We start from the raw sequence: 113,615 nt of genomic DNA, 5'->3' as shown, positions 1-113,615 counted from the left end.
AGCCCGCGGCCGTGTTGACCACCACGATATCCCCGGGTGCCAACTCATGGCCGATCCTTGCAAGTTCAGTCTCGACATCTGCCGCAGTGGCGACGTATCCGTCGTCCAACGCGCGGAAGTCGAGCTTCACTCCCCGGCCGAAGCACCATTCCAAGGGGACTTCATCGATGGTGATGGCCCGGGCTCCGCCATCCATTGTGGAGGCGTAGTGGTATGGGGCGTCCAGATGGGTACCCGTATGGGTGGTTGCCGTTACCCGCTCGATGGCCCAGCCTTCTTCGCCGGGCAGATCGGCCTCGCCCATGCCGGGAAAGTAGGATACAAGATCCTTCGCAGTTTGCCTGTGCGTGAAGTATTGGATTTCCGGAGTGAGTCCCGGCGGGTCGGAGGCGATGTTCGCCTTAAGGCTGACGGAAAGATCTACGAGCTTAGGCATGGTGCGCCGGTTCCTTCTGTTCGTTGTGGATAGCTTCCGGAGCAGCGCCCGTCCGCGGCAGGAAGAACATAAGCGCCCCGCCTGCAAGGAACACCGCGCCGGAAAGGATGAGCCCTGATGAAAAGCCCCAGGAAGCGGCGATTCCTCCCATCGCCAACGGCGCGAACGCTGCGATGCCACGGCCGATGTTGAAGCAGAATCCGGCCCCCGTCGTACGGATCCTGGTGGGGTACAGCTCGCCCAGGTAGGACCCGAAAAGGCCCGCGAAGGTCATGAAGAACGCGTACAGCGGCCCCATCCAGAGCAGGACTGACTGGTTGGTGACCAGTCCGTAGAGGGGAATCAGGAGTCCGGTGCCTGTGAGGGAGAGGATGATCGCGTTGCGGCGCCCGATCCTGTCCGCCACCCAGCCGAAGGCGAGATAGCCAAGGAACATCCCCAGGTTCAGGATGGTCATGAACACGCTGACTTGCCTGGGATCCAGACCGCGCTCCGTTGACAAGTAGCTCGGCATCCACGTCGACGCACCGTAAAACCCCACAAAGGCGCAAACAGCCACGAGGGTGGCGATGATGGTGCGTCGCCGGTACGGACCCGTGAACAATTCCCTGGTGGTCACGTTGCCGGATTCGCCCTCGACGGCGGAAAGCCGCACCGCGCGCTCGTCCAGCCAAGCCTTCGACTCGGGAAAGAAGAACACCACCATGAGCAGCGGCAGCAACGCGGACAGGCCCGTCACCAGGAACAACAGCCTCCAGTCCGGCATGAATACACCGGCGACCAAGGCTGCAGTGGCTCCGCCGAGGGGGTACGCCGCCAGGACGAACGCAACAGCCCGGCCACGCTGCGATGGAGGCCATGACTCGACGATGTAGGTCGACAGTACGGACCATACGCCGCCGAGCCCGATGCCGGCCAGGAAGCGGAGGGCCACGAAAACCCCGTAATTGGGCACGACGAACAGGGCGGAGGTCAGTGCCACAAACACCGTCATGGACACGATGAGGGCAAGCCGACGGCCCCGGTTATCGGCCAGCCATCCCGTAATGACGCTGGAGCAACCCATGCCCAGGAGTGTTGCGGTTGCCAGCAGTCCCCCGGCTTGGGGCGTCAGACCCAGCTCTTTGGTAATGGCCGGGAGGGCGAAGGAGAGCACAGCGATTTCGAGGGCATCGAAGAGGTAGATCACGAATGACCCAAGGAGGATGAACCATTTGGTTCCACGTCTCATGGTGGAAATCCCTTCTGAAGCGGGCGACGGTGCCCGACGCGAGACAGAACTTATACACCCGTTCAGTTTCTGTTGGGATAGAATTTATACACCCATTCAACTTGTGTCAATGGATGCCGGGCCCGGCGAGATAGGGTGGAGCGCATGTCCACAGAAGTGCAGGGAAACACCGCCGGGACGCGCAGGCGGGAGCAGATCCTGGATATCGCCGTCAGGATGTTTGCGGACCGCGGCTTCGAGGCCACTACCATGCGCGCCGTCGCGGAAGAGATCGGAACGACCGCTCCGCTGGTGATCTACCACTTCGCCACCAAACTGGATCTCTACAGGGCCGTGTTCGCCCGCTACCAACACCTCAACGAGGAGCGCCGCAGGGAGGTCCTCGGGGTGGACACCTCAGCCCCGGATGCCCTTGAGAAAATCGTCGAAGCCTTCCTCCTGCCAACGTTGAAGGCCCAGGAGACCCCGGACGGCAAGCTTTTCGCGCGTCTGGTCCTTCGCGAGGCTTCGGATCCCGCTGCCTACGAGCGCGGCATCCTTGCCGATTACTTCGACCCCATGGCCCGCGACTTCATCAAAGTGATGCGCCAGGTCCTCCCTGACAAGCCCGCAGGGTTCCACGAGTGGGCCTACCTGTTCGGCGTCGGTGCATTGACGGGCACGGCCCTCCCCCACCGGATCGCCGCGCTCTCTGACATCGGAAACATCAACGATTTCCGGTACGACTACCTTCGCGCGGTCCTCGTGGCCGGTTGGCGCGGCACCCCACCCAAGTAGGTCGCATTAGTGCGCGTTTTGACGGCTCAAAACGCGCTTAACTGCGACCCAGTTGGGTGACGGGGGCGGGAAGGTGACGGGCGCGCAGAAACGGAAGCGGCCGCCGTCGTACTTTGGTGAAAAGTACGACGGCGGCCCTTGTGTTGGGTGCGTTACTCGCCCACTGCTTCGCTGATGCGGCGGCGGATGCCGTCGAAGTGGCGGTTGAGGAGTTCAGCAGCCAGGACCTTGTCTCCCTTGGCGACGGCCGCGTAGATGTTGCGGTGGATCGCCGCAGTTTTCACCAAGTCCTCATTACCGGCACCGATCTCCACGTGGATCTTCCGGTAGACCTTCCAGAAAACGCCCATGAGGTTGATGAGCAGTTCGTTGTTGAGGGGTTCGAAGAGGCGGCGGTGGAACTCTGCGTCGGCTGCCACGAAGTTCTCCCCGGCGGCGGCAAGCTCTTCCATTTGCTTGACGGATTCCTCGATGGAGGACAGCTGCCCGGGGGTCATGACGTCGATGGAGGAACCAATCAGGCCGGATTCCAGTGCCTGGCGGACGTCCACGAGTTGCAGTGCTTCGAGGCCCTGGTGGCGAAGGGACAAACGGCCGCGGAAGGTGAGTCCGTCGGCGAGCGCATCGAAGTTACTGGGGGCGACGAACATGCCAAAACCATGCCGGATCTCAATGACGCCAAGCGCCTGCAGAACCTTGAGGGACTCGCGCAGGGTGTTCCGGCCAACGCCAAGGGCTACTGACAGTTCGCTCTCCGTCGGCAAAGGATCGCCCGCCTCAAGCTCGCGCTCAAGGATCAGCTCCATAATGTCCGACTGCAACGCACGCAGCCGGGCCTGTGCGCTGAACCGCGCCTGCGGAACCACACCGGAAGTTGTCATGGCGCTCTCCTTGCCAAGGCACCCGTGAGCCGGCGGGGCCGGGCAGGTGCGGTGTTAATATTGAGGCGAGCTTAGTGCCCACCACAGAATGACTGACTCGCAACATACAATATCGGATGTCCCATGTCCTTGATAAGTATGTCGCGGGAATTCGCAGGAATTCCCGCCAATGCTGCCTTTGGCCATTGATCGCCGACCAGGGGCACGCCCTCCCAGCAGGAAATCTCGCTTGACGTTCCGTTGTGACCGCCCTTACAGTTTCACTACGAGCATCGGACGTCCTACATCCGATAACCCACATAACTCGAATGGTGAGGCACCCTATGAGCAAGACGATCAACAGCCTGCCGCTGGTCAACGACGCCAGCCGCCGGAACTTCCTGAAGCTAAGCGGCGCAGTTGGTGCAGCGGCCGCCTTCACGGCAACACTTTCCGCGTGCGGCGGCGCTGCCAGCACCACTACCAGCAACCAGACCAACACCGCGGCAGTCAACAAGGACCTCATCATCGAGGCGGGCATCTCCTACGCCCTCTCCACCGGCTTCGACCCACTGAGCTCCTCCGGCGCCACCCCGATGGCGGCCAACCTGCACATCTTCGAAGGCCTCATCGAACTGCACCCGGCTACGCGAGAGCCCTACAACGCACTGGCCGCGGCCGACCCCAAGAAGGTCAACGACACCACCTACCAGGTGACCATCCGCGACGGCGCCAAGTTCCACGACGGCTCCCCCGTAACCACAGAGGACGTAGCCTTCTCCTTCACCCGAGTGATGGACCCGGCCAACAAGTCCCTGTTCTCCCAGTTCATCCCGTTCATCCAGGACGTCAAGCCGGTGGACGCCAAGACGGTGGAATTCACCCTCAAGTACGCCTTCCCGGGCTTCGGGCCGCGCATCTCCGTGGTCAAGATTGTCCCCAAGGCTCTTGCCACGGACCTCAAGGCCTTCGACGCCAAGCCGGTGGGTTCCGGCCCGTACAAGCTGGTCTCCGCGGTCAAGGACGACAAGATCGTGTTCGAGGCTTTCGCCGACTACAACGGCCCCAAGCCTGCGTTGGCCAAGGGGATGAACTGGCTGCTGCTCTCCGACGCTGCCGCCCGTGTCACGGCGGTCCAGTCCGGCCGTGTCCAGGCCATCGAGGACGTTCCGTACCTGGATGTGGATGGCCTGAAGTCCAAGGTCAAGGTCGAGTCCGTCCAGTCCTTCGGCCTGCTGTTCCTCATGTTCAACTGCGCCAAGGCACCGTTCGACAACAAACTGGTGCGCCAGGCCCTGCATTACGGCATGGACAAGGAGGCCATCATCAAGAAGGCCCTGTTCGGTAACGCCAAGGCCGCCAGCTCCTACTTCCAGGAAGGCCACCCGGACTACGTCAAGGCCAAGAACGTCTACGGCTACGACGCGTCCAAGGCTGCGGACCTGCTGAAGCAGGCCGGCGTCACCAACCTCGAGTTCGAACTCCTCACCACCGACACAGCGTGGGTCAAGGACGTGGCTCCGCTCATCCTCGAATCCTGGAACAAGATCCCGGGCGTCAAGGTCACGGTCAAGAACCTGCAGTCGGGCGCCATGTACACGGACCGTGTGGGCAAGGGCGACTACTCGGTCGTGGCCGCCCCCGGCGATCCTTCTGTCTTCGGCAATGACGCGGACCTGCTCCTGAGCTGGTTCTACTCCGGCGCCACGTGGATGGAAAAGCGCGCCTTCTGGACCACCCCGGAGCGCGCCAAGCTCCAGGACCTCATGAACAAGGGTTCACAGGCGTCAGGCGACGACGCCAAGAAGACGGTGGGCGAGATCGTGGACCTGGTTTCCGAAGAAGTTCCGCTCTACCCGATCTTCCACCGCCAGCTGCCCAGCGCCTGGGACGAGAAGAAGCTCAACGGCTTCAAGCCGCTGCCCACCACGGGCCTGTCGTTTGTCGACGTCGGACGTACCGCCTAGGCGGTCCCCCAGACCTTTGCGGGGCCCGCTGAACGCGCTAAAACCCCCACATAACGCGCACAGCGGGCCACGCAAACCCCTATCAACCGGAGAACAAATTGGTCACGATATTGCGTCTGCTCGGCCGCAGACTTGCAGCATTGCCATTGATGATCCTGGGCATCACGTTGCTCGTCTTCCTCGTCCTGCAGGCCGCTCCCGGCGACCAGGCCAGCTCGGCCCTCGGTGACGGCGCCAGCGAAGAAGCGAAGCAGCAGTACCGCCAGGAGAACGGCCTCAACGATCCCCTGGTCCTGCAGTACTTCCGTTTCCTCGGCAAGCTCCTGCAGTTCGACCTCGGAGTCACTACTCCCCCGGCCAAGTCGGTCGCTTCCATGATCGGCTCGGCCTTTCCGCTCACTCTTCAGCTGACCTTCCTTGGTGTGCTGATCGCGATCGTCGTCTCCTTGGCGTTCGGCATCATCGGAGCCCTGTACCGCGACAAATGGCAGGACCAACTGGTCCGGGTCTTCTCGATCGCCGCAATCGCTACGCCGTCGTTCTGGCTCGGCATCCTCCTTATCCAGTGGTTCGCGCTCGGCGAGAACCCGATGTTCCCCTCGGGCGGCATTGCGACGCCGGAATCCGGCTTCGGCGGTTGGCTCAACTCGATGGCGCTGCCGGCCCTGGCACTCGGCATTCCCGTCTCCGCCTCCCTGATCCGCGTGGTCCGGACATCCATGGTGGAAGAACTCGACCGCGACTACGTCCGTACCGCCATCGGCAACGGAGTGCCTTACCGGGAGGTCGTCTCCAAGAACGTGCTCCGCAACGCCCTCGTCACCCCGGTGACCGTGCTGGGACTTCGCGTCGGCTACCTGCTGGGTGGCGCCGTCGTGATTGAAATGATCTTCGCCCTGCCCGGCATGGGCCAGCTGATCCTCAACGGCATCACCAACCTGGACGTGAACCTGGTCCAGGGCGTGGTGCTCACCATCTCGGTCACCTTCGTTCTGGTGAACATCGTGGTGGACCTTCTTTACCTGCTCATCAACCCCCGAATCAGGACGGTATAGCTCATGCGCAGCAAGCTCGCAGAACGGCTAAGCGCCCCGGGCCTACGTTTCAAGGCCCTGCCCTGGGGATCCCGTATCGCCCTGCTCTTCCTCGTCATCGTTACCCTCGCGGCCATTTTCGCGCCGGTCCTGGCACCGCACGATCCGCTGGAAACCTTCATCCCGGCAACTCCCCCGGGCGCCGAACACTTCTTCGGAACGGACCGCCTGGGCCGTGATATCTTCTCGCGCCTCCTCTTCGGCGCACAGTCCTCGCTCATGATCGGCCTGGGCGCTGTTGGCCTGGCCATTCTGGTGGGTGCGCTCCTCGGCTCGTTCGCGGCCACCTCGAGCAAGTCGGTCAACGAAATCATCATGCGGATCATGGACATCCTCATGGCGTTCCCTGGCATCGCCCTCGCCGCGGTCCTGTTGGCAGCGTTCGGTAACTCGGTCCCGACCATCATCATCGCAATCGCCATCATCTACACCCCGCAGCTTGCCCGCGTGGTCCGCGCCAACGTCCTGGCCCAGTACGGCGAAGACTACGTCCGTGCCGAGCGCGTGATCGGTGCCGGCCGCTTCTACATCCTGGTCAAGCACATCGTCCGCAACACCGCTGCTCCCGTGCTGGTGTTCGCAACCGTCATGGTGGCCGACGCCATCATCCTGGAAGCCTCGCTGTCCTTCCTGGGCGCCGGCGTGCAGGATCCTGCTCCTTCGTGGGGCAACGTGATCTCCTACGGCCGCAACCTGGTGCTGTCCGGCGGCTGGTGGGCCACCACGTTCGCCGGCCTCACCATTCTGTTGACCGTCCTGTCCCTGAATATCCTCGCCGAGGGCCTCACCGACGCCATGGTCAACCCGAAGCTGCGCAAGGCTCCGGTAGTGAAGGACGACGACGGCTCCTCAGCTTCCGTGGCCGTGGACACCGAGGTTGCCACATCAGTCGCGCAGCCTTCCGTAGTTGAGGAACACGAGCTCGACGGCGTCCGCGCGGCTTCCGGACTCAGCGACGCCGATGATCGTGGCCAGGCAGCGGTGCTCACCGATGTGCGCCTGGCCGCCACCAACCCGCACGCACTCCTGGACCGTGAACTGGAACTCCTGGCCTCGATCGAAGCGAAGCGCACCGACCGCCTTCCGCAGGTCCCGGCAGGCGCACGCACTGTCCTTGAGGTGAAGAACCTGTCCATCCGTTTCCCCGGACGATTCGGCGACATCCCGATCGTGGACAACGTCTCCTTCACGGTCCGGGAGGGCGAGACCATGGGTCTGGTTGGCGAGTCCGGCTGCGGCAAGTCCATTACCTCGCTGGCCGTGATGGGTCTGCTGCCGAAGACTGCCCAGGTGACTGGCTCCATCGTCTTTGACGGCAAGGAATTGCTGGATCCCAAGTCGCAGCACAGCAACCCTAAGGCCTACGTGGGCCTCCGCGGCGAACAGATCGCCATGGTTTACCAGGATGCGCTGAGCTCCCTGAACCCGTCCATGAAGATCAAGGAGCAAATGGAGCAGCTCACCAAACGCGGGGGCCGGAAGACTCCCGCCGAGTTGCTGGAAATGGTGAAGCTGGACCCTGTCCGGACGCTTGCGAGCTACCCGCACGAACTCTCCGGCGGCCAGCGCCAACGCGTGCTCATTGCCATGGCGTTGTCCCGCTCGCCAAAGATCGTGGTGGCGGACGAGCCCACCACGGCACTTGATGTCACCGTGCAGAAGCAGGTTGTCGACCTGCTCAATGAACTGCGGGAACAGCTCGGCTTTGCCATGGTGTTCGTCAGCCACGACCTCGCATTGGTGGCCTCCCTGGCCCACCGCATCACGGTCATGTACGCCGGACAGGTAGTGGAGTCCGCCCAGGCATCGGAGCTGCTGCAGAACCCCAAGCACGAGTACACCCGGGGCCTCTTGGGCGCCGTGCTCTCCATCGAAGCCGATGCTGCCAGGCTTCACCAGATCCCCGGCACGGTTCCCTCCCCGCGGGACTTCGCCACGGGCGACCGATTCGCCGCCCGCTCTTTGCGGGCGGACGCCGACCCCAACCAGAAGCTGGTCCTTACCAAGGTTTCTTCGGTTGACTCCGTCAACGGTGAAGACACGGACCACTACTGGGCGAGCCACCTGAAGGAGGACGCGAAATGAGTTCCACACCAGTCATAGAGCTCAAGGACGTCAAGGTCTACCACAGGGCACGTACCGGCGGATTGTTCCGTCCCAACATCGTCAAAGCCGTCGACGGCGTGGACTTCACTGTCAGCCGTGGCGAAACGATCGGCATCGTCGGCGAGTCCGGCTGCGGCAAGTCCACGCTGGCCTCAGTGCTCGTGGGACTGCAGCCGCCGACGTCGGGACAGGTCTTGTTCCACGGCAAGCCTGCCATCAAGCGCAACGCAGCCATGCGACGGGACTTTGGTCGCTCGGTATCGGTGGTGTTCCAGGACCCGTCAACTGCCCTGAACCCCCGCATGACCATCCAGGACATCCTCACCGATCCACTCCAGATCCACGGCATCGGAACGGCCGCAAGCCGGGCCGCCAAGGTCAAGGAACTGCTGGCGCTGGTTGGTTTGCCGCAATCGGCAGCTGAAGTGACGCCGTCGCAGGTTTCAGGCGGTCAGCGGCAGCGTGTGGCGATTGCCCGCGCGCTGGCTCTGGACCCGGACATCATCGTGGCGGATGAACCGACGTCGGCCCTGGACGTTTCAGTGCGCGCTCAGGTGCTGAACCTGCTCTCCGACCTGAAGACCCAGCTGAACCTCGGCATGGTCTTCATCTCGCACGACATCCAGACCGTCCGGTACGTCTCGGACCGCATCTGCGTCATGTACTTCGGCAAGATCGTCGAGCAAGGTTCAGCTGCGCAGGTCTTCGACAACCCCGGCAACGACTACACCAAGAAGCTGCTTGGCGCCGCGCCCAGCCTGCTCCACATCTAGCTTTTCCTTTCACCAGTTACCAACAACGGAGATTTCTGTGTCCACTCAGTTCCAGGGCGTCATTCCCCCGGTCATCACCCCCCGCCACGCCGACGGCAGCCTCGACACCGCGTCGTTGAAGAACGTCACCAAGCACCTGATCGACGGCGGTGTATCCGGACTTTTCGTGCTGGGATCCTCCGGCGAAGTCCCCTACCTCACCAATGAAGAACGCGAGCTGGTGGTCACCACCATCGCCGACGCCAACGCCGGGGCCGTCCCGCTGATCGTGGGCGCCAACGAGCAGACCACCAACCGCGTGATCGAGGAAGCCCGCAAAGTGGTGGACCTCGGCGCGGACGCGATCGTGGTCACGTCCATGTACTACGCGATCGGCAACGTCGCGGAAACCGAGACGCACTTCCGCAGCATCCACGAAGCCATCCAGAAGCCGATCTTTGCCTACGATGTGCCCGTCCGCACCCACTTTAAGCTGCCCACCGACCTCCTGGTCCGCCTTGGCCGCGATGGCGTGATTGCCGGCGTCAAGGACTCCTCCGGTGACGACGTGTCCTTCCGGCAGCTGCTCCTCGCAGCCAAGGACATCCCCAACTTCGACATCTTCACCGGCCACGAAGTGGTGGTGGACGGTGCGCTCCTGGGCGGCGCCCAGGGTGTGGTCCCGGGCCTCGGCAACGTGGACCCGGCGGGCTACCGTCGTCTCTTCGACGCCGCGCAGGCCGGCGACTGGGCTCTCGCGGCAAGGGAACAGGACCGGCTGGCCGACGTCTTCGAGATCGTCTACACCCCGGGCGGCCGTGTGTCCGGCGGCGCTGCGGGCCTGGGCGCATTCAAGACGGCGCTGCAGGTGATGGGCGTTATCGAGTCCAACACCATGAGCTCGCCGATGCTGTCCCTGAACGAGTCCGAGACTGCCGCGATCCGCGAAATCCTGGAACGCAACGGACTGGTCTGACCTCTCGTGACCGCTCCCCTAGCCCAAGCGACCCACGTGATCGGCGTTGACCTCGGCGGCACCAAAACCGCCGCCGGGGTTGTCTCCCCATCAGGTGACGTGCTGGCCTCGGACACCATTCCGACGCTCAACCGTGCCGGTGGCGAAGCGATCCTTGATGCCACCGCAACGCTGATTACGGGCTTGGTGGAACGCGCCGCCGACGCCGGACTGACCGTGTCCGGCGTCGGCGTCGGTTCCGCAGGGGTCATCGACGCTGCTGCCGGAACCGTTGTCTCGGCGACCGACGCCATTCGCGGCTGGGCCGGGACGGTGCTCGCCGGTGGCTTGTCCTCGCGGCTCGGGCTGAACGTCCGCGCCGTCAACGATGTCCACGCCCACGCCCTGGGCGAAGCCTGGCTCGGTGCCGCAGCCGGTACCTCGAGTTCGCTGATGGTGGCGTTCGGGACGGGCGTTGGCGGGAGCTTTGTCCTGCACGGTTCACCCGTACTGGGGCACCGCTACGTCGGCGGGCACGTGGGGCATTTCGCTTCACCCTATGCCGTAGGCAACGGGCAGCCCCTGCCCTGCGTGTGCGGCTCGGCCGGGCATGTTGAGGCCATCGCCTCCGGACCCGCCATCCATGAGTCGTTCCTGCGCTTCGGCGGTTCGGCTTCGGCTGCGCTCGATACGCGGGCGGTGTTTGGGCTCGTTTCCGGAATCCACGACGCCGGTGCTGCCGCCGCCTCCGAGGAAGACGTCGCCGCCGCGCGGGCCGCCGTCGAACTCGGTGCCCTGGCCGCTGGCCAAGCGGTGGGTGGACTCATCAACATCCTCGACCCCGAAACTGTGGTCATCTCCGGCGGGCTCGCCGACGCCGGGGAGCTGTGGTGGAAACCGATGGAGACCGCCCTCCGCCAGGAATTGCTGTCGCCTCTGGTTGGCGTACCCGTGGTACCGGCAGCCCTCGGCAACACCGCAGCCATTGCGGGTGCCGCGAAACTCGTTCTCAGCTAAGGAAAAACCCTTGATCCTCACGCCAGGTGGCCTCGAAGCCCTCCGCTCCCAGCTCATCGTCTCCTGCCAGGCATACCCTGGCGAACCGATGCGCGATCCCCGGACCACCGGCCAGGTCGCGGCATCGGCGGTGATCGGCGGGGCTGCGGCAGTCCGCGTGCAGGGGCTGGCCGACGTGCAGTTCACTCGCACCGCCGTCGAAGTTCCTGTCATTGGCCTCTGGAAAGACGGGCACGACGGCGTTTTTATCACCCCGACCCTCCGGCATGCCCTGGCCGTGGCGAATGCCGGAGCGCACGTGGTGGCGATTGATGGCACGCGGCGTCCACGGCCGGATGGCTTGTCTTTGGCCGAGACTGTGGCCGGAATCCACGCGGAGTCGCATGCACTGGTCATGGCGGACTGCGGTTCTCTCGATGACGCCGTGGCCGCCGTCGAAGCCGGAGCGGACCTGATTGGCACCACGTTGTCCGGCTATACAGGCGAGCGCCCCAAGACCGATGGTCCGGATCTGGCATTGTTGGAACAGATCGCAGCAGCCGATCTGGCCAAGCCGTTGATCGCCGAGGGCCGCATCCACACTCCGGCCCAGGCCCGCCAGGCCCTCGACGCCGGCGCCTACGCGGTAGTCGTGGGCACAGCCATCACCCATCCCGCCACGATCACGGGCTGGTTCAAGGGCGCGATGCACGCCTAGCTTCATTTTCCACAGGCCTGCCCAATGCATGCCTGTACTGCGTGCTCTGCGCGCCAAAACAGACACCAAGCACGCAGAACGGGCCTCACAAGGGGAGGGTTCCCGGCGTAGGCTTTCCCCATGAGTGCCGAGACCTCCCGCGAGTACGACGTCATTGTGATCGGCGCAGGTGCCGTGGGTGAAAACGTGGCAGACAGGGTGGTGCGCGGCGGACTGTCGGGGGTGATCATCGAAAGCGAACTGGTTGGCGGCGAGTGCTCCTACTGGGCTTGCATTCCCTCCAAGGCACTCCTTCGCCCTGGCAGTGTCCTGCACGCAGCCCAAGGAATTCCGGGGGCCACGGAAGCCATCACGGGAACCTTGGATGCCGCGGCCGCACTGAAGCACAGGGACTGGTTCACCAACAACTGGCAGGACGGCAGCCAAGTGGAGTGGCTGGACAGCGCCGGAATCGACCTGCTCCGTGGACGCGGCCGGATCACAGGCCCCCGCGAGGTCCACGTGGATGGACTCGACGGCAACGGCTACACCCTCAGGGCCAGGCACGCGGTAGTAGTCGCCACCGGATCAACACCGACCATTCCGGGCATCGACGGCTTGGGGAACGTACCCTTTTGGACTACCCGGGAAGCCACGGCGGCCAAGGACATTCCGAAGCGGTTGGTGGTTCTCGGCGGCGGCGTGGCAGGCGTGGAGTTGGCCCAGGCCTTCGCCCGGCTCGGCTCCGATGTCACAGTGGTCGCCCGTGGTCGGTTACTGGGCAACTACGCGGAGGAAGCGGCGAATCTGGTCCTGGCCGGGCTTCGCGCCGATGGCGTTACGGTCCACCTCCACGCAGACGTCCACAAGGTGGAGAAGAACGACGACGGCGCCGTCACCGTGACGCTCGACGGCAAAACACTCCATGCCGACCAACTCCTGGTGGCGTCCGGCCGGCATCCCGCCGTTGCCGACCTGGGCCTGGAAAGCGTGGGCATCCAGAGCGGGGACGGCAAAGCTCCGCGGCTCACAACAGATGCCAGCGGGCTCGTCGAAGGACAGGCCGGCGATGCCACCAGCGATTCCTGGCTGTACGCCGCCGGGGATGCAGCGGGGAAGGTTCTCCTCACGCATCAGGGCAAATACGAGGCCCGCGCCACTGGCGACGCCATAGTGGCCCGCGCCAAGGGTGAACTCAAAGGCAGCCCGCAGCCGTGGAGCCCGTGGGCGCACACCGCCAATGAGCATGCCGTCCCCAGCGTCGTGTTCACGGACCCTGAGGTGGCATCAGTTGGCCAAGGACTCGAGCAGGCACTCCTGCAAGGAAAGAACGTGACCGGGGTTGAACTTCCCATCAACGTCAGCGGCTCCCAGCTGTACTCTCCCGACTACAAAGGGTGGGCACAGATAGTGGTGGACGAGGACCGGAGGGTGATCATCGGCGCCACCTTTGCGGGCCCGGGCGTTTCCGAACTCCTTCATTCGGCGACTATTGCGATCGTCGGCGAGGTACCCCTGGACCGGCTCTGGCATGCGGTGCCGTCCTATCCGACCATCAGCGAGGTATGGCTCCGGCTTATGGAAAAGTACGGGCTCTAATTCCTATTTGAACTGACTAGTCAGTTTAGTTAGACTTGTCGCAGACACCAGTTCTGCGAAAGGCTTCATTGTGCTGTCCGCACAGCAACTCCAGATCAACGGCCGCCGGACCGACCTCCTGCCGCCTACCTCGCTCGAAGCCAAGCGCGGCGAACTCATCCTCGTCACCGGCGATGGCCAGGATCAACGCACCGCGCTGGCACTTGCCCTGAGTGGCCGAATGAAGCCCAGCGATGGCATCCTGAGCTGGGACAACACCGCCAAGGCCAAGAGGATCCGGCTTGCGAGCGCCTTGGTCGACTCCCCCGGCGTCAACGAACCGGAACAGCACCTGAGCGTGCGCGACCTCGTCACCGAGGACCTGTCCCTCATTCCCCGTCGCTACCGGGGCGCCTTGCTCGCCAAGCCTTGGTTGAAGGTCAACGCCTTCGAGGACATTGCGGACCTGTGGATCGAGCAGCTTCCGGCCAAACGCCGGCTCGAGCTCCTGACATCCCTCGCCCTGGCCGATCCCGCGATTGACCTCCTGGTGGTCGACTCCCCGGACCGGCACAGCGCCGACCCCGCCGAGTGGTTGCCACGGCTTCAGGCATTGGCGTCCGACGCCGGGCGGCCCCTTGCCGTCGTCGCGACCGTCAGCGGTCTCCCGGACGGATGGGACGGACCCGCGGCTGTGATCGGCAACTCGGCGATCCCTGCAGCAGAAAACGGGCCGGACCACAGCCAGGAAGATGCCGCAGCCGGGCCCGGAACCGAAACAGCACCGGCCGCCGTCGAGCCTGATGCGGATGAAACCCAAGAAGACCACAACCTCCAAAGGACTGCACAGTGACTGTTCTGCGGCTTGCCCGCTCCGAACTCAAGCGCATGACCGGCGGGCTCCTGCCCAAATTGACCATCCTGGCCTTGACCATGGTGCCCCTGCTGTACGGTGCCGTGTATCTCTACGCGAACTGGGATCCATACGGCAACCTGGACCGCATCGATGCCGCGCTGGTGGTGGAAGACACCGGGGCTACGTCGAAGGACGGCACGCAACTGGAGGCCGGCCAAAAGGTCGCTGACAGCCTGGTGGAAGGCCACGTCTTCAACTGGAAGCAGGTTCCCAGTGCTGAGGAAGCCGATGCCGGCGTGAAGACCGGCGAATATGCGTTCGCCCTGCGCATCCCGCAGGACTTCTCCGCCAACCTGGTTTCTCCGGGAAGCTTCGACGCCGCCAACCAGGCCATGCTGCACGTCACCACCAACGACGCGAACAACTATCTGCTGAGCACGATCGTGGACAAGCTCACCACGGCCGTGCACTCCACCGTTGCCAAGGAGGTCGGCGAGGAAACCGCCAACCAGTTGCTCACAGGCTTTGGAACCATCCACGCGTCCATCGTCAAAGCCGCCGACGGTGCCGGGCAGTTGGCGGACGGCGTGGGCAAGCTCAGCGACGGCGCGGCCACGCTGCACCAGGGCACTTCCCAGCTGGTTACCGGCGCCGACCAACTGGTGGCCGGGCAGACCCAACTGCGCGACGGCGCCGACCAGCTCAACTCAGGCGCTGGCCAGTTGAGTTCCGGGCTTTCCGAGTTGAAGAACAAGACCGCCACTTTGCCCACCGACTCGCAAAAGCTCGCCGACGGCGCTGCGCAAGTAGCCGCCGGAAATGCCGAGCTGAACGCGAAAGTCCAGAACGTCGTCGGGCAGTTGGACGCCGCGGACAAGGGACTGCGAAACCGCGTGGTCGAATCCAACGCGAAGCTCGTAGCCTCGGGCGTCTTGACCCAGGAGCAGGCAGACAAAGTCCTGGCCGACTTCGACGCGGCCGCAGCGTCGAGCCCCGTCACGGATGCCAAGGCCAAGATCGCCGGAGACGCGGCAAAGATCCAGCAGCTCTCCGACGGCTCGGCGGCAGTGAGTGCCGGCGCCGCGAAACTCGCTGGCGCGACTCCGGCCCTCGCCGATGCCATCTCCAAGGCTTCCGCCGGAGCGGGCCAGCTCAGCAAGGGTGCATCGACCCTGGCGGTGGGCCAACAGGCGGCCCTCGACGGCGCCACTAAGCTCGACGGCGGCGCCCGCCAACTGGACGACGGTGCGGGGCAGCTTGCCGGCGGCGCAGTGACCGCTTCCGACGGAGCGCACACCCTGGCCTCGGAGTTGGCGAAGGGGGCCGGCGACATCCCGAACCCCAACGATGAACAGAAGAGCAACGTCTCGAAGGTGATTGCGGACCCCGTCGCAGTGGAGAACGTCTCGCAAGCCAAGGCGAACTCCTACGGTGCGGGCCTGGCGCCGTTCTTCCTGACGCTCGCCCTCTGGATCGGTGTATTCATGCTGGTCCAGGCCATGCGGCCAATCACCCAGCGGGCTCTGGCCTCGAATGCCCCTGCGTGGAAGATCGCAGTGGGCGGCTGGCTTCCGTTCTTTGTGGTCTCGGTGCTGCAGGCCACCATCCTCACGGTGGTGGTGAACCTGGGCCTCGGGCTGAACCCTGCCCACCCGATCGGAATGTGGCTTTTCATGCTCGCTGCAGTCATGGCCTTCAGCGCCATCATCCAGGGCATCGTGGCCCTGCTGGGAACTCCCGGTAAGTTTGTTGTGCTGATACTGCTGGTCCTGCAGCTCGTGTCATCGGGCGGCACGTTCCCGTGGCAGACCACCCCCGAGCCATTGCACGTAGTGCATGAGGTCCTGCCCATGGGTTACGTGGTCACCGGAATGCGGCACCTGATCTACGGCGGCGACCTGTCCATGATCTGGCCCACCGTGCTGGGCCTCCTTGGATACACTGTGCTGGGAGCGGCCATGTCAACGCTCGCCGTCCGCAAGCACAAGATGTGGACCCTGAAGACGCTGAAGCCGGAGATCGCAGTATGAGTACGCCCGAGCCCGCTGGTCCTGCGGTTGCCAACGGAAAAAAGCTCCGCCCCGAACGCACCAACGCCACCAAACAGCGCTTGTTCGAGGCGTCCATGGAACTCATCGGAGAACGCGGAGCGGCCGGGGTGACCGTTGACGAGATTGCCGCGGCAGCGGGAGTCTCCAAGGGAACGGTGTACTACAACTTCGGCAGTAAATCGGACCTCATAGCCCAACTGCTGCGGCATGGCGTGGAGATCATGCTCGCGCGGCTCCAGGCTATCGAAGGGCAAACTGCCGACCCCTTGGACGCCATGAAGGACATGGTGGGGCAGGCCATGGAATTCATGGACGACTACCCCTCTTTTGCGCGGCTCTGGGTCAGCGAAAACTGGCGCACCCCCGGCGAATGGAGTGCCGTCTTCGCCGAACTCCGGGGCGAACTGCTGGCCGTGATCGGCTCAGCGGTGGAGGGCGTGGCTTCCGGCTATACCGTGGATACGTCCATTGCCCGGGGAAGCCTGGAAGCGGCCATCTTCGGGGCGATCTTTGTGGTGGGGCTGGACCGGCAGACCTACAACCCCGAACGCACGCGCGAACAAAGCGTCGCCGCAGTCATGACCATCATGCATGGCTACGTCATCAAGTAGCTTCCGCTTCCACCGCGAACGGTATCCAACTGCAATGTACGACGGCGTGGCGCGGCGGCCTGGTCGGCGATGATTAACCTCATGCGTCGCATGGGGAACAGTGGAAAGCTCGCGATCGTGGCAGCTTTTGTGTCACTCGGACTCTTGGTCTTGGCAGCTGTGGTGCTCGAAGAAGTGGTCCTGTACCTGTTCCTAGGCGCTGTCCTTGTCTGCTATCTGTCCTCCGTGGTCCAGGTCTTCAACCGGCGCAGGTACCTGGTGGTCCTCCTCGGCGCGGCCGGGACCAGCCTGTTCATCGGGTTCAGCATCGCCTTCCTGCGGATGTGGGGGCTGGCCTTCAACCAGGATGCGAACGCCCTGGGAAGCGCAGTCAGCAGCCAGGATTCGGATATCTACTTCTACCTTGCCGTGGTGGCCGGTGCGGGCACCCTCGTGGTGTTGTTCCTCGGCGCAGTGATGCCCGGGTTCGGTGTCCGTGCAGAACCCCCGGCCAAGCGCCCGGCAGCCAAGCGACCGGCCGGACCTGCAGCGGTGAAACGTCCAGCCGGTACCCGCCAGGCGGCACCGCGCCCTCCGGCAAGCCGCACCCCCGCAAGGACCCCGGCAAAGCGCCCCGCGACCGCCGGAAAGGCAGCAGCGTCTGCCAAGCGACCGCCGTCGAGCATTTCCACCCAGCGCAAGCCTGCCCCCAAGCGCTAGCCCCCAACTAAGTCGCAGTTAAGCGCGTTTTGGGCGCTCAAAACGCGCTTAACTGCGACCCAGTTGGGCGTGGGAAGACCGGGCCTGGACGCGCTGGGCAGGCCCCGCCACGGGTGTTCCCGGTCGCTTTCGTGAGACACCCAGCACCGCCGTCGCCACTCCAAGGAGGAGTATCAGGCCACCGAGGATTTCAGTGGGAGTGGGGACCTCGTTCAGGACCAGCCAGGCGGCCGTCATGCCCACCACGGGGACCAGCAGCGTGAACGGCACGACGTCGGACCCCGGGTACAGTGCAAGCAGGCGGTTCCAGATTCCGTAGCCAACCAGTGAAGCGAATACTGCCGTGTAGACCGCGCTCAGGATGGTGGCCGGCTGTAGATCGGCCAGGGTCCCGATGACGGCGTCCGGGCCATCCACCACCAGGGACAAAGCCGCCAGCGGCAGGGGAACCACAGCACCGGACCACACCACCAGGCCCAGGCCCGACTTCGCTTTCGAGTGCCTGGCCACCACGTTTCCCACAGCCCACGAAAGGGCCGCCGCCAGGACGATCATGAGGGGCAACACCGGAGCCACGGCACTGCGCCCCAGGGCCACAACGCCCAGCCCCGCTACGCCCAGAATCACGCCGATTAACTGCTTGCGCGTGGCCTTCTCACCGAGAAAGCGCGACGCGAGCAGGATGGTGAACAGAACCTGCGCCTGCAGCACCAATGACGCCAATCCCGCCGGCATTCCCAAGGCCATGCCCAGGTACAGGAGGCCGAATTGGCCGGCACTCATGAAAAGCCCGACGCCGATGATCGCCTTCCAGCCCACATCCGGCTTGCGGATGAAGAAGATGAAAGGGAAGACAACCAAGAGGAAGCGAAGTGCGACGAAAAGCAGAGGCGGGACATCGTGTCCGGCAGGATGCAGTCCAAGATCGATGGCGACAAAGTTGATACCCCAGAGCACGGCTACGAGGACGGCCAGGAGGGAATGACGAAGATTCACAAGTCCACTCTGGCTTGAATATGGATGAAGCACCAGCGTTGAATTCTTCACCTCATCACGTAGATTTGCTTCATGATTGATCTTCCTGCGCTGCGCGCCCTTGTTGCGGTCGAGCAGCACGGCTCGGTGGTGGCCGCTGCGGACATCCTTGGATACAGCCCTTCCGCCGTCTCGCAGCAAATCAAGAAACTGGAGCGCCAGGCCAGGGTTGCGGTCCTGGAACGCAACGGCCGAGGCGTCCTCCTGACGGAACGCGGGATCGCCTTGGCCGGGTATGGACGGCGGATCATCGGCGAACTCGAAGAACTGCAGGCAACCCTGCTGTCCGACCCGTCCAGCCCTTCGGGCACCCTGCGGCTAGTCGCGTTCTCCACGGCATGCCGCGGATTGGTGGGGCCGCTCCTGGGCAGGATTGCCGTAACAAGCCCGCAGTTGAAGGTCAGCGTTCTGGCGGAGGACCCCCGGGAGGCAGTGCAGCGCGTGACAACGGGTGAGGCGGAACTCGCGGTGGTCCACAACTGGAACTCGGTACCCTTGGCCATCCCGGAGAACCTGGCCCTCGAAGACCTGTGCCTGGACCAGGCCGACGTCCTGCTGAACAGCAGCCATCCCCTTGCGGCGAGGACCGCCGTCGAACGGGAAGACCTCCTGGACGAGTCGTGGGTCAGTACGCCCGCTGGAGCCATTTGCAACGAGGCCCTGCTTCAGATCTTCGCCGGGCTGGGGAGGGTGCCTGACATCCGGATCTACGACCCCGATTTCTCCACCCACATCGCCATGGTGGAACAGGGCGTGGCCGTGGCCCTCGTTCCCCGCCTCGGCCGGCCGCCCCTGCCGGACAATGTGGCGGCAGTTCCGGTAGTTAACCCGGCGCAGCAGCGGGCCGTGGGCGTCGTCTACCGCAAGACCATGAGCGCGAGCCCCAACATCCGTCACACCGTGGGCCTCCTTCGCGAGGTTGCAGCCGCACAGCAACTACCCACGCCTGGTTGACCAAGGTCACACAAGGGAACATTCGACACGCCAATCGCACTTAGGTTAGCTTAACCTTACCTAACGCCCGCTACAGCAGAACGCGGGCGCCGAGCGTCTGGAGTGGCCATTGGCAGTGGAAGCGATCCTCTTTCCGACCGACATGAACAACCACCACATGTACGGCCTCGCCAGCTATCTCATGGTGGATGACGAACTCTTTCCAAGCACCCACAATCGCCGGGACATCTATGCCCTTCCCGCGTTCGACATCCGCGGGCAATGGGTCTATCCCAGCCGCTACAACGAACACCTGGCACCGCAACTGCCGGTCTACATGTTTGACGGCGAGTACCTGGTGGCCACCGGCCACGGGGAAGAGCCGGCGGGAGTACCCGCGTTCGAGATCCGGTGCATGTGCCTGCCGCAGTTGTCAGAGGGCCCAACCAACTCGCACTAGGAGTTGTTCTGAGTCCACAAAACAACCACTACTGCCAGCCAGTTGGGTCAGTGACGCGGAACCTTGAAATGGGTCAACCTGGCATCCTGCCCATCCAGCTCCGCCCATGGCTTCCCGGTCTCCAGTACGGTCAACGCACTCGTTGGGTACCGCGTGGCCGCATCCATGTAGGCGTCATGGTCTGAGTCGCGGGATGCCAGGTGCATTGCCAAATCCTGCACGCCCGGCATGTGGGAGATGACCATCAGGGTCGTCACGGTATCCGGGACGTGGTTGATGACGGCCAGCATGCGCGTGGCCGAGGCAGCGTAGAGCCCATCCTCGAGCTTGGGGGTGGGAGCCTTCTCGCCCAGCTCGTCGCAGACCCACGTGCAGGTCTGCCGCGTCCGCACTGCCGAGGAGCACAGGATGAAGTCCGGCACGATGTTGTGCTTCAGCAACCACTTGCCGGCCAGGGGCGCCTCGCGGTGTCCGCGCTCCTCCAAGGGACGTTCATGATCGGGAACACCCAAGGGCCAGTCGGCTTTGGCATGCCGCATGATTACAAGCCGCTTGATGTGGTGGTCGCTCATTCAACAACCATATAGCCGCGGAGCGCCGGCCGCCTTGAACGCAAAAGACGCCCGCCTCCTGAACGGAGACGGGCGTCCGATGCTTGCTAGATGGAGTATTCCGGAGCGGCCCAGACAATGACTTCCGGGTGCTCGTAAAAACGGTAGCCCTGGCCACGGACGGTGCGGACCGTGTTGGCGAGGCGACCCAGCTTGGAGCGGAGCCGACGGATGTGGACGTCGATGGTGCGCTCGTTGGGGACTTCCTCGGCGTTGCGCCACAGGCCTTCGAGGAGTTCGTCACGGCCGACGGTACGGGTGCCGTTCTCCACGAGGTAGTTGAGGAGCTCGAACTCCTTGAACGTCAGGTTCAGCGATTCACCGTCGAGGTGGACTTCGCGGCGGGCCAAGTCGATCAGCACGCCGGAGGGGCGGGCTTCCTGCTGCGGCGCCGGACGGGCGGCTTCAGTGCGCTGGCGTGCAGCGACCGTGGGGTCACCGAAGGTGGAGCGCACGACGTCGAGTGCGGACCCGGGTGCCCCGGCCGGCGCAACAGCGACGGCGGCATAGCTTTCGGCTCCGGTGACGAGGGACTGTGCGTAGGCCCGGATTTCCTGGGCCAGCTTGGCGATGGAGGTTCCGGCCGCGGCGGCTGTTTCCTCGTCAATGCCCATGTAGAGCACAAAGCCACGGGCCACATTGTCATTGGCCACAGGACGCAGGCGCTCCGACTGGGCCACCACTGGCGTGGGGGCAGTGATGGGAGCAGGCTCTGCAGCGGGGACGGCCCGGAGCTGGCCGTATGAGTTGGGGTTGTAGCCCTGGGGAACGTATCCGGGTGCCTGCTGGGCGCCCTGTGCGGCGGGAGCATAGCCGGGACGGTTGCCGAACCCGGGGCGGAGTCCGGCGTTGGCGGCGGCCTTGTTGGCGTTTCGGACGGAGATGTGGACGTATCCGGATGCAACTGACATGGAGTGCTTACCTCAATAGTGAATAGCCGTCATCGCGGCTTCGAATGCTTGGTGTCCCCGCAATGAGTTGGGGAGGGGCGCCCGACGGTGGGCAAGGGGGCGAATGCCTGAAACTTCTTGGGGTGGAAAGTTAGGCTTGCATTCGACAACAGCGGGTCTCGGGAGCAGCGGGTGCGCTGATCCGGATTGCTGCGGCTGCAGGTGCTGTTGAGTTCTTGTTCACATTGGAAGTGTGCAACGTAACAATGCCAACACGCAAGTAACAAAGCCTGGAACCGTCCACATTTTGAGACATGGGGGACTATTGTGTCGCAAATCACAATTCAGTGGTCCTTGTAAATGAACGCCATTTCATTCGCGAAAGCCGTGAAATATGGCCTCATAAATGAACTTAATTCGGCACAGGGTGAGAAGATGCGCCACTTGATGTCGGAGGCCCCACGGCCGGCGGAATCTCACGATCTGAAACAGTTGCTGTCCAATTGCAAAGTGGTTCCGTGTCGATCTTCAGCCCCCGGTCTGGTAGCTGGCCCGGCTCTTTGTCCCCATGCCCCTCGCGGTGGCCGGCATCTCGCTAGTGTTGACTTCACAGCGTCCTCACAGGGCAGGCTCAGCAGCGGCAAACGCACAGAACGGAGAGTTGTCCCATGGCATCCCCGCACTCCATGACCAACAACCTTCCCCAGCTGTCCCACCCGGATGGCTCCCCCATCCGCGCCCTGGTGGTGGACGACGAACCAAGCCTCGCCGAACTCATGAGCATGGGCCTGAGAATGGCCGGCTGGTCTGTTGCCATAGCCGGCGACGGACCGCAGGCAGTCAAGCTGGCCAAGGAGTTCCGCCCGGACGTCCTGGTGCTGGATGTCATGATTCCCGGCTTTGACGGCGTGGAAGTCCTCACCAGGATCCGCGCCTTTGCCCCCGAAGTTCCCGCCCTCTTCCTCACGGCCAAGGATGCCGTGGAGGACCGCATCGTCGGTCTCGCCGCCGGGGGTGACGACTACGTCACCAAGCCCTTCAGCATGGAAGAAGTACTGCTCCGCCTGCACCGTTTGGTCCAGCGATCCGGCATTGCCGCCATGGATACGGCGGAGCTCGTAGTGGGCGACCTGACGTTGAACGTCGATACCCGTGAAGTGACCCGGGCCGGGGAGGACATCCAGCTCACGGCCACCCAGTTCGAACTGCTGCGGTACCTCATGGAGAATCCCAAGCGCGTGGTCAGCAAGGCCCAGATCCTGGACCGGGTCTGGGACTACGACTTCGGCGGACAGGCAAACATTGTGGAGCTCTACATTTCCTACCTCCGCAAGAAAATCGAAGCCAACCACCCGCCGATGATCCACACCATCCGCGGTGCCGGATACGTCATCAAGCCAGCGGACTGAGCTTTGGCTGCGCTTACCGGTACCGCCAGCAGTGGCAAGCCCAACTGGCTCAGACCTTCAACGTGGCATTTGCGCACCCGGTTGATCCTGGTGGCGATGGCCTTGCTCATCGCCATCTGTGGCGCCGTGGGAGTAGTCAGTTACGCCTCCATGGACGTGGTGTTCAACCGCCAGCTCGACAAGCAGCTGGAGGAAGCGTCCAACCGCGCAGCAGACTTCGGCAGACCGCCGTCGGGCTTTCCGTCCACGCCGTCCCGCAAACCGGACCCCTTGGAGGCGCGGGGCCAGGCCGCTGGAACCTTGAATGCGCGGATCAACGGTTCAACGGTCAACAGCTCGGGACTGATCGACGCGGAGGGAAACCGCGTCTCCTTGTCCCAGGACGACCAACAGGTACTGCTCTCCCTGCCCAAGGACAGCACCCCCGTGGACCGCTCCCTCTCCAACGGCGACTACCGCTTGGTGGCAGTGGAAACGGCATACGGAGATGTCATTGTCACCGGCCTGCCGCTGGCGGACAAGCAAAGCGCGGAGGCGTCGCTGGTGTGGACCATGGTGTTCGTGTCGCTGGGAGGACTGGCGTTGATCGGACTGGCCGGTACCGTCATCATCCGCAGGACCATGCGGCCCTTGGAGCAATTGTCCGACGTCGCCACCAAGGTCTCCCGCCTGCCCCTCGACGCCGGCGAGGTGGCTTTGGCGGTACGGGTACCTCAGGGGGCGGCCCACCCCGGCACGGAAGTGGGCAGCGTGGGCCATGCCCTGAACCAGATGCTCGACAACGTCGCCAGTGCCTTGGAAGCGCGGCAGGCAAGCGAAACCAAGGTGCGCCAGTTCGTGGCGGACGCCTCACACGAGCTCCGCACACCGCTCACCGCAATCCGCGGATACACCGAGTTGCTTCGCATGACCGAGAACTTCACCGAGGACGGCCGGAAGTCCCTGGCCCGCGTCCAGAGCCAGTCGGAACGCATGACAGCCTTGGTCGAAGACCTGCTCCTGCTCGCCAGGCTGGATGAAGGACAAGCGTTGAAGGTCTCGGATGTCGACCTCACCCAGTTGGTGATCGAAACGGTCAGCGACGAGAAAGTGATGGCGCCGGACCACCACTGGAAGCTGCGGCTGCCCGACGAACCAGTCACCGTGCGCGGGGACGCGACACAGCTCCACCAAGTGCTGGCCAACCTGCTCTCCAATGCACGCAAGCACACGGATGCCGGGACAACGGTGGAAACCGGCGTCATGCTGTCCAACGACGGCGGCGCTGTGGTGACCGTGACAGACAACGGGCCTGGTATTCCGGGGGATTTCCAGGCGCGCATCTTCTCCCGTTTTGCCAGGGCAGACGCCGCGAGGTCAGGCTCCGAAGGGACCTCGGGACTGGGCCTTTCCATCGTGGAGTCCATCGTGCGCGCACACGGCGGTACCGTGGACGTCACATCCCGGCCCGGGCGCACCGAGTTCGCCCTCCGCCTCCCTCTGGGGAGCGCCGCACGCCTGTAACAAAATGGGCAAGGCGACGCACCGCCGTCGTGATCTCTGTTACCCAAATGTGACTTAAGCCGATTCGTCCTGTACCGTCGAAAGGGTGGGTCGCCCCAACCTGACCCACACCCGGGATGCGCCGAGCTCTGCCACTTCCCGGAGTTCCGTTCTCACCCAAAGGCAGAGACGGGGGACCCAGAGTCTCCGGGCCCGTGCATAGATTGCCGGCCCTTGGGGTGAAGCCGCTGCTGCACGCGCGGCCGGATGACCTCATCCGAACCCGACAGCTAACTCCGCAGGCGCTGAGAGGTAATCACACATGTCTGAATTGAACGATCAGACGCGCCCTTCCGCGCGTCACCGTGACGATCACAACGCTCCGCTGACCAAATCGCAGGCTGTCCTGAAGGACGCTGCCCGCCGTGGCAAGACCGGTCAGCGCATGTCCGTAGTAGCCGGCGTCGTGGCTGCCGCGCTGGGCGTTGCATCCCTGGGCACCGCCGCAAACGCTGCCTTCAACCTCCCGGAACTGAGCCAGGCCGCCGAAACCCAGGCCAACGCCCAGGTCAGCACCAACAAGGCTGCCGAGATCGCTGCTTCGATGGACGCTGCTGCCGCCCGGGGCGCAGCTGACCGTGCAGCCGCAGACAAGGCCGCTGCCGAACAGGCTGCCGCAGAGAAGGCCGCCGCCGACAAGGCCGCGGCTGAAAAAGCTGCTGCGGAGCAGGCCGCTGCTGCCCAGGCCGCAGCCGAGAAAGCCGCCGCTGATGCTGCGGCCAAGCAGGCCACCGATGCCGCAGCCGCCGAGAAAGCCGCCGCAGCTGCCGCTCCCAAGGCCATCGACGACCCCGCCGCCGCAAAAGCCTACGCTGCCAGCATCCTGGCAAACTACGGTTGGGGCGCCGGCGAGATGGTCGCCCTGAACACGCTCTGGGAGAAGGAATCGAACTGGCGAACCACGGCCACCAACCCTTCCAGTGGCGCCTATGGGATCGTCCAGTCACTGCCGGCAAGCAAGATGGCCACTGCGGGCGCCGACTGGCAGACCAACTACCAGACCCAGATCAAGTGGGGCCTGAACTACATCAAGGAACGCTACGGCTCGCCTTCCGCAGCCCTCGCCTTCCACTTGGCCAACAACTGGTACTAAGCCAGGCCTGAGCCAGAGCGCCGGTCCGCACCATTCCTTCTAAAACGAACGGTGCGGACCGGCGCTTTTTCATCCCCTGAATCTGTGCCCGGCAGGTTTATGCCCCGGCAGCTAGGCTTCAGCCTCCGCAGCGCGTCTGACGGCAGCGACGGATGCGGCGACATCGTCCGCATCCGTGGACCAGTTGCTCACGGAGATGCGCAGGATGTCACGGCCATGCCACACCGAACCGGACATCCACACCACCCCTTCGGCCATGACTCTCTGCGTGACCCGGCGGGTACGTTCATCGCTGCCGAAACTGACCGACACCTGGGTGAACACCACGTCGTTCAGGATCTCGACCCCGGGGATTGCAGACAGCCCCTCGGCCAAGGCCCTGGCGTTTGCCGCCAGCTTCTCCACCATTGCGATCGTCCCGGACCGCCCCAACGAGCGGAGTGCAGCCCACACCGGGATGCCCCTGGCACGGCGGGAAAGCTCCGGCACTTTCTCGTGCGGGTCGCCGGGGCCGTGGTCATCTGCGGGCAGGTAGCTGGCATGTACACCGAAAGTCCGGCGCATGACATCCGGCCGGGACACGATGGCCAGGCCTGAATCGTAGGGGACATTCAAGGTCTTGTGAGCATCGGTAGCCCAGGAATCCGCGGTTTCCAGCCCCGGCAGGTACTTGCCCAGCTCCGGGCTGACTGCCGCCCACAATCCGAAGGCACCGTCAACGTGGACCCAGGCGCCTTTCCCGTGGGCCAAGCGCACCGCCTCCTGGACGGGGTCGAAGGCACCTGAATGGATGTTTCCCGCTTGCAAGCACACGATCGCCGGGCCTGGCTGCCCGTCCATGGCGGCTGCCAATGCCTCCGGGATGATGCGTCCCTGGTCATCCACGTCCACCGGCGTGCAGTTTCCCAAGCCAAGATAACGGACCACCAGGTCGATGACCTCGTGCCGTTCCCGGCCAACAAACACCGTGACGCGCGGTCCTCCTGCGAGCCCCAAAGTGGCCAGGTCCCACCCCGCCTGCTCCAACACGTACTGGCGCCCTGCTGCCAGCCCCACGAAGTTGGCCATCGTCGCCCCGGTGGTGAAGCCGACGTCGGAGTTTTCCGGAAGGTGCAGCAAGTCCAGCAACCAGGCCGCCGCAGACTCCTCAATGGCCGCAGCAGACGGCGTCGCGAACCGCAGTCCGGTGTTTTGGTCCCATGCGCTGACCATCCAGTCGGCTGCGAGGGCTGCCGGTAGGGTCCCGCCAATCACCCAGCCGAAGAACCTGCCGGACTGCATGGCCATCAGGCCCGGCTCCGCCACCGCAACGAGCTCATCGATCACCGCTGCCGGGTCGGTGGGGCCCTCCGGGAGCGGGGAACCAAGCTTGGCCGCAACCTGGTCGGCATCCATGGTGGGGCGGACTGAACGCGTGGGCACTGATGCCAGCCACTGCTTGGCGTGCGCAACCGCCCGCTCCAGTGCTGCATCGTACGCCTCCGGCAACGCAGACATGGGCACAGCCTACGCCGGACGCCCCGATTGGAACAGAGCTATAGCGTCAGGGTGATCAGGTGTCCGCCGTCGATGTCCTTGACGGCCTTGACCGTCACCGCCGAGTAGTTGGGAATCCGCCACATTCCGGGCTCCAGCGCCCCGCCGGCATCACCAACCACGACCGTCCGCATGCCTGCTGCGCGGGCTGCGGCAATGCCTGCGGGCGCGTCTTCGAAAACCACGACGTCGGCCGGTTCCGCGCCCAGCAGCTCCGCGGCTTTGAGGTATCCCTCCGGGTGCGGTTGCCGCGCGTGACAGCCTCGGCGGTCACCGCCGTCGTGGGCATGGTCAGCCCGGCGGCCTGCATGCGGATGTCGGCCAGTACCCGATCGGCGGACGTCACCAGGGCGATCGCGTCGTCTGGCAGGGCTTTCAGGAGGGTCTCGGCGCCGGGCAGGGCAATGATGCCGTCCGTGCGGTTGCGTTCCATCTCGCCCAATTCCGCTGTGAGGGCCACGACGTCGGCCCCTTCCGGTGCGTAGCGTCTGATGGTGTCACCGGCCTGGACGCCATGGGACGTCCGCAGAATCTCGTTGTAATCCAGCCGGTAACGCTCCGCGAATTCAAGCCAGACCTGCTCCACGATTGCCGTGGAATCAACCAGTGTTCCGTCCATGTCGAAGAGGACTGCGCGGACGGCAAGGCTCTGTTGTGAATGTGATGGCTGCGCGGCAGGAAGGCTCATACGTCCATCCTGCCGCACAGCGGGCTTGCGGTGCTTGGCGTCGGCTCAGCCGTTCGGGCGCTGGGGTAAGTACTGGACCGCCCACCTGTTGCCGTCGGGATCGGCGAAATAGACAAAGTGTCCCCAGTCCTGGATGTCGATGTCGCTGACATCCACACCGTTTTCCTTGAGCTGCGCATGTGCCTTGTTGATGTCGGCCACCACAACTTGCAGATTCGGTGCGGAGCCTGGAGGGGCGTCAGTGAGGCCTTCTCCGATGGCGATGGAGCAGGCCGATCCGGGCGGGGTGAGTTGGACAAAGCGGATGCCGTCGGTGGGACGCTCATCGAAATCGGCGTTGAAACCGACTTTGTTGACGTAGAAATCCTTCGCGCGATCGACGTCGGACACAGGGACAAACACCAGTTCAAGTTTCCAGTCCATGCGCCACAGGCTAACGGGGCAGGGTGGAAAGCGGTAGGGGTGGCGCCGTTAGCCCGCGATGCCGTAGAGGCGGTCGCCCGCGTCGCCGAGACCCGGGACGATGTAGGACTTCTCGTTGAGCTTCTCATCGATCGAGGCAAGCACGATCTTCACGTTCTTGTCTGCCAGTTCCTCTTCGAGCTTGGACAGGCCCTCCGGAGCGGCCAGCAGACAAATGCAGGTGACGTCGGAGGCCCCGCGCTTGAACAGGAATTTGATGGCTTCGCGCAGCGTGCCACCGGTAGCGAGCATCGGATCCAGGACGAACACCTGTCGGCCGGTCAGGTCCTCGGGGAGGCGTTCGGCGTAGGTGATGATGTCCAGGGTTTCCTCGTCACGGGCCATGCCCAGGAAGCCAACCTCGGCGGTGGGAACCAACTTGGTCATACCCTCAAGCATGCCCAGGCCGGCACGGAGGATCGGGACCACCAAGGGCGTGGGCTTGGTGAAAGCCGTACCGATGGTCTTGGTGACCGGGGTCTCGATTTCCACGGGCTGTGTCTTGACCTCGCGGGTGGCCTCGTAGGCCAGCAAAGTGACGAGTTCTTCAGTAAGTTGCCGGAAGACCGGTGAAGGGGTGTTCTTGTCCCGCAGTACGGTGAGCTTGTGAGCGACCAGCGGGTGGTCCACGACGAGTGTGCGCATCCCCCAAAACTATCATTGAGACATGAGCCCTACCGAGCCGTATCACGCAGAACACAGTGCTTGGATGGGCCTTGCCCTGGATGAGGCCCGGCTGGCGTTGGAAACGGACGACGTGCCCATTGGGGCGGTGGTTTTAGGGCCCGACGGCGGCGTGCTGGGTTCGGGGCGCAACGAACGGGAAGCGCACGGCGACCCGACCGCGCACGCCGAGATCGTCGCCATTCGGCAGGCCGCCGCTGCCCTGCAACGGCATGCGCTGGAGCTGGGCGAAGGCGGGGACGGGTGGCGCCTGGAAGACTGCACCCTGGTCGTCACCTTGGAACCGTGCGCCATGTGTGCCGGGGCGATCGTCCTGGCCCGGATCCCACGCGTCGTGTTCGGTGCGTGGGACGAGAAAGCCGGAGCCGTTGGTTCCGTGTTCGATATCCTTCGCGAGCGCCGCCTCAACCACTGGGTAGAGGTCTATGCGGGCGTGCGCGAGGACGAATGCGCTGCGCTGCTGAGGGGCTTCTTCGCCGCGCACCGCTCTACCCCCCCGCGAGATGGCAGTTAATGGCAATCCGACGCCGCGGGATTGCCATTAACTGTCATCTCGGCGGACGAGCGAGGGCTGCCAGCACTGTCGCCGCCGTGTGCTCCCAGCCCGGGAGATCGTTTCGGGCGTAGACGGCTGCCCGGCGCCAGGACTCCCGGGTCGCAGGGTCGGTGAGCCAGGCGCGGAGGGCGTTTGCCAGGTCGCTGGGCCCTTCGACGGCCACGGTCCGCCCAGCGCCGCTGCTTCCCAGCGCTTCCACGGCCCCGGTCCCCTCCCGCACGATGACGGGTACCCCATGAGCCAGCGACTCGACCACGACCATTCCGAACGCCTCCGACTTCGAGATAAGGAGGCTGAGGTCGGCGGCGTGCCACTGTTCCGCAAGGTCCTGGCCGCTGAGTTCGCCCGTAAGGGTGATGCGGCGTTCCAGTCCGTAATGTTCGACGGCGGCACGCACCTTTGCGGCGTACGCCGGGTCTGCATCGGGCGAGCCAATAAGCGCGGCACTCCATGACAAGTCGCCTAGTTGGCTCAGCGCTTCCACGAGCAAGGTCTGCTGCTTATTCGGCAGCAGGGCAGCAACAGCCACGATGCGCGGGGGCTCCGAACCGACGGCCATGTCCGCAGGCTCAGCTCCGGGCCGGGCCACCACAACGTTGAGTGGGCCGTGCTTGGCTTGCAATTCCGCGGCCGCGTGGTTGCTCGGGCAGACCACGCCCGTAACCGCGGCCAGCGCATTACCCTCCAGCAGTGGGTGATCCGCCAGCGGCATATGCGAGAGTATCCACACCTTCGCTCCGCCACCAACGGCGGCCGCCACCTCCTCCGGCGCCCCGCTCGCAACCAAACCATCGGCAATCACCGTGGTTCCGCCGTCGAGCGCGTCCGCGAACCGCTGCCGGTCCGCCGGGCTGCCCACGGGCCAATCGCCGTCGACGGTTACTGTCTCAACTTCGGCGCCCAAGGCCGCCAATTGCTCAGCGAGTGCCGCGTTGTACTTGTTGCCGCCCGAGCCGTGGCGGACGTTGCCGGGGACGATGAAGCGGATGTCCACTTACTTGGCCGGAAGCTCCAGTGAGTAACCGGCCCAGGCGTCGGGGTTTTCGCGGAGGACGACGTCGATGCCCACGAGCGCTTTACCATCGGCGGTGTCGGTGATCTGTCCCGCTACAGCCTCGGCGATGTGCTTGGCGAGTGCCTCGGTGGTGGAGAGCTTGCCCTTGAAGGCCGGGTGCTCGTCCAGGTTCTTGTAGTTCAGGTCCTCCAGCACGTCCTCAAGGATGCCTCCGGCGGCGCCGATGTCCAGGACGATCGCGTCATCGTTAAGATCACGACGGCGGAAGCTGACTTCCGCGACAAAAGTTGCCCCGTGCAGTCCTTGGGCCGGGCCGAAGGCTTCGCGGGGAAGGCTGTGGGCGATCATGAAATGGCGTCGGACGGTCAGGCTGAACATGTCTTATTCCTCCGGCTTGGGATAGGCGACCAGGTGGCAAAAACCACCGGGCCGTTCGAACAACTTAACAAGGGTGTCGGGCAGGTTCCGGAACAGGCACTCACTGGTGAGGAACGTGTCGAACAATGGATCCTTCAGGGCAGCCGCAGCCGTTTCCAGGCGTTGGGCGTTGCTGCGCCGGTGCCTTCTGGGGAGGGCGACGGCGCCCACTTGGCTGGAGCGGATGTTCAGCCGGCGGGCGTGGAAGTCCTCCCCGAGCGGCAGGGTTACTTCCTTGTCCGCGAACCACGAGAGCTCGATGATGTCCGAGTCGTCCCCAGCCAGCTGGAGGCTCAGTTTGAGGCCTTCGTTGGAGGCTGAGCAATGGAAAACGATGTCGCAGTCATCCTTGGCGTTTTCCGGGAGGGCAAAGTCGATGCCGAGTGTTTGGGCGAGCTTTTCCTTCTCCGGATCAGCGTCCACAAGCTGCAGGCGACCCAGCGGGTACTTCCGCAGGAGCGTCGCCAAGGCGCCACCCACCAAGCCACCACCGACGACGGCGACCCGGTCACCCAGGCGCGGCCCGGCTTCCCAGAGCGCGTTGACTGCCACCTCGACGATGCCGGTGAGGACGGCGCGCTTGGCAGGAACATCCTCTGGAATCTGGGTGAGTTGGCACGTTGGGACCACGTAGTAGTCCTGGTGTGGGTGCAGGCTGAAAACCGTTTTACCCAGCCACTCCTGCGGCCCTTGTTCCACGACGCCAACGTTCAGGTAGCCGTACTTGACCGGCCCTGGGAATTCCCCCTTCTGGTGCGGCGCCTGCATGAGGTCTGCGACGCGTTCAGGGACACGCCCTTCGTGGACAACGCGTTCGGTACCCCGGCTGACCCCGGAGTAGAGCGTCCTGACCAGGGCTTCTTTGTTTTCCAAGGCAGGAAGGTCTTCGGAGCGCAGCTCACCCTGGCCGGACTCGGTGACCCAATACGCCTCGGCCCTAATGGGCTCCTGGGCGCCCTGTTCTTGAGAGATCGTCATGATACTTATGAATCTATCGTTGGGGTGCTCCGGACGGAAGTTGGCACTGGTTTCCGCACCTACGTGATGCCTCGTTTTGGGGAACCGCGCCCATCTCCGGTACCCTATTTCAGTTGGTGACGTGTCCGAGCGGCCGAAGGTGCAACACTCGAAATGTTGTTTGGTGTAAAAGCCAACGTGGGTTCAAATCCCACCGTCACCGCCATGTAGAAAGGCCCCGGTTCCCGTTGTTTATAAGGGAACCGGGGCCTTTTGCTTCGCTCAGATGTTGCAGCCCGATGCACGGGCAGTCGAATACGGGTACCAGCTGACCGGGCCGGGCCCCATCTGAGGAGCGCAAAGAATGTTCCACGTCCGTGGGCCGACGATACCGTCAGCCTGCAGGCCCCAGTAGCGCTGGAATCCGATCACAGCGTTGCGTGTAGCAGGTCCGAAGGAGTTGTCGACAGCCAGAGTTCCGTACGGCGATCCTACGCGCGTCCGGAAGGCGTTGAGCAGGATCTGAATGTTGCCTACGCAACTGGAGTAGCCGCCGTAGCTGTAGTTGTAATCGACGCAGCGTCCAGCCGCCTCAGCCGGTGCCGGAGCGGCGACGCTGAGCGTGCCTCCGAGGACAAGGCTGGCCGCCACTGATGTGAGCGCCAGACTGACGCGTCGGGTTGATTTGCGCACGGTAAATCCTTTCGATGGAGAATTTCGGTCCATGCTAACCCGTGCGCTCGGGTAGTGGGCATGGGCAGCACTGCCCATGCCTCAGCAACGCACCCAGCGAAAAAGCCGGAAAGCGATCCCAGGTTGAAGGTCGCCAACTCCACCTAAGACTTCGACACTCACCCCACGACAGAACGGAAAGGAATTCTAACTTCCGAAGTAGCCGCCTGCAGTAAGGACGGCCTGACCCATGACCCACTGCCCAGCGACACACGCCGCGATCATGCCAGTTCCGAGAATGTATGTTCCCACGCGCGAACCTTTCCGCATACGATGCGCATCCGGCTGCCTCCCCGAACGCCAGAACAAGAAAAGTACAACGAAAACAATACCGTCCTCCCGCCAGGTGCGTTTGACGGTTACCTACGCTGCCCAAAAGGCGCCATTATCAAGTGATTTCCTGGAGGTCCTCCCGGGTTTCGGTAACAGCGATGCTTGCCCCGCCGTCGTCTGGGATGGCGCCGGGGCCAGCCGGAATCAGGGCTCCGTCACGGGCTTGGATGTCGAATGCGGCTGGAAACTCTCCGGCCTGGAAATTCCCGCCGGGGGCTCCGTACAGGCCACGGCCAGGGTGACGGCCGACATCGCGGACCAGAAGGCAATGGACGAGTGGCTGCGCGCCGGAGCCACGGCCACCACAGCCGCACTGCAGGATCCTGCCGTGAAGGGAACAGCCTATCCCGTGCAACGCCTGAAGAACGTGGAGGTGCGAACGGCAGCGCGTGTAGTGACTCCCAGCCCGCTCAACATCACCTTGGTCCCGGTGTGGGCTGGTGGAGCCGATGAACTCAACCCGCTCTATGTCAGTCCCGCATCCGGCAAACCGTCCCGGATGTTCGAGGCTGTGACCGGCGGGGAGAAAGGCCTGCGCTTCGCCGACGGCTGTGGCGGCGCGTTGGCGGTGGACAGCTCGGGGCTTACGGTTACAGCACTGCAGATCACGCCCCAATGCACGGTGCGGGCCAGCGTTGGGAACTTTACTGAGTTGCAGTCGCCACCGTTCGCCATTACCTCCCGGGAAAACGCAGGCCAATAGGCGGCTTCCCATCCAAGGAGGGGCCGGCAACGAAGTCCGGATAGAATCGAAGCCGCAGCCAAGCCAAAACGCCAGGCCAAAACCAAGGGAGGACTCCGTGCGGACATCGCAGCCCCGGTCGCCCTTCCATGCCCTGCGGTCGGTAGCCATGGCGCTGGTGATCGTCCTTTTGGCGGCCGGTGCACACGTCCTCGGCGGAGGCTCCCTGCCAACGGCGCCCGTACTCGCGGCACTTATCACGCTGACCGGTCTTGCGGCAACGCTCGCAACGCGGTTCAAACTGAACTTCGCGGGCATGGCGGCCCTGCTGGGCACCGGGCAACTCTTGCTGCACGAGGCCTTCACCGCCTTGGCTCCACTTGACACCACCGTGCGCACCGGCAGCCACCATGCCGGCACTGAATTGTTGACTCCGGCGTTGGACCCGGCAACCCACCTCCACGAACCGGGCACCACAGCGGGTGCCCTGATGTTCGCGGCACACGTGGTTGCCACCATCGTTTCGGCAGCGGCGCTGGCAAAGGGCGAGGACGCGCTGTGGCAGCTGGCAGCGTGGTTGCGTCCTTTGGTCACGCTGCCGTCGTTGCTGTTCAGGCCCGACGCCGGTGCCACGCCTGTCTCTGTCGGCGCACCTGACGTTTTCCTCCCCCGCCCCTGGCGGAACCTAAGGCAAGACAGCCGCCGCGGCCCGCCCGCCGCCGTCGTACTTCCTTAATTCCGCCCGGCACCGCCTCTTCCTGGTGACGGGCTCCAAACCCGTACCCGCGCCCGTCTTTGGCGCACCTTGAAAGGCAATCCCATGAAGAACTCCGCCCTCCGCCGTACCCTGTCCGCAACCGCCGTCGCGGGTGGAACCGCCGCCCTGATGATGGCCGGCCTTGCCGGAGCATCAGCCCACGTCGGCGCCGACCCCAACAAGACCGCAGCCAACTCCTACGCGCTGGTGACCTTCGGCATCCCGCACGGTTGCGACACCTTCGGGACCACCAAGGTTGCCATCACGCTGCCGGAGGAACTCAACGATGCGCAGCCCACAGTCAACCCCAACTGGACGGTGGAAAAGGTGACGGAAACGCTGGCCGAGCCCAAGAAACTGGACGACGGCACGAGCATCACCAAGCGCACCAGTCAGATCGTCTACACGGCCAAGGCACCGCTGGATCCGCACCTGCGCGACGCCCTGGTCCTGTCGGTCAAGCTGCCCGACGCCGCCGGTAAGACCATCTACTTCCCCACCCTCCAGACGTGCGAGCAGGGCCAGACCGACTGGGCTGAGATCCCCAAGGACGGCCAGAATGAGCACGACCTGAAGTCCCCCGCGCCGTCGGTGACCATCACGGCGGCCGAGGCTGAAGGCGACCACCACGCCGCCGCCACGGTGTCCACGGAACAGGCCTCGTCGGTGAGGGACGACGGATCCCAGGCCATGGGTTGGGCAGGTCTGGTTGCCGGCCTTGCCGGCCTGGTTCTGGGCGGCGTGGCATTCTTCCGCAGCCGTCCGGCCAAGTCCGCCAAGTAGGTCTGTCACGGTGATGGCGTCCGGAACATCACGATCCGGACGCCATTTCCGTAGTGGACGCCGTGGCTCGATTGACTCGCGCCACGGCCGCCGCAAGGCTGGTGCCCATGTGGACTCAGCGCATCAAAACCGGACTTGTACTGACGACGACGGCGGCCACCACGGCGCTCCTTCTTGCCGGCTGCGGGCCAAGCCCCAGCCCCTCGGGCACCACCAGCGCCTCACCCACCCAGTCGCAGTCGCCAAGTACGACGTCGGCATCGCCCACGGTTTCCCCCTCGCCTTCTGCGACGGGCTCAGCAACGTCCGCCGCTCCCGCGGGGCCCGCCTTGTGCAAAGCGGCTTCGCTGACGGCCTCAACAGACTCCACCGGCGGCGGTGCTGCGGGCAGCATCTACGAAAAACTGATTCTGACCAACTCCGGCACGGCCCCCTGTGTCCTGGAAGGCTTCGCCGGTGTCTCACTGACGGCCGATGCCAACGGCGAGCCGATCGGGGAGCCCGCCACCCGCGAAACCACCACGCCTGTTACGCGGATCGAACTTGCGCCGGGAAAGGCTGCCTGGGCTGAGCTGAAGTACACGCAGGCCGGCAACTACGGGGACTGCACGCGGGTTCCTGCCGCCGGGTTCCGTATCTATCCACCGGAGGACACGGCCTCGCTCTTCGTCGCAGAACCGCACGATGCCTGCAGCAATCCGGGCATCAAACTCCTGACCATCACAGCTTTCCAGGCCGTCTGAGGCCGACCCCGCGGCCCCGGCTTATTCTGTCGGGGCCGTGGGGCATGATGGAGGAATGCAGGAGCAGCAGGCGTCCGCAGGCGCCATCCGCCGTTTCAGCCAGGCAACCAGGGAATGGTTCCTCGGCGCATTTTCCGTGCCTACGCCTGCGCAGGATGGCGCGTGGAATGCCATTTCCTCCGGTTCGCATGCCTTGGTGGTGGCTCCGACGGGCTCCGGAAAAACGCTTGCTGCCTTCCTGTGGGCCCTGGACCGATTGCATTCCTCGCCAACGGACACCCTGCCCGGCCTTGAAGACGCAGCCCCGGGCAAGCGTGCCAAAAAACCCAAGACCAAAACCCGGGTCCTCTATATTTCGCCGTTGAAGGCCCTCGGCGTAGACGTGGAACGCAACCTTCGCTCGCCGCTGATCGGAATCACGCAGACAGCCAAACGTTTGGGGCTCCCCGCGCCGCTGGTGACGGTCGGCGTCCGCTCCGGGGATACGACGGCGGCGGACCGCCGTTCGCTGTTGTCCAACCCTCCGGATATCCTCATCACCACTCCGGAATCCCTGTTCCTCATGCTGACCTCCCGGGCACGGGAGACACTCAGCGAAGTCGATACGGTGATCATCGACGAAGTCCATGCCGTTGCGGGGACCAAGCGCGGCGCCCACCTGGCTGTGTCCTTGGAGCGGCTCGATGCCCTCCTGCCAAAACCCGCCCAGCGCATTGGCCTCTCGGCCACGGTGCAGCCGCGCGAGCTAGTGGCACAATTCCTGGCAGGGCAGGCTCCGGTGGAGATTGTCGCTCCGCCGTCCAAGAAGAATTGGAACCTCACAGTCACGGTCCCTGTTGAGGACATGTCCGACCTCCAAGGTGCTTCCGGAGCCTTCGACTCCGGCCCTGCCTCCGGACTACAGCCGCAGGCCTCCATCTGGCCCCATGTGGAGGAAAAGATCGTGGATCTTGTCCTCTCCAAGCAATCCACCATCGTGTTCGCCAACTCCCGCCGTTTGGCCGAACGCCTGACCGCCCGGCTCAACGAGATCTACGCGGAACGCCAGCTGATGGCTGAAGCCGGGTCGGTTTGGGAGGCGCCTGCCCAAGCCGAAGGTGCCGGCAACCGGGGTACAGGGCCCTCGCCCTCCGCACCTTCTGATGCTGGTGGCGGTGGCGCGGCCACTACGGCCAAGGTACCCGTCTCCACTGCGACTCCGGCCCACATGATGGCCCAGGCCGGAAGCACCACAGGCGCTGATCCTGTCCTTGCCCGCGCCCATCACGGCTCCGTGTCCAAGGACCAACGTGCGCTGATCGAGGACGACTTGAAGTCGGGCCGGCTTCGGTGCGTTGTGGCTACGTCTTCGCTGGAGCTTGGCATCGACATGGGTGCCGTGGACTTGGTCATCCAGGTGGAATCACCCCCGTCGGTGGCCAGTGGCCTGCAGCGCGTGGGCCGTGCGGGCCACCAGGTGGGCGAGATCTCCGAGGGCGTGCTCTTTCCCAAGCACCGCGCGGACCTGCTCCACACCAGCGTCACTGTGGAGCGCATGCTCAATGGCCAGATCGAGCGGCTCAGCATCCCCGCCAACCCGTTGGACATCCTCGCCCAGCAGACGGTGGCAGCCACGGCGTTGGGCAGCATCGATGTGGAGGAATGGTTCAGCACGGTCCGGCGCTCAGCGCCCTTCGCCAGCCTCCCCCGATCGGCTTTCGAGGCGACCCTGGACTTGTTGGCAGGCCGGTACCCCTCCGATGAGTTCGCCGAGCTCCGGCCACGCATTGTCTGGGACCGGCATGCGGGAACCATCGAAGGCAGGCCCGGCTCCCAGCGCCTGGCGGTGACCTCGGGCGGAACCATTCCGGACCGGGGCCTGTTCGGCGTCTACATCATCGGTACTGAAGTTGAAGGAACCGGTTCTTCCGGCGAGGGTGACGGTTCCGGCGCTTCAGCGCGGGCAGCGAAAGGCGGCCGCCGCGTCGGCGAACTCGACGAGGAAATGGTCTACGAATCACGGGTGGGAGACATCTTCGCACTGGGGGCCACCAGCTGGAAGATCGAAGACATCACCCACGACCGTGTGCTGGTATCCCCCGCGTTCGGCCAACCTGGAAAGCTGCCCTTCTGGAAGGGTGATTCACTGGGCCGCCCGGTGGATCTGGGCCGCGCCCTCGGCGCCTTCATCCGGGAACTCTCCGCGGCCGATCCCGAGCCAGCCATGGAACGCTGCCAGGCAAGCGGCCTGGATGCATTTGCCGCCAGTAACCTGCTGCAGTATCTGGACGAGCAGAAACAGGCCACGGAAGTCGTTCCGAGTGACCGGACCCTGGTAGTGGAACGATTCCATGATGAGCTGGGCGACTGGCGGGTGGTGCTGCACAGCCCGTTCGGCATGCCCGTCCACGCTCCCTGGGCCCTGGCAGTCGGACAAAGGCTGCAGCAACGCTATGGCCTGGACGGTTCGGCGATGGCGGCAGACGACGGCATAGTCCTGCGCGTCCCCATGATGGAGGATGAGCCGCCGGGCGCTGAGCTTTTCCTCTTCGACCCCGAGGAACTCGAGCAGATCGTCACCGCCGAGGTCGGTGGCAGCGCCCTCTTCGCTTCGCGTTTCAGGGAATGCGCAGCCCGCGCCCTGCTCTTGCCACGCCAAAATCCCACCAAGCGCCAACCCTTGTGGCAGCAGCGCCAGCGTTCTGCCCAATTGCTGGACGTCGCCAAGAAGTACCCTGCTTTTCCCATCGTGCTCGAAACAGTCCGGGAGTGCCTGCAGGACGTCTACGACCTCCCTGCTTTGAAGGACATCGCGGCATCGGTTGAGCGCCGGGAACTGCGCATTGTCCAAACCACCACGCAGCAGCCGTCTCCCTTCGCCAAGTCGTTGTTGTTCGGGTACGTGGCGCAGTTCCTCTACGAGGGCGACTCTCCCCTGGCCGAGCGTCGTGCCGCCGCCCTTGCGTTGGACTCCACGCTCCTCAACGAACTCCTGGGCCGGGTGGAGCTGCGCGAACTCCTGGACGCCAAGGTTATCGACACCACGGAGCACGAGCTGCAACGGCTGGTGCCGGATCGGCGCGTACGCGGCATGGAAGGGGTTGCGGACCTGCTGCGGTTGCTGGGTCCGCTGGCGGTGGAGGAAGTGGCCGAACGTTTGCAAGGCCCGGACAACCTGGCCACGCCCGGGACGGACGACGTATCCGAGCAAATCAGCGCGCCACCGGCCACGCCGGCTGAGGCTGAATTGCATCTCCTGGCACTCCAGAAAGCCAACCGTGCGCTCAAGGTGACCATTGGCGGCGTCGAACGTTTCGCTGCGGTGGAAGATGCCGCCCGTCTGCGCGACGCCATCGGTGTCCCCCTGCCCATGGGCGTTCCGCTGGCCTTCATCGAACCGGTCAACGATCCCCTTGGCGACCTCGTCTCGAGGTATGCCAGGACTCATGGGCCTTTCACGGCCGCAGAAGCGGCCACCCGGCTGGGACTGGGCGTCGCGGTCGTCACTACGGCCCTGAAACGGTTGGCGGGTGACGGCCGTGTTGTCGAGGGGGAGTTCCGGCCGCACGCTGTGGCCACCACGCCCGACGCAGGCACGGAGTCCCTCGAAGCCCCGCCTTCCAGCGAATGGTGCGATGCCGAGGTCCTGCGAAAGCTCCGGCGCCGTTCCCTTGCGGCGTTGCGGGCCGAAGTGGAGCCGGTCGACGCCGCGGCGTATGGCCGTTTCCTTCCGGCGTGGCAGAACGTCGCTGCTCCCGGTAAGTCGCGCAGCCAGGCACTGCGCGGGCTGGACGGCATCATCACCGCTGTTGATCAGCTATCGGGGGTTCCGGTTCCGGCGTCAGCGTGGGAGCCCTTGGTCCTCGCGAGCCGCGTTGCCGACTACAAACCCGCCATGCTGGACGAACTCATGGCAGCGGGCGAACTTCTCTGGTCCGGTGCCGGGTCCCTGCCGGGAAACGACGGATGGATCAGCCTCCACGTGGCTGATTCCGCGGAGCTCACCCTCAACCCGTCCCCGGAGTTCGAACCCGGTGACGCCCAGCAACGCCTGCTCGAATACCTGGGCGCGGGAGGCGGCTACTTCTTCCGGCAGCTCACCGACGTCGCCGGCGGCATGGACTCCGTACTCAGCGACGACGCCGTGGTTTCCGCCCTGTGGGATCTCGTATGGGCGGGCCGGGTCACAGGAGACACCTTCGCCCCGGTGCGGGCCATGATCGCGGGCGGACGAACGGCACACCGCCAGGTCGCCAAGGCGCCACGGGCGCGGGCGCCGCGGATGAGCAGGCTCGGCCGGCACGGCGCCGGACTCCTGGGAACACCCGGCCTGACCGGAGGCCGCTACGGATCCGTGGCCGCGCAGGCACCTACGCCGCCACTCGCCGTCGGGCGCTGGTCAGCGCTGCCCCTGCCGGAACTGGACCCGACCATCCATGCGCGCGGCACCGCCGAACTCCTCCTGGACCGCTACGGAGTGGTCACCCGCGGTTCTGTGATGGCCGAAAACATCCTGGGCGGGTTTGGCCTTATGTACAAAGTGCTCGCACGGCTTGAGGAAGCCGGACGCTGCCGCCGCGGATACTTCATTGAGCACCTCGGTGCTGCCCAGTTCGCCGTACCCGCCACTGTTGACCGGCTGCGGTCCTTCACCGAGGACGCGCGGATCGCTGCAGCGGAACCGTCGGCGCTGGCCTTGGCCGCCACCGACCCCGCCAATCCATACGGCGCGGCCCTCCCCTGGCCGTCAGTAGCCGGCGACGCGGGTTCGGGGCACCGTCCGGGCAGGAAGGCCGGCGCCTTGGTGGTAATGGTCGACGGCGCGCTGGTCCTTTACGTAGAACGCGGCGGGAAGACGTTGCTGACGTTCAGCCACGACGAGGCCGCCCTGGCAGTCGCCGCAGAGGCGCTGGTGGCAGTGGTCCGGCGGGGCGCCGTAGACAAGCTGTTCATGGAAAAGGTCAACGGACACGACCTCCTGGAAACCCCGGTTGCCGTGGCCCTTGCCGCTGCGGGAGCTTACTCTACGCCGAAGGGATTGCGGATCCGTGCCTGAAGGGGACTCCATTTGGCGGGCCGCCCACAAACTGAACCAGGCGCTGGCCGGCCAGGTGATCACGGCGTCGGACTTCCGCGTACCCCGCTTCGCAACGCTGAACCTGGCAGGGTGGACCATGACCGAGGTGGTGGCGCGGGGAAAGCACCTGCTGATGCGCCTTGTGGGCCCTGAAGACAAGGAACCCGGAGCCAGCCGGACACCCCGCGCCCTGACCATCCACTCGCATTTGAAGATGGAGGGGGCCTGGATGGTCTACGCCCCCGGTGGGCGCTGGACCAAGCCAGGCCACACAGCCCGGTGCGTGCTGCGGACCGCCGTGGCGGACGCCGTCGGATTCTCGCTTGGCATCCTTGAGGTGATACCCACCGGAGAGGAAGACAAGGTGGTTGGACACCTTGGCCCGGACCTCCTGGGGCCGGACTGGGATGAGGAAGAAGCCCTGCGGAGGCTCCGGGCCGAACCCGAGGTTCCTGTGGGCTACGCGTTGCTGGACCAGCGCAAGCTTGCCGGGATCGGCAACATCTACCGCTGTGACTCCTGCTTTTTGTCAGGCATCCACCCGGCGGTACCGGTCGGCCAGGTCCCGGACCTTGCAAAGATCGTCAATGACGCAAAGCGCCTCCTGGGCGAAAACCTCGGTCCGGGACGGCGGTCAACCTTGGGCCCCCGCGCCATGCGTCCCGGCTACTGGGTGTACGGAAGGACCCGGCAGCCGTGCCGGCGGTGCGGTACTCCTGTGCAGCACGGCCTCCTTGCCGCCCCTGATGGCACCGAGGAAAGGGACATCTACTTCTGTCCGCGGTGCCAGCCCGGCTCCTAGTGCCCAGGCCCCGCGTCCTGGCCGGCGAAGCCCGTTGACTCACGACGGACAATCCTGAATCCGGCTTTGACCGTTTTGGGTGCGGATCCCTCCTCGCTTTCTTGGATGCGGTCCACCAGCAGTCCAACGGCTGTCTCTGCGATCTCCGTCCTGCCCGGATCAACGCTGCTCAATGAAGGCAGGGAGTATCGGCCCTCGTCCAGATTGTCGAAACCCATCAGGGCCACGTCGTCCGGAATGCGTATGCCAGCCTGCGCCAGGGCCCTTAGAGCGCCGAGGGCCAAGGTGTCGTTGAGGGCAAAGATCGCGTCGAAACCGACGCCGGTGGCGAGAAGATGCTCCACGGCATGCACACCCGTTTCCCTGCCCCAGACTCCGCCCCGCATTATCAAGGCCGGATCAGGTTTGATGCCGTACTGTTCCAAGGCCTGCGCGTACCCTCGCTCCCTTAGGCTCGCTGAACTAGCGTCGTCTTCCGTAGCGGCCGCGGCGCCCACCAAGGCAATCCTCGTCCGGCCGATGCCCAATAAATGATCAACGGCGGCCCGGGCAGATGAGGTGTTGTGCATGGTTACGTGATCCGTGGGGCCATGGAAGATGCGTTCGCCGAGAAGGACCAGAGGATCGGCGGTATTCAGGACATGGACGTCCTGCTGACCCAGGGCCGCCGGGCTGAACAGCAGGCCGTCGATAAACCGAAGCTGGCCGCCCGAAAGGACAGAGAGCTCCTTTTGTCGATCACCGTTTGTCTGCTCGATCAGGACCCGGAGCCCGCGCTTGGCGGCTGCGCGGATGACGGCGTCAGCGAGTTCGGCGAAGTAGGACTCACGGAGGGATGGAACAGCCAGGCCGATCACCCCGGTCTTGCCGGATCGCAGACCACGCGCTGACAGGTTGGGACGGTATCCCATCTCCGACATCAGGCGTTGCACCCGCTCGCGGGTGACAGCTCCCACCTTGGGGTTATCGTTCAGGACGTTCGACACCGTCTTGATGGAAACGCCCGCTGCCCGCGCTACATCGTGAAGCGTCGGGTTCGTAGTCATGTGGCCTTTCCATCCCCGGCAGGATCTCCGATCAGGGCATTGCGTAGATCATAACTTCACAATCCGGACTCCCGGAGATTTCCTTGACGGCTCTCTCCCCGCAGCCCTAGCATTAGGTTCAACGTTGTACCCGACCATTTGGTTGGAGTTTCTTGAGCTCACGCCGGAGCATTGACCCTCCGCGTGCGGCTCAAACCCCGCGCCACCGTCTCCGCCCACAAGAATTGGAGACCCTCCCATTCCCATGGCTCACAGGTACGGTTCTGCCCTATTTATACAACGTTGTAAATGGCCGAGCCGGGGACATCCCCGATTCCGGAAGAGACGCTCATCGACGACGAAGGAGTAAACAATGCTGAAAAAGAGTCTTGTGGCTGCAGTGACCATCATCGCCTCAGCCCTCGCCCTTAGTGGGTGCTCAGGAGGGACGGCACCAGCGGCTGACAAGGCTGTTCCCACGGACAAGCCCATCACGCTCACCGTGTGGAGTTGGGACGGAACAGTCAAGGAAGCAGTGCCCGGATTCCAAAAGCTCCACCCGAATATCACCGTCAAAGTAGTGAATGCAGGCTCATCCACCGATGAGTACACTGCCTTGGACAATGCCATCCAGGCAGGATCCGGCGTGCCTGACATTGCCATGTTCGAGTACTTCTCCCTGCCGCTTTTCGCCATCCCCGGGAAGCTCACCGACCTTTCGGAATTCGGCGCCAAGGACCTGGCCAAGGATTACGTCGACGCCGCCTGGGGCAACGTAACGATCGACGGAAAACCGTATGGCCTTCCCTCTGACTACGGCCCCGCCGCCATGTTCTACAACCAGGAAGTACTCACACGAGCGGGCGTTTCGACGCCGCCGGCCACGTGGGACGAGTATTACGACGCCGCCAAGAAGGTCCGCGCTCTGGGCGGCGATCACTACATCACCAACGACTCGGCCGACATCTTCCTGCTGATGTCACTCATGTGGGAAGGCGGCGGCCGTCCTTTCAAGGTGGATGGAACGGACGTCACCATTGACTTCAAGGACGCCGGAAGCAGCCGGGCAGTCGAATACTGGCAAAAGCTTATCGACGAAGACCTGGTCAACACGAAGGTGACCGGCTGGTCCGATGACTGGAACCGCGGCCTCAACGAAGGGACGCTGGCAACCCAGCTCATTGGTGGCTGGTTCACCTCCACGCTCCCGGAGAGGGCTCCGGACGCGGCAGGGAACTTCCGCATTGCTCCGCTGCCCCAGTGGAAGGCCGGGGAAACGTCCGGCGCGGAGAACGGTGGGAGCGCCATGGCCATACCGGCCGCCGCCCAGAACAAGGAAGCCGCGTACGCCTTCCTTGAGTACTTCACGCACGGAGACGGGCTACAGTCCCGGATCGATGCCGGAGCCTTTGTTCCCAACCTCTCCAACCTCAACAACGAAGAGTTCCTGAATACCACCAACACATTCTTCGGGGACCAGAAATACAACCAGGTCCTTGCCGAAGCCTCCAAGAATGTGGGCACCGGATGGCAGTACCCACCCTTCTTCGGCTGGGCCCGTTCCAACTACGAAGATGTGGCGGCGCCGCTGTATGACAGCAAGACCGGCACCCTCGCCGAGGTGCTCGAAACGTGGAAGCAGCGCAGCATCGCCTACGGCAACGAACAGGGATTCACCGTCCGATAGCAGCACCGTTGCCGTGCGGCACGCAACCGCACGGCAACGGTTCCTGTTATGTCGATGAATCATGAAAGTAGGATTCCCATGAGTCGCCACTTGCTCGCGAGCAGCAGATCGGAACCAGCCTTGTCACCTGAACCCGCCGTCTTCCGACGGCCCAGGCGACCCAAGGCCGGCTTGTTCTTTATCGCCCCTTTCGGTGTGCTGTTCCTCTTCGTCTTCATCATCCCGATCTGCTATTCCGCCTACACCAGCCTGTTCCAGAACAAGCTGATCGGCGGGAAGGTGTTCATCGGTCTGGACAATTACGTCAAGCTGTTCCAGGACAGCCAGTTCTACGACGGCGCCATCCGGGTTGTGTTGTTCACCGCTATCCAGGTGCCCATCATGCTCTTTTGCGCCATTGCACTGGCCCTGGCCTTGGATTCGCTCAAGTTGCACGGTGCCCGGTTCTTTCGCATCGTCGTTTTTCTGCCCTACGCCATCCCCGCCATCGTCTCCACGCTCATGTGGGGTTTCATGCTGGGAATCAAGTACGGGCTGTTGGGGAGCCTGAACCAGGCCGCGGGCACTTCCTTCAACCCCTTCGCGCCTGAGACCACGATGACGTCCATAGGAATCATGGTCACGTGGGGTTTCACGGGATATAACATGCTGATCTTCTATGCGGCACTCCGCGCTGTGCCCAGGGAACTCTACGAGGCCGCTGCCATTGACGGAGCGTCCGAGTGGCAAATCGTCCGGCACATCAAATTGCCTGCCTTGCGTTCCTCCCTGGTGGTCACGATCATCTTCTCGATCATTGGAACCTTCCAGTTGTTCAACGAGCCGAACATCCTGGCCACGCTGGTCTCCAACAGCGGCATCACCTCGTATTACACACCAAACATGTACGCCTACAGCCTTGCTTTCAACGGGTCGCAGCAAGGGTACGCTGCCGCACTGGCCTTGGTCATGGCGGTCTTCACCATCGCCATCGCGTACATCGTGCAAATCAAGGGAATGAAGAATGTCCTCAACAAGTAGCCAGGTCGCCACCCCCGCGCCTCCCCGGCAATCGCCAACTCCGGCCCAAGGGCCGCGCCGGAAGCTGTACACGATGATGAACCCGAAGAAGAGCACGGGCATTACTGTCCTGACGGGAATTTTCGCACTGTACTGCCTGGTGCCGATGGTGTGGCTCGTTATCAACGCCACCAAGACTCAAGGCGATTTCGTTTCATCATTCGGGCTTGGCTTCGGCCGGGAGTTTGCCCTCTGGGACAATGTGGTGCAGGTGTTCACCTTCCAGGAAGGCATCTTCACGCGATGGCTCCTGAACACGGTCCTTTACGTGATCGTTGGCGCCGTGGTGTCAACGTTCCTGGCTGCGCTGGGCGGCTATGCCTTGGCCAAACATGACTTCGTGGGTCGGCGCGCTTTCCTGCTCGTCGTCCTGGGTTCGATCTCGGTACCGGGCATCGCGTTGGCCATCCCCCAGTTTCTGCTCTTCGCCCAGCTGGGAATCACCAACACCCCTTGGGCGGTGCTCATTCCATCCTTTATCAATCCCTTTGGCCTCTACCTCATGTGGGTGTTTGCAGACCAAGCCGTGCCCAACGCATTGATCGAGGCTGCGCGGATCGACGGTGCGGGTGAATTCCGGATCTTCCTGCAGATCGCCATGCCCATGCTGGCACCTGCCACCGTGACAGTCCTGCTGTTCTCCTTTGTTTCCATCTGGAACAACTACTTCCTGCCGCTCATCATGCTCAAGGATCCCGCGTGGTACCCGTTGACCATCGGAATCAACCAGTGGAACAAGCTGGGCTCCACTGCGGGCAACGGCGAATTGATCCAGAACCTGGTCATCACCGGTTCGCTGTTGATGATAATTCCGCTGATCATCGCGTTCCTCAGCCTGCAAAGATACTGGCAGTCCGGCCTGTCACTGGGGGCCGTCAAGGATTAGACGCGCAGGGGCCCGAGCTCCATGCCGGGCCCCTGATCTGCAGTTCGTCATCAGGCAGCCCGGGCGGCCTCCACGGATTCCGTGGGGGCCGTCACCGTGCCGCGCTCGGGCACCATGAACCTTGGCAGCAGCAACTGCACGATCGGCCCGATAGCCAGCGCGTAAACCACTGTTCCCACGCCCACGGACCCACCCAGCAACCAGCCCACAGCCAGCACCACAACCTCGATGCCTGTGCGGACCAACCGAACCGACCACCCGGTACGGCGCACGAGTCCGGTCATCAGGCCGTCACGTGCACCGGGGCCAAGCCGCGCCCCGATATAGCAGGCGGAGGCGATGCCGTTGAGGATCACGGCCCCGGCCAGCATGGCGATCTGGCCGCCAAGGTGGGAGAACACGGGAATCAGCCATAAACCCAGGTCCGCGAAAAGACCTACCAGCACTGCGTTCGCGAGCGTTCCAATCCCGGGCATCTGCCGCAGCGGGATCCAGAGGAGCAGGACCAGGAAACTAACGGCGATGACCACCACTCCAATGCTGAAGCCGGTCTTTTGGGACACGCCTTGGTGGAACACGTCCCAGGGATCCAAGCCAAGTCCGGCGCGGATGAACATGGCCAGTGATATGCCGTACATCGCGAGGCCGATCAGGAGCTGGGTGATTCTTCGGGTCATCATGAACCCATCTTTGCTAGAAACTGGCCTTGTTTTCCATAGCCAGTTTGGAATACTGGACTGATGTCAGGCCTACTGAACCCGATCGCATTGACCCGCCTTCTTGGCTCCTGGAATTCCGGTACCCTGCCCGCATACCGCGAGCTTGCCGACGTCGTACGCTTGCTGGTGATGGACGGACGCATTCCGCTTGACGTCGCGCTCCCCAGCGAAAGGGCGCTGGCCCAGACGCTGGGACTGAGCCGAACCACGGTCACCGCCGCGTATTCAAGCCTGCGCGAGCAGGGCTTCCTGACCACCGGCCAGGGCAGCCGGGGACGGACCTGCATTCCGCAACGCACCTCTCCGGTGACCATGCCGGGGCTGGCGGCGCCGGAGGGATTGCTGGACCTGGCCTACGCATCCCTGCCGGCAGCGGGCGAGGTGGTCCACCGCGCGTTCGCCGATGCCCTGACCGAACTCCCGGCCCTCCTGCCCGGATTTGGCTACGACGCGGTGGGTGTCCCCGCACTGCGGCAGGCCATAGCGGACAAATACACAGCCGACGGCGTCCCAACAAACGCCCAACAGATCCTGGTGACCTCCGGAGCGCAGCACGCGTTGAACATCGTCCTGAAGACCCTGGCCGGAAAGCAGGACAAAGTGCTGGTGGAACACCCCTCCTACCCGAACGCCCTCGACGCCATCCGGGCCGCCGGCTGCCGCCCCTTTCCCGTCGCCCTCCCTGCCGCGGGTTCCGCGCCGGCCTGGGACATTGACGCGATGGAGGCCGCGATGCACCATCATCGACCTGCCATGGCCTACCTTGTTCCGGACTTCCACAACCCCACGGGCCGTATCATGTCCGGGCTGCAGCGCCGGCGACTGGCGCGGGCAGCGGCGTCCGCGGGGACGGTCCTGGTGGTGGATGAGACACTCCGGGGGTTGAACCTCGACGGCGTCAGTGCCGCACCGATGGCGGCGTTCAGTCCCACCGTGGTTTCCATCGGCTCGCTCAGCAAATCCCACTGGGCCGGCCTCCGCACCGGCTGGATCCGGGCCGACGAAGCCTTGGTCAACCGCATGGTCACCACACGGACCACCATGGATCTGGGCGGCCCCATGGTGGAGCAACTGGCTGCTGCCCGGCTGGTCAGCGCCTACTCCGAGCCCCTCGATGCACGGCTGGCAGAACTCCGCAACAACCGGGATTCGTTGATGGAATTGCTGGCTGAACATTTGCCGTCGTGGGATCCTGAGCGACCCCAGGGCGGGCTCACAGTGTGGTGCAGACTGCCCAGCCCCTGCAGCACGGCCCTGACGGTGCTCGCTCCGGAATTTGGAGTCCGGCTGGCCGCCGGGCCGAGGTTCGGGGTGGGCGGTGCCTTTGAGCACTACATGCGTGTCCCTTACACCTTGCCACCTGCCCAACTGGAGGTGGCCGTCCGGGCACTGCGGGCCGCCCAGGACAAGCTCGACGCCTCGCCCCAACTCCGCCGCAGCCTCAAGACCGAGCGGCCGGCCGCCGTCGGAGTCGCCTAACTGCCGCCCGCCGGGTCCACCCGGGCACCCCAACTAGGTCGCAGTTAAGCGCGTTTTCAGGCTTCAAAACGCGCACAAGTGCGACCCAGTTGGGTCCCGGGCGCCGTGCAGGGGCGGGGCGGGTGGCTACGCGTAGACCTTCTCCAGGAAGGCACCCCACTTCTTGGCCGTCAGCTCGGAATCACCCGCGCCAAATTGGTGGACGGTCATACCTACCGGCGCCCCAAAGGCATTGCGCCCAAAGAACCGGTACAAAGCATCGCCGGTGCGCAGTCCCAGGAAGTTCTCATTGGCGAAGTCCACCTCACCGCTCAGCCGCCCCACGCCGTCGACGTCTACCTCGAATGCCGAGCCCGCGGCGAGGTCCTCCACTCCGAGCGCCTTCTTGAGCTGCACAAATCCATCGGGCGATTGCGACGACGCCGGAGCCTGAACGTCCGTAAACACCACCGGCTGTCCATCGAAGTACTTCAGGTACTGCCCCAGGGTGTGCAGGTAGAACTCGGTGTGCTTACTGGCGCCGTCGTACTGCTCATCCCAGTTGTCGGCGAAGATTCCGCTGTGGACGTAGTGCAGCCTGGCCCGGCCGCCCTCCACCGGCTCCAGGACGTGCTCCAACTGGTTGAACCAACCATCGGGACCGTCCATCCGCGTGACGAGGTGGCCTGGGTATTCATCCACGGTCCGGACGGCCGGCCACTGGTCCGTGGGGAACATCCAGGCGGAGGTGTCCGCTGTGACCGCCTGCCAGACCCGCTCGGGGGTTCCCGGCAGTTCGGTATCGGCCACGATTTCAAATTCACGGTTACTGGTCATTGCCCTGGTCCTTTTCTACTGTGACTTCTGTTGAGGGGGTCTTGAGTGCGGGATGAAGTACGACGACGAGGCGATGCTTGCGTCCGCCGCCCGCCACCGCGGTACCGCCGTCGTGGTATTTGTCGACGAGCCGTGTGACCGCAACGCCGAGCTCTTCCGCGAACGCCGCGCGATCGGCGGCGGAACGGAAGGTAATCTCACCGTCGATGGCGAAGCTGGCGAGCTTCTTCCTGGCAGCGGCTGCCCCGGAAATGAGCTTGCCCATTTCCTGTACGGTGCGGGAGGCGAGCGACAACAGCCAGAACGCGGAGAACCTGTCCGCGAAGCGCCGAGGGTCCGGCGCCACGGAGGCCAACGCCACCGGCGAGATCAGGTAGGAGCCCGCGGTGGCCCGCAGTACGCGCTCGGTGACGTTGCCTTTGCGCCGTTCCTCGACCAGCTCCACCAAACCGTGGTGCTCAAGTGCTTTGAGGTGGTAGTTGACCTTCTGGCGCGGCATTCCCACCTTGACCGCGAGCTGCGTGGCCGAGGCGGGCTCGGCCAGTTCCCGCAGGATACGGGTTCGGATCGGGTCCAGCGATACTTCCGCTGCCGCCGGGTCCTCGATCACTTCGATGTCCAACATGGTTCCAGTATGCTTACCGACAACTTTTTTTGTCAAGAACTTTTTTATGTTCGGACCTGAGTCCGTGGTGGAGCCCTCTGAACAAGCCAAACCAGCCCCCGAGCACGCAAAGCGGGCCGCACAGCTCAGGCAAAGTAGAATTGTCCGGTGATGCAATCCCCCCTCCCTGTGCGCGATGGCGTGAACGCAACCCGCCTCCGCCTGCCGGACGAGGGCCCATGGGACACCGCGATGGACTACATGATGCATCGATGGGGACACATTGACCCCCAAGGCATCGAGGACCGCTTCGACGCCGGGGAGATCGTAGGCGAGGGCGGGGTGCCTTTGGACCGCAGTACCAAACTGGAGGACCACACCTTCATTTGGTACTACAGGACCCTCCCGCCGGAGACGCGACTGCCCGTGGAAATCAACATTCTGCACCAGGACGAGCACATCCTGGTGGTGGACAAGCCGCACTTCCTCCCGACCACTCCCGGGGGCACATACATCCAGGAATCGGCGCTGGTCCGGCTTCGGAACCTGCTCGATCTCCCGGATCTCATTCCCATGCACCGGCTGGACCGCATGACTGCCGGCATCCTGCTGCTCTCCACCAACCCGGAAACCCGGGGCAGGTACCAGGTCCTGTTCGAGAAGCGACAGGTCCAAAAAGAATACGAGTGCGTGTCCGCCGCGGCACCCGCCGCCGGCTATCCCGCCGTCGAATTCCCCACGGTGGTCCGCAACCGCATGACCAAGTCGCGCAGCTACCTGTTGGCGGAAGTGGTGGACGGCGAGCCGAACGCAGAAACGCGCATCGAGCAGGTAAGGACGTTCGACGCCGGGACGCACCAGCGTGCGCTGTACCGGCTGGAACCGCACACCGGAAAAACGCATCAGCTCCGCGTGCATATGGCCTCGCTGGGCCTGTGGATTGTGAACGATGCGTTTTATCCTGACCTCCTGGACAAGGCGCCGGACGACTACGGCAAACCGCTGCAACTCCTGGCGCGTGGCATCCGCTTCGTGGACCCCATCAGCAAACAACCGGTCGAATACCGCAGCGGCCTGGAGCTCAGCGAAGCCCGGCCCTGAGCACTCCGTTCGCGCTTTGAGTGTGGGTCACGCGCCGAACACAGTGCGGAAGACCGCCGTCGTCTCCTCGGAGAAGAGCACGAACTCAACCACCTCAAGGCTGGTGACCCCGGAACCGCTTCCGGCAGCAACTGCTGCCAACTCATTCACCGCGTCGCGGGCTGTTTCCGCCACTTGGCGGGCGTCCCACCCGTAGATTCCCGCACTGACGGCGGGGAACGCCACGCTGCGTGCGCCGACCTCCCCGGCCACACGAAGGCTTTCCCTGAAACAGGAGGCAAGAAGGTCCGGGTCGGTCTGGCCCGCATGCCGGTTGGGTCCTACGGTGTGGATCACCCACTGCGCAGGAAGCCTGAAACCCGGCGTTGCTACGGCACTACCTGTCGGGAGCCCGTCGGGAAGCCGGGTACGCCGCAGTTCACGGCAGGCTGCCAGCAACTCCGGCCCCGCAGCCCGGTGGATGGCACCATCCACTCCCCCTCCACCGAGCAGTGAGGAATTCGCGGCGTTCACAATCGCATCGACGCGGCGGGTGGTGATGTCTCCGTGCAGGATCTCAGTGCGCATGGGGACAGTCTTCCGCCGTGCTGTGACCGCAGCAAGTGCGGTACGTTGTGCCCATGGACTTCATCGCCCCGGAGTTGTGGGGATCGGCAATCTACCTCTGGATTGTGCCGATCGTGCTGGGCGATGCCATCTTCCCGCCCATTCCGTCCGAGATGGTGGTCATCACCGGAGGTGCGCTGGCGGCGGACGGACATGCGAACTTCTGGCTGGTCCTGATGTTGGCCGCTTCCGCTTCCTGGCTGGGTGACGTGGCGGTCTACCTGCTCTTCAAACGCAGGATCAGCCATGTGCTGGACCGCTGGGCCTGGGGCAGGAAAGTGCACAAAGGCATCCACGAAGCCATCGCCAAAGCCGGGCGTTCCTCCACCTACGGGACGATCATCGGAGCACGATTCATTCCCGGCGGCCGGCTCGCCACGTCCGCTGCTGCCGGCATTGCCAATGTCTCAGTCCGGGGATTCAGTCTCTGCGCCGGTTTAGGAGCAGTCTTGTGGGCAGTATGGCAGGTGGGCCTGGGCTACTTCACAGGCTCCACCACCAAACTGCCCTTCTGGGCGAGCTCGCTGATAGGCGTCGGGGTCGGGCTTGTCATCGGCGTGGTGGTCGGGTTCATCGTGACCCGGCGCCGGGGCGACCCTTCTCCAGTGGATGAACCCTACGACGGCGACGAACCATACGACGGCGGGCCCGGCGCAGTCCCGCAACCCGACTAAACCGGCGCCCAGCGTCCCCGGCTGCGCCGCAGGACATACAGGCTCCCTGTCAGGGCAACGCGTTCGACGGCGTCGCGCATCATGGCTGCCGACGTGCGGGCTTCGTTGTTCTCACCAGCGTAGTCGCGGGCGTCCACCATGAACCGCAGGCTGATCTGGGGAACGCCGCCCACGATATCCAGCTGGTTGGACTCCACGTGATGCCGGGTTTCCAGGGCTTCGACGGCGGCGGCCATCACGGACTCAGGCGGGTTCCCCGGCTTGAGTCCGGTGATCTTCAACTTGGTCTGGAACGACGGCATCCCACCACCCTAACGTCCCCCATCCGATGCTATCCGGTGTTGCGCAGCCCTGCGGCTACACCATTGACCGTGATCAGCATGGCACGCTGGAGGCGCTCGTCGATCTCCGCTCCGGAAACCGAAGCTTCCCGGACACGACGCAGCAACTCCACCTGCAGGTAGCTGATGGGGTCAAGGTACTGGTCGCGGATTTCAAGGGACCTCTTGAGCGTGGGCTGGGCATCCAGAAGCTCGATCTCACCGGTGAGCCGCTCAATCTCGGCCACGGTGAGCTCATACTCATCACGGATCATGTGGAACAGGCGGTGCAGTTCTTCAGGTACCAGCGATGAGACGTAGTGGCCGGCGATTTCCATGTCCGTCTTGGCCAGCGTCATTTCTACGTTGGAAATCACCGAACGGAAGAAGTGCCAGCGGTCCATCATTTCCATGAGCTGGTCCGTGTTGCCGGCCTCGCGGGCTGCCTTCAAACCCGAACCCACACCAAACCAACCAGGCACGATCTGCCGTGACTGCGTCCACCCGAAAACCCAGGGAATGGCGCGCAAGCCGCCGAGCCCGGCCCCCGAGTCGGGACGTTTGGACGGACGGGAGCCGATGTTCAGCGAGCCCAGCTGTTCCACTGGCGTGGAGGCCAGGAAGTACGCCGGAAGATCGGGATCGTCAATCAGCGAACGGTAGCGGGCGAAAGCGCCGTCGGAGATGATCTCCATGACGTTGGCATAGCGTTCCCGCTCATCCTCCGACGTTCGCGGGGTCCGGTGCAACGCCGAGCCCTGCATGACTGCGGCCAGCGACAGCTCCAGGTTTTCCCGGGCAAGGTCGGGCAGCGAGTACTTGTCGGAGATGACCTCGCCCTGCTCCGTGAACTTGATTTCACCTTCAAGGACGCCGTTGGGCTGGGCCATGATCGCGTCATACGTGGGCCCGCCGCCACGGCCCACGGAACCGCCACGACCGTGGAACAAACGGACGCGGACGCCGTGCTTGGCAGCAACATCGCGCAGCTTGCGCTGGGTCTTGTGAATCTCCCATTGACTGGTCATCACGCCGGACTCCTTGTTGGAGTCGGAGTAGCCCAGCATGATTTCCTGGATGTCGCCCCGCAGGCGAACCAGTTCGCGGTAGGACGGATCGGACAGCAACTGGTCCACGATTTCGGCGGAAGCCCTCAGTTCCTCCACGGTTTCCAACAGCGGGGCAAAACCGATCTTGGCGTGCGGCTTGGAACCGTACAGGTCGATCAAGCCTGCTTCCCGCGCAAGGACCGCGGCGGCAAGGACATCGTCTGCGCCACGCGTCATGGAGATGATGTACGTCTCCACAACGTCAGGGCCGTAAGTGTGCAGGGCCTGGCGGATGCTGCGGAAGACATCGTAGGTGCCGTCGGCGGTTCCCTCGAGCTTGATCGGGTGCCCGGACAGCGGGCGGCGCGATGCCAGTTCGGCCCCCAGGAATTCGAAGCGCTCCGCGCGCGTCAGGGAACCGTACGGCTTCTCGGTGCCCAGGCGGTCAACCAACTGACCCACGGCATCGTGGTGGTAATCGGCGTGCTCCCGGATGTCCAGGGTTGCCAGATGCAACCCGAACGCTGCAATGGCGCGCCGTACCCGGGCAAGTGCTCCATCGGCCACCAGTGCTGCCGAGTGGTTCCGGAGGGAGGACTCCAGCAAACCGAATTCGGCCAGCAATTCGGAGGTGGTGGCGTAGTCGCGTCCGGGCTCATGGTAGGACGAAGCGGCGACCCTGCGGCCTGTGTTGATGAGCTTCGCCTTGATGCAGGTCAGCTTGAGGCGGTACGGCTCCTGCGCGTTGAGCTCCAGGATCCGCTTGTCCAAACCGGGAAGGTTCTTGAGGTCCACGTCGATTGAGTCAAGCAACTCCTGGTCCGCCCCAAAGAGTGCGGTCGAGTTGGAAAGCACGGAGATCAACTCGTCAATCAGGGCAATGCTGATACGCACGGCGTTCTGATTCTGCAACTGGAGGATTTCCCTCGTGACACCTGCCGTGACATTCGGGTTGCCATCGCGGTCGCCGCCGATCCACGAACCAAACCTCAAGGGAGCCCCGCCGGACGGAAGGGCAACGCCGTGCTCGGCGAGGAGCTCGGAAAGCTCCGTCAGCATCTCCGGCATGGCATCGGTGAGGATGCTGTTCAGGTAGTAGATGGCATTCCGGGCCTCATCCACGGGCGTGGGGCGCACCTGGCGCAGCTCATCCGTTTGCCACATCTGGTCGATGATTTCGGCCAGCTGGCGGTCCTGCCTGCGGCGGGCGGACGTGCCTTCCTCGGTGGGCTGCGCCAGGACATCCGAAAGCTTCCGGATCTTGTCCAGCACCGAACGACGGGAAGCCTCAGTGGGGTGCGCCGTGAAAATCGGGCGGACATCGAGTTCGTTGACGACGTCCTGCAATACCTCCGGACCTGCCTGGCCAGCGATCTCGGCGACGGCCTTCGCCAGCCACCCGTCCTTTTCCTGCCGCGTGCGGAGTCCACGGACGCGGTGCACCTGTTCGGCCGCGTTGCTGAGGTGGAAGTAGAACGCAAAAGCCCGCACCAGGTCGGTCGCCTGGTCGAGGGGCAGGGAGGCGAGCAACTCGCGGACCTGGGCTACGACGTCGTGCGCGCTCCAAGGGCCGGTCGCATCGGCGCCGCCGCGCGCGGCTTCCTTGGATTCCTTGGTCAGCAGGCGGACCTGTTCCACCAGTTCCAGCAATTCCGGACCGTGCTGCCGCACGAGGGATTCGCCCAGGAGAGTGGAGACGCGGCGCACGTCGGCGCGCAGCTCGGCGGCGAGATCGGTGTCTTGATGGGCAGTGTGAACCATAGATACTTACCTTCGGGATCTGGTGTGGCCCGTACACTGCGCTGGATACTGTGAGCCGGATTACTTATGTTTCCCAAGGATCTTACCCGCCCCAAAGTTAACCGCGGGAATGTGTCTCAGATCCTGGCGTCACCTGGATCGGAACGTGCAGAATCGATACCCGGGGTCCGTGGCCCGGCTGCGTAGCGTTCATGCCGGCGTTGGCGCAGTTCCTCTGCCGCCGCCGCTGATTCCTGCTTGGTGGGCGCACCCGTGGCGGGATCGATCATGGACAACACGCTGCCCAGGGTGCCGGTAGCGCCCTTGCCGGGCACACCCCGCTGGATCAACCGCGTACCGCCCCAGACTGCGGCAACGATGAGACCGATGCTGACCAGCGCCGAAAACAACCCGTCCATCCCCATGCGCTCAGGGTACGCCCGCCAGTCAGGGCGGGGAACCCTGGTCCGCCCACGCGGCCTCCAGCACGTCCCAGTGGTCCTCCGTCATCAGGCTTGCCGGCGTCACGGACACCGAGGTTGCGCCACCGCGGACCGCGTCCTCAAGCGCAGCGGCGAACGTCTCTGCGGAGATGATGCCGTCCTGTGACCACAACCCCAGCGACAGCGACATGCGCGGCCCCGCCCGGCGGTCCATGGCGCTGGCAAGCTCTTCGGTCCGTGGTGCCCGCTCGTCGTTGAGTCCCACATACTGCCAGACGTGGAGCCGGTCCAACTGCTTGAGCAGGAGGTCATAATCATGGCCGCTGTCTGCACGGTCACCGGTGGCTGACTTCTTTGGCGACCGCACGTCCATCTCTGCCCTGACGCCAAAGGGCTCGACGGCGGCAGCCACCTTGCGGACGATGTCCGCCACTGCCTCGCTGCGCCAGGTCTTGATGTAGGGGTTTGTTTGGTCGATTGCACCGTTGGACTTGCGGGGCCAATCCTGTTGCCCCGTTGTCGCCGTAAAGTCCCGGAGGTCTTCACTGCCGAACGTGAAGCCGTCAAACATCAGCTCCGTAAGATCCACAGCGTCCGGCCGGTACCTTTCCGCGACGAAGGCTGCAAGCCTGACCAACCGAGTCCCGGCCCCGCCGTGACGCAGGGCGGACACGCTGGCAAACGCAGTGGAACTGGTGCCGGTGACATCGCGCCCCGCCAAGGAGGGTGTTTCCTGAAGGGCCCGGTCCAGCAGGACATCCACGGTCAGGACGACGTCCCGCTTGGTGCCATCGCTTGCCGTACCCAGCGCCGCCATGGCCTCAGCGACGTAATCCCGGCCGGTGTCCGCAACGCTGCTGGAGGCAGCACCAAGGTCGCCGGGCCACGGAAAAGCTGTCCAATCAGTCCGGCCCACGGAGATGGACACCGCAGTGGCGTCCACGGCATCGAGCCGTGCGGCCAGGCTATCCAGATACTCCGGAGCGGTGCCGACGATGTCCTCGAAGCCGAGGTTGACCATGCGATCGGAGGGCCGGTCGCGTTCCTCTGCGGAGGAGGCGGTCACCACTACGGTGGATGCCAAGGCGGTGGCCAGCATCAGGATCATTGAACGCACAGTCCGCTTCATGCCGGGTTCCCCGCTGCGTCGCCTTCCAGGGCCGTCACGGACACCACGCCGGTCCGTTGCAGTTTGTTCCACCGCGCCGGGCTCCCCCGCAGTTCCTTGACGATGGCGTTTGCCAGGGCAAGGCCCACAAAAACGGAGTAGAACGGCCAGAGCGGAACCGTCCAGACATACCGCAGATCGCGCCAGGAGTGGTTCAGCCCGAGGGAAAACACGATCAGCAGAACCGAGATGAAGAGGCCCAGCCATCCCAGGATGGCCAGGATCTCCCCGGGGATGGGGCCCTTGCCCGCCACATAGAGGAACGGCAGTATCGCCAGGACCGCCAGTTGCAGGATGGGGATCACCACCATGGTGATCGCATTGAAGACCAGGAACAGCCCGAACGGTCCATACCGGGCCCTCCCCAGCATGCCCAAATGCAGGCGGAGTGTCTGCAGGAGTCCACGCGACCAACGCACCCGTTGCCGCCACAGTCCGCCGATGGTGGAGGGCGATTCCGCATACACCAGGGCCTTTGGCTGGAACCGTACCCGGTACCCGGCCGCGTAGACCCTCCAAGTGAGCTCCAGGTCCTCCCCCAAGGTGTCCTCGTGGAAACCCCCGACGCTGCGGACCAGGTCTGCCCGGAAGGCACCGATATTGCCCGAAACTATCGGAAGGCAGTGGGTCAGCGAGAGCGCCCTGCGCACCAATCCGGTGCCCACGTGGCTGAGGACCGCCAGCATCATGGTTTGTATCCGGTTGAGGTTGACCGGACGGTCGTCGCCGCACACGGCTCCGATTTTCGGATGGTCGAAGCCCTCCAGCATGTGTATCAATGTGTCCGGGGCGAAGATGCCGTCGGCGTCGACGAACATCAGGATCTCGCCTTGTGCCGCCGCGATGCCGGTGTTAAGGGCGGCTCCTTTGCCGGCATTGGCCTGTGAGAGAAACCTGACGCGATCGTACTGGGCTGCGAGACCGGCCATGATCTCCGCCGTCGAGTCGGTAGAGCCATCGTCCACCAACAGGACTTCGAGCAGCAGATAGCGGCTCCTGAGGATCGACTCCACGCAGTTGGTGATCACCACGGCCTCGTTGTAGGCAGGAACGATCACCGAGACCAAGGGTTTTCCACTGATGACGGAGTACCTGTGCTTGACCGTCGGTGGCCGGTGCACGCGGTTGAAGTACAGGGCCAATGGGACATACACGATCTTGATTGCTCCGAAGCCCAGGATGATGGTCCCGCAAATCTGCACAAACGCGAGCGCGGCATCGATGATGATCAACCTGGCCGTCCCACCATGGCGTCCGGGGCCAATCGTCCAAGGACGGTGTCCACGAGTTCCGGGGCGTGGACGCTGTTTGCCCCGAACCTTGCGTTGACCTCAAGGACCACGGGGCTGCCGTCGGCCATCCGCCTGATGTCAATATCCACGGGCCCCGTCAGTCCGAGGGCTTCCACCGTTGACAGGGCCAACTCTGCCACGTCCCGGTCGGCAGGAGGTTCGCTGCGGCGCACGGACACAGCGTTTCCGAGGTTGCCGTCCTTGAGCGCCGTCTTCTCAAGGACCACCACGATATCCTGTGAATGGTTGCTTCTGTGGACGACCGGCGCGTACTCGGTTCCCGGGGCGAACCGCTGCACGATCCACCTGTCATTCAGCGTGGCCCAGATGCGGTTTGCGTTCCGTCCACGATCGGACAGGCGTTCCAGCAGCTGAACGTTCCGCCCGCCGCGCGATACCCGAGGTTTCACCACCACGGGGCCGCCCAGAAGATCCATGGCTTCTTCGGCCGAGCCGAAGGTGCCCGGGAGGCCGAAGTCCGGAACACCGAGACCGGCGGTATCGAGGCATCGCATGGTGTGGAATTTGTCGTTGGCTATGCGCACCGGGGCAGGGTCAGCCACCAGCACCTCCACTCCCGGAGCAAAATCAAGCCGTGCGTCAGCCATCAAAACCAGTTCGTCGCTGACCGTAGGCACCACCAGTTCGATTCCATGCTTGGCAGCCAGCCCCCTTAGCTCCCACAGGTAAGCGGGGGCGTCTGAGCTGGACACCCGGGCAACGGCGTCTGCCGTGCGGGGATTGACGTCCCGCATGTCCACACCCAGGACCCAGTGCCCCCGCAGTCGCAGTTGCGTGGCGAGGGAAGCACCTGCCGGCCCGCCCACGCCGGTCACCATAATCCGCGCCATCAGAACTCCCCTACGGCCGAGCCAAGCAGCCGGACTGGTTCAAAGCCTTCCGCGTAGGCGGTCTTCACCTGCGAACCCCGGAAGGCCGCGAGACTGCGGACCCTTTCGGCGCTCATGTACGGCTTGCCTTTTTGGTTCCGGTGCATGGAAACCGCATGGATCTTGACGTCGACATATCCGGCGATGTCCACAAAGACGCTGGGGTTGAACTGCCGGGTGGAAGACGGGCTCTCAAAGCACAGAATGGACGAGTGCTTCCGGGCGGCCCTCATGGTGGCGCTGTGAACAGCCTGATGGTCCTGGTGGTAGTCGTTTCCGGAGTGGGTCATCACGACGTCGGGCTTGAAGTCATTGATGTATGCCTCGATGGCCTGGACCATCTCCTGGCCATGGTCGGACAGCAGGGTATCCCTGAAGTCGTGCACCTGCACGGCGGAAGCTCCCATGAATCCGGACCCTGACTGGGCCTCGCCGGCGCGGACGGCGCTGTCGCCGCCTTTGCATCCCGAACTCATCACCATGGTCCGCACCTCGTGTCCGGCATCTGCCAGCTTCGCCAGCGTTGCCCCACAGGCGAGTTCAAGGTCATCCGGATGTGCCCCGATAGCCAACACCTTTCGGGGTTCGGTGGCGGTCGCGTGATCGATCCTGAGCGCCGGCGCCACCAGGAAGCCAACCACGAGCCCCGTGGCCGCCAGGAGGATCACGATTTCCATCCAAGGACGCAACTCCGGGACCATTGCCCACCCTGCCACGGCAACCATCAGCAAGCCACCCAGCACCGCAGTGATCCAGCGCAGCCGGTGCGGTGTGCTGAATCTGCGAACGTACCAGCCTTGGCTTGCGGGAAGCAGGGCTCCCACGAGGGCCACTGCCCCTAAAACGCCGGCAACGGCAAACAACGTTGCTCTCATTCTTCCCCTATGTTCCCTCGATACATGCGCAGTACCGGTCCGTGGATACTGCCGATGAATCAGTGGCGGAAGGCGAATTTTCATGACGCTGTTGGGTGGGACAAGGTCAGTACTTGTAGGCAAACTCACCTGTGGCCAGGCCGGTCCCGCTCAGCGAGTACGTCAGGACTTCCGGGTCCCTTTGCCGCTTCGATTCGGCCGTCACATGGAAATGAAGCTCGCCACGCTCAACCCACTTGGTGACGCACCTCAGCACCCGTCTTCCTTCCTGTAGCGAACAGGACCAGCCTTCCGGAGCTTTCAGTGAGCTTTCCTGAATCTTGGAGCCCTGTTCCACGGCGAAGACGGCCATGCCGGGGCCCAACGGCTCGGTGCCGTCGGCAGCAAAGTCAACCTGCATGGCAGTAAGACCCGCCTCACGGTCCTTCGCCGACCAAACGTAGGTGGTGACTGCTGCAGGGGCATCCACTCGCGTTGGTTCGGCAGGTGGAACCGAAGGTGAAGGAGGAACTGGTGGCGGGGTTTCAACGGCGGGCTGTTCGGGAACGGCGGACTGTTCCGGAACGGCGGGCTGCGCTGAAACGGCGGGCTGCGCTGGTTCAGGGACCGGCGGAGCCGGATCCGAGGCCTGCGGAGGCACGGAAGGGAGGGGGCTGGGTATTGCAGCGGGTGAGGTGGAAGGCGACGGGGCCTGCACGGTCACCTGGGGATCGGCCATGGTCTGGACGGACCGCCGCTCCGGCAGGGGACCCTGGTCCAGGTGATCCATCAATCCCAGTCCACCAAGCACCAGGCCCAGTCCAGCAGCCGACACAACAGCCATGACGGCAGGCTGGGCCAAAACCGGCATGCCCAAAACAACCTTGGCCGGTACAACGCCTCCGAGGACTCCCAGTCCGGCTCCCTTTCCAGCCCAGGCAGCCAGCGGAACGCCAGTGATCAGGGGAAGGAGGACACTCCTCATGGTTCCCTGGACGTCCTTGAGTTCGGCCAGGGCCACAGTGCACCCAGTGCACCCATTGAGGTGCTCCCGGACCTTGCGCTCAGCTCCACTGGATAGCCCGCCGCGAAGATAACTGCCCAGTTTGGACGCGAAATCGGCACAGCCCTTGTCCGGGTGCTCAGCGACATGGGCTTGAAGGTACTGCCTGCGCAGGCCCTCCCGTGCCCGCAATGCCAGGGCTGACACGGCATTCGGCGACAAGCCCAGGATCGGAGCAACGGCCGCGGGCTTCATCCGTTCAACATCCAGATACCAGAGCACAGCCTGCCACCTTTCCGGCAGGGAACGGAATGCTTTGGCGACAGTTTGGGACTCGAACGCTGCGACAGCTGAATCGGGCTCGGCAAGCGGAGTGTCGAGAACCGCTTCGTCCCCGCTGGGCACGGTTTTGCCGGCACGGCGGTTCCTGTGGTGCGACAACCTGGTCACCGTGGAAAGGAGGTATGCCCGGAAGAAGTTGTCCGGCCCGCGCCCCGCCACCAGGCTTTGCAGAACGGACTGGAATGCCTCTGCCACAACGTCCTCGGCATCGCTGGGGTTATCCACGTTGCGGCGCGCAACAGCGGAGGCTATGGATACGTGGCGCTCGTACAAGCCGGCGAAGGCCGACACGTCTCCACCACGGACCAGCTTCACCAGGTCGCCATCGCTCTCCACACTGTTGTGGGAGTTGCTGCCCGACGATGTTCCTTGTGCCACTTTAAGGCACCCCCATGACCAATAAATTCGTGCCCATATAGTCGAAGTGGCTCGAGGGCACGAGTCATGACGCCAATAAGTACAAAGCTTTGAACAATTCGCGACGAGTGGTACAACGTCACGAATGCTGCTCCGCCCGCACTGTTGGGATATGACATCGTTCCGGACAAAGACCACCGCCGAGTGCACGTTCTCGCGGCATCTCTTGCTGCGCAGATGGCAGACAGCCAGCTATCAGAGGGGTTGGCGGTTCAGAGCGGACTGGTTTCTCCCTGAGGTCCGAACGGTGGTGACATCCCTTGCCACCCGTTCCACGGTTCCCGCTCCCACGGCCAAGTCACTCGGCGCGGCCCGCGCAAGGAACGGGGTGAGCATCACCGAAACCATCAGCGACTTCCGGGCACTCTTCGTGGCCGCGGAACAGCGGGTGGATATCGACGCTCTCCAGTCACTAGCAGAGGGATGGGCGGAAGTGGCGGAAATTGCCCCGCCCATCTCGTGCACCGATGTCTATACAGGACTGGCCACACGCGCCCACTTCCAGCGCCGGATCCACGAACTTTCAGCGGAAGTGCCCGACGCTTCCGGCGGGCATGCCCTGGCAGTCATCTCTTTGCCGCCTCCCCGGGAGGGTCGCAGCCACCGGTGGACTCTCCTGGCCTTGGTGGGCGATACCGTCCAGCGGACGCTGAAGGGAACCGGTGCCATGGCGATGTATCAGAACTCCGCGATCCATGTCCTGTTTCCCGTTAACGACGGAAACCTCCTGCGCCTCATCGACTGCAGGAAGTCCGTAGAGGCCCTGGCCCTGGAAACGCTAAGCCCCGCGAGGCTGAAGTTCTATCCGCTCTCGATGTCGGTGTCCCTGACCGCACTGCAGGAAGGCCCACCCGACACGTGTTGAACCACCACGTGGGCGTCACGAAAACAGTGCTGCAATCACTCAGTCCTTGACGAACAATTCCAATCGGCCAAAGGACCATCCAGTACATGATTAAGCAGATCCACCTCACCACCACTTCGCTGGTGGCCGCCATCCTGGCTGCGGCCATGACCCTTATCGGGCTGAGTTGGTCGGCCCTCCCGGCCTCCGCCGCGGACATACCGGAAGCCAGCGTTGCGCTTCACACGGAGTCAGTGGTCAACTCACAATGGGACCAGGTCGACCTGACCTGTGAGTGGTCCGTACCCGACCATTCCCAACCTGGAGACACTTTCAGCCTTCAGCTTCCTTCCGAACTGCGATGGTTCGGTACCGCTTCCTTCGACCTGAAGAACGACGACGGCGAAACTGTCGCCACTGCGGTGGCCGACGATGAAGGCCGGGTGGTGTTCACGCTCACCGACTTTGTGGCGTCCCACCCGCTGAACGTTGGCGGCACCTGTAACTTCACCACACAGTATGCTCTGGATCCGGGCAACGGCAGCGTGGACGAACTGGTCTTCACCGTGGGCTCCAGTGTTGTTCGGGTTCCGCTTCCCGATGCCGGCGAGTGCACCTCCGATTGCGAACCCACTCCGCCAACCTCCGCCGGGAAGGGCATGTGGTGGGCTGATTCTGCACAGACGCAGCTCGAGTCCATTTTCTACATGCCACCCATGGCTTCCGACAGCAATGACGTAGTGGTCACTGACGTTCCTGCCGAGGGCATGGAGATTGATTGCAGTGCTGTGACACCCCGGGTTGGACGATCCGTTAACGACGACGGCAACCTCGTTGAACCGCTGGACAACGAGCTTTACCCGGCAGTCATCGATTGCAGCCCCGAGCGCTTGACCGCCTCCTGGACGGGCTTGCCGGAAGGGGAAAGGGTTGAGTTGTTCGTGGTCACCAAGGTCACGGACCCGGCGCTGGATGTCTACCAGAACAATGGAACCGTGGTCATTTCCGGCGAAGAAACCACTGTGGGTGCGGAGACCAAAAGGACCAGCGCCGGTGGGACGGGCAACGGCACGGCGACGCCGTCTCCCACACCCAGCGCCACCTCGACCCCAACTCCGAGCGCAACACCCACCCCCTCCGCCAGCGTGACGCCGAGCGCAACGCCCACCCCTACGGCGACCGCGACCCCCACGCCGAGCGCAACGCCCACGGCAACCCCCTCCGCCAGCGTGACGCCGAGCGCAACGCCCACCGCGGAGCCAAGCCCCAGTACCACCTCCCCGGGCATCGGCATCGTGCCCTCCGACGCCCCACCGGCTTCGGGCACACCGGAACCGCTGGCCACGACCGGCGCCCACAGCGCGGCGTTCATCTTCGCGGCTGCCGCCCTGCTGGCTGTGGGATCGGTGCTGGCCTTCCTGGGTGCACGCCGGGCGCGCAGGCACTAATCCACCCGGGGCCATGAGACCCGGCTCGCGCTGGCATGTATTGGGGGCCAGCGCGAGCCGCTTCCAGCAGGACGACCACAGGATGCGCCAGACTGCCGCATCCTGTGGTTATGCTCGGGAATGCCGGCCCTCCACCCGGGGTTGAGGTGATTGCGGGCCGCGCCACCCGTGCGGCCAACCAGCGGAGGAGAACCATGAACGCCCCAGCCACGTCCATTGACGCCCAACGTGCCCGGTGGGAACGGTTCCGTACAGGGAGGAACGCTGCCCTGGCTGCGGACCACGGCTGGCTGACATTGACATCCTTCCAATGGCTGGAGAAGGAGCCCAGCGAACTGGAACTCGTTCCGGGGCTCTGGTCTGTTGAAGGTGACACGGCACGCCTGACTGCCACCGCGGCGGACGGGTTGACCTTGATTGACGGCGGGCATCCGGTGGAAGGCACCGTGACGGCGGTGTTGCAGGACGAAGAATCGCTTATGTGGGTTCAGTACGGCGGACCGGCAGGCAACCAAGTGGTGGTCGAACTCGCGATGCGTGCCAACAGGTACGCAATCCGGACCAGGGATACCGGCTCGCCCGTCTTCACCGGGTTCCATGGTGTGCCCACGTTTGAGTACAACCCAGCCTGGGTCATCGAAGGCCGGTACGAGGCCTATCCCGAGCCCGTGGACGTCCCGATCGGAACGGCAAACCCGCTGGTGGACGGCGTTCACCGCTCCGTGGGCGAGATTGTGTTCCGTATTTCCGGTGTGGACCACGAGATCCGGCTCCACGCCGAGGCGGAAAAGCTGGGCGCCCTGAATGTCACGTTCCATGATGAAACCAACGGCGACACCACGGACGAATGGCGGAAGGTGTTCATTCCCCGGCCACGCCCTGACGGTTCAGTGGTGATCGACTTCAACCGTGCCATCAACTATCCCAGCGCTTTTACTCCTTATGGGACCTGCCCCATGCCCGTGCGTGGCAACTCGGTCGATGTAAAAGTGGAGGCCGGCGAGAAGCTCCCGGAGGAAGACCTGGACTGACCGGCTAGACGATCGCGGACACCCCGGTCACTGCCCGTCCCACGATCAACGAATTGATTTCATATGATCCCTCGTAGGTGAAGATGGCTTCGGCATCGGCGAAGATCTTGGCCATCCTGTAGTCCGTGACAATTCCGTTCCCGCCCAGGATGGACCGGCCACGTGCCACCGTTTCCCGCATCCGGGCAGAGCAGTACGCCTTGGCCAGTGCCACTTGCGCCATGTCCGCGCCACCGTGGCGGACGCCCTGTGCATCTGTGTAGGTGTCCTCTTGGAGTTGGGCGATCCTCACCATCATTCCCATGCTGGCCACGGCGTTGCCCAGCATCTCCACCAAGTGCTGTTGGATGAGCTGGAACCGGGCCAGTGGTTTGCCGAATTGCAGGCGCTCCACAGCGTATTGCCGCGCCACGTCAAAGGCAGCCAACTGCTGGCCAACGGCCTGCCAGGCCACCATGATCCTGGAGCCGCGCAAGAGGTGGTTGGTGTCGACAAAGCTGCCGATGCTGGCAAACCTGTCGGACTCGGCCACATGCACGTCCTCAAACAGGATGTCGGCATTCTGTACAGTTCGGAGCGCGATCTTGTTTTCGATGCGTGTCCTGGTGATTCCGGGCAAAGAAGCGTCCACGATGAAGCCCCGGACCGATCCGTCGGCCTCATCTTTGGCCCAGACCAGCATGTAGTCACAGAACGTCCCGTTGCCTATCCAGCGTTTGGCGCCGTTGATCACCCAGTACGTGCCGCCGTCGACGTCGTCCCTGTCCACCCTGCGGGCGGTGGTTTGCATGCCTCCGGCGACATCGGACCCATGGGCCGGTTCAGTGAGTGCGAACGCGCCAGTGGTCCGAAGGTTGGAAGCGTCGTCGAGGTATTTGTCCTGCTGCGCGTCGCTGCCGAAGTCGTAAAGGGACTCGACAAAGAGATCGTGGTGGACCATGAAGAACGTTGCGATCGATGTGTCCACCCGCGTCATTTCCGCGATGACGAGTCCCGCGAACAGGTGCGTATAGCCGCGTTGGGCCGGAGCGCTGAGGCGTAACGCGGCGAGCTTTGGGAGGATGTGTGCGGGGAATTCGGCCTTCTCCCACCACTCACCGGCGTACGGGGCGATTTCGGTGGCCAGGAATGCCCGCAGTTCGTTGAGTTTCCGCTGCTCCTGCACGCTCAGGAGCGACTCGAAATCGAAGAAGTCGGCGGTGGGCAACCCGCTGACGGCTGCGTCGGTGACGTTCGATGGCGGCCCTGACGCGGGTGCCGGGAGTGGACTCGCAGTGTAGTCACCCATCATTTGAGCCCCATCCTGATGGCCCCGTCCAGGCGGATGGTCTCGCCGTTGAGCATGGCGTTTTCCACGATATGCGCGGCGAGGTTTGCGTATTCCGCGGCCCTGCCCAACCGGGCGGGGTGGGGTACCTGCTGGCCGAGCGAATCCTGGGCCGCCTGGGGCAGACCCGCCATCATAGGCGTCTCGAAGATGCCCGGCGCGATGGTCACCACACGGATCAGTGAACGGGCGAATTCACGGGCCAAGGGCAAGGTCATGGCCGCCACTGCGCCTTTGGATGCTGCATACGCTGGCTGGCCGATCTGCCCTTCGAAGGCGGCCACGGATGCCGTGTTGATGATGACTCCACGCTCCGGGCCGCCCAGTTCTGTGGCAACGGGTTCCGTCCCGGCCATGGCTGCGGCAGCCAATCTGACCACATTGAAGGTTCCCACCAGGTTGATCTGGATGACTTTGTTGAACGTTTCCAAGGGCAGTACGCCGTCGCGCCCCAGGACTTTGCCGGGGGTGGCCACGCCGGCACAGTTGACCGCGATGCGGAGCGGCCCAAGGGCCATTGCGGCATCGACGGCCGCCTGGACCTTGGCTTCGTTGGTCACATCTGCCGGAGCGAAGACAGCCTTGGCTCCGTGATCCCCACCAGCTTCATTGAGTTGGGCGGCATAGGATTCCCCTGCTGATTGCGGCAGGTCCACGATCACCACCGATGCGCCCGCATGGTGGAGCCGTTCGACGGTTGCCGCTCCCAAACCCGACGCGCCACCGGTGACAAGCGCCACCGTCCCCCTGATGTCCATCCATCCTCCTCGATGCCGGCTCAAATCCGTTAATGCATGTTAACTGGAATTGTGATCCAGCGCACCCTGAACGTCCCGATAGGCTGGTCCCATGCCTGCCGACCAGAACCCTGCAGACCAGCTCGCGGCATCGAATCTGCCAGCATCGAACCTGCCGGCGCCGGACGCCGCCGACCGCGCCAACCAGGCCGCCCGCTCAGTTACCCGGGCTTTCGGCAGGCGGCTGTTGTTCATCCCCGGAACCCACCTCGGCACCGTCACGCTCCCCTCCGCCGGTAGCCTCCGCAGCCTGGCAGCTCCCTGGCATTACTGGTGGCAGGCGCACTATGTTGACTGCCTGGTGGATGCAGGCCGCAGGGAACTGGCCTCGGGTGTGAAGTTCGACGGCGGCTCCCGCCCCAGCGCAGGAAGGCTGGCTTCCCGGCTGGTCACCACCATCCGGATCCGCAACCTTTTCCGCTTCATCAATCACTACTACGACGACATGGCCTGGCTGGCGCTCGCGACCCTGCGCCTGGAGTCGCTCGCAAGGGAGGCGAAGAAGCCGGGCCGCAGGCGCAACGCGTACGTGCGGAAGTCCCTCACCGCGCAGTTTGACTCGGCGTCCACGGACGAGCTTGGCGGTGGCACGTTCTGGAGCACCGCACGGGACTTCAAGAACACCCCGGCAACGGCCCCGGTGGCCCTCTACTACGCCAGGACCGGGAACGTGGCCAAAAGCCAGGCCCTGGTGGAATGGCTGAACACCAGGCTGCTGCATGCAGAACGCGGCCTCTACATGGACGGGCTGCGTATCCGCGACGGCCAGGCATTCCTTGAGGAAGCCGTATACACCTACAACCAGGGACCGGTCCTTGGTGCCCTGCTTGAGCTGGGCGGAACAGGCAACCTGGAACGCGCTGCCCGGCTCATAAGCGCAACCGCCCGCGAGCTGACTGTGCCAGGGACCGGCATCATCCGGGGTGACGGTACCGGCGACGGCGGTCTTTTCACCGGCATCCTCGTCCGGTACCTGGCCCTTGCCGCACGCGACGAACGCCTGCCGGAGGACACCCGCGCTACCGCCCGCAACCTCGTGGCAGCTACTGCGGACGCGCTGTGGTCCGGCCGCACCGACGCCGGCCACGGACCGGCATCCCGTCCGCGGCATGTTTTCTCCTACGATCCCCTACGGCCGGCGGCTGAGACGTATCCGGCAGGTGCCGCCGTCGAACTTTCCACCCAACTCCAGGCGTGGATGATCCTTGAGGCGGCCGCGACGATCCCAAGTAACGCGCCGATCCCAACTAAGTAGCAGCTGTGCGCGTTTTGAGGGCTCAAAACGCGCACTAATGCGACTTAGTTGGGTTTTTTGCGCTGGGGGTACGGTGCCTCATGCCTGGCCAGCATCTCCACAAAACCGGCGATCTTGCGTGCGCGGGTGTCGGCACCCTTCACCGCGTTGGTGCGGAGGATGAGGGCGAAGCGGTTCTGGGATGTCAGGACATCGAACATGGCCTGCGCCTCGGGCACGGCGGCGATAGCGGCGGCGAGGTCGTCGGGAACCACGGAATCGGCAGGCCCGGCGTAAGCGGCTTCCCAGCGGCCGTCGGCTTTGGCTGCCTCCACGACGGCTCGCCCCGCCTCAGTCATCTTTCCAGCCTCCTCCAGCCGGGCTATGTGGCCGACGTTCCGCAGCGACCACATGCTGCGGGGGCCTCGCGGCGTCATGCGCTGCACATAGCACTGGGCGTCGCGGCTTTTCGTCTGGCCATCGATCCACCCAAAGCACAAGGCCTCATCCAGGGCAGCGGCGTAGTCCAGCTCCGTGACGTTGCCGCCCTTCTTGTGGAGGACAAGCCAAACCCCGGGGCTGACCGCAGCATTGTTGGACAACCATTGCCGCCACTCCGCAGCGTCCTTGACCGTCAATTCTTCAAGCTCAACAGGCATGGCCCCATTCTGCTGTGAATCGGCCCCCACGGCATAGGCTTGTGCGGAAGCACGCCTCGGAACCACCCAGGAGGACCCATGCTGCGAGCACGCCCCATCCATTTCACGTCCCGGCCGGAGAAGTGGACCCAGTTGTTGACGGCACTGGGCCTGGCGAACACCGTTGCGGACCATGACTGGTGGGAGTTCGACGCCGGCTCCGGCCGCCTTGCGCTGCACCGCGTGGCGCACCAGCAGCCGGAGCCACAGGACGGAACCACCCGGTTTGGCGTGGAGGTCGGAGTGCTGGCCGAGTTCGCCCGACGTACCCGGGAGGACGGGACCATCGCCGATATGACGGAAGCCGCGCACGGAGAAACCGTGCAAGTCACTGCGCGCGACGGCTTCTCCTTCCTGGCTGATCCGGCCAAGCGCGCCGAGGACGGTACATGGGCCACGTCGGACAAAGCCGACCCCGCCATCACGGTAGTAGCCACCTGGGTGAGTCCCGCCGTCGACGATTCCGCGCAGGAACTGCGCAATATTGGCGCGCGGCCACGGACCGCAGATGACGACTCAGCGACCTTCACCACCAAGAACGGCGGCATCCTGCGGGTTGTTCACGGAGCAACCGCCGGATCCGGGGAACTGGCTTTTGAGTACGACGGCGGGCTGGAACCGCTGCTTGACCGGCTCACCGATGCGGGAATCGACGCGAGGATGGGCGACGGAGTGCTCTATGTCGCCAACCCGGATGCCGTGGGTGGCTCGGCACCGGCTTCGATCGTCGTGGAGCGGAAACCCGGGCTGACGGGGCAATAAAAAGTCATTGCTTCAGTCCGCCAAAGCTCCGTTGCACAGCCGGCTGACCACCTCGGTGAGCATGGCGAGCCCGGCCACGATGTCCTCATCCGTGGTGTATTCGTGCTCGTTATGTGAAATTCCGTCGACGCTGGGCACGAACAGCATCACCGTGGGAACTACGTCCTTCATGTTGGTGGAGTCGTGCCCGGCCAGGGTCATGACTTCCTTGTTGCTCAAGCCAAGGTCTGCGGCCACCTTGGCGGCGAGCTCCACTCCCTCGGGCTGGTACGGCGTGACAGCCCAGGAGTGCGAATGGTGCTGCTCCACGGAAACGTTGGCCAGTCGCTCGATCTCCCTGATGCGCGAGTGCAGCAGGGCATCCGCTTCGGCCAGCACTGCCTCGTCGGCGCTGCGCAGGTCCAGCAGCAAGTTCACGCGGGATGGCACCACAACCGGCGAGTTCGGGTAGACGTTGAGCTGGCCCACCGAAGTGTGCAGGACACCCGGGAACTTATCAGCGAGTTCGCGGGCCGCGACCACCAGCATGGACGCCCCGAGGAGGGCATCCTTGCGGTCGGCGATGACGGTCGAGCCGGTGTGGGCCTGCTCGCCGTGCACCACGAATTCGTACTTGTTGGCCGCCCAGTTCGAGTGGACCAAGCCAATGGTGACGCCTTCGCGCTCCATGCTGCGGCCCTGCTCAATGTGGATCTCGGCGCAGAAAGCAGCTTCCGGCCCTTCAAAGTCACCTCGGCAGCCAATGGCGTCCAGCGCCTCACGTACGGAAACACCGTCGGCATCCTTGGTGTTAAGCGCCTCTTCCAAGTCCAGCTTCCCCGTATAGACGGACGAGCCCATCATGGACGGCTTGAAGCGGCTGCCTTCTTCGTTGAACCAATTGACGACGGCGAGGTTGAACTTGGGTGCCTCGGCGCCGGTTGCCCAGCGCTCAACCAGGCGGAACGCGGCGTGGGCGGCAGCGAGGACGCCGTAAGCGCCGTCGTAACGTCCCGCGGTCGGCTGGGAGTCCATGTGCGAGCCGACCACGACGAACGGAGCACCGGGAACGGCTTCGTAGAGACCCCACTGGTTGCCGGCGCGGTCGAACCTGACCGAAAAGCCGTGTTTCTCAAGGAGACCGGTGAGCCAGCGGCGTTGTTCGCCGTCGGGGATCGTGGCGGCCTGGCGGTCCACGCCGCCGTTGTCCGTGGCCCCGAAGGCGCTCATGGTGCGGAAGTCCTGGACGAAGGCGGTGTCCTGGGCCGTGAAGCTGGTGGTGTTTATCATGGTCTCCCCTAATTGCTCTTGTGGGATTGGCCGGCAGGAACGAGGGCCGCCGGCGCAGCGTGGAAGTCTGTCGATTGGTACGTGAAGTGGCCTCCGACGGCGGTGGCCAGGACACGCAGTTGGCTGATGTCCGGCGCATCCAAGGGAGAGGCGGAGAGGACGGTGAAGTCCGCGAGCTTGCCCTGCGTGAGCGACCCCTTGTCCGCCAGCGTGCCCGTGGCTGAGGCCGCTCCGCTGGTGTAGGCGGCCAACGCCTGCAGCGCGGTGAGCCGCTCGTCCGGATTGCCGAACACCGCGCCTGAAGCTGTCTTCCGGTCCACGAACGCCTGCATCCCGCGCAGGACGTTCCCGTCCGCCACGGGCCGGTCGGAACTGCCTGCCAGGACAACCCCGGCATCGAGGAAGCTGGCCGCCCGATAGGCCCAGGAAAGGCGCTCGGGACCAAGGGAAGCCGTCATGCCATCGCCGCCGTCGCGGAAGAAGCTCGCCTGCGGAGTGACGGCGATCCCGGCTTCCGCAAGCCTGGAGAGCTGCTCGGGCCGGGTCATGGACGCGTGCTCGATCCTGTTGGGCACGCGTCGCGGACCGTAGGTGGCTTGACATTCGGCGATGATGTCCAGCGCTAAATCGATGGCCCTGTCCCCAATGGCATGCGCCGCGATGGACCACCCCGCGGCGTACGCTGCCTCGATGCGTTCCCGCAACTGGGCCGGGTCCGCTTGGAAGTAACCGACGTTGCCGCGGTTGTCCTTCTGGCCGTGGCTGCAGAACTCATGGCTCACAGCCGCGGTCTCGCCCAACAATGATCCATCAAGGAAGACCTTGGCTGGCCCGAGGGACAAGTACTCGCTCCCGAATCCGCTGAAGATCCCAAGATCCAGACCGGACGGAGCCACCCCGGCGCTGTCGGCGCTGTGCCCATCCAGGCCGTGCAGCACATCCAGCACCGGCATCACCTGGGCACGGGCGTGCAATCGGCCATTGGCGGACGCCCGCTGGTACGCGGCGAGCTCGGCCGGGCTGTGCCCGATCCATCCACCGCCCACACCGGCTTCGGTGAAACTCGTGATTCCCTCGGCGGCGTAGTACAGCGTTGCCCGCTCCAAGGCTGCCTCGATGTCCTCCAGCGAGTACGGCAGGATCAGCTGCTGGATCAATTCCTGGGCCGTCTCCTGGACGAGTCCCGTGGGACGTCCCGCTGCGTCGCGGACTATCGCTCCGCCGTCGGGATCGGGGAACGACGGCGATTCGGCACCTGCCAGCCGCAGTGCGGCGGTGTTGACCACGGCCATATGCCCGGAGTTGTGGCGCATGAACAGCGGCCGTTCCCCTGTGATGCGGTCCAGCTCGGCGATATCCGGGAAGGAACCGCCGTGCTGGGTCTGGCTGAAGCCGGTGGCGAACAGCCAGCCATCGCCTTGAGCCGTGGCATCTGACAGCAGTCCATACAGCTCCGCCAAGCCACGTGCCCCGGACACATCCAGCTCCGCCAGGCCCAGCCCGAACCAGGTGGTGTGGCAGTGCGCGTCGATGAACCCGGGGGTTACCGTCGCGCCGCCGAGGTCCAGTACGTCAGCGGCGTCGAGCCCGGAAAGCTCCTCGTCCAGGCCAACTATTCGGCCCTTCCAGATGCCCAGCGAGCTGGCCGATGGGCGGTCCGGATCCATGGTGATGATGTCTGCGTTGCGCAGGAGAAGATCGAGTTTCATGGCGCGTTCTAGCGGTGCGACGTGGTGACGGACTTGATGCGGGTGTAATCCTCGAGCCCGAATACGGAGAGGTCCTTGCCCGTGCCGGAGTGCTTGAAACCACCGTGGGGTGCTTCGGCAGGAATGACTTGGTGGCAATTGATCCACACGGCACCGAAGTCAAGCTCTGTGGAAACGCGCGTCACCACCCCATGGTTCTCCGACCAGACGCTGGAGGCCAGGGCATACTTGGTGCCATTGGCCAGTTCAAGCGCTTCCTCTTCGGTGGTGAAAGGCTGGACCGTGAGCACGGGACCAAAGATCTCCTCGCACACCACCTCGTCGGTCTGGAAAACGCCGTCGATCACGGTTGGTTCAAAGAAGTACCCGGTACCGGTGCGCTTGCCGCCGGCCAGGACCTGCGCGTTGGCAGGGAGCCGGGACATAAAGCCCTCCACGCGTTCCAACTGGGCAGCACTGTTGAGCGGGCCGAGGTCCGTTCCGACCTTCAGCGCCGAGGCAGCATCGGCCAAAGCCGCAGCAAACTCCGTGTGGATCTCTTCCTGGACCAGCACGCGGGTAACGGCCGTGCAGTCCTGGCCGGCGTTGAAGAAGGCTGCCAGTGCGATTTCCCGCGCGGTCCGTTGGATATCGACGTCGGCAAACACCACGGCGGGTGCCTTGCCGCCGAGCTCCAGGTGGACGTCCTTGAGCGTCTTGGAGGCCGCGGACATGACCTGCGCCCCGGCCCGGGTGGAGCCGGTGATGGAGACCATTTCCGGGATATCGTGGTCCACCATCGCAGCCCCGGCTTCACGGCCGCCGCACACCACGTTGACCACGCCAACCGGGTAGACCTGCTGAGCCAGCTCGGCCAGGACCACGGTGGACCACGGGGTGGTGTCGGCCGGTTTGAGGACCAGCGTGTTTCCAGCGGCCAACGCGGGACCGATCTTCCAGATGGCCATCATGAACGGGTAGTTCCACGGCGTAATTTGTGCCACCACGCCAATCGGCTCACGACGGATGGTAGAGGAGAATCCCTCGACGTACTCCGTCTGTGCCGTGCCCGAAACAACGCGGCAGGCCCCGGCAAAGAAGCGCAGCTGGTCGGCACCGCGCAGGATTTCCAGCTCCTTGGTCAGCGCAGCAGGCTTGCCGGTGCAGGCCACTTCGGCCTCAAGCAAGCGGTCAACGTTGGCCTCGACGAGGTCCGCGAGCTGCAACAGCAGCGACTGCCGCGTGCCCGGCGTCGTGCGCTTGTAGCTCTTGAACGCCGCGGCAGCAGCCTGGAAGGCGGAATCGACCGTGGCGGCGTCGCTGTCCGGGGCGGTGCCGATCTGCTGACCCGTCGCGGGGTCGAAGAAGGGCAAGGTATCCACTGAGGGCACGGACTCGCCGTTGATGATGTTCTGAAGCTGGATCACGTGGGGTCCTGACTCTTAGTTGGACGTTTTGGGCGAGCGGGTAGCGGGGTCCTGGGGAAGGTGCAGCAGGGCGGGCAAGCCTGAATCTGCGGCACGGCGGAACGCGGCCGCGAAGTCTTCTGTGCGGTCCACCCGCTCCCCGTAGCCCCCGTAGGAGCGGGCCAGCGCAGCGAAGTCCGGGTTGGTCATGTGGGTTCCGGACGGGCGGTCCGGGTAGTGCGCTTCCTGGTGCTCGCGGATGGTGGCGAAGATGCCGTTGTCCACCACCAACACAATGAACTGCGCTCCGTAGCCCATGGCCGTTGCGATTTCCTGGCCGTTCATCATGAAGCACCCGTCGCCGGCAACGGAGATGACTTGGCGGCCCGGGAACGCGAGGGAGGCTGCAACTGCCGCCGGAATGCCCATGCCCATGGCTCCGTTGCGCGGTGCTGCAAGGGAATTGGCGGAGTTGTGCTTCAGGTACCGTGCGGGCCACAGGGCGTGGTTCCCCGCACCGAAAGTGAGGACGGCGTCGTCGTCCATCTCTTTCTTGAGGACTTCCATGGCGACGCCCAAGTCAACGCCGATGCCGCCGTCGGGCCGGGGTGTGGAGAAGGCGAGGTGGTCGGCACGGGCAGTGGCGAACCAACCGGCCTCGCGGTCGCCGCCCGCATCAGTGGGCAGCGCTGTGGCAAATGCGGTGACGTCGGCAACGATGTGTTGGTCCACGCGGCCGAAGTGGCCCAGGAGGTTGGCATCGGCGTTGACCACCACCGTCTCCGCGTTGAGCCCGCGCTTGTAGCCATCGGAGAGGACATCGCCGCGGACGCAGCCCACGAAGACCAGGAGGTCCGCGTCGTCCAACCGCTGGGCATTGGCGTCGCTGCGTCCGTACCCCAGAAAGCCGGCGTAGGCGTCGCTGCGGTGCGGAACGGCGTCGTACGCGCGGAAGTCCGCCAGCACCGGAACGCTGTGGCGGCTGGCCCAGGCGGCCAACTGCCCACCGGACTCCTGCGTCCAGCCTTCGCCGCCGACGACGATCAGGGGCTTGCGTGCCTTGTCCAGCTTCTGCTTCAAAGTGGCAAGGTCCGCGGCTGCGGGAGTGGACCGCGCCACCGTGCGGGGTTCCACGGTGGCGTCTTCCACGACGTGCACCAGCACATCTTCCGGGAGGCCGATCACCACCGGGCCGGGGCGGCCGCTGAGGGCGGTGAAGATAGCATCGTCCACCACACGGGCAGCGGATGCGGCGTCGTCGAGGGTCACCACCTTCTTGGCGGTGCTGCCGAACCAGGCGTTGATGTCGAATTCCTGGAACGACTCGCGGCCACGGTCGGCCACCGGAATCAGGCCAATGAAAAGGATGAGTGGCGTGGCGTCCTGGTGCGCGGTGTGGACGGCGATGAAGGCGTTGGCGGCACCCGGTCCACGGGTCACCATGGCAACTCCGGGAAGCTCGGTCAGACGGCCCTCCGCGAGGGCCATGAATCCTGCGCCGCCTTCCTGCCGGGCCACCACGTTGGTGATCGGCGAGCCGTGCAGGCCATCCAGGACATCAAGGAAACTCTCCCCGGGAACGGTGTACACACGTTTGATTCCGGCCCGTTCGAGTTGGCCCACAATGAGGTGGCCGGCGGTGGTGCTCAATGCTTCATTCCTTCTTCTTTGATGGACAGGCCCGGGAGGAACAGGCCGGACAACGCGGTCAGCGCCGAGACCACGAGCAAGATGATGGCGCCGGGCCAGTAGGAGTTGCCAGTGGCCGCGACCAGCGCGGTGGCGATCAGCGGAACGAAACCGGAGATGACGCCCGCGGTGTTGGACGTGATGGCGACGCCGGTGTAGCGCACCTTGGTGGCGAAGAGGGCAGTCAGTGCCGTGCCGGACACCGCGTACGGAATGGAGAGGACGGCCACGCCGATCATCATGCCGATGACCACAAGGAACGGGTTGCGGCTGTCGATGGCCAGGAAGACGGGAACCGCAATGGCAGCCGAAGCCACGCCACCCCAGAGGATGACCTTGCTGGCACCGAATTTCTCGCCCAAACGGCCGGCCCAGATGAGGGCGCCGATCTCCAGGGCAGCGGCCACGAGGCTGCCGAGCAGCAGGAGCTCAGAGGGCAGCTTGAGGACCTTGGTGCCGTAGAACACCACAAAGCTGGTGATGAGGTAGAAGCCGCCGATACCCAGGAGGGCCGAGCACATGCCCACCAGGATTTGGCGCCAGCTGTTCTTCAGCACTCCGCGGATGGGGGCGTGCTCGGTTTCGCCGGATTCCATGAGGGCCTCGAACTCGGGTGATTCACTGAGCTTGCTGCGGATCCACAGGGAGACGGCCAGCAGGGGGATGGCGGCGATGAACGGGATACGCCAGCCCCAGGCGTCAAAGTTGGTCTGCCCCACCAGGTAGAGCATGCCGAAGAAGCCGCCGGAGGACAGGATGGTGCCGATTGGGGAACCGACCTGCGGGAGCGCGGCATAGCGCGCACGCTTTGCCACGGGAGCATTCTCGACGGCGATAATCACCGCGCCGCTCCACTCACCGCCCACGGCAAGGCCTTGGATGATGCGCAGGAGTACCAGGAGAACCGGAGCGGCCATGCCGATGCTCATGTAGTTGGGCAGGAGGCCGATCATGCCGGTGACAATGCCGATCCCGACGATGGTGACCATCAGGATCTTCTTGCGGCCCACCTTGTCTCCCAAGGCACCGAAGATGAAGCCACCTATGGGGCGGGCAACGAAGCCCACAGCCAAAGTGGCGAAGGAACCCATGGCGGCGACGAACGGATCCTGCGAGACGAAGAACTGGGCGTTGAACACCAAGGCAGCAGCCGTGGTGAAAAGGAAGAAGTCGTACCATTCCAGCGCCGTGCCAACCAGGGCGGCCAAAGCCACCTTCTTGGTGACGCTTTCGTCGATGACGCGATCTGCCGAGGGGCTGACGCCCGTGGCTCCGCTGACGGTGCTTGCCATTGATGCTCCAAAAGTGCGAACGGACCGGATATTGGGATCCGGGACGATGGTGTGGATAGCTTGTGAGGGGGTTCACTCCACAGTGACTTATTCCATAGTGCCAGTAGTTTTTCCCAAAATAACTAGCGATACATCACGCAAACAGGGCGTTAGAATGTGTGAATGCACAATGTCGAGACCTCGGGGCACAACGTTCGCTGGAGTGCGCTGGTGGAACAGCTGGAAGGCCGCCTGGACGGGCTGGCGCGCGCGTTCACCACCCGTGTCCGGGAAATCCCCGAGTACGGCGAAAGCCAAGTTACCGTCCAGGAGATCACCGAGACGGCACGCGAAACCTTCCGGCGCCTGATCCGTGGACTCAAGGGCGGGGATCCCACCAGCCAGGACGGACTGCTGGACTTCGCTTCCGACCTGGGGTCCAAGCGCGCACGGGCCGGCATTCCTCCGGAATCGCTGACCTCCGCTGTTCGGCTGGACTTCAGCATCCTGTGGGCCGAGTTGCTGGAAATCGCGAAGCCCGAGGACGCCATGCTGCTCGCTTCCAGGGTGGACCAGGTTTGGAAGGTAGTTGACGAATTCGCCACCCGGACCCACACCAGCTACCTCACCGAACGGGTGCGCATGGCCCAGGAAGAGTCCAGCATCCAGCGCGAGTTCATCGCCAGACTCTTCAACCAGAGCACGCCGTCACTGGAAACTTCGGCCCAAGTTGCCTCCGCGCTGGGCCTCAATCCGGACTCACGCTTCGCCCTGGTGGCGGCCAGTGGTGAGCCCGGAGCGCAGCTGCGGTCCGCCGTCACCCACGCCGGCACGGCACGGCCCCGGCTGTTCCTTCACGAATCCGGCGGCAACACCTACGTCTTCTGGCCGCTTCCGTCGGTCCGAACCCGCGGCGCCGCATCCAACAACACCCTTCCAGCCGCACTCTCGACAGTCCCCTGCGGCTACGTATCAGAGGTCCTCGGACTGCGCGCCTTGCCCGCGGCGGCCCGGACAGCCGAAACGCTCGCCGCTTTGCTCCGTCCCCGCGACGCCGGTCCGCTCTCGGCCGATGCAGCCTGGGCCAGATTGGCCCGGCAAAACCTCCAGGACGCAGGGCTGGACCTCGCCGCGGAACTGGAGGAAGCCCTCGCCGAGTGCAAGGGCGGCGAGCGCGAGCGTCTTCTGGAAACTGTGCGAAACTACCTGACCACCGGCAATGTCACTCTGACCTCGGAGCAGTTGTTCTGCCACCGCAACACCATCCTCAACCGGCTCAACCGCTTCCAGGAACTGACCGGGATCGACCTGGCCGTTCCCGTGCAGGCAGCGCGCCTGGTGGTTGCCTGGGCCTAGTTCGGGTCACGGGCAAGGGCACGGGCGATGTGTGTTTTCACATTCCGTATCGCCTTTTGCTGGGATTTATGCCATTGAAGCTGTGATCGGCAACACAGAATAGTTGTAGCTACCTTGCAACGGACACTCGTCCCCGCACCCCATCCGGAGATTCTGATGGCCCAAACGGTAGATACCGATTCCGCATCCACAGCCAGGCTCGACCTGACGAAAATGCGCAAAATTGCCCTCGCCAGCGTTATTGGCACCACCGTCGAGTGGTACGACCTTTTCGTGTTCGGAACGGCGTCCGCACTCGTCTTCAACAAGATCTTCTTCCCCAGCTTCGATCCCATCGTGGGCACCATGCTCGCCTTCGGAACCTTTGCCTCGGCGTACATCGCCCGCATGGTCGGCGCCATAATTTTCGGGCACTTCGGCGACCGCCTGGGCCGCAAATCCATGTTGCTCGTCTCGCTGCTGACCATGGGCGCAGCCACGTTCGCGATCGGCCTGCTGCCCGACTACCAGAGCATCGGCATCATGGCGCCACTCCTGCTCCTCCTGCTCCGTGTCATCCAGGGATTGGCCCTTGGCGGCGAATGGGGCGGCGCCGTGCTCATGACTGTGGAGCACGCCCCCGCCAACCGCCGTGGCTTCTTTGGCTCGTTGGTCCAGGTTGGCGTCCCGGCCGGCACCCTCATTGCCAACGTCGCGTTCCTCATCGTGGCTTCCAGCATGAGCACCGACGCCCTGCACTCCTGGGGCTGGCGCATCCCGTTCCTGGCCTCCGTGCTGCTGGTGGCCGTGGGCATCTACATCCGCTTGAACATTGAGGAGACCCCATCCTTCCAGGCCGTCAAGACCGCCGGCGCCAAGGCAAAGATGCCGTTCGCCTCGCTCATGGCCAAGTACTGGAAGCAGGTTGTCCTGGGCGGCGTCGCCACCCTTTCCACAGGCAGCACCTTCACGCTCCTGGTGGCGTCCGGCGTCGCCTACGGCAAGAAAGAACTGGGTCACTCGGAAAGCCTCATGCTCTGGGTTGTCCTGGCCGCCTGCGCGCTCTGCTTCGTCCTGATCCCGTTCTTCGGCAAGCTCTCCGACAAGCACGGCCGCAAGCCCATCATCTACGCAGGCGTTGCCGCTGAAGCCGTACTCGCTTTCCCGATGTTCTGGCTCATGGACACCAAGTCCGTGGCGCTCCTGTTCGTCGCCTACCTCGCCATGATGACGGCCTTCGCTGCCAACTACGGCCCCATCGCCACCTTCCTGGCAGAGCTCTTCGGGTCCAAGGTCCGCTACTCCGGCCTTTCCGTGGCCTACATGCTGTCCGGCCTGCTGGGCAGCGCCGCCACCCCGTTCATCACCACGTGGCTGCTGGGACTGACCGGCCAGAGCTCCTCGATCGCCTGGTACATCATGGCGGCAGCCATCCTGTCCCTTGTGGCCCTGTTTGTCCTGACCGAAACGCGCCACGGCAACATCGACGCCGTCGATGTTGCACCGGCTGAAGCGGCAGCGAAGTGAACGCAACCCCCATCGTGCGCCTGGCCGGCATCCCCGGCCAGGCGCCCGCCGTCGGCCCTTTCCCGCCAGCGGTCATTGCCAACGGTTTCGTGTTCACCTCCGGCCAGATCCCCGCCATCACCGGACTTAACGATCAACCCGGGACTTTTGAAGGCCAGGTCCGCCAAACCATCGACAACCTGGCCGGAGTCCTGGAGGCGGCCGGGTCCAGCTTGCAGCACGTGGTCAAGGTCAACACGTACCTGACCAGCGAGGAGCAATTGGAGGACTACAACCGCGTGTACGTCGAGTACTTCGGCGCGGCCAAACCGGCGCGAACCACCGTGTGCGTCAGTCTGTGGGGCGTGTCGCTGGAGATCGAGTGCGTTGCCGTCCTGGCCGGAACCGCCTCGACCGGAACCACAGGGGCCGCGCAGTGATCCGGGCGCTCCTTGAGGACCTAACAAGGGTCAGCTACCCCACGATCGGCCACTTCCTGGAAGATGGCTTTGTTGACCCGGCCATTCAATCCCTCCTGCCCAACGTCAAGGTCGCCGGGCCCGCTGTCACGGTGCGGATCGCCGACCATGACGCGATAGCCATGAACCGCGCCCTCCTGGCGCTGCACCCCGGCGACGTCCTGGTGGTGGACATGCTCGGCGACCACCGCCATGCGCCAGTTGGTGCCGTCACTGCAGCCACGGCGATCGCCCAAGGCGCAGCCGCCGTCCTGATCGACGGCATGGCAACGGACCTGCTGGAACTGCGGCAGGCCGGGCTGCCCGTCTTCGCGCGTGGTACCACCTGCCTCACCACCAAGCGCGCGTACAGTACTGGCTCCGCCGTCAATGTGCCGGTTCACTGCGGCGGCATTGCAGTGAACCCCGGCGATTTGGTCCTCGGGGATGACAACGGCTTGATCATCCTGGAGCCGCACGCAGCCCGGAACGTCATGGGTCAAGCCCTTGCCTCGGATGCGGCCGAACCCGCGATCCTGGCCAGGATCGCGGCCGGCGAACCGCTCCACACGGTCCTGGCCCTGTAACTCCGCCACCCGTAACCCCGCTGTGGCACCAACGGACTTCGGCCGGGGATGCGGTAGAACTTAACCATGAGCGTACGTACACCCGACCCATATCCCGGCTGGCTTTCCGACGAGGACCTTTTCGAGGCGCGAGGGCGCCTTCCCATGGTCTACGTGGAGGCTGTTCCCGTCCGCCTGGATCCCCTCGGGTACGTCAATGAAGTCGGCTCCCTGCTGCAGGGCGACGCCGACGGCAACATGGTCCGCTACCTCGTCTCCGGCCGCGTCCTCTACCGCGAAACCATCCGGGCAGCACTCCTGCGGCACATGGAAAAGGACCTCGGTCCCCTGGCTTTCCCCCAGCTGCCCATCAGCCCGGTCCCGTTCACGGTGGCCGAATACTTCCCGGCCCCGTCCCAGACCGGCTTCACCGATGACCGCCAGCACGCTGTCTCGCTGGTGTTCATCATCCCGGTCACAGGTGAATGCGAGCCCCGCCAGGACGCACTGGAACTGACCTGGATGACTCCGCAGGAAGTCCTCAGCGAAGACGTTCAGCAGGAATTCGAAGGCGGCCGCGGCAACCTCGTGCGGCAGGCCTTGGCCTACTCGGGCATCGTCGTCTAGGGCGGGTCCCGGCGCCTGCCGCGGCCGGACTTTGTAGACTGGACGGCGGACCGCAAGAGAACCAAAGGACTTCCGATGACTCACAGCCCAGCCTCAGAGCAGTACCGCGAGAAGCAGGCTGGGGACCTGCAACCGGGAGACTTTGTGTACCCGCCGGGCGACGGTCCTGCCCGGGAAATCCGCAGCGTCGAGACCCAGCACGATGACTACGGTGTCGCTGCGCTGCTGCTGGTCACAACGTTCGACGGCGGTTCGGTGCGGATCGCTGCGGGCTCCAGTGTGCCGGTTGGCAGCGGAGTCCCGGGCAGCGGCGTCGGGTCCGGTTCCGGCGACAGCACAGGCACCAGTGCCGGCGACTCCGGCGACAGCGCCGGTGCCGCCTCCGGCGGCGGGGCCGAAGGCGGCCCCACCGAAGACCCCTCGCTCAGCACCCCGGCGGAAACGGACCAAGAGGCGCCCGCCGCTCCCGCCGTCGTCGTACCTCCACGCCCGGAAACGCCGCCAGTGGCCACCGGACCGGGTCCGGAAGAACTGGCCCTCATCCCCGAGCCGCACGGTACTCCGGAGTCAGTGGTGGTGGCCGCCGCAGCCGGACACAAGGGCAAGAACGGTGTTCAGGTACTGGCCGACCGGCTGGCCAAAGGCATCAACACCAAGTCGGGAAGCTGCCTCCGGGATCTCAGCGACCTGGCCTTCGACCTGTGCGTGGTGTTGCGGGATCCGGACAAGGCGCTTGAAGTGGCCGATCTCCTGAACGTCCTGCCCTTCGACGGGAACCTTGACCGCTGGGCGTCGATTGAACGCGCCCTGGCGCTGTCCAGCTTCATCTGCCGCGAATCCGGACAAACGGACCGGGCGGCTGTGTACGAAAAACTCCTGCGGGCTCCCGAATCGCAGGAAGAGGACCCGTTCAAGGCCCGTATCAATGCCAGGGTCCGGCAGCGCGCCCTCAACGAACCCAACCTTTACGACAAGGAGATCTTCCGCGCGATCGACAACGGCAACCGCGAAGCCGAACGTGAATGGCGGTTCCTGCGGCTCGAAGCGCTGCTGTTCCTCCGCGCGCACGGCGGCTCCAAAACCCTCGCCGGAGACGAACTGACACGCCGGATCGCCAACGAACTCGAGTCGGTCCGCGCTTAGGGCCGCCGGACCGCCCGGCACGGGAAGATCAAGCCCTGTTTTATGTGCCCGAACGGCGGTAGATTCTGGGCCATGACGAACAATCTGAGCGTTGTGATTAATGCCGACGCGCAGCAGGTTTGGACAATGCTGCGTGAACCGTCGCTCGTGGCCCAATGGCATGGTTGGGAAGCCGATGACCTCGCCGACGAAATCAAACAGATCTACTTCAACACCGATGTAGTGGAAGGACCTGACCACACCAGCCTCACCGTCAACGGCGGCGACATCTTTGAGCTGCATCCCGTGTCCGGCGGCACCGAAGTCAAGGTGACCAGGGCCGCGCTGGACCACAATTCCGAGTGGGCGGAGTGGGATGAAGACATCACGCAGGGATGGCTTACCTTCCTCCACCAGCTTCGGTTTGCCTTGGAGCGGCATCCGCACGGTAAGCGCCGGACGCACTTCCTGTCAGTCTCAGGTGACGGCTCAGCCATAGAAAAGCTGAGGCTTGGCGACCTTCCTCCCGTAGGCGAGGAGTATTCGCTCACCCTGAAAACCGGCGAGAAGATCTCCGGCAAGGTCTGGTTCAAGAGCCGGCACCAGGTCGGCCTGACCGTGCACAGCTACGCCGCGCACGGCGACGGGCTGCTGATCGTCGCAGAACAGTTGCCGATTCCGGACAAAAGGCCCGACGGCGGCGCGATAGTGATTGCCTCGACGTACGAGCTCGGGGCCCACACGTTCAACGACATCCGTGCCTCCTGGGACAAGTGGAAGGAAGCGAACTACAGCTCCTGAGACGGCGCCCATCGGACCTCCGGCAGGGTGACCTTCGGTAAAGCTGGCACACTTGGTAGCGTGCCAGCTTCCGCTTCTTTGCCTTCGCCTGATTCAACCACCGCGCCCTCTGTGGCCACGGCCGGATTTTCCTTCGAGGTGGGCCGGCGCCTGACGGAAACGTGCCCGCCGTCGTCCTCGCTTGTGGAGGCGAACGGGGGCGGGTTCCTGGGCCGCACCGGAACCATCACCACGCCGCACGGAACCATCCAGACGCCGGCGTTCATCGCCGTCGGGACCAAAGCCACCGTCAAAGCCGTGCTCCCGGAGTCCGTCGCCGAACTTGGTGCACAAGCTGTGCTGGCCAACGCCTACCACCTCTACCTCCAGCCCGGGCCCGAAATCCTCGACGCCGCAGGTGGGCTCGGCGCCTTCATGAACTGGCCCGGCCCGACCTTCACGGACTCCGGCGGGTTCCAGGTAATGAGCTTGGGCTCCGGGTTCAAGAAGGTGATCGACATGAAGAACGTCGACACGTCCGGGCCCGACGACGCCGTCGCCCCGGGGAAGGAACGGCTGGCGCACATCGATGACGACGGGGTCTGGTTCAAGTCCCACCTCAACGGCGACAAGCACCGTTTCTCCCCCGAGATCTCCATGCAGGTCCAGCACCAGATCGGGGCGGACATCATGTTCGCGTTCGACGAGCTGACTACCCTGCAGAACTCCCGCGCCTACCAGGAAGAGTCGCTGGAGCGGACGCGGCTCTGGGCGTTGCGCTGCTTGGAGGAGCATTTCTCGTTGACTGAGTCCCGGGCAGGCAAGCCGTACCAGGCCCTGTTCGGGGTGATCCAGGGCGCCCAGTACGAGGACCTGCGGCGCAAGGCATGCCGCGATCTTGGCGCGATGCCCTTCGACGGGTACGGCATCGGTGGGGCGTTGGAGAAGGAGAACCTCGGGACGATTGTCCGCTGGTGCAACGAGGAACTGCCCGAGGACAAGCCCCGCCACCTGCTGGGCATCTCCGAACCGGACGACATCTTTACCGCCATCGAGAACGGGGCCGATACCTTCGACTGCGTCTCCCCCACCCGCGTGGCCCGGAACTCCGCGTTCTACACGCCGTCCGGCCGGTTCAACCTGTCCGGTGCACGGTACAAGAAGGACTTCGGGCCACTCCAGGAAGGCTGCGACTGCTACGCCTGCGCCAACTACTCGCGCGCCTACATCCACCACCTGTTCAAGGCCAAGGAGATGCTCTCCGCAACCCTGATCTCAATCCACAACGAGCGCTTCGTGGTGAAGATGGTGGACGACGCCCGCTTGGCCATTGAATCCGGGGATTTCTTCGAGTTCAAGGCCGAGACGCTGGGGCGGTACTACTCCTAGCTTTCCTTGGTGCCGGTGCCGGGTTCGCGGGAAACGTTCGACGGCGTTGGGAAGCTTCCAGCTACCCCGCGCCTTTCCAGCGAACCCGGCGAAAGGCTAGGCCGCGATTGCGCCGTAGCTCGGCTCACGCTTCTTGATCCAGCCCACCACCAGCACGGTAATGGGCACGAAGATGAACTCAACCGCGGTCTTGTACAGGAAGCCCACCAGGACGTAATTGATGAACGAGCCGACGTCGGAGATGCCGATCACCGACGCCGCGATGCTGCAGAAGATCAGGGTATCGACGAACTCGCCCACCACGGAGGAGCCCATGAGCCTGGCCCACAGGGTCTTTTCTCCCGTGCGCTCCTTCATCTTGACCAGGATCCAGGAGTTGATGGTCTGGCCTGCGAGGAACGCCAGCAGGGACGCCAGGACGATTTGCGGGACGGGCCCGAGCGCGCCCTCGATGGCTGCCTGTTTGGCGGTTCCGTAGTCGTCATCGAAGCCGGGGAGGATGATGATCACCCAGTAGCAGAGCGACGCGAAGACACTCAGGGCGAACGAGGTGATGATGGCTTTGCGGGCCACCTTGAAACCGTAGACCTCGCTCATGACGTCGCCCAGGATGTAGGCCAGCGGGAAAAGAAAGAAACCGCCGTCGGTGATGATGGGCCCGAGCACCACGCCTTTGGAAGCGCCGATGTTGGAGAGGATCAGCACCACGGCCATGACCGCGAGCATGATGCCGAAGTAGGGGGAGCCGATGGACGCAAAACGCGGTGCGGGCTTGCTCAAAGTACTGCCGGAAGGCGAGGGCATGGGTCATCCGTTTCGTAGTGGTTCGCGCAGGCGCTCTGCAACTCGCGGCGCCCCGCTGTATTAGCACTGGGGTAGTGGGGGCATCCTGCCCGGCACCAGCTACATTGTCCCACCCTCCGCACCCTCTCTCACCTTCCGCCCGGTTTCCCGCCACCCTCTCTCACCTTCCGCCCGGTTTCCCGCCACCCTCTCTCACCTTCCGCCCGGTTTCCCGCCACCCTCTCTCACCCAAACCCCCACCCTATTTGAACGCGTTCAAAACTTGTGCCACACTCATTCTTGAACACGTTCAAGAATCTGCCGAAGGAACCAACATGGCCACCAAGAGCGAACAAACACGGCAAGTCGTAGCCGACGTCGCACTGAAGATGTTCCGCGAGATCGGCTTCGAGAAGACCACCATGCGGGCCATCGCCCAAGAAGCCGGGGTCTCGGTGGGCAACGCCTACTACTACTTCGCTTCGAAGGACGAGCTGGTCCACGAGCTCTATCTCCAGGTGCAGGACGAGCATGCTGTCGCCGCGGCCGCGGCCCTTCACAACGTGCAGGATCTCACCGGCCGGCTCAAGGCCGTGCTGCACACGGGCATCGACGTCATGACCCCGTACCACGAGTTCGGTTCCGACTTCATCGCGACGGCGATCCGGCCGTCGTCGCCCGTTAATCCGTTCGGCGAGGCGTCCACCGCCGCACGTGACGCTTCGCTCGCGATCTTCCGTTCCGCCGTCGACGGTTCCTCCCCCGCCGTCGCCAGGAAACTCCGGGCAGACCTGCCGGAACTGTTGTGGCTGGCGTACATGGGAATCGCGCTGTTCTGGGTTTACGACGCGTCCGAGGGCCAGCGCCGCACCCGCAAGCTCATCGACGGCGCGGCGCCGCTGGTTGCGCGCGGGCTGTCATTGGCAAAGATCCCAGGCGTCAGCAAGGTGTTCGACGACGTCCTGGGAGTGGTCCGCAGCGTGAAGGCCGAATCGTGACACCCACGGTGGTGGTCGCGGGAGCGTCGGGCTTCATCGGACGGTACTTCCGGAGGCGGTTCGCCGCGGAGGGCTGGCAGGTCCGCACCATCGGGCGGGACACTTCGGCTGACGCCCAATGGAACGACGACGGCGGCATCGCCAAGGCGCTTAACGGCGCCGAACTGCTGGTAAACCTCGCCGGACGAACGGTCAACTGCCGATACAACGAGCGGAACCGTCGGGAGATCCTTGACTCGCGGGTACAGACGACGCGATCGTTGGGGGTCGCACTCTCCCGTTGTGATGAACCGCAACGCACGTGGATCAATGCGAGCACCGGGACCATTTACCGTCACGCGGAGGACCGGCCGCAGTCAGAAATCGCTGGCGAGTTGGGTAGCGGATTCTCCGTCTCCGTGGCCCGCGCGTGGGAGGACGAACTGGCGGCGGCCTCGACTCCGTTGACCCGGCAAATTCCTCTGCGGATCGCCATTGTCCTCGGCAGGGACGGAGGAGTCATGGGTCCCTTCCGGAACCTGGCGCGGCTCGGGCTGGGCGGGCACATGGGCCGCGGGACGCAGAAGTTCAGCTGGATTCATGTGGAGGACTTGTTTCATTCGGTTCTGTTCCTTCACGAGCGGCCCGAGCTGTCCGGGCCAGTCAATGCGGCGTCGCCATATGCTGTGGACAACCGTGAACTGATGTCCTTGGTCCGGCGGAGCCTCGGTGTGCCGTTCGGAGTTCCAACACCGGCGTGGCTGTTGGGGATGGGCGCCGTCATCATCCGCACGGAGACCGAACTGGTCCTGAAGAGCCGATGGGTCGAGCCAAGGAAGCTGGTGGAGGCCGGCTTCGCGTTTCAGTATCCCGCTCTTGCCGACGCCCTCAACGCGATCAGCAGATCCAGCCGATGATGACCGACCCGAGTGATGAGTATGCTCCGGCAGAGTTGAACACGCCGCAGTACCGCCCCCTGCACCGGGTGGTTCTCAATGGCAAGAGCCTGGCCCTGGGTGTCCTGGTTGCGTACCTGGTCTTCAGCTCGTTGTTGGCCGTGCAGGCTCCCGACTGGGCTCTGATCTTCTTTGTTTACGCCGCGATCCCCGTGGCATTCATCGGCACGGCCGTAGGAGCTTTACTGGGATTGGCCATGGGCCGCGTGCGCAACCAATGGCTTCACGTGGCTGCGTTTTTCGCGACCGGGGCTCTCATCTGCCTACCCTTCGGCGGTTTCTCGAGTTGGGGCGCAACCTTGTTTAGCCTGTCCATTGCGCTGGCAGCAGGGATCGGCCGGCTATCGGTCTGGCGACTCGTCCGCATCACGCAACGCTCTCTCACCTAAGCGCCCCCTCAGCCGAACGCTCTCTCACCAAAGCGCCCCCTCAGCCGAACGCTCTCTCACCGTCCATCTCAAGGTTCGTGGCGCCGTGGGATTCCGACGTAACGCGGCACCTCCCTCACGTACTCGACGTAGGGCTGCCCAAACTCTTTCTGAAGTGCCCTTTCTTCCCAGAGGGTGCCAAGATGTTCCACCAGCATGCCCGCCGGCAGAGTCACCAGAGCCCACGGCGAACCCCTGAATGCCGCTACACCGGCATGGATCATCCACCAGCCCAAGTACATAGGATGACGGCTCAGGGCATAGGGGCCGCTGGTCACAAGTTCTTCAGGGCGGCCCAAGGCAAAGGTCCCCACGGTGTGGCGTCGTCGTTCCACAACCGCCCAGACTGTAACTCCCGTGCCGGTCAGCAGCAAGATCGTCCCCACGACTTTGCGAGTGCCACGAACTGGTGTGATCGGCGTCGGCAATACCCGGTCGAGGACCCCGTCGAGGACGAGTCCGAGCACTTGACCAGGTGGAAGCGGTATTCCGCCTGCTTCCTGTTTCAGGATGAGAACCACCCGCCGAAGTGTGCCCATGCCATGAACATTAATCCCGTCCCAGCCTGAAGGCCACGGCCTGCACGCACGGAGTGAGAGAGCATCCGCCCAAAACCGGCGATCCCTGAGAGAGCGTCCGGCGGGGGAAACCTAAGGAAGTGTTAGGAAATCCCCTCCCGCGTTGGCTGTGCCGTGCATCACCCATAGTTTGGAATACGTCCTCTTCACCCCCAAGAGGGCCTTTCTAAGTCACGAAGAGCCATGCGCAAGGACGCCATGAGCACGAGCTTCATGGACAGAACGAACTCATGAAAGACACGGCTGCCACGTGCGCAGCCGGCCAGGAAGGTTCATTGATGAGCACCCAACAAGCTGCGCCCCTCAGCGAGGCGGCCCAAACACGCAAGGCCGTGAGCAATATCCTCAAGGGCTCCGCGGGCAACCTCGTGGAGTGGTTCGATGTCTACGTCTACACGGCGTTTGCTGCATACTTCCAGTCACACTTCTTTAATTCGTCGGACGATCTGCAGGCGGGCCTCGAAGCGATGGCCGTGTTCTCGACGTCGTTCCTCGCCCGTCCAGTCGGCAGCTGGTTCTTCGGCCGCTACGCAGACCGCAAGGGCCGTAAGGCCGCGCTGACGCTAAGTGTCACCATGATGTCCGCGGGCTCATTCTGCATTGCGATCCTCCCCACGCAGGACGTCATCGGCTTGTGGTCCATGATCTTGCTGGTGTTCATCCGCGTGCTGCAGGGATTCTCCGTCGGCGGTGAGTACGGAACCAGCGCCACCTACATGTCCGAAGCCGCAACGGCGAAGCGCCGCGGTTTCTTCTCCAGCTTCCAGTACGTGACGCTGGTGGGTGGCCAGATGTTGGCTCTCCTCGTCCTCGTGATCCTGCAGAACACCATGACCAAAGAAGCCCTCACCGAGTGGGGCTGGCGCATTCCGTTCGCGATCGGCGGCGTCGCTGCCTTGGTTGTCCTCTGGCTCCGCCGTTCCATGGAGGAAACCGTCTCGGCCGACCAGATCCGCGCGGCCCACATCAAGGTGGAAGGCGAAGCCCAGCCGGGCACCATGAAGCTCCTCTTCACCAAGCACTGGAAGCCATTGCTCATCTGCATCGGCATCACGCTCGGTGGCACGGTGGCGTTCTACACGTACACCAACTTCATCCTGAAGTTCATGAACGATACCTCCGGCATCGCCAAGACCGACACCTCTGTGATCAACTTCTGGGCACTGTTCATCTTCATGCTGCTGCAGCCGGTGTATGGCATGATCTCGGACAAAATCGGCCGAAAGCCCCTGCTGGTGTGGTTCGGCGTCACAGGTGTCCTGTTCACGTGGCCGCTGCTGTCCACCTTGGCCGGCACGCAGGACCCCTTCATGGCGTTCCTCCTGATGATGGGCGGCCTGCTCATGGTTGGCGGCTACACGTCCATCAACGCCTTGGTGAAGGCCGAGCTCTTTCCGGCATCGATCCGGGCCCTGGGCGTGGGCCTGGGCTACGCAATTGCCAACTCGCTGTTCGGCGGCACCGTTCCGTTGATCGGCGCAGCACTGCAGAAGTCCGGCCAGGAAAACCTGTTCTTCACCTACGTAACGGCCGCGATTTTCGTATCCCTGCTGGTGTACATCTTTGCGTTGAAGAACAAGAAGGCTACCCACCTGGACGCCGAGCAAGGCAGCGCGTTCAAGGTCAAGGACGAGGACGACAAGAAGGACCTCGTCAACGCCTAAAGGCCGTGCCTGCGAGGCCCGCCCTGCGCCCTTTGGTCATTCCAAAGAACGCAGGGCGGGCCCAGCTTGGCTAAGGGGTGGGCGTTTGGTGATAGAGGGATTCCCTGAAGGCGCCGGTAGGTGATAGAGCGTTGGGAAAGGAGTAACCTCCAAGACGGAGCAAACGCCCCGCAAGCAGGAGGAAACCCCACAGTGCACGTGCTTATCGTCGAGGATGACGACTCCGTAGCATCTGCCCTTGCTGCCGCCGTCGCATCCGCTGGCCACAAAGCTGCACGGGTTTCCCGGGGTGAAGACGCACTGCTGGCCCATCGGCAACATGAGGTGATCCTCCTCGACCTCGGCCTCCCTGATATCGACGGCCTGGACGTCCTCAGGAAACTGCGCCAGGTCACGCAGGCTCCCATCCTGATCCTCACGGCCCGTGATGATGAACGCAGCGTGGTGCTGGGCCTGCGTTCAGGAGCAGACGATTACCTGGTCAAGCCCGTGAAACTCGTGGAACTGCTGGCAAGGATCGAGGCGGTGACCCGACGTACCAGCCGTTCAGGGCAGGGCACACCCCACGTCATCACCGTAGGACCCGTGACAGTGGACCTGGACCGCCGCGTGGCCGCCGTCGAAACCCGGGAACTGGCACTGACAGCGACCGAGTTCGACCTCCTCAGCCTCCTGGCCAGGAACGCCGGCTCGGTGGTGACGCGCGAACAGATCCTGGACGCCCTCTGGGGTGATGCTTTCCTCGCGAATTCACGCTCCCTGGATGTCCATCTCACGGCCTTGCGTTCCAAGCTCCAGCAGCCGGGGTTCATCATCAACGTACGCGGCGTGGGCTACCGAGTGGAGGGCGAACCCGGATGAGGGTGCGGGTCCTCGGCATCCTGAGCCTGCTGGTGGTGGTCATCGTAGCCACCGTTTCCAGCGTGATCCTGACATCGGCAGGCCGTGAACTGACCCAGGAACTGCAAATCAACCGGGTCGCAGCCCTCAACAGGTTCGCCCAACTGGCAAGCGACGCCGCGCAGGACAACAACACCACCCAGCTGGAACGCGAGATGAACCGGTACTCCGAACTGTACGGCGAGGGTGTCCTGATCCGGCTGCAGGACACCACGGTCGCCTCGGGCGGACTCAGCGAGGAACGGCACGATGTCCGTGACGCCCTGGGACGTGCGAGCCTCAACCTCAGTGACACAACGCTGAACCCGGTGAGCCCGTTCACCACCGGCAACGAGGTCCTCTCGCGTCCCTTCGGGACAGCCAGCCAGGTCCTGGGCGAAGCGGTGGTTGAAGTGGACCTCGACACGGCGCGCCGGAAACTCCGGGAACGCTGGGGTGCTGTTGGGCTCGCGGCTTTGGCTTTGGCCGCGTTGCTGCTCCTGGCCGCCTCACGCATCACCGGCTGGGTTCTCAGGCCCGTGCAGCGGCTCAGTTCTGCTGTCCATGAACTGGAAGCCACGGGCAGGACCAGCCAGCTCCCCGAAGCCGGACCGCCCGAGCTCCGGGAACTCAGCCGTTCCTTCACGGCCATGGCCAATACGGTCACCGAGAGCATGGAATCACAGCGCCGCCTGATCGCCGACACGTCGCACCAGCTCCGGAACCCGGTGGCCGCGTTGCGGCTGCGCATCGACCTGCTGCAGCTGGAACTTCGTTCGGCCAAGGAACAGCAAGCCGCAGCGGGTGTGGTGGCCGAGCTTGAGCGGGTTGAGGACATGCTCGACGGCGTGCTGAAGCTGGCTGCCGCTGAGCACCGCGCCTCCGCGGGGGCTGCCCCTGCAGCGCACTCGATGGCAGACCGAAGGGCGTCCGTGATCGATGCCGTTCCCGTGCTGCAGGGAGAAGTTGAGCGTGCCATGCCGACGGCCGAAAGGGCCGGATCAACCCTTGCCACGGACTTTCCCGGGTCCCCGGTGGAAGTCCTCTGCAACCCGGAAGAACTGGCACAGATGGTGCGTGAGCTCCTGGCCAACGCCATCAAGTACGCCCCGGGCGGCCACATCACTGTGGCGACGCAAAAGACGCAAGGAGGTGCCGCCGTCGTGATTTCGGACGACGGTCCCGGCATCCCCGAACAAAGCCTGGCCGCCGCTAAAACCAGGTTTTGGAGGGGGCCGCAGCACGGCGCGATCGAAGGAAATGGTTTGGGAATGACGATCGTGGAGCGCCTGGCGCAGGCCAACCAGGGAACGCTGGTACTGCAGAACAGGAAGCCGCACGGACTGTCGGCTCGCGTGGAGTTCCCGTCCCCGGCAGGAGGATCCGGTGCGTGATCCTCAGCTGACGCGGAGGAAGCTGCTCGCGGTGGGGCTCGCCGGTGGGCTGTCAGCCGTTGGAGCGAGCGCCTGTACCGCCGTCGATCAAGCGGGCAAAGTAACCGTGGCGGGCGGCGAAACCGGAGGGTTCTACCTTGAGTTCGCCACGCTGCTCGCCGGGCTCCTGCAGCGGGAAGGGGTGGCATCGTCTACCGAAACGCTGATCACGGGCGGCAGTCTCGACAACATCCGGCGCGTCTTGTCCGGCGAGGCGACATTCGCCGTCGCCCTCGCCGATGCCGCCGTACGGGCCGCCGCAGGGCAGGAAGCGGCCAGCCAGGACGGAAAAGACCTGGTGGCCTTGGGCAAGGTGTATGAAAACTACGTGCACTGCATTGTCCGGGAGGACAGTGGCATCCGCAATGTTTCCGAGCTTGCGGGGCGGACCGCCGGCGTTGGCGAAGTTGGTTCGGGCACGTCGTTGACTGCGGACCGCATCCTGGCGGCTGCCGGCCTGGCCGGGGGCGCCGCCCCGGGACCGGTGAGGCAGGTGAACCTGGGGCTCAGCGAGGGACTGGCCGCACTCAAGGACGGGTCGATCGACGTCATGATCCAGTCCGGGGGTGTGCCCACCGCACCGATCGTCGGCACGGCGGACGAAGTGCAGCTGCGGCTCCTGGACCTTTCCGACCTCATCCAGCCCACCAGGACCCTCTCCGGATTTTTCTACGACCGCGTCCTGATTCCCGCCGGCACCTACGGTGACGCTCCCGCGGTCTGGACGTTGGGGGTGGCCAACCTGCTGCTGTGCCGGCGGGACCTCGCCGACGCGTTGGCGCGCAGTACGGTGCAGCTCCTGGTGGAACGGGCCAGTGAGCTCGTCCCGGCCTCGAGCGCCGGGGTGCAGTTCCTCAGTCCGGAAACCCTCATCAACACCGCCGGCGTTCCGTTGCACCCCGCCGCCCAGGCGAGCTACCGGGAACTGCACGGCTGAGGGCCGGGGATCCGGCAGGAAATGGCAAAATGGAATCCATGACTTCAGCCGTTTCCCCTGCCATTGCACTGACCATCGCCGGCTCGGAAGCGACCGGCGGCGCCGGTGCGCAAGCCGACCTCAAGACCTTCCAGGAACTGGGAGTGTTCGGCATCGTCAACCTCACCTGCATCGTCTCCTTCGACCCCAAGGACAACTGGAACCACCGCTTCGTCCCGGTGGACCAGCAGGTTATCGCGGACCAACTGGAAGCAACGACGGCGGCCTACGGTGCCGCTTCCGGCGCACCTTCGGTTCTGGACACCGTGAAGATCGGAATGCTCGGCAGCCCGGCCACCATCAGCACGGTTGAGGAGGCCCTGCGTGGCGGCGCGTTCGCCAACATCGTGCTGGACCCGGTGCTGATCTGCAAGGGCCAGGAACCGGGGCACGCGTTGGATACGGACCAGGCGTTGAAGGCCCAGATCCTTCCCTTGGCCACGTTTGTCACGCCGAACCACTTCGAGGCCGAGTCGTTGTCCGGCATTGCCATCACGGATGAGGAATCGCTGAAAGCCGCAGCCATCCGCATCCACGAGCTCAGCGGCGCAGCGGTCCTTGCCAAAGGTGGGGTGCGGCTGGAAGGTGCTGACGCCGTCGACGTTTTCTACGACGGCGAGACGCTGGAAGTCCTGCGCGCCCCGAAGGTGGGCGAGGTTGCCGTGTCCGGTGCCGGCTGCTCGCTGGCCGCCGCAGTGACCGCCGAGCTCGCCAAGGGTGCCACCCCGCTTGAGGCGGCCCGGACTGCGAAGGCTTTCGTGACCGAGGGAATCCGCAACCGCGTGGCCTCCGGCGCCCCGTTCGACGCCCTGTGGCAGGGCGGCGCGCTGAGCTAGCGCGAGACCTTGCCCATCAGGGACGCGATCGGGCGGAGGAACAGCGGGCGGGCCAGGAACCACGCGGCGGCGGTGAAGACGATCGACGCAGCGAAGATACCGAAGCCCCACCAGCTGGTGTTGTCGTCGTTGGCGGCGTACATGTGGTTGAGGTTGCGGAGGGCGCCGGTGGCGAGGACCAGCGTCACGTGGACGATCACGAACGCCACGAAGTAGATCATTACCGGGAAATGGATCTTGCGGGCCAGTTCGATCGGGTAGAACTTGTTGACCGCAGCCTTCTTGGGCCACGCACCGGACATCCGCAGGCCCGTAATGATCGCCAGCGGCGCAGCGATGAAGACGGTGATGAAGTACGTCAGCAACTGCAGGGCGTTGTAGTTGTTCCAGCCGTTTTCGACGGGCCAGTTCAGCGAGGCGTACTGCAGGCCGGCCGAGACAGCGTTCGGGAAGACGTCCCAACTGGTGGGCACAATCCGGAGCCACTGGCCAGTGGCGAACAGCAGCACGATGAAGATGACGCCGTTGAGCACCCACAATGCGTCCAGGGTCAGGTGGAACCAGAGGTCCAGGCTGATCTTGGTGGGCGGGTTCTTGGTTTTGATGAAGCCCTTGTTGTTCCGGGTCCAATAGGCGGGCGGACGGGTGGTGGTCCGCACCTGCCAACCCGATCGGATGATGAGGACCAGGAAGAACATATTGAGGAAGTGCTGCCAGCCCAGCCACGCCGGGAATCCGGTGGGAGCTCCCTCGGGCAGGTCAGAGTGGCCGGGGTAGTCAATGAGGAACTGCTTCACGGGTTCCAGCGTCCGCAGCCACATGGCAACCAGCACCAGGATCAGCGCCAACACCAGCGCGCCAGCGGTGATGACCCCTGGTTTGAACCACCTGTTCGACGTGATCCCGGACGACTTGCTTGAAACGGACATCAGGCCGCGTTCCTCTCTGGCTTGTTGGCGTGCGACCAGTTGGCGCTCTCATAGCGATTCAACCAGTTGCTGCCCGACGGTGAAAACGGCACCCGGGTTTTGGGGCGTTCGACGTCAAAAATCGCAGCATTTGGTTACATACTGCAATACATATTTCTAGAACAGACTTCCAGAATTATTTCCTGTATTTTGGGCCTTGGTCAAGGATGGGCCGCTCCCATCCGCCTCTCGGTCGGTTCAGCATTCCAGAAATCGTCCGGAAGACACACCGACGCTGCGGCAAGGAGGTCCCATGGTCCGGAAGACGTCTGACGCCGGGGTCCACGCGGGCTCCTGGCAATGGTCGCGCACGGCGGCCACCCGCCGGAACCTTCTTGACGCGGCCGGCGCCGTTTTCTCCGAGCAGGGCTTCAGCAACGCCGGGATCTCCGATATTGTTGCCCGCTCCGGCTCCAGTGTCGGCAGCCTCTACCACCACTTCGGCGGCAAGACCGAACTGTTCCTCGCCCTGTGGGACGACTACCAGAACGAGCACGAACGCCTGGTGGCGACCGCCGTCGCCAGAGCCCGCAAGTCCGGCGAAGACGATCCGCTGGCGCTCTTCAACGTCGGCAGCCGGACCTACTTCGACTACACCTGGAAGCACCGCGACTTGGAGCGCGTCTTCATCGAGGGCGACACTCCCCCGGGCTTTGAGGTCCTCCGGCGCGAACGCGGCCGCGAGTGGGTGCGCCAAAATTCCGTCCTGCTCGGCACCAGCGAGGACACCCTGGGCCGGCTCACCGTCGCGGTGATCACGGACATCATTACGGTTGCCGGCCAGGAGGTCGCCTTGAGTGGCAGCAAGAAGGAGGCGGACGACGTCGTAAAGGCCGCGGCTGTGCTGGTGGCGCGGCTGGCTCGTTAGCCGTGCGCGCCGAATTCGCCGGAAGCGTGCTTGCACACCGGGAAACTTCCGGCGATCCAGCACGGTTCCAGCGAACTCGATTCGCCGACCTAACGGGGGTCTGCCACCCACCCGGTAAACAGCGGCATTCCGCTCTCCACGTGCAGAATCTCGTAGTGGAACGGACGGTCAAGGATCATCACGCGATCCGGAACCAAGGCGCTGGAGGCCTCTGCGTTGATCTGGGTCACGGCGGAAGCGATGGTCCCCTTCTCGGCAACGGTAATGTTGGCGGCCTGTGCAGCCTGCGTCAGTTTCATTCCCTGCTGGATGGCGTCGAAATCGGTGGAAGTGGCCAGCGTCTCCTTGAGTCCCAGGGATTCGAACACCTTCCGCAGTTCGAAAGTGGTCTTGTGGTCCCACTTCGGCAGACTGATCTGCACCATTTCTCGCGAGGCCGAGGCCAACCCCTTCGCCACGTCCCCAAGCACCTCAACCGACACCGTCTCCGAACCGCGTGAACCCGGCGTGCCGCCGTCGGGCAGTATCAGCCGCATAACGAAACCCTCGGCATAGGGCAGGTCCACAGCTTTCCACCCGGGAGCTTCCGCGTACGCCACGGCGAGCGGAGCGTGCATGGTTGGCACGTTGATCACTTCACCACCGGCCGTGGTGAACGGGCGGTCCGCGGTGTCGTTCGCATCGAAGGGGGTCTGCCAGGCGGCGGCGAAATAGAGCGCGTTGAGCAGGCTGAACGTGTTGTCCGGACTGTACTTTGCCGGCGCTTCCTTGATACGGCCACCGGTGTTCTTGCTGACCCACTGGTCGATGGCGGTCTTGGTCACGGCCTCGTCCCTAAAGCTCACCGGGTACACGCCTGTGCCGAAATGCCGGGCGAGCGTGGTGAGAAATCCCTCGCCCGCAGGCACACTTTTATCCACGAACAGCCCATTGGCTGCGTGCATGACCGGCGTGCGCGGCGGGTTGTCTTCGTCAACGGAGCCGGGGTCGCCGTCGAACTTCTCCAGGGAGGCGAGTAGCGCGTTCATTGCCTCGTCGCGCCCCTCTGCAGGGAAGCCAAGCACCGCATCCATCTCCGCCGCTGCGGCGCCCGAAGCACCAGCGCGGAGCATGCTCAGCGCGATCAGCAAACTTGCCGGAGCCGACACCACGTTGCCGTTGGTGGAGTCGCCGCCATCTGCCAGCAACGTCCCGCCAAGCTTGCGCGCGGACGCGTTGAACGCCTCAAGCTGCGCGGAGTAATCGGCCGTTTGGACAGAAACGCGCGTTACGCCGTCGGCCTTAACCAGCACGACGGCGGCTGGCTGGGGCGCGCACGCTGTGACGGCTACCAGCGCACCCGCCACAGCAACTGCGGCGATCCTTGACAACGTCCGAGCCATGACCCAACCCCCTTGGAAACCGTGATGGCTTCATGGTGCGCTGAAGGCAGGCAGAGTTCACGCGATGTGGAAGAGGGATGGACGAATGTTGCCGGAATGTGAGAGAGCGATCCGGAAAAGAGGCCGATCCGTGATAGAGGGTTGGGAGGGGGGAGGTCAGCGCCCCGAGTGGGCCGCCAGGAAGGAGTACACCTCAGTCTCGTCCACGCCGGGGAAGGCGCCCGGAGGCATGGCAGCGAGCAGGTGGGAATGCGCCCGGGCAGAGGGCCACGCGTTTCCGGCCCACTCATTCGCCAAAGCCTCGGGCGGGCGCTTGCAGCAATTCGGATCCGGGCAGTTCGAGGTAGCGCGGGCAGTGGTCTCGCGTCCGCGGAACCACTTCACGTGCTGGTACGGCACGCCAATGCTGAGCGAGAACTCCCCGGTAGCCGACCGCTCGGTGCGGGCAGTGCACCAGTACGTCCCGGACGGCGTATCCGTGTACTGGCTGTAGGCGCTGAACTTGTCCGGGACGTCGAACACAGCCCGTGACGTCCAGGCCTTGCATGAGGGCTGCCCCTCGATGGCGCCGGTGTGATCTTGCGGGAACGTCACGCCGTCGTTCTCGTAGGCCTTGTAGATGATGCCGGACTGGTGGGTCTTCTGGAAGTGCGTGGTGATGCCCAGGTGCTTGGTAGCCAGGTTGGTGAAGCGGTGCGCGGCGGTTTCGTATGACACGGCGAAGGCATCGCGAATGTCCTCCACCGCGATTTCCTTGGCCGCCTTGGCCTTTTGCAGGAACTCCACCGTGGCGTGCTCGGGCAGCAACAAGGCCGCCGCGAAGTAATTGGTGGCCACACGCTGCGCCAGGAAGTCGCCGTAGTTCCGCGGAGTTTCGTGCCCCAGGACATAGTGCCCCAGCGCTTGGAGGAGCACCGAGCGGGGGTCGTGGTCCTGCCTCTGGTTCTGTGTCAGATAAATTCTGCGGTTCTTCAAATCCGTCACGGACCGCGTGGAATGCGGCAGGTCACCCACATGGTGAAGCGAAAAACCGAGGTTCTCGGCGATGTCCGCAATGACGTGCTGGCTCAGCGGACCCGTGGTGTAGCCGACGCCCTTGAGGACCTTCTGTGCCTCGGCCTCATACTCGGGGAAATAGTTGCCGCGCTCGCGCATCATGGCACGCAACTCGCCGTTCGCGCGGCGGGCTTCTTCCGGCGTCGCGGCTTGCTCATTAAGCTTGCGTTCGAGCTCCTGAAGCAGCCCCACCTGCGACTCCAGCACCTCCAGCGGAAGCCGCGAGCTGATGCGGATTTTCGGCAGGTTCAGCGACTCGTAGAGCGGTCCCCGCTGGTACCGTTCCAGCTCGATTTCCAGGGCCGCACGACGGCTGGGCGGCTCCGCCCCCAGCAACTGGTCGATGCTCACATTGAGGGACGCAGCCAACTGCTGCAGCAGACCCAACTTGGGCTCGCGCTTGCCGTTTTCGATCAGGCTCAGCTGGCTTGGCGCGGTCCCGACGGCGGCACTCAAGTCATCGAGCGTCAGGCCTGCTTGCTTGCGCAAATGGCGCACGCGGCGGCCAAGGCTGATGACGTCCAGTTCAGGGGACGCAGGGGACGACGACGGCGACGCGACTTCGCGATTCCAGCTCACAGGCGACATTTCTTGAGGATACGCGAAGAACTGCATTTCTTTCCATGCCTTTCCTCTGGAAAGCCTCTTGAAAGTGCAGAAAAGTAGTTCTCACGAAAAAGAAACACAGACCCCGGGCAAGCCGGCCGAAGCAGCAATGACGCAGCGGAGGCCGGCCCGGGAGCCCCGCCATATGAGGAGACATGCAATGACCGCATCGTTTGAACCAGCCGAACAGACCGCTGAACAGCAGGCAGCCGCGCTGGAACTTGAATGGTCCGCCAACCCGCGCTGGGAGGGCGTCACCCGTGATTACTCGGCCACCGACGTCGTCCGCCTCCGCGGCCGCGTCTCCGAAGAGCACACCCTGGCCCGCCGTGGTTCGGAGAAGCTGTGGAAGCAGCTCACGGAGGAAGCACCCACCGGTGGTTACACCAACGCGTTGGGTGCGCTGACCGGCAACCAGGCCGTGCAGCAGGTCAAGGCCGGGCTGCGCGCCATCTACCTGTCCGGTTGGCAGGTGGCCGCTGATGCCAACCTTTCGGGCCACACCTACCCGGACCAGTCCCTGTACCCGGCCAACTCGGTTCCGCAGGTTGTCCGCCGCATCAACAACGCCCTGCTCCGAGCAGACCAGATCGAATACGCCGAGGGCATCAAGACGGTCGAGGACTGGCTGGTCCCGATCGTCGCCGACGCCGAAGCCGGTTTCGGGGGCCCGCTTAACGCCTACGAGCTCATGAAATCCATGATCACCGCAGGTGCCTCGGGCGTTCACTGGGAAGACCAGCTCGCTTCCGAGAAGAAGTGCGGTCACCTGGGCGGCAAGGTCCTGATCCCCACCCAGCAGCACATCCGGACCCTGAACGCAGCCCGTCTGGCAGCCGACGTCGCCGGTACCCCGACTGTCGTGATCGCCCGCACCGACGCCGAGGCCGCAACCCTGATCACTTCCGACGTGGACGAGCGCGACCGCGAATTCATCACCGGTGAGCGTACGGCCGAGGGCTTCTACAAGGTCCGCAACGGGATCGAACCCTGCATCGCCCGCGCCAAGGCCTACGCCCCCTACTCCGACCTGATCTGGATGGAAACGGGCACCCCGGACCTGGAACTGGCCCGCAAGTTCGCCGAAGCCGTCAAGGCCGAGTTCCCGGACCAGATGCTTTCCTACAACTGCTCCCCGTCCTTCAACTGGCGCAAGCACCTGGACGACGCCACGATCGCGAAGTTCCAGCGCGAACTCGGCGCCATGGGCTTCACCTTCCAGTTCATCACCCTGGCCGGCTTCCACGCCCTGAACTACTCGATGTTCGACCTCGCCCACGGTTACGCCCGTGAAGGCATGAGCGCCTACGTCGAGCTCCAGGAAAAGGAATTCGCCTCCGAATCCCGCGGCTACACCGCCACCAAGCACCAGCGCGAAGTCGGCACCGGCTACTTCGACGACATCGCCACCGCGCTCAACCCGAACGCATCCACCCTGGCCCTGGTGGGATCCACCGAAGAAGGCCAATTCCACTAACAACTTTCCCAACTAAGTCGCAGTTGTGCGCGTTTTGAGCCGTCATAACGCGCACAACTGCGACCCAGTTGGTCCCCGAAGGGATAAATCAGATGAACAGCTTCACCGACAACTTCACTATCAACGGGATCACCCTGACCGCGCAGCCCATTTCACGGCAGAACGAGGTCCTTACGCCGGATGCGCTTGAGTTCGTCGGCAAGCTGCACCGGGCCACTGCTGACCGCCGCCAGGAGCTGATGCAGGCACGGCACGCACGGCGCAACGCCATTTCGAGTGGCCAGGATCCCCGTTTCCTGCCGCAGACCGAGGGCATCCGCAACGACCCGTCCTGGCGTGTGGCTCCCCCGGCTCCGGGCCTGGAGGACCGCCGCGTGGAGATCACGGGTCCCGTGGACAAAAAGATGACCATCAACGCCCTGAACTCCGGCGCGAAGGTCTGGCTGGCCGACATGGAGGACTCCTCCACGCCGACATGGCGCAACGTCATCCAGGGCCAACTGAACCTGACCGATGCCTTGGAACGCCGCATCGACTTCACCTCCCCGGAGGGCAAGGAGTACAAACTCAAGGCCGCCGAGGACCTCCCCACCATCGTGGTCCGTCCGCGTGGCTGGCACCTGCCGGAGAAGCACCTGCTGATCGACGGCAAACCGATCGCCGGCGGAATTGTGGACTTCGGCCTGTACTTCTTCCACAACGCCCGCCGCCTCCTGGCCCAGGGCAAGGGTCCCTACTTCTACCTGCCCAAGATCGAGAACCACCTCGAGGCACGGTTGTGGAACGACATCTTCATCCTGGCCCAGGACCTGCTCGGCATCCCGCAGGGCACCATCCGCGCCACCGTGCTGATCGAAACCATCACGGCCGCCTTTGAGATGGAAGAAATCCTGTACGAACTCCGCGACCACGCTTCCGGGTTGAATGCCGGCCGCTGGGACTACATCTTCTCCCTGATCAAGAACTTCCGGATCCGTGGCCCGCGCTTCGTGCTCCCGGACCGGGGCCAGGTCACCATGACCCAACCGTTCATGCGTGCCTACACCGAGCAGCTGGTCCGGGCCTGCCACCGCCGCGGAGCCATGGCAATCGGGGGCATGGCAGCAGCGGTTCCGAACCGGAAGGACGAGGCCGCCAACGCAGCTTCCTTCGAGAAGGTCCGCGCGGACAAGACCCGCGAAGCCAACGACGGTTTCGACGGCTCATGGGTGGCCCACCCGGACCTGGTTCCGGTGTGCCGCGAAGTCTTCGACGCAGTACTTGGGGAGAAGCCGAACCAGCTGGACCGAAGCCGCGAGGACGTCACGCCCGATGACCGCGCCCTGATCGACATCTCCACCACCGAGGGCTCTATCACCGAGGCCGGCGTCCGCCTGAACATCGAAGTAGGCATCCGCTACATCGAGTCCTGGCTGAGGGGCAACGGGGCCGTGGCCATCCACAACCTCATGGAAGACGCCGCCACCGCGGAGATCTCCCGCTCCCAGCTTTGGCAGTGGATCCACTCCCTCGCGATCACCGAGCACGGAGACATCATTACCCGCGAATGGGTCCAGGACATGCTGGACGAAGAGTTCGCCCGCCTGGAACGCTTCGATGGAGACCGCTTCGCAGACGCCCGCAGCATCTTCGAAGAGGTCACCCTCACCGAGGAATTCCCGACGTTCCTGACCATCCCCGCCTACGCCCGCTTCCTCACCGAGGCCAAGGAAGAGGCAACGGAAGAAGAACTGGTCGCCGCCTAGCCCCTGGCGATTGTCCAGGAAACACAAAGCCCCGACGCTGGGCTGCCTGCACTCTTCGCAACAAGTGACCCCGAAGGCCGGGGAAGGCAGCCCAGCACCGGAAACCTCACCCAACCAGGTCGCAGTTAAGCGCGTTTTGAGCCGTCAAAACGCGCTTAACTGCGACCTACTTGGGTGCGTACGACGGCGGCACACGGCCCGCGCGGCTGGCTCACCCCGCGTGGCGGCTCACCTTCCTTGGCGGGAAACCCAGCGGACGGACAGTGTTGTGCAGACGCAGAAAGCCAGCACCGAACCAAGGATCACCAGCAAGGGAACAGTCCAGCCGCCGGAAGCGTCATGCACGTAGCCCACAATGGTCGGAGCCAGTGCCGCAAAGCAATAGCCCACACCCTGCACCACGGCCGACATCTTCCCGGCAGCCGCCTGCGAGTGCGCGAACTTGATGACGGCGATGAAGATGACCGTGATACCACCACCCTGGGCAATGCCGCCCAGGGAGGACCATAGCCACCACCAGCCCGGGGCCAACAACAGGCCAACGGGAACCGTCAACCACAACGCACTCAAGGTGACCGCGACCGTCGTCGTGCTGGAAAAGCGGGCCAGCAGCGGCACGCCCAGACCACCCACAATCGCGAAGATCTGGAACAGCGACGATCCCGCTCCGGCCTCGGCGGTCCCCATGGCGAGTTCGTCAGACAGGAAGCTCGGCAGCCACGCGGTGACCCCGTAGTAGGAGAACGCCTGGCCCGCGAACCCGATGGTCAATCCCGCCACCAGCCAGGCCACGCCGCGGGTCTTTCCGGGGGGTGCAGGCGCCGGAGGTGGAACGGGTGCCGGGACAAGCGCCCGGCGCGCTCCCACGGTGGGTATCCAGAACACGATCGCAGCCAGTGCCAGCAACGCGCTTGCAGCCAGAGACAACCGCCACCCCACCAGTTCGGCCAAGGGCGCCGTGGCTACCGATGTGAGGAAGGAACCGATGTTGAGCGCAGCCGTGTAGACACCCATGGCCGTGGCCTGCCGGCGCGGCGCAAAGTCGCGCCGGATGATCAGCGGGACGGCGATGTTGCCGATCGTGATGGCTACCCCGATCAGGACGGTGCCCACCATCACGGGAACACCACCGCCGCTGGACCGGATAACGACGCCGGCCAGCACACCCAGCAACGTCAGCATCACGGCGAACTCGGCCCCGAAACGACGCCCGGCCAAGGATGCCAGCGGCGAGGCCAGCGAGAAGCAAAGCACCGGGATGCCGGTCAGCAATCCCAGTTCCACGGGCGAAAAGCCAAGATCCCGCCGCAGGGACTCCACCACGGGCGCCACCGCCACGAACGGTCCGCGCATGTTCAGGGCAATAAGGCCGATGCAGGCAAGGATCAACCAGCTCCGCGGGACTTTGGCAAGGAATTGACTCATCGGGGAGGCAGGACTGGAGCAGGAAGCGTTTTCATCACCTTCATTGCTATCACGCCTGCGCACCTGGAAAGCGCCGGAGCCCGGTCTTATCCGGCGGCCTGCAGCGTGGCTTCGATCACGGCCGGCGACAACACATGCTGCGTGACCATCTGGCTCGCACCGAGGATCGCGGAACGATCGCCCGCCATGGAGATGCCGATCCGCAGGTGCGTGGTGGCCAGCGGCAGTGAACGCCGGTAGACCACCTCGCGGATCCCTGCCACCAGGTGTTCGCCGGCCTCCCCCACGCTGCCGCCGATGATGATCATGGAGGGATTAAGCAGGTTCACCACCGTGGCCAGGACATCGCCGACGTCCCGCCCCGCCTGGCGCAAAGCCTGGATGGCTTGCAGGTTTCCTTCGTCGACGAGCCGCAGGACGTCGGAACCCGTGGCGGCTTCCAGCCCTTGTGCCTTGAGTTGACCGGCGACGGCGGGACCTGAGGCGAGCGCTTCAAGGCACCCGTAGTTGCCGCAGCGGCAGAGGACGTCGTCGCCGCGCGGGACACGGACGTGCCCGAGGTCGCCCGCGGTTCCATTGGCTCCGCGCTGCAGTTCGCCGTTGCTGATGATGCCCGCACCAATGCCCGTGGCCACTTTGACGAACAGGAAGTTGCGGTGGTCCGGCCAGTAGGCGGTACGTTCACCAAGCGCCATGATGTTGACGTCGTTGTCCACCAGCACCGGAACGGGCAGTGAGCGCTGGACGTAAGGGACGACGTCGAACCCGTCCCACCCCGGCATGATGGGCGGCTTCACCGGACGCCCGGTGTCATGTTCCACCGGTCCGGGAAGTCCGATGCCGATCCCGGCGAGGTCGCCCGGGTGGCGGCCGGTCTCGGCCAGCAGTTCCTTGCCCGCAGAGATGACGCGGCCCAGGACTGCTTCCGGACCGTCTGAGACGTCCTGCTTCAGGCGGCGCTCAGCGAGGATGCTGCCGCCGAGGTCCGTCACAGCGACGATCACGTGGGTGGCCCCGACGTCGACGGCCAGGACCACGCGGGCTGCCGGGTTGAAGGCGAAGCGCGACGGCGGCCTGCCGCCGCTGGAGCTGGCCTCACCTGCGGGGCCCACCAGTCCGGAGCTGATGAGGGCATCAATGCGGGAGGCGACGGTGGAGCGGGCGAGGCCGGTGGTCAGCGCGAGTTCGGCGCGGGTGCGGGCCTGGCCGTCCCGAAGCAGTTGGAAGAGATCCCCGGCACGCGAGAGATTCGCGGCTTCCGGCGCGGCCGCATCTTTTCCGGCCTGGGTACCCGGGGCTGAGGTCATGGACTTAGTGAAGCACGATTGCTTATGAGTGTCATGCACCAAAAGTATGTCGATTAATTTTCACCTTTTGCTTGACGCTCGACAAAAGTCCCCATAGGTTGTGAGCAGCACCACATCACGCGCATCAATGCCGCGCATCACCCCTATGAATCACCCTCATTCCACAACGACGAGGAGAGACAGTGTCATATTCGATCCAGCTCTACACGGTCCGAAAGGCCCTTGAAGAGGATCTCGCTGGAACCATCCGCCGGCTGGCGGACATCGGCTTCACCATGGTTGAGCCCTACCGCTTTGTCGCCAAGGCCGCCGAGCTCAAGCAGGCGCTGGCGGCAAACAACCTCACCGCCCCGTCCGGCCATGCCCCTCTGCTCAGCGACGACCAGGACGCCATCTTCGCCGCTGCGCAGGATCTGGGAATCGGCACCGTCATCGATCCGCACGTGCCGATCGAGCGCTGGAACACGATCGAGGACATCAAGGAAACGGCCCGGCAGTTGAACGAAGCAGCCAGGAAGGGTGCCGGTTACGGCGTCCGGGTGGGCTACCACAACCACTGGTGGGAAGTTGAGTCGGTCATCGATGACAAAACCGCCCTGGAACACCTGGCGGACCACCTGGATCCGGACGTCATCCTGGAGCTCGACACTTACTGGGCCGCAGTCGGCGGGCAGGACCCGGCACAACTCCTGGCGCGGCTCGGAGACAGGGTCAAGTTCATCCATATCAAGGACGGACCCCTCACTCCGGACCCCTCCGCCCAACTCGCCGTAGGCGACGGAAAGATGGCCATCCAGGACGTCCTGGCCGCAGCCACCTCCCTGGAAGCAGGCGTTGTGGAACTGGACGACTTCCAGGGCGACATGTTCCAGGCCGTCCAGGACAGCTACAACTACCTCTCCGCCGGGAAGGTGTCCGCATGAGCCACGCAGCAGGTGCGGCCTTGGAAGCCCAGGGAGCGGGTCCCGTTGGCGTTGGCATCATCGGGGCAGGCGTCATCAGCAAGCAGTACCTCGACAACCTCACCAGCTTTCCCGATGTCAGGGTGGTGGCAATCGCCGACCTCTTCGAAGAGGCGGCGGCAAGCCGGGCTGCCGAGTACGGCATCCCCCACCACGGCGGCATTGAAGCGGTACTGGGGAACCCCGACGTCGAGATCGTCATCAATCTGACCATCCCGGCTGCCCACGTGGAGGTAGCCACCCAGGCCGTGAACGCCGGCAAGCACGTCTGGAGCGAAAAGCCCTTCTCCCTGGACCGCGAAAGCGGAATCGGCCTGCTGAAAGCGGCCGACGCCGCGGGCGTCCGGCTGGGCTGCGCGCCGGACACTTTCCTGGGAGCCGGCCTGCAGACAGCCCGCCGGATGATCGAACGCGGCGACATCGGCACCCCGCTGACCGCCCTGACCCTCATGCAGTCCCCGGGTCCCGAGTCCTGGCACCCGAACCCGGCCTTCCTGTTCCAGGACGGCGCGGGTCCGCTGTTCGACATTGGCCCCTACTACCTGACCACTCTGGTGCAGACGTTCGGCAGCATCCGCCGGGTAGCCGCTTTCGGTTCGAAGTCGCGCGAAACCCGCGTCATCGGCTCCGGCCCCAAGGCCGGGGAAGTCTTTGACGTCACCGTACCCACGCACGTCAGCTCCATCCTGCAGTTTGAGAACGGCGAATCGGCGCAGAGCATTTTCAGCTTCGACTCCCCCCTCAAGCGCGCCGGCTTCGTGGAAATCACCGGATCAGAGGCCACTATCGCCTTCCCGGACCCGAACAACTTCGACGGCGATGTCCGCATCTGCGCTTTGGGATCGGACGACTGGACGGTGGTCCCCTCGGTCGGATCCACGGCAAGCCGCGGTGCCGGTGTGCTGGAGATGGCCCGGGCCATCCGTGAAGGCCGCGAACACCGGGCCCAGGGAGAGCTGGCTTACCACATCCTCGACACCATGGCGTCCATCTCGGAGTCGATCGACAACCGCGCGTTCGTGGATGTGGAGAGTTCCGCATCCAAGGTCCCTGCCCTGCCCGAGGACTGGGACCCCACCGCTTCAACACTGTCCTGACCCACCATCTGTGCCAGCTCGACGACGAGAAAACCGGAGCACCATGAAAAATCCCTTGAAAGTACTCTCTGCCCTGGCTGCGACAACCGCCATGGCCCTCACGCTCAGTGCCTGTGGCGGCGGCAGCAGCCCGCAGGCAAGCAGCGACACCATCACCTACTGGGCATCGGACCAGGGCAACAGCCTTGACGACACCGCCGCCAAGTTGAAGCCGTCGCTGGACCGCTTCACCGAGAAGACCGGCGTCAAGGTCCAGCTGGAAGTGATCAGCTGGACGGACCTCTACAACCGCATCCTCACCGCGGTGACCAGCGGCGATGGCCCGGACGTCCTCAACATCGGCAACACCTGGGCCGTGACGCTGCAGGAGACCGGAGCCTTTGAGCCGGTGGAAGGGGAACTGCTGGAAGCCGTGGGAGGCAAGGACCGCTTCCTGAAGACCAGCTGGTCCACCGGTGGCGCCGAGGGCAAGACCCCCACGTCGGTCCCGCTCTACGGCCTGGCCTACAACATGTACTACAACACGAAGATGTTCAAGGAAGCCGGCATCGAGAAGGCCCCCACCACCTGGGACGAATTCGTCGAGACTGCCAAGAAGCTGACCAAGGACACCAACGGCGATGGCAAGCCGGACCAGTGGGGCTTCACCGCGGCGGGCGCTTCGGTGTCCGCCAACTCGCACCAGGCCTTCGTCCGTGGCCTGCAGAACGGCGGCACCCTGTTCGACTCCGAAGGCAAGCCGACCTTTGACAGCGACCCCCAGGTTGAAGGCGTCAAGCAGTTCGTGGACCTGATGGCCACGCACAAGGTGATGTCGCCGTCGGACGCTGAACTTAGCCAGGGCAGCCAAAAGGTGGACAACCTCATCAACGGCAAGGCCGCCATGATGTTCGACCAAAGCCCGTTGAAGAACTTCGCTGCACGCGATTTCAAGGACTGGGGCGTAGCTCCGGTCCCGATGATGACCGCCGACGCCACCGGCGACCGGGCCACGCAGAGCCACGTAGCCGGAATCAATCTCAGCGTCTTCAAGAACAGCGACAACAAGGCGAACGCCATCAAGCTGGCCGGCTTCCTTACCAGCGACGAAGAGCAGGTAGCCCTCAACAAGGCCTACTCCTCCCTCCCGGTGGTGACGGCTGCGTCCACAGACGCCGCTTTCCAGACCGACGAAGTCAAGGCCAAGAACGACGCGCTGGCCAACCACTCCCTGCCCATGCCCCTCATTGCCAAAGAGGGACAGATGGAAACCCTGACCGGCACGGCCATCAAGAACCTCTTTGCCAAGGCCGCTACCGGAACTGTTTCCGAGGACGACATCCGGGCGGCCCTCAAGGACGCCAACAACCAGATGGCCGCGGCCCAGTAACCAGGCCCAGCGGGCGGGGGTGCCACCGGAACACGGCACCCCCGCTCCGGCCAAGGAGTTTCCATGTCACATTCAGCATTGGACAGCGGACCAGCCGCTGCAGGCAGCCCGGCTGCGCACGATCCTGAGCCCGGCCCATCCAAGGCGGCCGGCACACCGGTGGTCCGCAAGCGCCGCCGTTCCTTCCTCCCCTACGGCCTGATCGCCCCCGCGGCGGTCCTCGAACTTCTGATCCACATCGGACCGATGCTCCTGGGCATCTGGATCGCCTTCATTTCCCTGACCCAGCTCAACCTGACCAACTGGCTCAACGCCCCCTTCGTAGGGCTGCAGAACTTCATCAACGGACTGAATCCGGACAGCACCATCGGCCAGGCATTCTTCGGCACGGTAGGCCGCACGCTGGGCTACACCGTGCTGGTGGTTGGCTGCTCGTGGGTGCTCGGCATGGCCGGCGCGGTCTTCCTTTCCTCCAACTTCAAGGGCCGCGGACTGCTGCGGACCTTCTTCCTGGTCCCGTACGCACTTCCGGCCTATGTGGGAACCATTGCCTGGGCCTTCATGTTCAACCAGCGCGACGGCGCAGTGAACCAGATCCTGGTGGACACCTTCCGCCTGTTCGGCGACGAACGCCCGTTCTGGCTGCTGGGCGAGAACTCCTTCGGCGCCATGGTGGTGGTGAACGTGTGGCAGCTCTGGCCCTTCGCGTTCCTGATGCTGATGGCTGCCCTGCAAAACGTCCCCAACGACGTCTACGAGGCCGCGGCGATCGACGGTGCCAGCCTGTGGCAGCAGTTCAAGAGCATCACCTTGCCCATGGTCCGCCCGGCCAACGGCGTGCTGCTCATGGTGATGTCCCTGTGGACGTTCAACCAGTTCAACATCCCCTTTGTCCTGTTCGGCGCATCATCACCCAAGGAAGCCACGCTGATCTCGCCGCTGATCTACCAGAACTCCTTTGGAAGCTGGAACTTCGGCCTGGGCGGCGCCATGAGCGTCCTGCTGCTGATTGCCCTGTTCATCGCATCCGCCTTCTACATCCGCATGGTCCTGCCCAAGGGAGCCGACAATGATTGAGACCCGCAAATTCCGGATCCTGCGCAATATCGTCCTGACCGTCCTCTCCCTCTGGGTGGCAATCCCCCTCTATGTAGTGGTGTCCACCTCGATCAAGCCGCTCAAGGACGTCGCCGGGCTCTTCCAGTGGATTCCGCGCGAGATCACCCTGGCCCCGTACCTGGATATCTGGACCACGGTTCCCTTGGCGAAGTACTTCCAGAACAGCCTCATCATCACGATCTGCGCCACCGCCTGTTCCGTGACCGTCGCCGTCCTGGCCGCCTACGCGATCGCCCGCCTGCCGTTCAAGGGCAAGCGTGTCTTCAGCTTGACGGTCCTCTCCACGCAGATGTTCCCCGGTATCCTGTTCCTCCTGCCGCTGTACCTGATTTTCACGCAGATCCGGAACATGACCGGCCTCCAGCTGCAGGGCTCCTACCTGGGGCTCATCATCACCTACATGACGTTCACGCTGCCTTTCGCGATCTGGATGCTGAGCGGATATTTCGCCTCCATTCCCAAGGAGCTGGAAGAGGCGTCGATGATTGACGGCACCGGCCGGATGGGTGCACTGTTCCGGGTCATCCTGCCGGTAGCCAAACCCGGCATCATCGCCGTGGCCGTGTACTCGTTCATCTCGGCGTGGGGCGAAGTGCTGTTCGCATCGGTCCTGACGAACGAAGCCACCAAGACACTGTCCTTGGGGCTCAAGGCCTATGCCAGCGAGTCGGACGTTTTCTGGAACCAGCTCATGGCTGCCTCCGTGGTGGTCAGCCTTCCCGTGCTGATTGGTTTCATCCTGGTCCAAAAACATTTGGTGGCAGGTCTGTCCTCCGGGGCAGTGAAGTAGGTTGACTGTTAAGTGACGAACCACAGCAACCTGACCAGTCCAGCATCACTGTCAACGATGCGCTACGTGGAAGGAATCCCATGTCCTACTCACTCCAGCTCTACACCCTGAGGGATGCGATTGCCGAAGACCTGCCCGGCACCATCCGGCGGGTCGCAGACATCGGTTATACCCAGGTTGAGCCGTACAACTTCGTGGCCCTCGCGCCGGAGCTGGGTGCGGCCCTGAAGGAGAACGGCATCACCGCCCCTTCCGGCCACGCGCCGCTGCTCAGCCAGGACCAGGATGAGATCTTCGCGGCCGCCAAAGAGCTGGGCATCACCACGGTGATCGATCCATTCCTTCCGGCAGAGCACTGGCAGGACGCCGGAGACATCCAGTCCACCGCGGCCAAGCTCAACGCCGCCGCAAAGAAGGGCGCCGAATACGGCATCCGCGTGGGGTACCACAACCACGCCTGGGAGCTGGAGTCAACCATCGAGGGACAAACTGCCCTGGAGTACTTCGAAACCCTCCTGGACCCCGAAGTGGTCCTGGAAGTGGATACCTATTGGGTAGCCGTCGGCGGGCAGGACCCCGTTGAACTGTTGACCCGCCTGGGTGACCGGGTGCGGCTCATCCACATCAAGGACGGACCCGCCACCACGGATACCAAGGCCCAGCAGCCGGCCGGAAAGGGAACCATCCCGGTGCTGGATGTGATCGCTGCGGCCACGTCCCTGGAAGTGGGAGTTGTTGAGTTCGACGACTACTCGGGGGATGTCTTTGAAGGCATCGCCGAGAGCCTCAGGTTCCTGACGGCCGCAGCCAGCGTACAGGCCGCGGAAGGAACCGCTTCCGGGGAGGCACGGGCATGACCACCACACCATCCACACGCAAGGGCCCAGTGGGCGTTGCCGTCATCGGCGCGGGCAATATCTCCAAGCAGTACCTTGATAACCTCACCACGTTCCCGGACCTGACGGTCCATGTCATCGCCGACCTGTTCGTTGAGGCCGCCGAGGCGCGGGCCAAGGAATACGGCATCGCGGAGTTCGGCGCCCCGGAGCTGGCGCTGAACCATCCCGACGTCGAAATCATCGTCAACCTGACCATCCCGGCGGCGCACGTGGAGGTCGCGACGGCCGCAGTCAAGGCCGGCAAGCATGTCTGGACGGAGAAGCCGATCTCCCTGGACCGCGAATCCGGCCTGGGGCTGCTCAAGGCCGCGCACGCCGCAGGTATCCGCCTGGGTACGGCGCCGGACACGTTCCTGGGCGCGGGCTTGCAGACCGCGCGCCGGATCATCGAACGTGGCGACATCGGCGCGCCGCTGACCGGGATGACCACGTTCCAGACCCCCGGGCCCGAAAGCTGGCATCCGAATCCGGCGTTCCTGTTCCAGCACGGCGCGGGTCCGTTGTTCGACATGGGGCCGTACTATTTGACCGCCCTGGTGCAGACCTTCGGATCGGTGCGGAAGGTGGCCGCGGTCGGGTCAGCGGCCAAGGCCACCCGCGTCATCGGTTCCGGTCCCAAGGCAGGTGAGGAGTTCGCCGTCGAGGTGCCCACGCATGTGTCCGCGATGGCGCAGTTCGAAGGCGGGCAGTCCAGCCACAGCGTCTTCTCCTTCGAGTCCCCGCGCCAGCGGATGGGATTCGTGGAAATCACCGGTTCGGAGGCGACCCTTTCCCTGCCGGATCCGAACTACTTCGACGGCGACCTCAAGCTCTGGCGCCCCGGAGCAGAAGAACCGGAAATCATCCCGGCCACCGGCCCGGCCAACGGCCGCGGCATGGGTGTGCTGGACATGGCCCGTTCCCTCCGCTCCGGAGAACCCCACCGTGCCACCGGTGAGCTCGCGTACCACGTGCTGGACACCATGGTCTCGATTGCCGAGTCCGTGGAATCGGGCACCTTTGTGGAAGTCGCCAGCAACGCCCCCTCCTCGGCAACACTTCCCGAGGACTGGAACCCCACAACAGCCACGCTTTAACGACCCCTGAAGAATCAGCGAGGACCCAGACCATGACCACCCCCACCCACTCGTCCCGACAGCCGGCCGCCCCTTTGCGGGTGGCAGCGATCGGCTACGCCTTCATGGGGAAGGCCCACTCGAATGCGTGGCGGAACGTGGCCAGTTTCTTCGACGTCCCGGCGGTGGAACAGGCAGTGCTCGTGGGCCGCGACCCCGTCCAGGTGGCCGAAGCGGCCGCCAAGTACGGCTGGGCCGAGTCCGCCACGGACTGGCGCGACGTCATCGACCGGGAAGACATCGACATCATCGATATCTGCGCACCGGGCTGGATGCACGCAGAAATCGCCATCGCAGCGCTGGAAGCCGGCAAGCACGTGCTGGTGGAGAAACCACTGGCCAACACCCTCGCCGAGGCCGAAGCCATGACTGCTGCCGCAGCCAAGGCACGCAAGCGCGGCGTCCAGTCCATGATCGGTTTCAACTACCGCCGCGTCCCCGCACTCACCCTCGCCAAGGAGCTCATCGCCGAGGGCCGGCTCGGCACCGTCCGCCACGTCCGGGCCGCGTACCTGCAGGACTGGCTCTCAGACGCCCGGTCCCCCATGACCTGGCGGCTACGGAAGGAAACCGCCGGCTCCGGCGCCCTCGGCGACATCGCCTCCCACGCCATCGACCAGGTCCTCTTCCTCCTGGGCGAGGACGTCACCGAGGTCA

At 64.2% G+C, this 113,615-nt stretch carries 104 protein-coding genes, 1 tRNA gene, 1 pseudogene and 1 riboswitch (2 of these 107 running past the window's edge); of the genes and pseudogenes, 64 read left to right on the top strand and 42 right to left on the bottom strand.

The window, feature by feature from the left end; all coding sequences use genetic code 11:
• Nucleotides 1-436, bottom strand: partial view of a cyclase family protein gene (locus ACPFL9_RS04130; protein WP_426006015.1) — the 5' portion only. 350 nt of this gene lie to the left of the window's left edge; 436 of the gene's 786 nt are visible here — the first part of the coding sequence; it begins with the start codon at nucleotides 434-436; the stop codon falls past the left edge of the window.
• The gene (locus ACPFL9_RS04125; RefSeq protein ID WP_426006014.1) at nucleotides 429-1,667 is read right to left on the bottom strand and encodes an MFS transporter; all 1,239 of its coding nucleotides are present in this window, start codon (nucleotides 1,665-1,667) and stop codon (nucleotides 429-431) included. The genes ACPFL9_RS04130 and ACPFL9_RS04125 overlap by 8 nt, the downstream gene beginning before the upstream one ends.
• 144 nt (nucleotides 1,668-1,811) lie before the next feature.
• Here ACPFL9_RS04125 and ACPFL9_RS04120 point away from each other — a divergent pair, with 144 nt between their 5' ends.
• Nucleotides 1,812-2,444, top strand: coding sequence for a TetR/AcrR family transcriptional regulator (locus tag ACPFL9_RS04120; RefSeq protein ID WP_426006013.1), 633 nt, complete (start codon nucleotides 1,812-1,814; stop codon nucleotides 2,442-2,444).
• 152 nt (nucleotides 2,445-2,596) lie between these two features.
• Here the strand turns inward: ACPFL9_RS04120 and ACPFL9_RS04115 are convergent, their stop codons facing one another.
• Complete coding sequence (locus ACPFL9_RS04115) at nucleotides 2,597-3,325, bottom strand: FadR/GntR family transcriptional regulator (RefSeq protein WP_426006012.1); 729 nt, start codon at nucleotides 3,323-3,325, stop codon at nucleotides 2,597-2,599.
• 323 nt (nucleotides 3,326-3,648) lie between these two features.
• Here ACPFL9_RS04115 and ACPFL9_RS04110 point away from each other — a divergent pair, with 323 nt between their 5' ends.
• From ACPFL9_RS04110 to ACPFL9_RS04055, 12 genes are all read left to right on the top strand, one after another.
• Nucleotides 3,649-5,271 (top strand): ABC transporter substrate-binding protein, encoded by a 1,623-nt coding sequence (locus tag ACPFL9_RS04110; protein WP_426006011.1) that lies wholly within the window; start codon nucleotides 3,649-3,651, stop codon nucleotides 5,269-5,271.
• A 149-nt stretch (nucleotides 5,272-5,420) separates the two neighbouring features.
• Nucleotides 5,421-6,326, top strand: a complete 906-nt coding sequence (locus ACPFL9_RS04105) for an ABC transporter permease (protein ID WP_144661656.1) — start codon at nucleotides 5,421-5,423, stop codon at nucleotides 6,324-6,326.
• A gap of 3 nt (nucleotides 6,327-6,329) precedes the next feature.
• Entirely contained in the window at nucleotides 6,330-8,450 is a 2,121-nt protein-coding gene (locus tag ACPFL9_RS04100) for a dipeptide/oligopeptide/nickel ABC transporter permease/ATP-binding protein (RefSeq protein WP_426006010.1), read from the top strand.
• Nucleotides 8,447-9,244 carry an ATP-binding cassette domain-containing protein gene (locus ACPFL9_RS04095; RefSeq protein WP_426006009.1) on the top strand — a complete coding sequence of 266 codons (798 nt, stop codon included), beginning with the start codon at nucleotides 8,447-8,449 and terminating at the stop codon, nucleotides 9,242-9,244. The genes ACPFL9_RS04100 and ACPFL9_RS04095 overlap by 4 nt, the downstream gene beginning before the upstream one ends.
• Nucleotides 9,245-9,281: 37 nt before the next feature.
• Entirely contained in the window at nucleotides 9,282-10,199 is a 918-nt protein-coding gene (locus ACPFL9_RS04090; protein ID WP_426006008.1) for a dihydrodipicolinate synthase family protein, read from the top strand.
• 6 nt (nucleotides 10,200-10,205) lie between these two features.
• Nucleotides 10,206-11,195 (top strand): ROK family protein, encoded by a 990-nt coding sequence (locus tag ACPFL9_RS04085; RefSeq protein ID WP_426006007.1) that lies wholly within the window; start codon nucleotides 10,206-10,208, stop codon nucleotides 11,193-11,195.
• Nucleotides 11,196-11,205: 10 nt separating this feature from the next.
• Nucleotides 11,206-11,892, top strand: a complete 687-nt coding sequence (locus tag ACPFL9_RS04080) for an N-acetylmannosamine-6-phosphate 2-epimerase (protein WP_426006006.1) — start codon at nucleotides 11,206-11,208, stop codon at nucleotides 11,890-11,892.
• 120 nt (nucleotides 11,893-12,012) lie between these two features.
• Nucleotides 12,013-13,470 (top strand): dihydrolipoyl dehydrogenase family protein, encoded by a 1,458-nt coding sequence (locus tag ACPFL9_RS04075; RefSeq protein WP_426006005.1) that lies wholly within the window; start codon nucleotides 12,013-12,015, stop codon nucleotides 13,468-13,470.
• Nucleotides 13,471-13,540: 70 nt separating this feature from the next.
• Nucleotides 13,541-14,302, top strand: coding sequence for an ABC transporter ATP-binding protein (locus ACPFL9_RS04070; RefSeq protein WP_426006004.1), 762 nt, complete (start codon nucleotides 13,541-13,543; stop codon nucleotides 14,300-14,302).
• Entirely contained in the window at nucleotides 14,299-16,335 is a 2,037-nt protein-coding gene (locus tag ACPFL9_RS04065; RefSeq protein WP_426006003.1) for a YhgE/Pip family protein, read from the top strand. Before ACPFL9_RS04070 ends, ACPFL9_RS04065 begins: the two co-directional genes overlap by 4 nt.
• Nucleotides 16,332-16,967 (top strand): TetR/AcrR family transcriptional regulator, encoded by a 636-nt coding sequence (locus ACPFL9_RS04060; protein ID WP_426006002.1) that lies wholly within the window; start codon nucleotides 16,332-16,334, stop codon nucleotides 16,965-16,967. Before ACPFL9_RS04065 ends, ACPFL9_RS04060 begins: the two co-directional genes overlap by 4 nt.
• Before the next feature lie 90 nt (nucleotides 16,968-17,057).
• On the top strand, nucleotides 17,058-17,666 hold the full coding sequence (locus tag ACPFL9_RS04055; RefSeq protein WP_426006001.1) for a hypothetical protein: 609 nt from the start codon (nucleotides 17,058-17,060) through the stop codon (nucleotides 17,664-17,666).
• A 48-nt stretch (nucleotides 17,667-17,714) separates the two neighbouring features.
• Here ACPFL9_RS04055 and ACPFL9_RS04050 read toward each other — a convergent pair whose 3' ends face one another.
• Complete coding sequence (locus tag ACPFL9_RS04050) at nucleotides 17,715-18,662, bottom strand: EamA family transporter (protein WP_426005999.1); 948 nt, start codon at nucleotides 18,660-18,662, stop codon at nucleotides 17,715-17,717.
• Nucleotides 18,663-18,734: 72 nt separating this feature from the next.
• Here ACPFL9_RS04050 and ACPFL9_RS04045 point away from each other — a divergent pair, with 72 nt between their 5' ends.
• Both ACPFL9_RS04045 and ACPFL9_RS04040 read left to right on the top strand, forming a co-directional pair.
• Nucleotides 18,735-19,655: a LysR family transcriptional regulator gene (locus ACPFL9_RS04045; protein ID WP_426005997.1), complete on the top strand. Its 921-nt coding sequence runs from the start codon at nucleotides 18,735-18,737 to the stop codon at nucleotides 19,653-19,655.
• Nucleotides 19,656-19,770: 115 nt separating this feature from the next.
• Nucleotides 19,771-20,094 (top strand): hypothetical protein, encoded by a 324-nt coding sequence (locus ACPFL9_RS04040; protein WP_426007482.1) that lies wholly within the window; start codon nucleotides 19,771-19,773, stop codon nucleotides 20,092-20,094.
• A 47-nt stretch (nucleotides 20,095-20,141) separates the two neighbouring features.
• Here the strand turns inward: ACPFL9_RS04040 and ACPFL9_RS04035 are convergent, their stop codons facing one another.
• A complete protein-coding gene (locus ACPFL9_RS04035) occupies nucleotides 20,142-20,666 on the bottom strand; it encodes a SixA phosphatase family protein (RefSeq protein WP_426005995.1) in 525 nt (174 codons plus the stop codon).
• 86 nt (nucleotides 20,667-20,752) lie between these two features.
• A complete protein-coding gene (locus ACPFL9_RS04030) occupies nucleotides 20,753-21,616 on the bottom strand; it encodes a winged helix-turn-helix domain-containing protein (RefSeq protein WP_426005994.1) in 864 nt (287 codons plus the stop codon).
• Between the two features lie 647 nt (nucleotides 21,617-22,263).
• Between ACPFL9_RS04030 and ACPFL9_RS04025 the strand changes: the two genes are divergently transcribed.
• The 3 genes from ACPFL9_RS04025 (at nucleotide 22,264) to ACPFL9_RS04015 (ending at nucleotide 25,639) form a co-directional block, all read left to right on the top strand.
• A complete protein-coding gene (locus tag ACPFL9_RS04025) occupies nucleotides 22,264-23,004 on the top strand; it encodes a response regulator transcription factor (RefSeq protein WP_426005993.1) in 741 nt (246 codons plus the stop codon).
• A gap of 3 nt (nucleotides 23,005-23,007) precedes the next feature.
• Entirely contained in the window at nucleotides 23,008-24,507 is a 1,500-nt protein-coding gene (locus ACPFL9_RS04020) for a HAMP domain-containing sensor histidine kinase (protein WP_426005992.1), read from the top strand.
• 134 nt (nucleotides 24,508-24,641) lie between these two features.
• Nucleotides 24,642-24,803, top strand: a riboswitch (cyclic di-AMP (ydaO/yuaA leader).
• Nucleotides 24,804-24,808: 5 nt separating this feature from the next.
• On the top strand, nucleotides 24,809-25,639 hold the full coding sequence (locus tag ACPFL9_RS04015; RefSeq protein WP_426005990.1) for a hypothetical protein: 831 nt from the start codon (nucleotides 24,809-24,811) through the stop codon (nucleotides 25,637-25,639).
• Nucleotides 25,640-25,750: 111 nt separating this feature from the next.
• On the opposite strand, the gene ACPFL9_RS04010 is transcribed toward ACPFL9_RS04015, so the two are convergent.
• From ACPFL9_RS04010 to upp, 4 genes and pseudogenes are all read right to left on the bottom strand, one after another.
• Entirely contained in the window at nucleotides 25,751-27,136 is a 1,386-nt protein-coding gene (locus ACPFL9_RS04010) for a pyridoxal phosphate-dependent decarboxylase family protein (RefSeq protein ID WP_426005989.1), read from the bottom strand.
• Between the two features lie 38 nt (nucleotides 27,137-27,174).
• Nucleotides 27,175-27,863 (bottom strand): annotated as a pseudogene (locus tag ACPFL9_RS04005) (HAD-IA family hydrolase).
• A gap of 45 nt (nucleotides 27,864-27,908) precedes the next feature.
• Nucleotides 27,909-28,286, bottom strand: a complete 378-nt coding sequence (locus tag ACPFL9_RS04000) for a glyoxalase superfamily protein (RefSeq protein WP_426005988.1) — start codon at nucleotides 28,284-28,286, stop codon at nucleotides 27,909-27,911.
• Nucleotides 28,287-28,334: 48 nt separating this feature from the next.
• Entirely contained in the window at nucleotides 28,335-28,970 is a 636-nt protein-coding gene (upp, locus tag ACPFL9_RS03995; protein ID WP_400335806.1) for a uracil phosphoribosyltransferase, read from the bottom strand.
• Between the two features lie 22 nt (nucleotides 28,971-28,992).
• Between upp and ACPFL9_RS03990 the strand changes: the two genes are divergently transcribed.
• Nucleotides 28,993-29,523 carry a nucleoside deaminase gene (locus ACPFL9_RS03990; protein ID WP_426005987.1) on the top strand — a complete coding sequence of 177 codons (531 nt, stop codon included), beginning with the start codon at nucleotides 28,993-28,995 and terminating at the stop codon, nucleotides 29,521-29,523.
• A gap of 34 nt (nucleotides 29,524-29,557) precedes the next feature.
• On the opposite strand, the gene ACPFL9_RS03985 is transcribed toward ACPFL9_RS03990, so the two are convergent.
• Genes ACPFL9_RS03985 through ACPFL9_RS03975 form a run of 3 tightly spaced genes read right to left on the bottom strand, consistent with a single transcriptional unit; the run spans nucleotide 29,558 to nucleotide 31,975 of the window.
• Nucleotides 29,558-30,559, bottom strand: a complete 1,002-nt coding sequence (locus ACPFL9_RS03985) for a glycosyltransferase family 4 protein (protein ID WP_426005986.1) — start codon at nucleotides 30,557-30,559, stop codon at nucleotides 29,558-29,560.
• The gene (locus ACPFL9_RS03980; RefSeq protein ID WP_426005984.1) at nucleotides 30,560-30,958 is read right to left on the bottom strand and encodes a 6-pyruvoyl trahydropterin synthase family protein; all 399 of its coding nucleotides are present in this window, start codon (nucleotides 30,956-30,958) and stop codon (nucleotides 30,560-30,562) included.
• A gap of 3 nt (nucleotides 30,959-30,961) precedes the next feature.
• Nucleotides 30,962-31,975 carry a zinc-dependent alcohol dehydrogenase gene (locus ACPFL9_RS03975; protein WP_426005983.1) on the bottom strand — a complete coding sequence of 338 codons (1,014 nt, stop codon included), beginning with the start codon at nucleotides 31,973-31,975 and terminating at the stop codon, nucleotides 30,962-30,964.
• A gap of 115 nt (nucleotides 31,976-32,090) precedes the next feature.
• On the opposite strand from ACPFL9_RS03975, the gene ACPFL9_RS03970 reads away from it, so the two are divergent.
• Nucleotides 32,091-32,180: transfer RNA gene (locus ACPFL9_RS03970), tRNA-Ser, on the top strand.
• A 56-nt stretch (nucleotides 32,181-32,236) separates the two neighbouring features.
• Here ACPFL9_RS03970 and ACPFL9_RS03965 read toward each other — a convergent pair.
• On the bottom strand, nucleotides 32,237-32,647 hold the full coding sequence (locus ACPFL9_RS03965; RefSeq protein ID WP_426005981.1) for a peptidoglycan-binding domain-containing protein: 411 nt from the start codon (nucleotides 32,645-32,647) through the stop codon (nucleotides 32,237-32,239).
• 391 nt (nucleotides 32,648-33,038) lie between these two features.
• Here ACPFL9_RS03965 and ACPFL9_RS03960 point away from each other — a divergent pair, with 391 nt between their 5' ends.
• The 6 genes from ACPFL9_RS03960 to ACPFL9_RS03935 all read left to right on the top strand — a co-directional run bounded on the left by ACPFL9_RS03960 (nucleotide 33,039) and on the right by ACPFL9_RS03935 (nucleotide 41,842).
• The gene (locus tag ACPFL9_RS03960) at nucleotides 33,039-33,722 is read left to right on the top strand and encodes a hypothetical protein (protein ID WP_426005979.1); all 684 of its coding nucleotides are present in this window, start codon (nucleotides 33,039-33,041) and stop codon (nucleotides 33,720-33,722) included.
• 97 nt (nucleotides 33,723-33,819) lie between these two features.
• A complete protein-coding gene (locus ACPFL9_RS03955) occupies nucleotides 33,820-34,437 on the top strand; it encodes a hypothetical protein (RefSeq protein ID WP_426005978.1) in 618 nt (205 codons plus the stop codon).
• Between the two features lie 84 nt (nucleotides 34,438-34,521).
• The gene (locus ACPFL9_RS03950) at nucleotides 34,522-35,241 is read left to right on the top strand and encodes a YcnI family protein (RefSeq protein ID WP_426005977.1); all 720 of its coding nucleotides are present in this window, start codon (nucleotides 34,522-34,524) and stop codon (nucleotides 35,239-35,241) included.
• 107 nt (nucleotides 35,242-35,348) lie between these two features.
• Nucleotides 35,349-35,984: a DUF4232 domain-containing protein gene (locus ACPFL9_RS03945; protein WP_426005975.1), complete on the top strand. Its 636-nt coding sequence runs from the start codon at nucleotides 35,349-35,351 to the stop codon at nucleotides 35,982-35,984.
• A gap of 55 nt (nucleotides 35,985-36,039) precedes the next feature.
• The gene (locus tag ACPFL9_RS03940; protein ID WP_426005974.1) at nucleotides 36,040-41,019 is read left to right on the top strand and encodes an Lhr family ATP-dependent helicase; all 4,980 of its coding nucleotides are present in this window, start codon (nucleotides 36,040-36,042) and stop codon (nucleotides 41,017-41,019) included.
• Nucleotides 41,012-41,842, top strand: a complete 831-nt coding sequence (locus tag ACPFL9_RS03935; protein ID WP_426005972.1) for a DNA-formamidopyrimidine glycosylase family protein — start codon at nucleotides 41,012-41,014, stop codon at nucleotides 41,840-41,842. The genes ACPFL9_RS03940 and ACPFL9_RS03935 overlap by 8 nt, the downstream gene beginning before the upstream one ends.
• Here ACPFL9_RS03935 and ACPFL9_RS03930 read toward each other — a convergent pair.
• Nucleotides 41,839-42,888, bottom strand: a complete 1,050-nt coding sequence (locus tag ACPFL9_RS03930) for a LacI family DNA-binding transcriptional regulator (protein ID WP_426005971.1) — start codon at nucleotides 42,886-42,888, stop codon at nucleotides 41,839-41,841. The two genes, ACPFL9_RS03935 and ACPFL9_RS03930, sit on opposite strands and share 4 nt — an antisense overlap.
• A gap of 352 nt (nucleotides 42,889-43,240) precedes the next feature.
• Here ACPFL9_RS03930 and ACPFL9_RS03925 point away from each other — a divergent pair, with 352 nt between their 5' ends.
• The 3 genes from ACPFL9_RS03925 to ACPFL9_RS03915 all read left to right on the top strand — a co-directional run bounded on the left by ACPFL9_RS03925 (nucleotide 43,241) and on the right by ACPFL9_RS03915 (nucleotide 46,499).
• Nucleotides 43,241-44,554 (top strand): ABC transporter substrate-binding protein, encoded by a 1,314-nt coding sequence (locus tag ACPFL9_RS03925; RefSeq protein WP_426005970.1) that lies wholly within the window; start codon nucleotides 43,241-43,243, stop codon nucleotides 44,552-44,554.
• A gap of 78 nt (nucleotides 44,555-44,632) precedes the next feature.
• Nucleotides 44,633-45,574 carry a carbohydrate ABC transporter permease gene (locus ACPFL9_RS03920; RefSeq protein WP_426005969.1) on the top strand — a complete coding sequence of 314 codons (942 nt, stop codon included), beginning with the start codon at nucleotides 44,633-44,635 and terminating at the stop codon, nucleotides 45,572-45,574.
• Nucleotides 45,558-46,499, top strand: a complete 942-nt coding sequence (locus tag ACPFL9_RS03915; protein WP_426005968.1) for a carbohydrate ABC transporter permease — start codon at nucleotides 45,558-45,560, stop codon at nucleotides 46,497-46,499. The genes ACPFL9_RS03920 and ACPFL9_RS03915 overlap by 17 nt, the downstream gene beginning before the upstream one ends.
• Nucleotides 46,500-46,549: 50 nt before the next feature.
• Here ACPFL9_RS03915 and ACPFL9_RS03910 read toward each other — a convergent pair whose 3' ends face one another.
• A complete protein-coding gene (locus ACPFL9_RS03910) occupies nucleotides 46,550-47,179 on the bottom strand; it encodes a YczE/YyaS/YitT family protein (RefSeq protein WP_426005967.1) in 630 nt (209 codons plus the stop codon).
• A 60-nt stretch (nucleotides 47,180-47,239) separates the two neighbouring features.
• Here ACPFL9_RS03910 and ACPFL9_RS03905 point away from each other — a divergent pair, with 60 nt between their 5' ends.
• Nucleotides 47,240-48,697 (top strand): PLP-dependent aminotransferase family protein, encoded by a 1,458-nt coding sequence (locus tag ACPFL9_RS03905; protein WP_426005966.1) that lies wholly within the window; start codon nucleotides 47,240-47,242, stop codon nucleotides 48,695-48,697.
• Between the two features lie 126 nt (nucleotides 48,698-48,823).
• On the opposite strand, the gene ACPFL9_RS03900 is transcribed toward ACPFL9_RS03905, so the two are convergent.
• A complete protein-coding gene (locus tag ACPFL9_RS03900; protein WP_426005964.1) occupies nucleotides 48,824-49,513 on the bottom strand; it encodes an SRPBCC family protein in 690 nt (229 codons plus the stop codon).
• Nucleotides 49,503-50,138, bottom strand: a complete 636-nt coding sequence (locus ACPFL9_RS03895) for an ArsR/SmtB family transcription factor (RefSeq protein ID WP_426005962.1) — start codon at nucleotides 50,136-50,138, stop codon at nucleotides 49,503-49,505. The genes ACPFL9_RS03900 and ACPFL9_RS03895 overlap by 11 nt, the downstream gene beginning before the upstream one ends.
• Nucleotides 50,139-50,288: 150 nt before the next feature.
• Here ACPFL9_RS03895 and ACPFL9_RS03890 point away from each other — a divergent pair, with 150 nt between their 5' ends.
• A complete protein-coding gene (locus tag ACPFL9_RS03890) occupies nucleotides 50,289-51,218 on the top strand; it encodes a pseudouridine synthase (protein WP_426007481.1) in 930 nt (309 codons plus the stop codon).
• 27 nt (nucleotides 51,219-51,245) lie between these two features.
• Here the strand turns inward: ACPFL9_RS03890 and ACPFL9_RS03885 are convergent, their stop codons facing one another.
• On the bottom strand, nucleotides 51,246-51,785 hold the full coding sequence (locus ACPFL9_RS03885) for an O-acetyl-ADP-ribose deacetylase (RefSeq protein WP_426005960.1): 540 nt from the start codon (nucleotides 51,783-51,785) through the stop codon (nucleotides 51,246-51,248).
• Between the two features lie 53 nt (nucleotides 51,786-51,838).
• On the opposite strand from ACPFL9_RS03885, the gene ACPFL9_RS03880 reads away from it, so the two are divergent.
• Complete coding sequence (locus ACPFL9_RS03880; protein WP_426005959.1) at nucleotides 51,839-52,498, top strand: DedA family protein; 660 nt, start codon at nucleotides 51,839-51,841, stop codon at nucleotides 52,496-52,498.
• Here the strand turns inward: ACPFL9_RS03880 and ACPFL9_RS03875 are convergent.
• From ACPFL9_RS03875 to ACPFL9_RS03840, 8 genes are all read right to left on the bottom strand, one after another.
• Nucleotides 52,495-52,800 carry a hypothetical protein gene (locus tag ACPFL9_RS03875; RefSeq protein WP_426005958.1) on the bottom strand — a complete coding sequence of 102 codons (306 nt, stop codon included), beginning with the start codon at nucleotides 52,798-52,800 and terminating at the stop codon, nucleotides 52,495-52,497. The two genes, ACPFL9_RS03880 and ACPFL9_RS03875, sit on opposite strands and share 4 nt — an antisense overlap.
• Before the next feature lie 29 nt (nucleotides 52,801-52,829).
• Nucleotides 52,830-55,628, bottom strand: a complete 2,799-nt coding sequence (ppc, locus tag ACPFL9_RS03870; protein ID WP_426005957.1) for a phosphoenolpyruvate carboxylase — start codon at nucleotides 55,626-55,628, stop codon at nucleotides 52,830-52,832.
• A gap of 116 nt (nucleotides 55,629-55,744) precedes the next feature.
• Nucleotides 55,745-56,032, bottom strand: a complete 288-nt coding sequence (locus tag ACPFL9_RS03865; protein ID WP_426005956.1) for a hypothetical protein — start codon at nucleotides 56,030-56,032, stop codon at nucleotides 55,745-55,747.
• A gap of 22 nt (nucleotides 56,033-56,054) precedes the next feature.
• Nucleotides 56,055-57,179, bottom strand: a complete 1,125-nt coding sequence (locus ACPFL9_RS03860; RefSeq protein WP_426005954.1) for a hypothetical protein — start codon at nucleotides 57,177-57,179, stop codon at nucleotides 56,055-56,057.
• Nucleotides 57,176-58,450 (bottom strand): glycosyltransferase, encoded by a 1,275-nt coding sequence (locus ACPFL9_RS03855; RefSeq protein ID WP_426005952.1) that lies wholly within the window; start codon nucleotides 58,448-58,450, stop codon nucleotides 57,176-57,178. Before ACPFL9_RS03855 ends, ACPFL9_RS03860 begins: the two co-directional genes overlap by 4 nt.
• Complete coding sequence (locus ACPFL9_RS03850) at nucleotides 58,447-59,361, bottom strand: ATP-grasp domain-containing protein (protein WP_426005951.1); 915 nt, start codon at nucleotides 59,359-59,361, stop codon at nucleotides 58,447-58,449. Before ACPFL9_RS03850 ends, ACPFL9_RS03855 begins: the two co-directional genes overlap by 4 nt.
• Complete coding sequence (locus ACPFL9_RS03845; RefSeq protein ID WP_426005950.1) at nucleotides 59,361-60,275, bottom strand: PIG-L family deacetylase; 915 nt, start codon at nucleotides 60,273-60,275, stop codon at nucleotides 59,361-59,363. Before ACPFL9_RS03845 ends, ACPFL9_RS03850 begins: the two co-directional genes overlap by 1 nt.
• A 106-nt stretch (nucleotides 60,276-60,381) precedes the next feature.
• Nucleotides 60,382-61,977 carry a sigma-70 family RNA polymerase sigma factor gene (locus ACPFL9_RS03840; protein ID WP_426005948.1) on the bottom strand — a complete coding sequence of 532 codons (1,596 nt, stop codon included), beginning with the start codon at nucleotides 61,975-61,977 and terminating at the stop codon, nucleotides 60,382-60,384.
• Between the two features lie 367 nt (nucleotides 61,978-62,344).
• Between ACPFL9_RS03840 and ACPFL9_RS03835 the strand changes: the two genes are divergently transcribed.
• The 3 genes from ACPFL9_RS03835 to ACPFL9_RS03825 all read left to right on the top strand — a co-directional run bounded on the left by ACPFL9_RS03835 (nucleotide 62,345) and on the right by ACPFL9_RS03825 (nucleotide 65,339).
• Nucleotides 62,345-62,881, top strand: coding sequence for a hypothetical protein (locus ACPFL9_RS03835; protein ID WP_426005947.1), 537 nt, complete (start codon nucleotides 62,345-62,347; stop codon nucleotides 62,879-62,881).
• A gap of 86 nt (nucleotides 62,882-62,967) precedes the next feature.
• On the top strand, nucleotides 62,968-64,308 hold the full coding sequence (locus ACPFL9_RS03830) for an Ig-like domain-containing protein (RefSeq protein ID WP_426005946.1): 1,341 nt from the start codon (nucleotides 62,968-62,970) through the stop codon (nucleotides 64,306-64,308).
• 194 nt (nucleotides 64,309-64,502) lie between these two features.
• The gene (locus ACPFL9_RS03825) at nucleotides 64,503-65,339 is read left to right on the top strand and encodes a DUF1684 domain-containing protein (RefSeq protein ID WP_426005945.1); all 837 of its coding nucleotides are present in this window, start codon (nucleotides 64,503-64,505) and stop codon (nucleotides 65,337-65,339) included.
• 4 nt (nucleotides 65,340-65,343) lie between these two features.
• Here ACPFL9_RS03825 and ACPFL9_RS03820 read toward each other — a convergent pair whose 3' ends face one another.
• Entirely contained in the window at nucleotides 65,344-66,630 is a 1,287-nt protein-coding gene (locus tag ACPFL9_RS03820) for an acyl-CoA dehydrogenase family protein (RefSeq protein ID WP_426005944.1), read from the bottom strand.
• The gene (locus tag ACPFL9_RS03815) at nucleotides 66,627-67,424 is read right to left on the bottom strand and encodes an SDR family NAD(P)-dependent oxidoreductase (RefSeq protein WP_426005942.1); all 798 of its coding nucleotides are present in this window, start codon (nucleotides 67,422-67,424) and stop codon (nucleotides 66,627-66,629) included. Before ACPFL9_RS03815 ends, ACPFL9_RS03820 begins: the two co-directional genes overlap by 4 nt.
• Nucleotides 67,425-67,515: 91 nt before the next feature.
• On the opposite strand from ACPFL9_RS03815, the gene ACPFL9_RS03810 reads away from it, so the two are divergent.
• On the top strand, nucleotides 67,516-68,718 hold the full coding sequence (locus ACPFL9_RS03810; protein ID WP_426005941.1) for a glycoside hydrolase family 76 protein: 1,203 nt from the start codon (nucleotides 67,516-67,518) through the stop codon (nucleotides 68,716-68,718).
• A 44-nt stretch (nucleotides 68,719-68,762) separates the two neighbouring features.
• Here ACPFL9_RS03810 and ACPFL9_RS03805 read toward each other — a convergent pair whose 3' ends face one another.
• Nucleotides 68,763-69,356 (bottom strand): YdeI/OmpD-associated family protein, encoded by a 594-nt coding sequence (locus ACPFL9_RS03805; RefSeq protein ID WP_426005940.1) that lies wholly within the window; start codon nucleotides 69,354-69,356, stop codon nucleotides 68,763-68,765.
• 78 nt (nucleotides 69,357-69,434) lie between these two features.
• On the opposite strand from ACPFL9_RS03805, the gene ACPFL9_RS03800 reads away from it, so the two are divergent.
• Nucleotides 69,435-70,157 carry a hypothetical protein gene (locus ACPFL9_RS03800; protein WP_426005938.1) on the top strand — a complete coding sequence of 241 codons (723 nt, stop codon included), beginning with the start codon at nucleotides 69,435-69,437 and terminating at the stop codon, nucleotides 70,155-70,157.
• Nucleotides 70,158-70,169: 12 nt separating this feature from the next.
• Here the strand turns inward: ACPFL9_RS03800 and ACPFL9_RS03795 are convergent, their stop codons facing one another.
• Genes ACPFL9_RS03795 through ACPFL9_RS03775 form a run of 5 tightly spaced genes read right to left on the bottom strand, consistent with a single transcriptional unit; the run spans nucleotide 70,170 to nucleotide 77,501 of the window.
• Nucleotides 70,170-71,426 carry a M20 family metallo-hydrolase gene (locus ACPFL9_RS03795; RefSeq protein ID WP_426005937.1) on the bottom strand — a complete coding sequence of 419 codons (1,257 nt, stop codon included), beginning with the start codon at nucleotides 71,424-71,426 and terminating at the stop codon, nucleotides 70,170-70,172.
• 8 nt (nucleotides 71,427-71,434) lie between these two features.
• Complete coding sequence (locus tag ACPFL9_RS03790) at nucleotides 71,435-73,135, bottom strand: amidohydrolase (RefSeq protein WP_426005936.1); 1,701 nt, start codon at nucleotides 73,133-73,135, stop codon at nucleotides 71,435-71,437.
• 8 nt (nucleotides 73,136-73,143) lie between these two features.
• Nucleotides 73,144-74,541 (bottom strand): aldehyde dehydrogenase family protein, encoded by a 1,398-nt coding sequence (locus ACPFL9_RS03785; protein WP_426005934.1) that lies wholly within the window; start codon nucleotides 74,539-74,541, stop codon nucleotides 73,144-73,146.
• A 15-nt stretch (nucleotides 74,542-74,556) separates the two neighbouring features.
• A complete protein-coding gene (locus ACPFL9_RS03780) occupies nucleotides 74,557-76,170 on the bottom strand; it encodes a thiamine pyrophosphate-dependent enzyme (RefSeq protein WP_426005933.1) in 1,614 nt (537 codons plus the stop codon).
• Nucleotides 76,167-77,501: an MFS transporter gene (locus tag ACPFL9_RS03775; RefSeq protein ID WP_426005932.1), complete on the bottom strand. Its 1,335-nt coding sequence runs from the start codon at nucleotides 77,499-77,501 to the stop codon at nucleotides 76,167-76,169. Before ACPFL9_RS03775 ends, ACPFL9_RS03780 begins: the two co-directional genes overlap by 4 nt.
• Before the next feature lie 162 nt (nucleotides 77,502-77,663).
• On the opposite strand from ACPFL9_RS03775, the gene ACPFL9_RS03770 reads away from it, so the two are divergent.
• The 8 genes from ACPFL9_RS03770 (at nucleotide 77,664) to tgt (ending at nucleotide 85,263) form a co-directional block, all read left to right on the top strand.
• Nucleotides 77,664-78,836: a PucR family transcriptional regulator gene (locus ACPFL9_RS03770; RefSeq protein WP_426005930.1), complete on the top strand. Its 1,173-nt coding sequence runs from the start codon at nucleotides 77,664-77,666 to the stop codon at nucleotides 78,834-78,836.
• 156 nt (nucleotides 78,837-78,992) lie between these two features.
• Nucleotides 78,993-80,342: an MFS transporter gene (locus ACPFL9_RS03765; RefSeq protein ID WP_426005929.1), complete on the top strand. Its 1,350-nt coding sequence runs from the start codon at nucleotides 78,993-78,995 to the stop codon at nucleotides 80,340-80,342.
• Nucleotides 80,339-80,761, top strand: coding sequence for a RidA family protein (locus tag ACPFL9_RS03760; RefSeq protein ID WP_426005928.1), 423 nt, complete (start codon nucleotides 80,339-80,341; stop codon nucleotides 80,759-80,761). The genes ACPFL9_RS03765 and ACPFL9_RS03760 overlap by 4 nt, the downstream gene beginning before the upstream one ends.
• On the top strand, nucleotides 80,758-81,366 hold the full coding sequence (locus ACPFL9_RS03755) for an RraA family protein (protein WP_426005926.1): 609 nt from the start codon (nucleotides 80,758-80,760) through the stop codon (nucleotides 81,364-81,366). Before ACPFL9_RS03760 ends, ACPFL9_RS03755 begins: the two co-directional genes overlap by 4 nt.
• A gap of 66 nt (nucleotides 81,367-81,432) precedes the next feature.
• Complete coding sequence (locus ACPFL9_RS03750; RefSeq protein ID WP_426005925.1) at nucleotides 81,433-81,972, top strand: NUDIX hydrolase family protein; 540 nt, start codon at nucleotides 81,433-81,435, stop codon at nucleotides 81,970-81,972.
• A gap of 75 nt (nucleotides 81,973-82,047) precedes the next feature.
• Nucleotides 82,048-83,115, top strand: a complete 1,068-nt coding sequence (locus ACPFL9_RS03745) for a DUF6707 family protein (protein WP_426005924.1) — start codon at nucleotides 82,048-82,050, stop codon at nucleotides 83,113-83,115.
• A gap of 72 nt (nucleotides 83,116-83,187) precedes the next feature.
• Nucleotides 83,188-83,895 (top strand): SRPBCC family protein, encoded by a 708-nt coding sequence (locus ACPFL9_RS03740; RefSeq protein ID WP_426005923.1) that lies wholly within the window; start codon nucleotides 83,188-83,190, stop codon nucleotides 83,893-83,895.
• Nucleotides 83,896-83,955: 60 nt separating this feature from the next.
• Nucleotides 83,956-85,263 carry a tRNA guanosine(34) transglycosylase Tgt gene (gene tgt, locus ACPFL9_RS03735; protein ID WP_426005922.1) on the top strand — a complete coding sequence of 436 codons (1,308 nt, stop codon included), beginning with the start codon at nucleotides 83,956-83,958 and terminating at the stop codon, nucleotides 85,261-85,263.
• Nucleotides 85,264-85,359: 96 nt separating this feature from the next.
• Here the strand turns inward: tgt and ACPFL9_RS03730 are convergent, their stop codons facing one another.
• Nucleotides 85,360-86,067 (bottom strand): queuosine precursor transporter, encoded by a 708-nt coding sequence (locus tag ACPFL9_RS03730; RefSeq protein ID WP_426005921.1) that lies wholly within the window; start codon nucleotides 86,065-86,067, stop codon nucleotides 85,360-85,362.
• A 314-nt stretch (nucleotides 86,068-86,381) separates the two neighbouring features.
• On the opposite strand from ACPFL9_RS03730, the gene ACPFL9_RS03725 reads away from it, so the two are divergent.
• From ACPFL9_RS03725 to ACPFL9_RS03715, 3 genes are read left to right on the top strand one after another with little or no spacing between them, the layout of a single operon-like run.
• Complete coding sequence (locus ACPFL9_RS03725) at nucleotides 86,382-87,044, top strand: TetR family transcriptional regulator (RefSeq protein ID WP_426005920.1); 663 nt, start codon at nucleotides 86,382-86,384, stop codon at nucleotides 87,042-87,044.
• Nucleotides 87,038-87,940: a TIGR01777 family oxidoreductase gene (locus ACPFL9_RS03720; RefSeq protein WP_426007480.1), complete on the top strand. Its 903-nt coding sequence runs from the start codon at nucleotides 87,038-87,040 to the stop codon at nucleotides 87,938-87,940. The genes ACPFL9_RS03725 and ACPFL9_RS03720 overlap by 7 nt, the downstream gene beginning before the upstream one ends.
• Complete coding sequence (locus ACPFL9_RS03715) at nucleotides 87,937-88,368, top strand: hypothetical protein (RefSeq protein WP_426005919.1); 432 nt, start codon at nucleotides 87,937-87,939, stop codon at nucleotides 88,366-88,368. Before ACPFL9_RS03720 ends, ACPFL9_RS03715 begins: the two co-directional genes overlap by 4 nt.
• Nucleotides 88,369-88,436: 68 nt before the next feature.
• Here the strand turns inward: ACPFL9_RS03715 and ACPFL9_RS03710 are convergent, their stop codons facing one another.
• Nucleotides 88,437-88,928: a methyltransferase family protein gene (locus ACPFL9_RS03710; protein WP_426005918.1), complete on the bottom strand. Its 492-nt coding sequence runs from the start codon at nucleotides 88,926-88,928 to the stop codon at nucleotides 88,437-88,439.
• 335 nt (nucleotides 88,929-89,263) lie between these two features.
• Between ACPFL9_RS03710 and ACPFL9_RS03705 the strand changes: the two genes are divergently transcribed.
• The 5 genes from ACPFL9_RS03705 (at nucleotide 89,264) to ACPFL9_RS03685 (ending at nucleotide 94,773) form a co-directional block, all read left to right on the top strand.
• Nucleotides 89,264-90,649, top strand: a complete 1,386-nt coding sequence (locus ACPFL9_RS03705) for an MFS transporter (protein ID WP_426005917.1) — start codon at nucleotides 89,264-89,266, stop codon at nucleotides 90,647-90,649.
• A gap of 192 nt (nucleotides 90,650-90,841) precedes the next feature.
• Entirely contained in the window at nucleotides 90,842-91,510 is a 669-nt protein-coding gene (locus ACPFL9_RS03700; RefSeq protein ID WP_426005916.1) for a response regulator transcription factor, read from the top strand.
• Nucleotides 91,507-92,922 (top strand): sensor histidine kinase, encoded by a 1,416-nt coding sequence (locus ACPFL9_RS03695; protein ID WP_426005915.1) that lies wholly within the window; start codon nucleotides 91,507-91,509, stop codon nucleotides 92,920-92,922. Before ACPFL9_RS03700 ends, ACPFL9_RS03695 begins: the two co-directional genes overlap by 4 nt.
• Nucleotides 92,915-93,898: a TAXI family TRAP transporter solute-binding subunit gene (locus tag ACPFL9_RS03690; protein WP_426005914.1), complete on the top strand. Its 984-nt coding sequence runs from the start codon at nucleotides 92,915-92,917 to the stop codon at nucleotides 93,896-93,898. The genes ACPFL9_RS03695 and ACPFL9_RS03690 overlap by 8 nt, the downstream gene beginning before the upstream one ends.
• 29 nt (nucleotides 93,899-93,927) lie before the next feature.
• Complete coding sequence (locus tag ACPFL9_RS03685) at nucleotides 93,928-94,773, top strand: hydroxymethylpyrimidine/phosphomethylpyrimidine kinase (protein ID WP_426005913.1); 846 nt, start codon at nucleotides 93,928-93,930, stop codon at nucleotides 94,771-94,773.
• Here ACPFL9_RS03685 and ACPFL9_RS03680 read toward each other — a convergent pair.
• On the bottom strand, nucleotides 94,770-95,702 hold the full coding sequence (locus tag ACPFL9_RS03680; RefSeq protein ID WP_426005912.1) for a cytochrome b/b6 domain-containing protein: 933 nt from the start codon (nucleotides 95,700-95,702) through the stop codon (nucleotides 94,770-94,772). The two genes, ACPFL9_RS03685 and ACPFL9_RS03680, sit on opposite strands and share 4 nt — an antisense overlap.
• A gap of 292 nt (nucleotides 95,703-95,994) precedes the next feature.
• Between ACPFL9_RS03680 and ACPFL9_RS03675 the strand changes: the two genes are divergently transcribed.
• Nucleotides 95,995-96,609, top strand: coding sequence for a TetR/AcrR family transcriptional regulator (locus ACPFL9_RS03675; protein WP_426005911.1), 615 nt, complete (start codon nucleotides 95,995-95,997; stop codon nucleotides 96,607-96,609).
• 89 nt (nucleotides 96,610-96,698) lie between these two features.
• Here ACPFL9_RS03675 and ACPFL9_RS03670 read toward each other — a convergent pair whose 3' ends face one another.
• Both ACPFL9_RS03670 and ACPFL9_RS03665 read right to left on the bottom strand, forming a co-directional pair.
• Entirely contained in the window at nucleotides 96,699-97,991 is a 1,293-nt protein-coding gene (locus ACPFL9_RS03670) for a serpin family protein (protein ID WP_426005910.1), read from the bottom strand.
• A 156-nt stretch (nucleotides 97,992-98,147) separates the two neighbouring features.
• On the bottom strand, nucleotides 98,148-99,662 hold the full coding sequence (locus tag ACPFL9_RS03665; RefSeq protein WP_426005909.1) for a helix-turn-helix domain-containing protein: 1,515 nt from the start codon (nucleotides 99,660-99,662) through the stop codon (nucleotides 98,148-98,150).
• A gap of 151 nt (nucleotides 99,663-99,813) precedes the next feature.
• Between ACPFL9_RS03665 and aceA the strand changes: the two genes are divergently transcribed.
• Both aceA and aceB read left to right on the top strand, forming a co-directional pair.
• Complete coding sequence (gene aceA, locus ACPFL9_RS03660; RefSeq protein ID WP_426005908.1) at nucleotides 99,814-101,130, top strand: isocitrate lyase; 1,317 nt, start codon at nucleotides 99,814-99,816, stop codon at nucleotides 101,128-101,130.
• Between the two features lie 92 nt (nucleotides 101,131-101,222).
• A complete protein-coding gene (gene aceB / locus ACPFL9_RS03655) occupies nucleotides 101,223-102,875 on the top strand; it encodes a malate synthase A (protein WP_426005907.1) in 1,653 nt (550 codons plus the stop codon).
• 228 nt (nucleotides 102,876-103,103) lie between these two features.
• On the opposite strand, the gene ACPFL9_RS03650 is transcribed toward aceB, so the two are convergent.
• On the bottom strand, nucleotides 103,104-104,300 hold the full coding sequence (locus ACPFL9_RS03650; protein WP_426005906.1) for a CynX/NimT family MFS transporter: 1,197 nt from the start codon (nucleotides 104,298-104,300) through the stop codon (nucleotides 103,104-103,106).
• Between the two features lie 86 nt (nucleotides 104,301-104,386).
• The gene (locus ACPFL9_RS03645) at nucleotides 104,387-105,607 is read right to left on the bottom strand and encodes an ROK family transcriptional regulator (RefSeq protein ID WP_426005905.1); all 1,221 of its coding nucleotides are present in this window, start codon (nucleotides 105,605-105,607) and stop codon (nucleotides 104,387-104,389) included.
• A gap of 182 nt (nucleotides 105,608-105,789) precedes the next feature.
• On the opposite strand from ACPFL9_RS03645, the gene ACPFL9_RS03640 reads away from it, so the two are divergent.
• The 8 genes from ACPFL9_RS03640 to ACPFL9_RS03605 form a co-directional block, all read left to right on the top strand.
• A complete protein-coding gene (locus tag ACPFL9_RS03640; RefSeq protein ID WP_426005904.1) occupies nucleotides 105,790-106,530 on the top strand; it encodes a sugar phosphate isomerase/epimerase family protein in 741 nt (246 codons plus the stop codon).
• Entirely contained in the window at nucleotides 106,527-107,666 is a 1,140-nt protein-coding gene (locus ACPFL9_RS03635; protein ID WP_426005903.1) for a Gfo/Idh/MocA family protein, read from the top strand. The genes ACPFL9_RS03640 and ACPFL9_RS03635 overlap by 4 nt, the downstream gene beginning before the upstream one ends.
• Before the next feature lie 43 nt (nucleotides 107,667-107,709).
• Nucleotides 107,710-109,035, top strand: a complete 1,326-nt coding sequence (locus ACPFL9_RS03630; protein ID WP_426005902.1) for an ABC transporter substrate-binding protein — start codon at nucleotides 107,710-107,712, stop codon at nucleotides 109,033-109,035.
• Nucleotides 109,036-109,098: 63 nt separating this feature from the next.
• A complete protein-coding gene (locus ACPFL9_RS03625; protein ID WP_426005901.1) occupies nucleotides 109,099-110,112 on the top strand; it encodes a carbohydrate ABC transporter permease in 1,014 nt (337 codons plus the stop codon).
• The gene (locus ACPFL9_RS03620; protein ID WP_426005900.1) at nucleotides 110,105-110,944 is read left to right on the top strand and encodes a carbohydrate ABC transporter permease; all 840 of its coding nucleotides are present in this window, start codon (nucleotides 110,105-110,107) and stop codon (nucleotides 110,942-110,944) included. The genes ACPFL9_RS03625 and ACPFL9_RS03620 overlap by 8 nt, the downstream gene beginning before the upstream one ends.
• An 80-nt stretch (nucleotides 110,945-111,024) precedes the next feature.
• Entirely contained in the window at nucleotides 111,025-111,801 is a 777-nt protein-coding gene (locus ACPFL9_RS03615) for a sugar phosphate isomerase/epimerase family protein (protein ID WP_426005899.1), read from the top strand.
• A complete protein-coding gene (locus tag ACPFL9_RS03610) occupies nucleotides 111,798-112,919 on the top strand; it encodes a Gfo/Idh/MocA family protein (RefSeq protein ID WP_426005898.1) in 1,122 nt (373 codons plus the stop codon). Before ACPFL9_RS03615 ends, ACPFL9_RS03610 begins: the two co-directional genes overlap by 4 nt.
• Nucleotides 112,920-112,951: 32 nt before the next feature.
• On the top strand, nucleotides 112,952-113,615 hold the 5' portion of the coding sequence (locus ACPFL9_RS03605) for a Gfo/Idh/MocA family protein (protein WP_426005897.1). The gene runs 533 nt beyond the window's last position; only the first 664 of its 1,197 coding nucleotides appear in the window; its start codon is at nucleotides 112,952-112,954; its stop codon lies off the right edge, out of view.

Source organism: Paenarthrobacter sp. NyZ202 (assembly GCF_049860755.1).
Classification (GTDB): domain Bacteria; phylum Actinomycetota; class Actinomycetes; order Actinomycetales; family Micrococcaceae; genus Arthrobacter.
This window is presented reverse-complemented; position numbering and strand designations above follow the sequence as displayed.

Bases quoted from the DNA above. Each gene is read 5' to 3' on its own strand.
- ACPFL9_RS04125 (WP_426006014.1), bottom strand. From the start codon at position 1,667: ATGAGACGTGGAACCAAATGGTTCATCCTCCTTGGGTCATTCGTGATC.
- ACPFL9_RS04120 (WP_426006013.1), top strand. From the start codon at position 1,812: ATGTCCACAGAAGTGCAGGGAAACACCGCCGGGACGCGCAGGCGGGAG.
- ACPFL9_RS04115 (WP_426006012.1), bottom strand. From the start codon at position 3,325: ATGACAACTTCCGGTGTGGTTCCGCAGGCGCGGTTCAGCGCACAGGCC.
- ACPFL9_RS04110 (WP_426006011.1), top strand. From the start codon at position 3,649: ATGAGCAAGACGATCAACAGCCTGCCGCTGGTCAACGACGCCAGCCGC.
- ACPFL9_RS04105 (WP_144661656.1), top strand. From the start codon at position 5,421: ATGATCCTGGGCATCACGTTGCTCGTCTTCCTCGTCCTGCAGGCCGCT.
- ACPFL9_RS04100 (WP_426006010.1), top strand. From the start codon at position 6,330: ATGCGCAGCAAGCTCGCAGAACGGCTAAGCGCCCCGGGCCTACGTTTC.
- ACPFL9_RS04095 (WP_426006009.1), top strand. From the start codon at position 8,447: ATGAGTTCCACACCAGTCATAGAGCTCAAGGACGTCAAGGTCTACCAC.
- ACPFL9_RS04075 (WP_426006005.1), top strand. From the start codon at position 12,013: ATGAGTGCCGAGACCTCCCGCGAGTACGACGTCATTGTGATCGGCGCA.
- ACPFL9_RS04060 (WP_426006002.1), top strand. From the start codon at position 16,332: ATGAGTACGCCCGAGCCCGCTGGTCCTGCGGTTGCCAACGGAAAAAAG.
- ACPFL9_RS04055 (WP_426006001.1), top strand. From the start codon at position 17,058: ATGGGGAACAGTGGAAAGCTCGCGATCGTGGCAGCTTTTGTGTCACTC.
- ACPFL9_RS04045 (WP_426005997.1), top strand. From the start codon at position 18,735: ATGATTGATCTTCCTGCGCTGCGCGCCCTTGTTGCGGTCGAGCAGCAC.
- ACPFL9_RS04035 (WP_426005995.1), bottom strand. From the start codon at position 20,666: ATGAGCGACCACCACATCAAGCGGCTTGTAATCATGCGGCATGCCAAA.
- ACPFL9_RS04030 (WP_426005994.1), bottom strand. From the start codon at position 21,616: ATGTCAGTTGCATCCGGATACGTCCACATCTCCGTCCGAAACGCCAAC.
- ACPFL9_RS04025 (WP_426005993.1), top strand. From the start codon at position 22,264: ATGGCATCCCCGCACTCCATGACCAACAACCTTCCCCAGCTGTCCCAC.
- ACPFL9_RS04015 (WP_426005990.1), top strand. From the start codon at position 24,809: ATGTCTGAATTGAACGATCAGACGCGCCCTTCCGCGCGTCACCGTGAC.
- ACPFL9_RS04010 (WP_426005989.1), bottom strand. From the start codon at position 27,136: ATGTCTGCGTTGCCGGAGGCGTACGATGCAGCACTGGAGCGGGCGGTT.
- ACPFL9_RS04000 (WP_426005988.1), bottom strand. From the start codon at position 28,286: ATGGACTGGAAACTTGAACTGGTGTTTGTCCCTGTGTCCGACGTCGAT.
- upp (WP_400335806.1), bottom strand. From the start codon at position 28,970: ATGCGCACACTCGTCGTGGACCACCCGCTGGTCGCTCACAAGCTCACC.
- ACPFL9_RS03990 (WP_426005987.1), top strand. From the start codon at position 28,993: ATGAGCCCTACCGAGCCGTATCACGCAGAACACAGTGCTTGGATGGGC.
- ACPFL9_RS03980 (WP_426005984.1), bottom strand. From the start codon at position 30,958: ATGTTCAGCCTGACCGTCCGACGCCATTTCATGATCGCCCACAGCCTT.
- ACPFL9_RS03975 (WP_426005983.1), bottom strand. From the start codon at position 31,975: ATGACGATCTCTCAAGAACAGGGCGCCCAGGAGCCCATTAGGGCCGAG.
- ACPFL9_RS03950 (WP_426005977.1), top strand. From the start codon at position 34,522: ATGAAGAACTCCGCCCTCCGCCGTACCCTGTCCGCAACCGCCGTCGCG.
- ACPFL9_RS03945 (WP_426005975.1), top strand. From the start codon at position 35,349: ATGTGGACTCAGCGCATCAAAACCGGACTTGTACTGACGACGACGGCG.
- ACPFL9_RS03940 (WP_426005974.1), top strand. From the start codon at position 36,040: ATGCAGGAGCAGCAGGCGTCCGCAGGCGCCATCCGCCGTTTCAGCCAG.
- ACPFL9_RS03930 (WP_426005971.1), bottom strand. From the start codon at position 42,888: ATGACTACGAACCCGACGCTTCACGATGTAGCGCGGGCAGCGGGCGTT.
- ACPFL9_RS03925 (WP_426005970.1), top strand. From the start codon at position 43,241: ATGCTGAAAAAGAGTCTTGTGGCTGCAGTGACCATCATCGCCTCAGCC.
- ACPFL9_RS03920 (WP_426005969.1), top strand. From the start codon at position 44,633: ATGAGTCGCCACTTGCTCGCGAGCAGCAGATCGGAACCAGCCTTGTCA.
- ACPFL9_RS03915 (WP_426005968.1), top strand. From the start codon at position 45,558: ATGTCCTCAACAAGTAGCCAGGTCGCCACCCCCGCGCCTCCCCGGCAA.
- ACPFL9_RS03910 (WP_426005967.1), bottom strand. From the start codon at position 47,179: ATGATGACCCGAAGAATCACCCAGCTCCTGATCGGCCTCGCGATGTAC.
- ACPFL9_RS03905 (WP_426005966.1), top strand. From the start codon at position 47,240: ATGTCAGGCCTACTGAACCCGATCGCATTGACCCGCCTTCTTGGCTCC.
- ACPFL9_RS03900 (WP_426005964.1), bottom strand. From the start codon at position 49,513: ATGACCAGTAACCGTGAATTTGAAATCGTGGCCGATACCGAACTGCCG.
- ACPFL9_RS03895 (WP_426005962.1), bottom strand. From the start codon at position 50,138: ATGTTGGACATCGAAGTGATCGAGGACCCGGCGGCAGCGGAAGTATCG.
- ACPFL9_RS03890 (WP_426007481.1), top strand. From the start codon at position 50,289: ATGCAATCCCCCCTCCCTGTGCGCGATGGCGTGAACGCAACCCGCCTC.
- ACPFL9_RS03885 (WP_426005960.1), bottom strand. From the start codon at position 51,785: ATGCGCACTGAGATCCTGCACGGAGACATCACCACCCGCCGCGTCGAT.
- ACPFL9_RS03880 (WP_426005959.1), top strand. From the start codon at position 51,839: ATGGACTTCATCGCCCCGGAGTTGTGGGGATCGGCAATCTACCTCTGG.
- ACPFL9_RS03875 (WP_426005958.1), bottom strand. From the start codon at position 52,800: ATGCCGTCGTTCCAGACCAAGTTGAAGATCACCGGACTCAAGCCGGGG.
- ppc (WP_426005957.1), bottom strand. From the start codon at position 55,628: ATGGTTCACACTGCCCATCAAGACACCGATCTCGCCGCCGAGCTGCGC.
- ACPFL9_RS03865 (WP_426005956.1), bottom strand. From the start codon at position 56,032: ATGGGGATGGACGGGTTGTTTTCGGCGCTGGTCAGCATCGGTCTCATC.
- ACPFL9_RS03860 (WP_426005954.1), bottom strand. From the start codon at position 57,179: ATGAAGCGGACTGTGCGTTCAATGATCCTGATGCTGGCCACCGCCTTG.
- ACPFL9_RS03850 (WP_426005951.1), bottom strand. From the start codon at position 59,361: ATGGCGCGGATTATGGTGACCGGCGTGGGCGGGCCGGCAGGTGCTTCC.
- ACPFL9_RS03845 (WP_426005950.1), bottom strand. From the start codon at position 60,275: ATGAGAGCAACGTTGTTTGCCGTTGCCGGCGTTTTAGGGGCAGTGGCC.
- ACPFL9_RS03830 (WP_426005946.1), top strand. From the start codon at position 62,968: ATGATTAAGCAGATCCACCTCACCACCACTTCGCTGGTGGCCGCCATC.
- ACPFL9_RS03825 (WP_426005945.1), top strand. From the start codon at position 64,503: ATGAACGCCCCAGCCACGTCCATTGACGCCCAACGTGCCCGGTGGGAA.
- ACPFL9_RS03820 (WP_426005944.1), bottom strand. From the start codon at position 66,630: ATGATGGGTGACTACACTGCGAGTCCACTCCCGGCACCCGCGTCAGGG.
- ACPFL9_RS03815 (WP_426005942.1), bottom strand. From the start codon at position 67,424: ATGGACATCAGGGGGACGGTGGCGCTTGTCACCGGTGGCGCGTCGGGT.
- ACPFL9_RS03810 (WP_426005941.1), top strand. From the start codon at position 67,516: ATGCCTGCCGACCAGAACCCTGCAGACCAGCTCGCGGCATCGAATCTG.
- ACPFL9_RS03805 (WP_426005940.1), bottom strand. From the start codon at position 69,356: ATGCCTGTTGAGCTTGAAGAATTGACGGTCAAGGACGCTGCGGAGTGG.
- ACPFL9_RS03800 (WP_426005938.1), top strand. From the start codon at position 69,435: ATGCTGCGAGCACGCCCCATCCATTTCACGTCCCGGCCGGAGAAGTGG.
- ACPFL9_RS03795 (WP_426005937.1), bottom strand. From the start codon at position 71,426: ATGATAAACACCACCAGCTTCACGGCCCAGGACACCGCCTTCGTCCAG.
- ACPFL9_RS03790 (WP_426005936.1), bottom strand. From the start codon at position 73,135: ATGAAACTCGATCTTCTCCTGCGCAACGCAGACATCATCACCATGGAT.
- ACPFL9_RS03775 (WP_426005932.1), bottom strand. From the start codon at position 77,501: ATGGCAAGCACCGTCAGCGGAGCCACGGGCGTCAGCCCCTCGGCAGAT.
- ACPFL9_RS03770 (WP_426005930.1), top strand. From the start codon at position 77,664: ATGCACAATGTCGAGACCTCGGGGCACAACGTTCGCTGGAGTGCGCTG.
- ACPFL9_RS03765 (WP_426005929.1), top strand. From the start codon at position 78,993: ATGGCCCAAACGGTAGATACCGATTCCGCATCCACAGCCAGGCTCGAC.
- ACPFL9_RS03750 (WP_426005925.1), top strand. From the start codon at position 81,433: ATGAGCGTACGTACACCCGACCCATATCCCGGCTGGCTTTCCGACGAG.
- ACPFL9_RS03745 (WP_426005924.1), top strand. From the start codon at position 82,048: ATGACTCACAGCCCAGCCTCAGAGCAGTACCGCGAGAAGCAGGCTGGG.
- ACPFL9_RS03740 (WP_426005923.1), top strand. From the start codon at position 83,188: ATGACGAACAATCTGAGCGTTGTGATTAATGCCGACGCGCAGCAGGTT.
- ACPFL9_RS03730 (WP_426005921.1), bottom strand. From the start codon at position 86,067: ATGCCCTCGCCTTCCGGCAGTACTTTGAGCAAGCCCGCACCGCGTTTT.
- ACPFL9_RS03725 (WP_426005920.1), top strand. From the start codon at position 86,382: ATGGCCACCAAGAGCGAACAAACACGGCAAGTCGTAGCCGACGTCGCA.
- ACPFL9_RS03715 (WP_426005919.1), top strand. From the start codon at position 87,937: ATGATGACCGACCCGAGTGATGAGTATGCTCCGGCAGAGTTGAACACG.
- ACPFL9_RS03705 (WP_426005917.1), top strand. From the start codon at position 89,264: ATGAGCACCCAACAAGCTGCGCCCCTCAGCGAGGCGGCCCAAACACGC.
- ACPFL9_RS03695 (WP_426005915.1), top strand. From the start codon at position 91,507: ATGAGGGTGCGGGTCCTCGGCATCCTGAGCCTGCTGGTGGTGGTCATC.
- ACPFL9_RS03685 (WP_426005913.1), top strand. From the start codon at position 93,928: ATGGAATCCATGACTTCAGCCGTTTCCCCTGCCATTGCACTGACCATC.
- ACPFL9_RS03680 (WP_426005912.1), bottom strand. From the start codon at position 95,702: ATGTCCGTTTCAAGCAAGTCGTCCGGGATCACGTCGAACAGGTGGTTC.
- ACPFL9_RS03675 (WP_426005911.1), top strand. From the start codon at position 95,995: ATGGTCCGGAAGACGTCTGACGCCGGGGTCCACGCGGGCTCCTGGCAA.
- ACPFL9_RS03670 (WP_426005910.1), bottom strand. From the start codon at position 97,991: ATGGCTCGGACGTTGTCAAGGATCGCCGCAGTTGCTGTGGCGGGTGCG.
- ACPFL9_RS03665 (WP_426005909.1), bottom strand. From the start codon at position 99,662: ATGCAGTTCTTCGCGTATCCTCAAGAAATGTCGCCTGTGAGCTGGAAT.
- aceA (WP_426005908.1), top strand. From the start codon at position 99,814: ATGACCGCATCGTTTGAACCAGCCGAACAGACCGCTGAACAGCAGGCA.
- aceB (WP_426005907.1), top strand. From the start codon at position 101,223: ATGAACAGCTTCACCGACAACTTCACTATCAACGGGATCACCCTGACC.
- ACPFL9_RS03650 (WP_426005906.1), bottom strand. From the start codon at position 104,300: ATGAGTCAATTCCTTGCCAAAGTCCCGCGGAGCTGGTTGATCCTTGCC.
- ACPFL9_RS03645 (WP_426005905.1), bottom strand. From the start codon at position 105,607: ATGACCTCAGCCCCGGGTACCCAGGCCGGAAAAGATGCGGCCGCGCCG.
- ACPFL9_RS03635 (WP_426005903.1), top strand. From the start codon at position 106,527: ATGAGCCACGCAGCAGGTGCGGCCTTGGAAGCCCAGGGAGCGGGTCCC.
- ACPFL9_RS03630 (WP_426005902.1), top strand. From the start codon at position 107,710: ATGAAAAATCCCTTGAAAGTACTCTCTGCCCTGGCTGCGACAACCGCC.
- ACPFL9_RS03625 (WP_426005901.1), top strand. From the start codon at position 109,099: ATGTCACATTCAGCATTGGACAGCGGACCAGCCGCTGCAGGCAGCCCG.
- ACPFL9_RS03620 (WP_426005900.1), top strand. From the start codon at position 110,105: ATGATTGAGACCCGCAAATTCCGGATCCTGCGCAATATCGTCCTGACC.
- ACPFL9_RS03615 (WP_426005899.1), top strand. From the start codon at position 111,025: ATGTCCTACTCACTCCAGCTCTACACCCTGAGGGATGCGATTGCCGAA.
- ACPFL9_RS03610 (WP_426005898.1), top strand. From the start codon at position 111,798: ATGACCACCACACCATCCACACGCAAGGGCCCAGTGGGCGTTGCCGTC.